General features: G+C 68.7%; 103 protein-coding genes, 1 tRNA gene, 1 pseudogene and 1 riboswitch (2 of these 106 running past the window's edge). Of the genes and pseudogenes, 47 read left to right on the top strand and 58 right to left on the bottom strand.

Annotated elements, in window-relative coordinates:
* Positions 1 to 2,122 carry the 3' portion of an efflux RND transporter permease subunit gene (locus AC3ANK_RS16580; protein ID WP_206862243.1) on the top strand. 1,049 nt of this gene lie to the left of the window's left edge, so only the last 2,122 of its 3,171 coding nucleotides appear in the window; the start codon falls outside the window, past its left edge; the stop codon is at positions 2,120 to 2,122.
* 55 nt (positions 2,123 to 2,177) lie between these two features.
* On the opposite strand, the gene yiaA is transcribed toward AC3ANK_RS16580, so the two are convergent.
* The 4 genes from yiaA to AC3ANK_RS16560 form a co-directional block, all read right to left on the bottom strand.
* Complete coding sequence (yiaA, locus tag AC3ANK_RS16575) at positions 2,178 to 2,597, bottom strand: inner membrane protein YiaA (protein ID WP_206862242.1); 420 nt, start codon at positions 2,595 to 2,597, stop codon at positions 2,178 to 2,180.
* Between the two features lie 138 nt (positions 2,598 to 2,735).
* Positions 2,736 to 3,284, bottom strand: a complete 549-nt coding sequence (locus AC3ANK_RS16570; RefSeq protein ID WP_206862241.1) for an RES family NAD+ phosphorylase — start codon at positions 3,282 to 3,284, stop codon at positions 2,736 to 2,738.
* Entirely contained in the window at positions 3,281 to 3,661 is a 381-nt protein-coding gene (locus tag AC3ANK_RS16565) for a DUF2384 domain-containing protein (protein WP_206862240.1), read from the bottom strand. The genes AC3ANK_RS16570 and AC3ANK_RS16565 overlap by 4 nt, the downstream gene beginning before the upstream one ends.
* Positions 3,662 to 3,844: 183 nt before the next feature.
* Positions 3,845 to 4,255 (bottom strand): phasin family protein, encoded by a 411-nt coding sequence (locus AC3ANK_RS16560; RefSeq protein WP_484171537.1) that lies wholly within the window; start codon positions 4,253 to 4,255, stop codon positions 3,845 to 3,847.
* A gap of 185 nt (positions 4,256 to 4,440) precedes the next feature.
* On the opposite strand from AC3ANK_RS16560, the gene AC3ANK_RS16555 reads away from it, so the two are divergent.
* Entirely contained in the window at positions 4,441 to 6,714 is a 2,274-nt protein-coding gene (locus AC3ANK_RS16555) for a patatin-like phospholipase family protein (RefSeq protein ID WP_206862238.1), read from the top strand.
* A gap of 36 nt (positions 6,715 to 6,750) precedes the next feature.
* On the opposite strand, the gene queD is transcribed toward AC3ANK_RS16555, so the two are convergent.
* Positions 6,751 to 7,104, bottom strand: a complete 354-nt coding sequence (gene queD, locus AC3ANK_RS16550; protein WP_206862237.1) for a 6-carboxytetrahydropterin synthase QueD — start codon at positions 7,102 to 7,104, stop codon at positions 6,751 to 6,753.
* A gap of 93 nt (positions 7,105 to 7,197) precedes the next feature.
* Between queD and AC3ANK_RS16545 the strand changes: the two genes are divergently transcribed.
* From AC3ANK_RS16545 to AC3ANK_RS16535, 3 genes are all read left to right on the top strand, one after another.
* Positions 7,198 to 8,133 (top strand): S41 family peptidase, encoded by a 936-nt coding sequence (locus AC3ANK_RS16545; protein ID WP_206862236.1) that lies wholly within the window; start codon positions 7,198 to 7,200, stop codon positions 8,131 to 8,133.
* 139 nt (positions 8,134 to 8,272) lie between these two features.
* Complete coding sequence (locus AC3ANK_RS16540) at positions 8,273 to 8,638, top strand: BON domain-containing protein (protein ID WP_206862235.1); 366 nt, start codon at positions 8,273 to 8,275, stop codon at positions 8,636 to 8,638.
* Between the two features lie 91 nt (positions 8,639 to 8,729).
* Positions 8,730 to 9,731: an SDR family oxidoreductase gene (locus AC3ANK_RS16535; RefSeq protein ID WP_206862234.1), complete on the top strand. Its 1,002-nt coding sequence runs from the start codon at positions 8,730 to 8,732 to the stop codon at positions 9,729 to 9,731.
* Positions 9,732 to 10,193: 462 nt separating this feature from the next.
* Here AC3ANK_RS16535 and AC3ANK_RS16530 read toward each other — a convergent pair whose 3' ends face one another.
* Genes AC3ANK_RS16530 through AC3ANK_RS16520 form a run of 3 tightly spaced genes read right to left on the bottom strand, consistent with a single transcriptional unit; the run spans position 10,194 to position 12,347 of the window.
* A complete protein-coding gene (locus AC3ANK_RS16530; RefSeq protein WP_242525304.1) occupies positions 10,194 to 10,991 on the bottom strand; it encodes an alpha/beta hydrolase family protein in 798 nt (265 codons plus the stop codon).
* Positions 10,981 to 12,150, bottom strand: a complete 1,170-nt coding sequence (locus AC3ANK_RS16525) for a DUF3182 family protein (RefSeq protein ID WP_206862232.1) — start codon at positions 12,148 to 12,150, stop codon at positions 10,981 to 10,983. Before AC3ANK_RS16525 ends, AC3ANK_RS16530 begins: the two co-directional genes overlap by 11 nt.
* An 8-nt stretch (positions 12,151 to 12,158) precedes the next feature.
* A complete protein-coding gene (locus tag AC3ANK_RS16520; RefSeq protein WP_206862231.1) occupies positions 12,159 to 12,347 on the bottom strand; it encodes a hypothetical protein in 189 nt (62 codons plus the stop codon).
* 165 nt (positions 12,348 to 12,512) lie between these two features.
* On the opposite strand from AC3ANK_RS16520, the gene AC3ANK_RS16515 reads away from it, so the two are divergent.
* Positions 12,513 to 12,983: a low affinity iron permease family protein gene (locus tag AC3ANK_RS16515; protein ID WP_206862230.1), complete on the top strand. Its 471-nt coding sequence runs from the start codon at positions 12,513 to 12,515 to the stop codon at positions 12,981 to 12,983.
* A gap of 6 nt (positions 12,984 to 12,989) precedes the next feature.
* Here the strand turns inward: AC3ANK_RS16515 and AC3ANK_RS16510 are convergent, their stop codons facing one another.
* The 4 genes from AC3ANK_RS16510 to AC3ANK_RS16495 all read right to left on the bottom strand — a co-directional run bounded on the left by AC3ANK_RS16510 (position 12,990) and on the right by AC3ANK_RS16495 (position 17,993).
* Positions 12,990 to 13,469 (bottom strand): hypothetical protein, encoded by a 480-nt coding sequence (locus AC3ANK_RS16510; protein ID WP_206862229.1) that lies wholly within the window; start codon positions 13,467 to 13,469, stop codon positions 12,990 to 12,992.
* Positions 13,469 to 14,269, bottom strand: a complete 801-nt coding sequence (locus tag AC3ANK_RS16505; RefSeq protein ID WP_242525303.1) for a transporter — start codon at positions 14,267 to 14,269, stop codon at positions 13,469 to 13,471. Before AC3ANK_RS16505 ends, AC3ANK_RS16510 begins: the two co-directional genes overlap by 1 nt.
* Before the next feature lie 20 nt (positions 14,270 to 14,289).
* A complete protein-coding gene (locus tag AC3ANK_RS16500; protein WP_484171536.1) occupies positions 14,290 to 15,243 on the bottom strand; it encodes a SphA family protein in 954 nt (317 codons plus the stop codon).
* A 104-nt stretch (positions 15,244 to 15,347) separates the two neighbouring features.
* Positions 15,348 to 17,993, bottom strand: coding sequence for a hypothetical protein (locus AC3ANK_RS16495; protein ID WP_206862227.1), 2,646 nt, complete (start codon positions 17,991 to 17,993; stop codon positions 15,348 to 15,350).
* A gap of 178 nt (positions 17,994 to 18,171) precedes the next feature.
* Between AC3ANK_RS16495 and AC3ANK_RS16490 the strand changes: the two genes are divergently transcribed.
* A complete protein-coding gene (locus AC3ANK_RS16490) occupies positions 18,172 to 18,495 on the top strand; it encodes a hypothetical protein (protein ID WP_206862226.1) in 324 nt (107 codons plus the stop codon).
* Between the two features lie 89 nt (positions 18,496 to 18,584).
* On the opposite strand, the gene AC3ANK_RS16485 is transcribed toward AC3ANK_RS16490, so the two are convergent.
* Complete coding sequence (locus tag AC3ANK_RS16485; protein ID WP_206862225.1) at positions 18,585 to 19,325, bottom strand: response regulator transcription factor; 741 nt, start codon at positions 19,323 to 19,325, stop codon at positions 18,585 to 18,587.
* 166 nt (positions 19,326 to 19,491) lie between these two features.
* On the opposite strand from AC3ANK_RS16485, the gene AC3ANK_RS16480 reads away from it, so the two are divergent.
* Together AC3ANK_RS16480 and AC3ANK_RS16475 are read left to right on the top strand one after the other, a co-directional pair.
* On the top strand, positions 19,492 to 19,947 hold the full coding sequence (locus AC3ANK_RS16480; protein ID WP_206862224.1) for a PA2169 family four-helix-bundle protein: 456 nt from the start codon (positions 19,492 to 19,494) through the stop codon (positions 19,945 to 19,947).
* Positions 19,948 to 19,979: 32 nt separating this feature from the next.
* Positions 19,980 to 20,249: a hypothetical protein gene (locus AC3ANK_RS16475; RefSeq protein WP_206862223.1), complete on the top strand. Its 270-nt coding sequence runs from the start codon at positions 19,980 to 19,982 to the stop codon at positions 20,247 to 20,249.
* 74 nt (positions 20,250 to 20,323) lie between these two features.
* Here AC3ANK_RS16475 and AC3ANK_RS16470 read toward each other — a convergent pair.
* Positions 20,324 to 20,400, bottom strand: a tRNA-Met gene (locus tag AC3ANK_RS16470).
* 130 nt (positions 20,401 to 20,530) lie between these two features.
* Between AC3ANK_RS16470 and AC3ANK_RS16465 the strand changes: the two genes are divergently transcribed.
* The 3 genes from AC3ANK_RS16465 to bfr all read left to right on the top strand — a co-directional run bounded on the left by AC3ANK_RS16465 (position 20,531) and on the right by bfr (position 21,970).
* Entirely contained in the window at positions 20,531 to 21,109 is a 579-nt protein-coding gene (locus AC3ANK_RS16465; RefSeq protein WP_206862222.1) for an RNA pyrophosphohydrolase, read from the top strand.
* Between the two features lie 72 nt (positions 21,110 to 21,181).
* A complete protein-coding gene (locus AC3ANK_RS16460) occupies positions 21,182 to 21,385 on the top strand; it encodes a (2Fe-2S)-binding protein (RefSeq protein WP_115841834.1) in 204 nt (67 codons plus the stop codon).
* Between the two features lie 114 nt (positions 21,386 to 21,499).
* Positions 21,500 to 21,970 (top strand): bacterioferritin, encoded by a 471-nt coding sequence (gene bfr / locus AC3ANK_RS16455; RefSeq protein WP_115841833.1) that lies wholly within the window; start codon positions 21,500 to 21,502, stop codon positions 21,968 to 21,970.
* 67 nt (positions 21,971 to 22,037) lie between these two features.
* On the opposite strand, the gene AC3ANK_RS16450 is transcribed toward bfr, so the two are convergent.
* On the bottom strand, positions 22,038 to 22,619 hold the full coding sequence (locus tag AC3ANK_RS16450) for a DUF4126 domain-containing protein (protein ID WP_206862221.1): 582 nt from the start codon (positions 22,617 to 22,619) through the stop codon (positions 22,038 to 22,040).
* A gap of 76 nt (positions 22,620 to 22,695) precedes the next feature.
* On the opposite strand from AC3ANK_RS16450, the gene AC3ANK_RS16445 reads away from it, so the two are divergent.
* The 6 genes from AC3ANK_RS16445 (at position 22,696) to AC3ANK_RS16420 (ending at position 27,566) form a co-directional block, all read left to right on the top strand.
* Positions 22,696 to 23,427 (top strand): D52 family tumor protein, encoded by a 732-nt coding sequence (locus AC3ANK_RS16445; RefSeq protein WP_242525301.1) that lies wholly within the window; start codon positions 22,696 to 22,698, stop codon positions 23,425 to 23,427.
* Positions 23,428 to 23,481: 54 nt separating this feature from the next.
* A complete protein-coding gene (locus tag AC3ANK_RS16440; protein ID WP_206862220.1) occupies positions 23,482 to 23,901 on the top strand; it encodes a bactofilin family protein in 420 nt (139 codons plus the stop codon).
* Between the two features lie 52 nt (positions 23,902 to 23,953).
* On the top strand, positions 23,954 to 24,754 hold the full coding sequence (locus AC3ANK_RS16435) for a DUF6776 family protein (RefSeq protein ID WP_242525300.1): 801 nt from the start codon (positions 23,954 to 23,956) through the stop codon (positions 24,752 to 24,754).
* An 86-nt stretch (positions 24,755 to 24,840) separates the two neighbouring features.
* Positions 24,841 to 25,215 carry an iron-sulfur cluster insertion protein ErpA gene (gene erpA / locus AC3ANK_RS16430; RefSeq protein WP_206862219.1) on the top strand — a complete coding sequence of 125 codons (375 nt, stop codon included), beginning with the start codon at positions 24,841 to 24,843 and terminating at the stop codon, positions 25,213 to 25,215.
* A complete protein-coding gene (nudC, locus tag AC3ANK_RS16425; protein WP_206862218.1) occupies positions 25,212 to 26,156 on the top strand; it encodes an NAD(+) diphosphatase in 945 nt (314 codons plus the stop codon). The genes erpA and nudC overlap by 4 nt, the downstream gene beginning before the upstream one ends.
* Positions 26,157 to 26,624: 468 nt before the next feature.
* Entirely contained in the window at positions 26,625 to 27,566 is a 942-nt protein-coding gene (locus AC3ANK_RS16420) for a regulatory signaling modulator protein AmpE (protein WP_206862217.1), read from the top strand.
* Positions 27,567 to 27,651: 85 nt separating this feature from the next.
* Here the strand turns inward: AC3ANK_RS16420 and AC3ANK_RS16415 are convergent, their stop codons facing one another.
* The 4 genes from AC3ANK_RS16415 to AC3ANK_RS16400 form a co-directional block, all read right to left on the bottom strand.
* Complete coding sequence (locus tag AC3ANK_RS16415) at positions 27,652 to 28,080, bottom strand: DUF2752 domain-containing protein (protein ID WP_484171535.1); 429 nt, start codon at positions 28,078 to 28,080, stop codon at positions 27,652 to 27,654.
* A complete protein-coding gene (locus AC3ANK_RS16410) occupies positions 28,077 to 28,433 on the bottom strand; it encodes a CD225/dispanin family protein (protein WP_206862215.1) in 357 nt (118 codons plus the stop codon). Before AC3ANK_RS16410 ends, AC3ANK_RS16415 begins: the two co-directional genes overlap by 4 nt.
* An 81-nt stretch (positions 28,434 to 28,514) precedes the next feature.
* Entirely contained in the window at positions 28,515 to 30,416 is a 1,902-nt protein-coding gene (locus tag AC3ANK_RS16405; protein ID WP_206862214.1) for an MFS transporter, read from the bottom strand.
* Between the two features lie 504 nt (positions 30,417 to 30,920).
* Positions 30,921 to 31,397, bottom strand: a complete 477-nt coding sequence (locus tag AC3ANK_RS16400; protein WP_484171534.1) for a hypothetical protein — start codon at positions 31,395 to 31,397, stop codon at positions 30,921 to 30,923.
* A 453-nt stretch (positions 31,398 to 31,850) separates the two neighbouring features.
* Between AC3ANK_RS16400 and AC3ANK_RS16395 the strand changes: the two genes are divergently transcribed.
* The 3 genes and pseudogenes from AC3ANK_RS16395 (at position 31,851) to AC3ANK_RS16385 (ending at position 34,657) form a co-directional block, all read left to right on the top strand.
* Entirely contained in the window at positions 31,851 to 32,195 is a 345-nt protein-coding gene (locus AC3ANK_RS16395) for a nucleotide pyrophosphohydrolase (RefSeq protein ID WP_206862213.1), read from the top strand.
* A 21-nt stretch (positions 32,196 to 32,216) separates the two neighbouring features.
* Positions 32,217 to 33,482: pseudogene (locus AC3ANK_RS16390) on the top strand (DNA/RNA helicase domain-containing protein); the annotation flags it as partial.
* Positions 33,434 to 34,657 carry a S24 family peptidase gene (locus tag AC3ANK_RS16385; RefSeq protein WP_484171533.1) on the top strand — a complete coding sequence of 408 codons (1,224 nt, stop codon included), beginning with the start codon at positions 33,434 to 33,436 and terminating at the stop codon, positions 34,655 to 34,657. The pseudogene AC3ANK_RS16390 and the gene AC3ANK_RS16385, both read left to right, overlap by 49 nt.
* 55 nt (positions 34,658 to 34,712) lie before the next feature.
* On the opposite strand, the gene AC3ANK_RS16380 is transcribed toward AC3ANK_RS16385, so the two are convergent.
* Both AC3ANK_RS16380 and AC3ANK_RS16375 read right to left on the bottom strand, forming a co-directional pair.
* Positions 34,713 to 34,961, bottom strand: a complete 249-nt coding sequence (locus AC3ANK_RS16380) for an XAC0095 family protein (protein ID WP_206862211.1) — start codon at positions 34,959 to 34,961, stop codon at positions 34,713 to 34,715.
* A gap of 439 nt (positions 34,962 to 35,400) precedes the next feature.
* Positions 35,401 to 37,230: a serine hydrolase gene (locus tag AC3ANK_RS16375; RefSeq protein ID WP_206862210.1), complete on the bottom strand. Its 1,830-nt coding sequence runs from the start codon at positions 37,228 to 37,230 to the stop codon at positions 35,401 to 35,403.
* 164 nt (positions 37,231 to 37,394) lie between these two features.
* Between AC3ANK_RS16375 and AC3ANK_RS16370 the strand changes: the two genes are divergently transcribed.
* Positions 37,395 to 37,667, top strand: a complete 273-nt coding sequence (locus tag AC3ANK_RS16370) for a hypothetical protein (protein ID WP_206862209.1) — start codon at positions 37,395 to 37,397, stop codon at positions 37,665 to 37,667.
* Between the two features lie 210 nt (positions 37,668 to 37,877).
* Here the strand turns inward: AC3ANK_RS16370 and purD are convergent, their stop codons facing one another.
* Complete coding sequence (gene purD, locus AC3ANK_RS16365; RefSeq protein ID WP_206862208.1) at positions 37,878 to 39,176, bottom strand: phosphoribosylamine--glycine ligase; 1,299 nt, start codon at positions 39,174 to 39,176, stop codon at positions 37,878 to 37,880.
* Between the two features lie 193 nt (positions 39,177 to 39,369).
* On the opposite strand from purD, the gene AC3ANK_RS16360 reads away from it, so the two are divergent.
* Positions 39,370 to 40,824: an alanine/glycine:cation symporter family protein gene (locus AC3ANK_RS16360; protein ID WP_206862207.1), complete on the top strand. Its 1,455-nt coding sequence runs from the start codon at positions 39,370 to 39,372 to the stop codon at positions 40,822 to 40,824.
* 22 nt (positions 40,825 to 40,846) lie between these two features.
* Here AC3ANK_RS16360 and AC3ANK_RS16355 read toward each other — a convergent pair whose 3' ends face one another.
* From AC3ANK_RS16355 to prmA, 5 genes are all read right to left on the bottom strand, one after another.
* Complete coding sequence (locus AC3ANK_RS16355) at positions 40,847 to 41,347, bottom strand: GNAT family N-acetyltransferase (protein WP_206862206.1); 501 nt, start codon at positions 41,345 to 41,347, stop codon at positions 40,847 to 40,849.
* Positions 41,348 to 41,537: 190 nt separating this feature from the next.
* Positions 41,538 to 43,127: a bifunctional phosphoribosylaminoimidazolecarboxamide formyltransferase/IMP cyclohydrolase gene (gene purH, locus AC3ANK_RS16350; protein ID WP_206862205.1), complete on the bottom strand. Its 1,590-nt coding sequence runs from the start codon at positions 43,125 to 43,127 to the stop codon at positions 41,538 to 41,540.
* A gap of 270 nt (positions 43,128 to 43,397) precedes the next feature.
* Entirely contained in the window at positions 43,398 to 43,670 is a 273-nt protein-coding gene (fis, locus tag AC3ANK_RS16345; protein ID WP_206862204.1) for a DNA-binding transcriptional regulator Fis, read from the bottom strand.
* 101 nt (positions 43,671 to 43,771) lie between these two features.
* Complete coding sequence (locus AC3ANK_RS16340; RefSeq protein WP_206862203.1) at positions 43,772 to 44,641, bottom strand: DUF3426 domain-containing protein; 870 nt, start codon at positions 44,639 to 44,641, stop codon at positions 43,772 to 43,774.
* 34 nt (positions 44,642 to 44,675) lie between these two features.
* On the bottom strand, positions 44,676 to 45,596 hold the full coding sequence (gene prmA / locus AC3ANK_RS16335; RefSeq protein WP_206862202.1) for a 50S ribosomal protein L11 methyltransferase: 921 nt from the start codon (positions 45,594 to 45,596) through the stop codon (positions 44,676 to 44,678).
* A gap of 177 nt (positions 45,597 to 45,773) precedes the next feature.
* On the opposite strand from prmA, the gene AC3ANK_RS16330 reads away from it, so the two are divergent.
* The gene (locus AC3ANK_RS16330) at positions 45,774 to 46,769 is read left to right on the top strand and encodes a hypothetical protein (RefSeq protein WP_484171532.1); all 996 of its coding nucleotides are present in this window, start codon (positions 45,774 to 45,776) and stop codon (positions 46,767 to 46,769) included.
* A complete protein-coding gene (locus tag AC3ANK_RS16325; RefSeq protein WP_206862201.1) occupies positions 46,766 to 47,185 on the top strand; it encodes a hypothetical protein in 420 nt (139 codons plus the stop codon). The genes AC3ANK_RS16330 and AC3ANK_RS16325 overlap by 4 nt, the downstream gene beginning before the upstream one ends.
* A 33-nt stretch (positions 47,186 to 47,218) precedes the next feature.
* Here AC3ANK_RS16325 and AC3ANK_RS16320 read toward each other — a convergent pair whose 3' ends face one another.
* The 8 genes from AC3ANK_RS16320 to cutA form a co-directional block, all read right to left on the bottom strand.
* Positions 47,219 to 48,043, bottom strand: coding sequence for an energy transducer TonB (locus AC3ANK_RS16320; RefSeq protein ID WP_206862200.1), 825 nt, complete (start codon positions 48,041 to 48,043; stop codon positions 47,219 to 47,221).
* A 59-nt stretch (positions 48,044 to 48,102) separates the two neighbouring features.
* The gene (gene accC / locus AC3ANK_RS16315) at positions 48,103 to 49,470 is read right to left on the bottom strand and encodes an acetyl-CoA carboxylase biotin carboxylase subunit (RefSeq protein ID WP_206862199.1); all 1,368 of its coding nucleotides are present in this window, start codon (positions 49,468 to 49,470) and stop codon (positions 48,103 to 48,105) included.
* A complete protein-coding gene (locus tag AC3ANK_RS16310; RefSeq protein ID WP_206862198.1) occupies positions 49,460 to 49,879 on the bottom strand; it encodes a four helix bundle protein in 420 nt (139 codons plus the stop codon). The genes accC and AC3ANK_RS16310 overlap by 11 nt, the downstream gene beginning before the upstream one ends.
* 20 nt (positions 49,880 to 49,899) lie before the next feature.
* A complete protein-coding gene (gene accB / locus AC3ANK_RS16305; RefSeq protein WP_206862197.1) occupies positions 49,900 to 50,370 on the bottom strand; it encodes an acetyl-CoA carboxylase biotin carboxyl carrier protein in 471 nt (156 codons plus the stop codon).
* Positions 50,371 to 50,445: 75 nt separating this feature from the next.
* Positions 50,446 to 50,904 carry a type II 3-dehydroquinate dehydratase gene (gene aroQ / locus AC3ANK_RS16300; RefSeq protein WP_206862196.1) on the bottom strand — a complete coding sequence of 153 codons (459 nt, stop codon included), beginning with the start codon at positions 50,902 to 50,904 and terminating at the stop codon, positions 50,446 to 50,448.
* Between the two features lie 130 nt (positions 50,905 to 51,034).
* Complete coding sequence (locus AC3ANK_RS16295) at positions 51,035 to 51,631, bottom strand: TlpA family protein disulfide reductase (RefSeq protein WP_206862195.1); 597 nt, start codon at positions 51,629 to 51,631, stop codon at positions 51,035 to 51,037.
* Positions 51,631 to 54,063 carry a protein-disulfide reductase DsbD gene (locus AC3ANK_RS16290; protein ID WP_206862194.1) on the bottom strand — a complete coding sequence of 811 codons (2,433 nt, stop codon included), beginning with the start codon at positions 54,061 to 54,063 and terminating at the stop codon, positions 51,631 to 51,633. Before AC3ANK_RS16290 ends, AC3ANK_RS16295 begins: the two co-directional genes overlap by 1 nt.
* Entirely contained in the window at positions 54,056 to 54,397 is a 342-nt protein-coding gene (gene cutA / locus AC3ANK_RS16285; RefSeq protein ID WP_206862193.1) for a divalent-cation tolerance protein CutA, read from the bottom strand. Before cutA ends, AC3ANK_RS16290 begins: the two co-directional genes overlap by 8 nt.
* A gap of 143 nt (positions 54,398 to 54,540) precedes the next feature.
* Here cutA and AC3ANK_RS16280 point away from each other — a divergent pair, with 143 nt between their 5' ends.
* Positions 54,541 to 54,996 (top strand): hypothetical protein, encoded by a 456-nt coding sequence (locus AC3ANK_RS16280; RefSeq protein WP_206862192.1) that lies wholly within the window; start codon positions 54,541 to 54,543, stop codon positions 54,994 to 54,996.
* A 4-nt stretch (positions 54,997 to 55,000) separates the two neighbouring features.
* Here the strand turns inward: AC3ANK_RS16280 and AC3ANK_RS16275 are convergent, their stop codons facing one another.
* Complete coding sequence (locus tag AC3ANK_RS16275; protein WP_206862191.1) at positions 55,001 to 55,408, bottom strand: helix-turn-helix domain-containing protein; 408 nt, start codon at positions 55,406 to 55,408, stop codon at positions 55,001 to 55,003.
* A gap of 548 nt (positions 55,409 to 55,956) precedes the next feature.
* Here AC3ANK_RS16275 and groES point away from each other — a divergent pair.
* The 3 genes from groES to glnE all read left to right on the top strand — a co-directional run bounded on the left by groES (position 55,957) and on the right by glnE (position 61,194).
* Positions 55,957 to 56,244 (top strand): co-chaperone GroES, encoded by a 288-nt coding sequence (gene groES / locus AC3ANK_RS16270; protein ID WP_206862190.1) that lies wholly within the window; start codon positions 55,957 to 55,959, stop codon positions 56,242 to 56,244.
* Positions 56,245 to 56,380: 136 nt separating this feature from the next.
* The gene (groL, locus tag AC3ANK_RS16265) at positions 56,381 to 58,021 is read left to right on the top strand and encodes a chaperonin GroEL (RefSeq protein ID WP_206862189.1); all 1,641 of its coding nucleotides are present in this window, start codon (positions 56,381 to 56,383) and stop codon (positions 58,019 to 58,021) included.
* Between the two features lie 347 nt (positions 58,022 to 58,368).
* Positions 58,369 to 61,194 carry a bifunctional [glutamate--ammonia ligase]-adenylyl-L-tyrosine phosphorylase/[glutamate--ammonia-ligase] adenylyltransferase gene (gene glnE, locus AC3ANK_RS16260; RefSeq protein WP_484171531.1) on the top strand — a complete coding sequence of 942 codons (2,826 nt, stop codon included), beginning with the start codon at positions 58,369 to 58,371 and terminating at the stop codon, positions 61,192 to 61,194.
* A gap of 17 nt (positions 61,195 to 61,211) precedes the next feature.
* Here the strand turns inward: glnE and AC3ANK_RS16255 are convergent, their stop codons facing one another.
* On the bottom strand, positions 61,212 to 62,219 hold the full coding sequence (locus tag AC3ANK_RS16255; RefSeq protein WP_206862187.1) for an ELM1/GtrOC1 family putative glycosyltransferase: 1,008 nt from the start codon (positions 62,217 to 62,219) through the stop codon (positions 61,212 to 61,214).
* Positions 62,220 to 62,326: 107 nt separating this feature from the next.
* Here AC3ANK_RS16255 and AC3ANK_RS16250 point away from each other — a divergent pair, with 107 nt between their 5' ends.
* From AC3ANK_RS16250 to AC3ANK_RS16225, 6 genes are all read left to right on the top strand, one after another.
* Positions 62,327 to 62,926, top strand: a complete 600-nt coding sequence (locus tag AC3ANK_RS16250) for a malonic semialdehyde reductase (RefSeq protein ID WP_206862186.1) — start codon at positions 62,327 to 62,329, stop codon at positions 62,924 to 62,926.
* 43 nt (positions 62,927 to 62,969) lie between these two features.
* The gene (locus tag AC3ANK_RS16245) at positions 62,970 to 63,548 is read left to right on the top strand and encodes a YceI family protein (protein WP_242525297.1); all 579 of its coding nucleotides are present in this window, start codon (positions 62,970 to 62,972) and stop codon (positions 63,546 to 63,548) included.
* A gap of 264 nt (positions 63,549 to 63,812) precedes the next feature.
* Complete coding sequence (locus AC3ANK_RS16240) at positions 63,813 to 64,523, top strand: pirin family protein (RefSeq protein ID WP_206862184.1); 711 nt, start codon at positions 63,813 to 63,815, stop codon at positions 64,521 to 64,523.
* A gap of 71 nt (positions 64,524 to 64,594) precedes the next feature.
* Positions 64,595 to 64,795 carry a zinc-finger domain-containing protein gene (locus tag AC3ANK_RS16235; protein WP_206862183.1) on the top strand — a complete coding sequence of 67 codons (201 nt, stop codon included), beginning with the start codon at positions 64,595 to 64,597 and terminating at the stop codon, positions 64,793 to 64,795.
* 46 nt (positions 64,796 to 64,841) lie between these two features.
* Complete coding sequence (locus AC3ANK_RS16230; RefSeq protein WP_206862182.1) at positions 64,842 to 65,963, top strand: glycosyltransferase; 1,122 nt, start codon at positions 64,842 to 64,844, stop codon at positions 65,961 to 65,963.
* Positions 65,950 to 67,254 (top strand): O-antigen ligase family protein, encoded by a 1,305-nt coding sequence (locus AC3ANK_RS16225; RefSeq protein ID WP_206862181.1) that lies wholly within the window; start codon positions 65,950 to 65,952, stop codon positions 67,252 to 67,254. The genes AC3ANK_RS16230 and AC3ANK_RS16225 overlap by 14 nt, the downstream gene beginning before the upstream one ends.
* 3 nt (positions 67,255 to 67,257) lie before the next feature.
* Here the strand turns inward: AC3ANK_RS16225 and lpxL are convergent, their stop codons facing one another.
* Positions 67,258 to 68,190, bottom strand: coding sequence for an LpxL/LpxP family Kdo(2)-lipid IV(A) lauroyl/palmitoleoyl acyltransferase (gene lpxL / locus AC3ANK_RS16220; protein ID WP_206862180.1), 933 nt, complete (start codon positions 68,188 to 68,190; stop codon positions 67,258 to 67,260).
* Positions 68,191 to 68,299: 109 nt separating this feature from the next.
* On the opposite strand from lpxL, the gene waaA reads away from it, so the two are divergent.
* The gene (waaA, locus tag AC3ANK_RS16215; RefSeq protein WP_206862431.1) at positions 68,300 to 69,595 is read left to right on the top strand and encodes a lipid IV(A) 3-deoxy-D-manno-octulosonic acid transferase; all 1,296 of its coding nucleotides are present in this window, start codon (positions 68,300 to 68,302) and stop codon (positions 69,593 to 69,595) included.
* A 119-nt stretch (positions 69,596 to 69,714) separates the two neighbouring features.
* Positions 69,715 to 70,626 (top strand): acid phosphatase, encoded by a 912-nt coding sequence (locus tag AC3ANK_RS16210; protein ID WP_320415213.1) that lies wholly within the window; start codon positions 69,715 to 69,717, stop codon positions 70,624 to 70,626.
* A 165-nt stretch (positions 70,627 to 70,791) separates the two neighbouring features.
* On the opposite strand, the gene AC3ANK_RS16205 is transcribed toward AC3ANK_RS16210, so the two are convergent.
* From AC3ANK_RS16205 to AC3ANK_RS16195, 3 genes are all read right to left on the bottom strand, one after another.
* Entirely contained in the window at positions 70,792 to 72,210 is a 1,419-nt protein-coding gene (locus AC3ANK_RS16205) for a TolC family outer membrane protein (RefSeq protein WP_206862179.1), read from the bottom strand.
* 70 nt (positions 72,211 to 72,280) lie between these two features.
* Positions 72,281 to 72,940, bottom strand: a complete 660-nt coding sequence (locus AC3ANK_RS16200; RefSeq protein WP_242525296.1) for a protein-L-isoaspartate O-methyltransferase family protein — start codon at positions 72,938 to 72,940, stop codon at positions 72,281 to 72,283.
* Between the two features lie 127 nt (positions 72,941 to 73,067).
* Entirely contained in the window at positions 73,068 to 73,814 is a 747-nt protein-coding gene (locus AC3ANK_RS16195; protein ID WP_206862178.1) for a TetR/AcrR family transcriptional regulator, read from the bottom strand.
* Between the two features lie 146 nt (positions 73,815 to 73,960).
* Between AC3ANK_RS16195 and AC3ANK_RS16190 the strand changes: the two genes are divergently transcribed.
* Together AC3ANK_RS16190 and AC3ANK_RS16185 are read left to right on the top strand one after the other, a co-directional pair.
* The gene (locus AC3ANK_RS16190) at positions 73,961 to 75,022 is read left to right on the top strand and encodes an efflux RND transporter periplasmic adaptor subunit (protein ID WP_206862428.1); all 1,062 of its coding nucleotides are present in this window, start codon (positions 73,961 to 73,963) and stop codon (positions 75,020 to 75,022) included.
* Positions 75,023 to 75,029: 7 nt separating this feature from the next.
* Positions 75,030 to 78,194, top strand: coding sequence for an efflux RND transporter permease subunit (locus AC3ANK_RS16185; protein ID WP_206862177.1), 3,165 nt, complete (start codon positions 75,030 to 75,032; stop codon positions 78,192 to 78,194).
* A gap of 38 nt (positions 78,195 to 78,232) precedes the next feature.
* On the opposite strand, the gene AC3ANK_RS16180 is transcribed toward AC3ANK_RS16185, so the two are convergent.
* The 15 genes from AC3ANK_RS16180 to thrA form a co-directional block, all read right to left on the bottom strand.
* Positions 78,233 to 78,841, bottom strand: coding sequence for a hypothetical protein (locus AC3ANK_RS16180; RefSeq protein ID WP_206862176.1), 609 nt, complete (start codon positions 78,839 to 78,841; stop codon positions 78,233 to 78,235).
* 60 nt (positions 78,842 to 78,901) lie between these two features.
* Complete coding sequence (gene leuB, locus AC3ANK_RS16175; protein ID WP_206862175.1) at positions 78,902 to 79,990, bottom strand: 3-isopropylmalate dehydrogenase; 1,089 nt, start codon at positions 79,988 to 79,990, stop codon at positions 78,902 to 78,904.
* Positions 79,980 to 80,594, bottom strand: coding sequence for a 3-isopropylmalate dehydratase small subunit (leuD, locus tag AC3ANK_RS16170; protein WP_206862174.1), 615 nt, complete (start codon positions 80,592 to 80,594; stop codon positions 79,980 to 79,982). Before leuD ends, leuB begins: the two co-directional genes overlap by 11 nt.
* The gene (gene leuC / locus AC3ANK_RS16165) at positions 80,594 to 82,042 is read right to left on the bottom strand and encodes a 3-isopropylmalate dehydratase large subunit (protein ID WP_206862173.1); all 1,449 of its coding nucleotides are present in this window, start codon (positions 82,040 to 82,042) and stop codon (positions 80,594 to 80,596) included. The genes leuD and leuC overlap by 1 nt, the downstream gene beginning before the upstream one ends.
* A 23-nt stretch (positions 82,043 to 82,065) precedes the next feature.
* A complete protein-coding gene (locus AC3ANK_RS16160) occupies positions 82,066 to 83,643 on the bottom strand; it encodes a 2-isopropylmalate synthase (protein WP_206862172.1) in 1,578 nt (525 codons plus the stop codon).
* On the bottom strand, positions 83,640 to 84,722 hold the full coding sequence (locus AC3ANK_RS16155) for a threonine dehydratase (RefSeq protein ID WP_484171530.1): 1,083 nt from the start codon (positions 84,720 to 84,722) through the stop codon (positions 83,640 to 83,642). Before AC3ANK_RS16155 ends, AC3ANK_RS16160 begins: the two co-directional genes overlap by 4 nt.
* Before the next feature lies 1 nt (position 84,723).
* A complete protein-coding gene (locus AC3ANK_RS16150) occupies positions 84,724 to 85,680 on the bottom strand; it encodes an aminotransferase class IV (protein WP_206862170.1) in 957 nt (318 codons plus the stop codon).
* A complete protein-coding gene (locus tag AC3ANK_RS16145) occupies positions 85,671 to 85,907 on the bottom strand; it encodes an ACT domain-containing protein (protein WP_115844200.1) in 237 nt (78 codons plus the stop codon). Before AC3ANK_RS16145 ends, AC3ANK_RS16150 begins: the two co-directional genes overlap by 10 nt.
* Positions 85,891 to 87,630, bottom strand: a complete 1,740-nt coding sequence (gene ilvG, locus AC3ANK_RS16140; RefSeq protein WP_206862169.1) for an acetolactate synthase 2 catalytic subunit — start codon at positions 87,628 to 87,630, stop codon at positions 85,891 to 85,893. Before ilvG ends, AC3ANK_RS16145 begins: the two co-directional genes overlap by 17 nt.
* A complete protein-coding gene (gene ilvC / locus AC3ANK_RS16135) occupies positions 87,630 to 88,646 on the bottom strand; it encodes a ketol-acid reductoisomerase (protein ID WP_206862168.1) in 1,017 nt (338 codons plus the stop codon). Before ilvC ends, ilvG begins: the two co-directional genes overlap by 1 nt.
* Before the next feature lie 37 nt (positions 88,647 to 88,683).
* Positions 88,684 to 90,468 carry a dihydroxy-acid dehydratase gene (gene ilvD, locus AC3ANK_RS16130; RefSeq protein WP_206862167.1) on the bottom strand — a complete coding sequence of 595 codons (1,785 nt, stop codon included), beginning with the start codon at positions 90,466 to 90,468 and terminating at the stop codon, positions 88,684 to 88,686.
* A gap of 103 nt (positions 90,469 to 90,571) precedes the next feature.
* Positions 90,572 to 90,763: a hypothetical protein gene (locus AC3ANK_RS16125; protein WP_206862166.1), complete on the bottom strand. Its 192-nt coding sequence runs from the start codon at positions 90,761 to 90,763 to the stop codon at positions 90,572 to 90,574.
* A gap of 113 nt (positions 90,764 to 90,876) precedes the next feature.
* Complete coding sequence (gene thrC, locus AC3ANK_RS16120; RefSeq protein ID WP_206862165.1) at positions 90,877 to 92,163, bottom strand: threonine synthase; 1,287 nt, start codon at positions 92,161 to 92,163, stop codon at positions 90,877 to 90,879.
* The gene (locus AC3ANK_RS16115; protein ID WP_206862164.1) at positions 92,160 to 93,149 is read right to left on the bottom strand and encodes a homoserine kinase; all 990 of its coding nucleotides are present in this window, start codon (positions 93,147 to 93,149) and stop codon (positions 92,160 to 92,162) included. The genes thrC and AC3ANK_RS16115 overlap by 4 nt, the downstream gene beginning before the upstream one ends.
* Positions 93,146 to 95,686 carry a bifunctional aspartate kinase/homoserine dehydrogenase I gene (gene thrA, locus AC3ANK_RS16110; RefSeq protein ID WP_206862163.1) on the bottom strand — a complete coding sequence of 847 codons (2,541 nt, stop codon included), beginning with the start codon at positions 95,684 to 95,686 and terminating at the stop codon, positions 93,146 to 93,148. Before thrA ends, AC3ANK_RS16115 begins: the two co-directional genes overlap by 4 nt.
* Before the next feature lie 373 nt (positions 95,687 to 96,059).
* Positions 96,060 to 96,157: riboswitch (TPP riboswitch) on the top strand.
* Positions 96,158 to 96,224: 67 nt separating this feature from the next.
* Between thrA and thiC the strand changes: the two genes are divergently transcribed.
* The 6 genes from thiC to AC3ANK_RS16080 all read left to right on the top strand — a co-directional run bounded on the left by thiC (position 96,225) and on the right by AC3ANK_RS16080 (position 106,889).
* Positions 96,225 to 98,102: a phosphomethylpyrimidine synthase ThiC gene (thiC, locus tag AC3ANK_RS16105; RefSeq protein WP_206862162.1), complete on the top strand. Its 1,878-nt coding sequence runs from the start codon at positions 96,225 to 96,227 to the stop codon at positions 98,100 to 98,102.
* A gap of 114 nt (positions 98,103 to 98,216) precedes the next feature.
* Complete coding sequence (locus AC3ANK_RS16100; protein WP_484171529.1) at positions 98,217 to 98,900, top strand: ion channel; 684 nt, start codon at positions 98,217 to 98,219, stop codon at positions 98,898 to 98,900.
* A gap of 343 nt (positions 98,901 to 99,243) precedes the next feature.
* On the top strand, positions 99,244 to 101,592 hold the full coding sequence (locus AC3ANK_RS16095) for a winged helix-turn-helix domain-containing protein (protein WP_484171528.1): 2,349 nt from the start codon (positions 99,244 to 99,246) through the stop codon (positions 101,590 to 101,592).
* Between the two features lie 144 nt (positions 101,593 to 101,736).
* Positions 101,737 to 102,660: a helix-turn-helix domain-containing protein gene (locus AC3ANK_RS16090; RefSeq protein WP_206862159.1), complete on the top strand. Its 924-nt coding sequence runs from the start codon at positions 101,737 to 101,739 to the stop codon at positions 102,658 to 102,660.
* Positions 102,661 to 102,947: 287 nt separating this feature from the next.
* A complete protein-coding gene (locus AC3ANK_RS16085; RefSeq protein WP_242525318.1) occupies positions 102,948 to 105,752 on the top strand; it encodes a TonB-dependent receptor plug domain-containing protein in 2,805 nt (934 codons plus the stop codon).
* Positions 105,753 to 105,899: 147 nt separating this feature from the next.
* A complete protein-coding gene (locus tag AC3ANK_RS16080) occupies positions 105,900 to 106,889 on the top strand; it encodes an aspartyl/asparaginyl beta-hydroxylase domain-containing protein (RefSeq protein ID WP_206862157.1) in 990 nt (329 codons plus the stop codon).
* Positions 106,890 to 106,943: 54 nt separating this feature from the next.
* On the opposite strand, the gene ppa is transcribed toward AC3ANK_RS16080, so the two are convergent.
* A complete protein-coding gene (gene ppa / locus AC3ANK_RS16075) occupies positions 106,944 to 107,492 on the bottom strand; it encodes an inorganic diphosphatase (RefSeq protein ID WP_206862156.1) in 549 nt (182 codons plus the stop codon).
* Between the two features lie 236 nt (positions 107,493 to 107,728).
* On the opposite strand from ppa, the gene AC3ANK_RS16070 reads away from it, so the two are divergent.
* Positions 107,729 to 108,712, top strand: coding sequence for an MBL fold metallo-hydrolase (locus tag AC3ANK_RS16070; RefSeq protein ID WP_206862155.1), 984 nt, complete (start codon positions 107,729 to 107,731; stop codon positions 108,710 to 108,712).
* 55 nt (positions 108,713 to 108,767) lie between these two features.
* On the opposite strand, the gene AC3ANK_RS16065 is transcribed toward AC3ANK_RS16070, so the two are convergent.
* On the bottom strand, positions 108,768 to 110,795 hold the full coding sequence (locus AC3ANK_RS16065) for a sodium-translocating pyrophosphatase (protein WP_206862154.1): 2,028 nt from the start codon (positions 110,793 to 110,795) through the stop codon (positions 108,768 to 108,770).
* A 204-nt stretch (positions 110,796 to 110,999) separates the two neighbouring features.
* On the opposite strand from AC3ANK_RS16065, the gene AC3ANK_RS16060 reads away from it, so the two are divergent.
* Positions 111,000 to 111,425: the 5' portion of a hypothetical protein gene (locus AC3ANK_RS16060; RefSeq protein WP_484171527.1), read on the top strand. 93 nt of this gene lie beyond the right edge of the window; only the first 426 of its 519 coding nucleotides appear in the window; its start codon is at positions 111,000 to 111,002; its stop codon lies off the right edge, out of view.

The following is a 111,425-nucleotide window of genomic DNA, read 5'->3' as shown; positions in this document are numbered from 1 at the left end:
CGTCTTCCTGGTGATGCTTATCTTCCTGCAGAACTTCCGGGCGACGCTGATCCCGACGCTGGTGATCCCGATCGCGCTGCTCGGCACGTTCCTGGGGATGTACTTCATCGGCTTCACCATCAACCAGCTCAGCCTGTTCGGCATGGTGCTGGCGATCGGCATCGTGGTGGACGACGCGATCGTGGTGATCGAGAACGTCGAACGCATCATGACCGAGGAAGGCCTGTCGCCGAAGGCCGCCACGCGCAAGTCGATGACGCAGATCAGCGGCGCGGTCGTGGCGATCACGGTCGTGCTGGCGGCGGTGTTCATCCCGTCCGCGTTCCAGGGCGGTTCGGCGGGCGAGATCTACAAGCAGTTCGCCATCACCATCGCCATGGCGATGTTCTTCTCGGCGTTCCTCGCGCTGGGCTTCACGCCCGCGCTGTGCGCGACGCTGCTGAAGCCCACCGCCGACCACCACCGCGACAACATCGTCTTCCGCACCTTCAACAAGTACTACGACAAGGTCGCCAAGACGTACGTCGGCCACATCGGCAGCGCGATCAAGCACACGCCGCGCTGGATGATGGTGTTCGGCGTGCTGGTGGTGCTGTGCGGCTTCCTGTTCACGCGCATGCCGGGCAGCTTCCTCCCCGAGGAAGATCAGGGCTACGCCATCGCGCTGATCAACCTGCCGCCGGGCGCGACCATCAACCGCACCAACGCCGTGCTGGACCAGGTGCGCCAGACGATGGAGAAGGACGAGGCGTTCGACGGCATCTTCACCGTCGCCGGCTTCAGCTTCGTGGGCCAGGGCGAGAACGTGGGCATCGCGTTCATCCGCCTCAAGCCGTGGGACGACCGCGACGTCACCGCCGCCGAGTTCATCCAGAAGGCGAACATGGCGCTGTTCGGCATCCGCGACGCGCAGATCTTCGTGATCAACCTGCCGACGGTGTCGGGCCTGGGCCAGTTCGGCGGCTTCGACATGTACCTGCAGGACCGCAGCGGCCAGGGACGCGAAGCCCTGACCGAAGCGCGCAACGTGCTGCTCGGCAAGGCCGCGCAGAACCAGGCGCTGACGGCGGTGCGTCCGAACCAGCTGGAAGAGTCGCCGCAGCTGCGGCTGGACGTCGACCGCGTGCAGGCACAGTCGATGGGCTTGTCGGTGGGCGACATCTACAGCGCGATCCAGCTGATGCTGGCGCCGGTGTACGTCAACGACTTCGTCGACGAAGGCCGCGTGAAGCGCGTGACCATGCAGGCCGATGCGCCGTACCGCACCGGTCCGGAATCGCTCGCGCGCTTCTACACGCCCAGCCCGCTCACGCAGCCGGCCGAGGGCGAGGCCGCGTCGATGGTGCCGCTGTCGAACGTCGTGCGCAGCCACTGGATCACCGCGTCGCCGTCGCTCACGCGTTACAACGGTTACGCCGCGGTGGAAATCGTCGGTTCGCAGGCGCCGGGCCACAGCTCGGGCGAGGCGATGACCGCGATGCAGAACATCGTCGAGAACGACCTGCCGCAGGGCTTCGGCTACGACTGGACGGGCCAGTCGTACCAGGAAATCCTGTCGGGCAACCAGGCGCCGGCGCTGCTCGCGCTGTCGATCCTGGTGGTGTTCCTGTGCCTCGCGGCGCTGTACGAAAGCTGGTCGGTGCCGGTCGCGGTGCTGCTGGTCGTGCCGCTGGGCGCGCTCGGCGCGGTGCTGTTCTCGCTGCTGCGCGGCCTGCCGAACGACATCTACTTCAAGATCGGCCTGATCACGGTGATTGGCCTTGCCGCCAAGAACGCGATCCTGATCGTGGAGTTCGCCATCGAGCAGCGCCAGCACGGCAAGACGCTGCGCGAGGCGACGATCGAAGCGGCGCACCTGCGTTTCCGCCCGATCCTGATGACGTCGTTCGCCTTCATCATGGGCGTGTTCCCGCTGGCGATTTCCAGCGGCGCCGGCGCCAACTCGCGTCACGCGATCGGTACCGGCGTGATCGGCGGCATGATCTTCGCGACCTTCCTCGGCCTGCTGCTGATCCCGGTGTTCTACGTCGCGGTGCGTCGCCTGCTGGGCGACAAGATGGACGAGAAGCCGGTGCTCGAACGCGACGAGGACGAGGAACCGACACCGCGTCCTGCGACCTGACGCGCGTCGCCCGCACCAGGAAAAAGCCCGCCGGATGGCGGGCTTTTTCTTTGCCTCATTGCTGCAGGCGTCGCTCCGGGTCGCGGATGGACGCGAGATCGCGCGTGTTCTTCTGCACCGCGATCGCGGCGAACAGGCTCAGCGCGAAGGCCATGCCGTAGAAGCCCTTCTCGCTGAGCGTCAGGTCGATCGCGTTCGACAGGCCGACGACGAGCAGGGCCAGCGCCAGCAGGATCGAGAACCATGACAGCGCGTAGTAGAGATTCGTCACCGGAATCCCCTGGGCACGGTCGCGCACGCTCTTCTGGATCGAGATGGCGGAGAAGAGGCCGTACATCAGCACGGTGAAGTAGTAGCCCTTTTCGCTCAGCCCCATGGTGGCGTTCCACAGGCCGATGAGGAATGCGCTGACGCCGAGCAGAAGGGCCGACCACGAAGCGCCCATGAAGGCGTTGGAAGGTTTGCGGTTATCCATCGATTCCGTCCTTGTCGTTGCGTGCGATGCACGAAGGTTCACGCCCGCGAATCGGACGCGACGACACCGTGCAGTGCACGGGAGGGATTGGAAAGCCGAAAAATTCTGCGCCGCGCGCTGGACCTGGTGCGGCGCGCGTCAGTCGCGTGCGTCGCGATCGGCTTCGCGCCAGGAGCGCGCATCCTCCGGCAGATGCCCGTCCGGATCGTGCACGCGCAACATCCGCGCCGGCAGCTGGCTGGAGTTGAACAACACCAGGTTGGTGCCGCCCGCATGCGCGGCGGAGGGGAAGAGGATGCCCGCCGCGCCGGCATCGAGCGCGAGATCGCCCAGCACCCAGCTCGGCGGTTCGATGCGTTCGTCGAACGCGAGGCGGCGCCAGTTGCAGGCGTACTCGGACCAGATCGGCTCCCAGCGCCCGCTGTCGAAACCGTGCGAGAAATCCACCACCATCAGCGGACCGACGATGAAGGTCACCAGCGTGCCCGGCGGCAGCAGCAGTTCGTGCTGGCGGTATTCCTCCAGCGCGGTGGCGATGTCCTTCGAGAGGTAGAGCGCTTCCAGCCCCGGGCGGTTGAAGCGCCCGCCCTTGCGCGCGGCGCCTGCGCCGGAGGTCGGCGCGTGCGACCAGCGCGGGACGATGACGCGATACAGCGCGTCGCCATCGCCCAGTTCGCGCAGGATCATCCGGTGGCGCCGCCAGCGACCGATTCGATGTAGTCGATCACGACCTGCGCCTTGCCGGCCTGCACCAGCGCGTCGGCGGTGAGGTAATCGAATTCGGGCAGCGGGTCGTTCATGAACCAGAAGATCGCGCGCGTGCGATCGCCGCCGGCCGCGTCCTCGGCGGCGGCGAGCACGCGCACGACGTCGCGCAGGTATTGCTGGAGATGTTCGTTCTGCGGGCGCGCGGTCGGCGTGTTGCGGCTGACCCGGGCGCGCTCGGCCAGGCTCTGGATCTGCAGGCCCAGCGCGTCGCCGATGCGGCGCGGCGAGAGATAGACCTGCTCCGGTTCGCGCAGGGCTTCTGCAAGGCTGGCGACTGGCTTCATGACGGCGTTCATGGGGAACTCCGGTCGATACGTGCACGTACTATGCACGAAATATGCACCATATTCCACTGTCGCCCGATAAAGAAAAAACCCGGCAGCACAGGCTGCCGGGCTTCCATTCCGCCGGGAGGGGATGGCGGAGTCGATCGGAAAAAGAAACGCTAAAAGGAGAGAGAAAGTCGGGTCGTGCCCTGTTTACTTGACGCTCGGCTTCGAGCCGGCGCCGGCGGCCTTCACGGTCTTCTTGACCTCGCCCTGGACGCCGCGCGCGGCCGATTCGAACTGCGACTTGGCCAGTTCGGTGATCGCGCCGTGGGCCTTCAGGCTGCGGCCGAAGACTTCCTGGCCGGTGGCGATGCCGCGCTCGAGGTTCTCGCGGGCGACCTGCGCGCCCTTGGGCCACAGGGTCTTGAAGGAGTCGAAATCGCGCACTTCGGCCGCCTCGCCGAGGAAGGCGAAGGTGGCGTTCACGCGATCCTCGATCGCCGACAGTTGCAGGCCGAACACGGCCTCGGCGTTGTCGAGGGCCAGGCGGTTGACCTGTGCGGCAGCGTCCGCGAACTGGCGCGTCGCGGCGGCGAACTGTTCGTTGAACGGCTGGTACATGGCGATCTCCTGGCAATCCGGGAGGGAGGTCGGATTGTGCGGTGCAGCATAGCGCGGGTCTTGTTGCGGTGCAACAAGCCGCCGGATTGGATTCAGGGCCAATTGGGGCGGTGGAGCCGGGATGGCAGAATCGCGCTGCGGCGGGCTCGGCCGACGCAAAGATCGCCTAACAGGATGACCGGACGATGATCGACGCCCCCGACCGCCCCACGATCCTGCGTCGCTTGAAGGGGCTGGTCCGGCTGGCATTGCTCGGCACCGCCCTGTCGGGCGCGTTCGCGTTCCCCGTCGCGGCCCAGACGCCCGCGGCGAGCGGCGGACCGCCCTGCGTGGGCCTCGTCCTCGGCGGCGGCGGCGCGCGCGGTTCGGCCCACATCGGCGTGCTGAAGGTGCTCGAACGCGAGCGCATCCCCGTGTGCAAGGTCGCCGGCACCAGCATGGGTTCGATCGTCGGCGGCCTGTACGCCACCGGCTACACGCCGGCCGAGATGGAGGACCTGATCCGCACCATCGACTGGGCCGACATGTTCGTCGACGACCCGCCGCGCCCCGGCCAGCCGATGCGCCGCAAGGACGCCGACTTCCGTTACCTGCTCGACCTGGAGATCGGCTACGTCGATGGCCGCGTCGTGCTGCCGGTCGGCATCGTGCAGGGACAGAAGCTGCTGATGCTGATGCGCCGGCTGACGATTTCCACCTGGGACGTGCAGAACTTCGACCAGCTGCCGATCCCGTTCCGCGCCGTCGCGGCCGACATCATCAACGGCGACAAGGTGGTGTTCGCCGACGGCGACCTCGCGCTGGCGATCCGTTCGAGCATGTCGGTGCCGGGCGCGTTCGCGCCGGTGCGCGTGGGCGACCGCCTGCTGGTCGACGGCGGCATGGTCGACAACGTGCCGGTGGACGTCGTGCGCCAGATGGGCGCCGATCGCCTGATCGTCGTCGACGTCGGCTCGCCGTTGCACAAGGAAGACGCGCTGACCAATCCGCTGGTGATCATGGACCAGATGATCTCGGCGCTGATGACCGAGAAGACCGAGGCGACGCTCGCCACGCTGCGGCCGGAGGACGTGCTGATCCGCCCCGAGCTGGGCGACATCACCGCCGCGGAATTCAACCGCGGCGACGAAGCCATCGCGATCGGCGAACGCGCCGCCGAAGCGGCGCTGCCGCGGCTGCGCGCGCTGTCCGTGGACGAAGCGACCTACGCCGCGTATCGCGAACGCCAGCGCAAGCGCGAGTTCGATCCGAAACTCGTCGCGTTCCTCGACATCGTCGAAGGCCGTTCGCCGTCGGCGACGCGCGAGGTCGAGCGTGCGGTGGTGCAGAACGTCGGCCAGCCCTTCGATGCGGAGCGGCTGGAGCAGGACATCGGTACGGCCTACGGCGACGGGCGCTTCCAGCAGATCGATTACCGCCTGGTCGAACGCGACGGCCAGCCCGGACTGGAGATCATCCCGGCGGAGAAACCGTGGTCGGCGTTCGGCAGGCTCGGCTTCCAGCTCGACGACAACTTCAACGGCCGCAACAACTACATGGTGTCGGCCGAACTGACCTTCAGCGACGTCAACACGCTCGGCGCGGAGTGGCGCAACGTGATGCGGCTGGGGCGCATCACCGGCCTGCTGTCGGAGTTCTACCAGCCGTTCGGCCGGACCGGCGCGTTCTACATGAAGCCATCGCTGGAGCTGCGCAACGAATCCTTCCCCCTTTGGGCCGGCGGCGACCAGCTCGCCGAGTTCCGCATCAACCGTCGCCAGATGGCGGTGGAAGCCGGCTACACGCCGCAGCCGGAATGGCGCATCAGCGCCGCGCTGGTGCGCGGTCGCGACCGGGGCGACCTGCTGATCGGCAATCCCAGCGATTTCACCGGCAACAAGGAGAAATACGCCGGCGTCTTCTACAACGCGACCTGGGACACGCTGGACAACATCAACTTCCCCACGCGCGGCCTGCGCGTGAGCGCGGACCTGGAGACGTACCACGACGTTGCCGGCGCCAACGTCGAAGGAGACGTCGCGCGGCTCACCGCGGACTGGGCGCAGGCGTGGGGCCGCTACCACCTGCTGCTCGGCGCGAACCTGAGCAGCGCGCTGGAGGAGGACAGCTTCTTCCAGACGCAGGGTTTCCTCGGCGGCTTCCTCAACCTGTCGGGTTTCGACGAGCGCGCGCTGTTCGGCACGCAGACCGCCCTCGCTCGGGCAGTGATGTACCGGCGCACCGGCAACACGAGCCGGTTGTTCTCGCTGCCGATGTTCGTCGGCGCGAGCGTGGAGACGGGCAACGCATGGGCCATCAAGGACGACGTGGACGCGGACGACCTGATCCTCGCCGGCAGCCTCTTCATCGGTTTCAGCACGCCGCTGGGGCCGATGTTCCTGGCTTACGGCGGGAACGACGAAGGCGAGAGTTCCTGGTACCTCACGTTCGGATCGCTGCTGCGTCCTCAGGTGAAGTGAGGTTCGCGAGCGCGCCCGGCCGCGCTCGCCGAAGCATCAGGCCTTGTAGTGGCAGCCCGACGTGCAGGTCTCGTGCACGACCACTTCCGACAGCAGCGGCAGGGACGGCTTAAGGCGGTCCCAGATCCATTTGGCCAGGACTTCGCTGGTAGGGTTTTCCAGGCCTTCGATGTCGTTGAGGTAGTGGTGGTCGAGCCGGTCGTACAGCGGCTTGAAGGCCGCCTTGAGGTCGGCGAAATCCATGACCCAGCCCAGGTGCGGGTCGATCTCGCCCTCGACGTGGATCTCGATGCGGAAGCTGTGCCCGTGCAGGCGCGCGCACTTGTGGCCCTCGGGGACGTTGGGCAGCCGGTGCGCGGCTTCGAGCGTGAATGCCTTGAAGATCTTCATGCGCGCCAGTGTACCGCCGCGCCGTCGCCGGGGCGGTGCGACGGTCTCGGCGCTGTCGGCATCCAGACGTGAAACCCCATCGGGATTCCCGCCATGCCGAAGCTGCTCCGCACCGCCGCCGTCGCCCTGCTGCTGACCGTTTTCGCCGCCCATGCCGCGCCGGCCCCGCGCGACCGGGTCGACGCGGTGGCCGACGCGATCGCCGCGAACTATTTCGATCCCGCGCGCGGGAAGACCATCGCCGACGACCTGCGCCGCGACGCCGACACCGGCACCTTCGACACGCTCCAGCCGCAGGCCCTGGCCGACGCGCTGACCGCGCGGTTGCGACCGCTCGACCGCCACTTCCGCGTGCGCTGGGACGGCGATGCGTCGCCGCCCCGCGTGCCCGTGGGCCCGCGTCGTCCTCCGCAGGCACCGGCGAACCACGGCATCGCCAAGGTGGAAATGTTGCCGGGCGAGGTCGGTCATCTCCGCCTGGACCAGTTCGCACATTTCGAGTTCGACGATGCGGACGCGCCGGCGCGTCGCGCGATCGACGACGCGCTCGCGAAGCTCTCGGGATCGCGGGCGATGATCGTCGACCTGCGCGGCTGCCGCGGCGGATCGCCGAGCATGGTCGGTTACCTCGCCAGCGCGTTCCTCGCGCCGGGCGCCGACGTCTACAACACCTTCCACACGCGCACGCGCACGATGAGCGAAGCGCCGGCGATTCCGTACGCGACGCCGCGCACGCAGGTGCCGCTGTACGTGCTGGTCGATGGCGGCACCGGATCGGCGGCCGAGTCGTTCGCCTACACCCTCCAGAACGCGAAGCGCGCGACGATCGTCGGCGAGCGCAGCGCCGGCGCGGCGAACCCCGGCGCGATGATCGACGTGGGCGAGGGCTTCACCGTGTTCGTCTCCGACGGTTCGCCGGTGAACCCGATCACGCGCACGAACTGGGAAGCGACCGGCGTCGCGCCGGACGTCGCCGCGATTTCCGCCGACGCACTCGACGCCGCGCTCCGCCTCGCACGCGCGCGGTGATCGCGCGAAAGCCGCACGCGTACACGCCGGATTCGCAACGGTGAACGCAAGCCCCGCGCGAAGCGGGCGATATCGGCGATTTCACGCAGGGATACGGATTCACCTAGAAAGCTGTCGGCACCTTCAACGGAGCCACGACATGAAGATCCGTACGAATACGAAGCTGTTCGCCGCCGTGTTCGGCGCGGCGGCGATGATCGCCGCGGTGCCGATGGCCACGATGGCGCAGGATCGCGGCCAGACCGAGGTCGAAGAGGAAGGCGATTCGGCCCAACCGGTCAACGACACCTGGATCACCACCAAGGTGAAGGCCGACCTGATGGCGACCTCCGACGTGCCGGGCACCACGATCGACGTCGACACCACCAACGGCGTGGTGAAGCTGTCCGGCAGCGTCGACACCAAGGCGCAGCACGACAAGGCGATCGCCGTCGCCAAGAACATCAAGGGCGTCAAGAGCGTCGATGCGAAGGCGCTGAGCGTCGCCAAGGGCGGCGACCGGTAAGGGTGGAGCGGCCCGCGAGGGCCATGCGGGCGACGAACGCCCGGGTGTCCGCACCCGGGCGTTTTGTCGCCGCCGCGAGGAGGACGCAACCATGGCGAAAGAGAAGAAACCCACGTCGAAGGCGAACGGCACCGCCGCGAAGCAGCAGGCGATCCAGGCCCATGTCGAGGCGAAGGAGGCAAAGAAGCCGCCGGCGAAGAAGGCCGAGGCGAAGAAACCGCCCGTGCAGGCCGGCACGCGCCGGCAGCCGGAGAATCCGCTGCCCGAGCAGCACCAGAAGAAACCCGGGCACGAACACCAGCTCGATCCGCGCCCGCGATTCGAAGCGCCCGATTACCAAGGCAGCGGCAAGCTGCAGGACAAGGTCGCGATCGTCACCGGCGGCGATTCGGGCATTGGCCGTGCGGTGGCGGTGCTGTTCGCGCGCGAGGGCGCGGACGTGGCGATCGTCTACCTCAACGAACACGAGGATGCCGAGCAGACCCGCGCGGCGGTCGAGAACGAGGGCCGCCGCTGCCTGGTCATCCCGGGCGACGTGAAGGACTCCCGGTTCTGCGACAGCGCGGTGGCCGCGACGGTGCAGGCGTTCGGCAAGCTCGACATCCTGGTCAACAACGCGGCCTTCCAGATGCATACGCCGTCGCTGGAAGACCTCACCGACGAGCACCTGCAGGAAACCCTGCAGACCAACATCGCCGGCTATTTCCACATGGCGCGCGCCGCGCTCAAGCATCTCCCGCGCGGCGGCTGCATCCTCAACTCGGGTTCGGAAACGGGGCTGTTCGGCTCAAAGCAACTGCTCGACTACTCGGCGACGAAGGGCGCGATCCACGCTTTCACCAAATCGCTGGCGAGCAGCCTGCTCGAGCGGGGCATCCGCGTGAACGCGGTCGCACCGGGGCCGGTGTGGACGCCGTTGAATCCGGCCGACCGCTCGGCGGAGGACGTGGCGAAGTTCGGCGAGTCGAGCGACATGGGCCGTCCCGCGCAGCCGGAGGAGATTTCGCCGGCGTATGTGTTCCTGGCTTCGCCGGTGTGTTCGTCTTACATCAACGGGATTGTGTTGCCGGTGATGGGCGGGCCGTATGGCTGAACGGGCCGCGCTTGCGCGCCACTGGCGCGCGCGGCCCGCGAAGGACCGGCCGGGCAGGGCGATCCGACGCGCGCAACGTCCCGCCAGGAATGGCAGCGATCCCGGAACCCGTGCCAACGGCACTGCCGCGTGGCCTGCCGAACGACCGGCCATGGATGGCTGGGCAGGGCCATCCATAGGTTGAAGTGTTGCGCCATGGATGGCAGCGGTGCGGCGGCTCGGAGTGGCGCTTTCGCTTCTGCTCGTCGCGAAGGCAGGCATGACGAAGCACTCGTCCCATACGCGACACCCATGCGCTACGGGCTGGATCCCGGCCTTCGCGGGGACGACGGTGAGCCGGCGGATGTCCGTGAGTAGGCGAGATCATCGTGAGTAGGCGGGACCACCACGAGTGGGACTGAACGACAGGAAGCGTCCGCACAGCGCCTCGCCAACCCGTCCGCGCAAGAACACAGCAATCCCTCACCCCGCCACATCCTCCTCCACCACCTGCCGCTCCCGCAGCCGCGCCACCGCCGCCTCCTCGCGCGCGCCCATGATCATCTCCGCCAGCCACTTGATCAGGATCGCCGTGTACGCCTTCTGCGCCGGCTTCTGCGAAAACGCATGGTCGGCGCCCTCGATCACGCGCCGCGTCAGCGAGCGCGTGTCGTGCAGCGCGTTGGCGTAGTTGTCGATCACCGGATGCGGCACCACCGTGTCGTGCTCGGCGGCGACGAGCAGCGCGTGGCCGCGATAGTCGGCACACGCGCGCAGCACGCGGTTGTCGCGCCAGTCGATGCGGCGCTGGCGGTAGGCGGTGAGATCGGTGTCGATGTGCAGCTGCAGCTTCGGCAGCTCCCAGCCCTCGTCCTTGTAGATCGCCGGCGAACGCAGCGCGAGCCAGCGCACTGGCCGCAGCGCCGTCATCAGCGCGGCCAGGTAGCCGCCGTAACTGATGCCGACCACCGCGATCGCGCCCGGGTCGACGTTCGGCCGCGCGGCGAGCCAGTCGTAGGCGGCGAGCAGGTCGGCGAGGTTCTGCGGTCGATTGACCTTCTCCCAGTGGCGCGCGGTGCGCTCGTGCCCGCGCAGGTCGAAGGTGAGGCAGACGCAGCCGATGCCCGCGGCCTCGCGTGCGCGCACCAGGTCGTGTTCCTGGCTGCCGCCCCAGCCGTGCACGAAGAGCACGCCCGGCAGCTGCGAAGGCGGCGCGAGCACGGTGCCGCCGATGCGATCCTGCTCGACCTCCAGTTCGATGGTTTCGAGGCTAACGTCCATGCGCATCGTCCTGCGCGTCGAGCATGGCGTACTTCGTGATGGGGCCCACCGCCGGATCTTCGGCGCGGAACGAGACGTGCGCGCCGAGTGGCGGATCCACCAGCTCGTGGACTTCGACCGTCGACACGTTCACGCGCGACAGCTGCGGATCGCGATGCATCGCCTCCAGCGCGAGGACCTCCGCCGGCGTCGCACCGCCCACGCGCCAGGACTGTTCGAGCACGCCGGTGCGCGGCATGCCCGAGGGATCCACGCCGAGCGCCACGTCGTAGTTGCGACGCGAGGCGAAGAACGACGGATAAGCGCGCGACACCTCCGCGTCGTAGCGGATCGCGCAACGCAGCACGCGGCGCTCGGCTTCGTCTTCCAGCGTCGCGAGCAGATCGTTCAGGTCGCCGCGCAGGCACGCCAGCGTCGAGCCGCCGTAGGTCGCCACGCCGTCGCGATTGCGCGTGAGCCGCTGCATGCCGAAGTACGCGACGCGATGCGAGCCGACCGCCACGGTGCCGACGCTGTAGGTTTTCACCGGTTTGAGGTTGAGTTCGACCACCGCGCCCACCCGCGCGAGCGACTTCGGATCGAGCTGCGCGAGCGCGGCGTCGAGGGATTTGCGCTCGGTCGCGACCGACTGGCCGCTGCCGCCGATGCCGTCGGCGCGCTTGATCCGCGCCGGCAGTCCCTGTTCGAACAGCCGCTTCGCCGCGCGCGCGACGTCATCCACGCTGAATGCGGCGAAGCCGGGCAATGTCACGTCCTCCAACGCGCGGCCGAGCGCGTCCGACCAGCCTTCCGGCTTCGCGCGTGGCTCGTCGACGAGCGGATGGGTGATCGTCTTCGTCGCCACGAACGCGTGCGGCACCACGCCGCCCAGCAGCTGGTTCGGCCCGACGATGCCCAGTTCGTGCGCCTCATGCGTCAGCAGCGTGACGTCGGGCACGAAGAACGCCGGGCCGCGGTAGTCCGCGTCCGGCACGTGCACGCCGCCGTATGCGAATCCGAGCAGCGACGCCACGCGCTCGCCGATCCAGCGACCGGTGGCGGCTTCGTGTTCGCTGCGATGTTCCCGCCGTAACAGCTCGACCACGCAACCGGTGCCGTCGGCGCAGTGGCCGCGATCGGCATCGGGTGCGGTGGGGGTCCAGACTCCGCCGGCCGCCATCGCGAGCGTCAATCCGGTGCCTTGGCCGGCACGAACGGCGACACCGGATCGCTGGCCGGGAACGTCTCCTCCAGCGCCTGATCCTGGTTCTCGCTTTCGTGCTGTTTGCGCTTCTCGCGCTCGCGCGCGTCCTCGGGCTTGTCCTGCGTGGTCTTCTTGTCGTCCTTCAGCGGCGGGTCCTTGCGATCCTGCGACATGGTTGCCTCCGGGGGGGTGGCAGCATCGGTTGCATCGACGATACGACCGCGCCCGGGTAACGCGGCGTGATGGCGGCAGCTCGCGGAAAGTGGCTGTTCACGCGGCTTTCCGGGGCTCCGGCGGATGGTTCCGTCGCGGCGATCGGCCGCGCGACGGCATCGCGTATGGACTGGCACAGCAGGTTCGCCAAGGCGGCGGCGCGCTGGACGGGCAACGCGTCGTGTTTCGGGCTGGCGGCGCTGATCGTGATCGCGTGGTTGGTGAGCGGGCCGATGTTCGGGTTCAGCGACACCTGGCAGCTGATCATCAACACGGGAACGACGATCGTCACGTTCCTGATGGTGTTCCTGATCCAGAACACGCAGAACCGTGACACCGAGGCGATGCAGATCAAGCTCGACGAGCTCATCCGCGCGACGCGCCAGGCCGAGAACACGCTGCTGGACCTGGAGGAACTCGACCAGGCCGAACTCGATCGCCTGCGCGAGCGCTACGAGCAGCTCGCCCGGCTGGCGCGCGAACAGAGCCTGGCGCGGCAGCGAGATCCGGTCGCGCGGGAACACGAGCGCAAGGCGCGTTCGGCCGAACGCGAGATGCGGCGCGCCGATTCGGTCGACGAGCCGGAGAAGGACTGAACGCCTTCAGCGCCAGGCGCTGCCGACCTGGATGTAGAACGTCTCGTCCTCCGGTCCCCATGCGTAATCGACGCCGGTGTAGAGGCCGAGCACGCTGGCGATCTTGTAGCGCACGCCGGCGTCTTTCGCGACCTGGCTCGGCGCTTCGCCGAAATCGTTGTGGCGGCCCAGGTGCGGCCGGCGCGGAGAAAGCCGACCAGCGCGCCCGCCGGCGGGGCGATGGAAGAACGTCAGCGCCAATCCGCCGCCATAACCCACTGCCGGATCGCTGACGATGATCGGCGCGGGCAGGAAACCCTTGCGATCGAGCAGCCCGCGCGACATGGCGAACCGGCCGTCCTTCGGATCGTGCAGCAGGGCGCGCATGCCGGGCTTCCCGTCCTGCGCAGGCACGGCGGCATCCGCTTGCGTTTGCGCCATCGCCATGCCGCAGGTCAGCGTGCACGCAAGAAGCAGCGCGCCCACCCTCGCCAGGCGGCGGCGCATCAGTGCTCCGGCACGAGGAAGGTGACGACCAGGCGCACGCCCCAGTCGGGTCCGCCGCGCGGCGAGTCGGCGTAACCGCGCAGACCTCCGGCGAAGCTCAGTGTCTGGCTGCCGATGCGCGTGACTTTCGAGTAGACGACGTTGATCGGCACCGTCCACTGCTGGTTTTCCCAGTCGTAGGTGGATTCGGAGTTGAACGTGAGCGTGCGGCCACCCGGGAACTGACGCGCGAAGAACGGCTGCAGGAAGGTGTTGCTGATGTCGGGATCGTTGGCGGAACCGCCTAAGGACCAGATGTGGTTGGCGAGCGTGCCGACCGTCCAGTGCCTGCCTTGCCGCAGCACCAGCACGCTGGGCCCGGCGCCCCATTCGTCGACGCCCAGCATGTCGTTGCTGGCAGTGGGCAGGAGGAACACCGGTCCGATCCCCCACGTCACACCGCCCGCGGTGGGTTGCTTGGGTGAGAAGAAGAACGTGGGCGTGACGTTGCCTACGCCGAACTGGCTGCCGGAATTCCCCGCGATGTCCTCCTGGTAGATCACGGGCATGATGACGCGCGTGATCAGGTTCCAGTCCTGCGAGATCGACGCGGGAATGACCGGCTGGATGTTCAACGTCTGCTTCGTTCCGTCCTCGCTGCCGTAGCCGAAGTCGGCGTTGTACTGCAGCGGGATGCTGATCATCGATGCGACGGGATTGGACAGCTTCTTCGCCAGTTCGTCGGCGCTTTCCTGGGCGGACGCGACGGGTGCGGCGAGGACGATTGCGAAGGCGAAGAGAAGCGGGCGGATGTGTCGCATGTACGAAACTCCCTGTACGGTCAGAACGCCACGGTTGCGGTCACCATCAGCGGATCGCCTTCCAGGCGACGCTTGACGTCGAATTCCTTCAACCAGCGTGCGGCGAATTCGACCTGGCCGCCGTCCCATTTCTTCGAGTAATTGACGATCGGCCCCAGCGCGAGCGAATGGCCCTTGAAGCCGTTGAGGCGGTCGGCCACGGGGCCTTCGTCGTCTTCCAGCTGTTCGATCCAGCCGCCGATGCCGCCCACGCCCCAGCCGTTGGCGAAGCGCTTGACCAGCATCGAGTCCATGCGGAAGACGGCGCCGTTCTTGTAATCGGTGGCGTCGTTCTTCGTGTAGAAATCGACGGCGGCCACCGTGGTGAATTCCAGCGTGCCTTTCTGCATCAGCTGCGTGTAGCCGACCGTGGGCGAGTAGGTCCAGTTGTTGAGGCTCAGGTTCGCCAGCCGGTCCGGGTCGTAGCTGCCCCAGTCGGTGTAGATATAGAGCGCAAGGCTCAGGTGCCGCGTCTGGTCGAAGTGATAGCCGGCGATGAGCGGGGCGAAGAAGGGATCGAACACGTCCCAGTCGGCCTTGTCCTTCACCTCGCCGGTGAGCGGGCCGATCGAAACGTCGGCGGTCACGTCGACGGTGGCGAACGGCAACGTCGCCATCGAGGCGAAGTTCCAGCGGCCCTCGCCGGTGTCCCACACGTACAGGCCGGTGATGCTGAGCATGTCGAAGTCCGCGTCCAGGCCCAGCGTCAGCAGGTTGTTCACCGGCACTTCGCGGGCGCCGCCGATCTCACCCGAGTAGTGGACATAGCCGACCGCCGCGTTGAAGCCCGGCGTCGGCGGCACGACGCCGGCGAAGGACTGCACGGACGTGCCGGTGATGGTGCGGCCCAGCGCGCCTTCGGTGGCGTGCACAGGCATGGCGAGCGCGGCGCACGACAACGCGAGGCCGGACACGAGCAGATGTCGGGCGTTCATCGTTCTCTCTCCATGACGAGTTCACGCTCGCTTTTTCGAAGCGTCTTCCGGCGGCGATCTTGCGGGGTGCGGCGTGCGTGTCGGGCCGAGCCTTCAAGGCCTCCTTAGCGGCGGCGGAAACCACCGCCGCGGAAGCCGCCGCCGCCCAGTCCCGGACGGAATCCGCCGACCGGACGCTGCATGCCGCCCGCGGGGCGATCGATGCCGCCGCCGCGCTGGAAGTTGTTGCCGCCGCCGCGTTCGAAATTGCCGCCATGCTGGAAGCCGCCGCCCTGGCTCTGGAACGCCGCGGGATTCAACTGGCCACCGCCGCCGCGGACGCGCTCGTCGCCGCGCTCGCGCGCGATGCGGTCGCCGTCGAGCGCACTGGAATCGAGGTCCTGTCGCGTCTGGCCGGAGAGGTTCTGCGAACGATCGGGCCGTTCGACCTGCGTCCAGCCGTTCCCGTCATGCTTGTAGACGTTGCCGTCGCGACCGGCGTAGACGTTGTCGTTCACCTCGACCACGCCGCCGCGATTCAACGTGCCGGTGTCGGCGTTGTAGTGGAAGCCGCCCGCGCCGCGCGCGTCGCGGCCGTTCGGGCCCTGCGTGTTGAAGGCGCCGCCCGCCGCCGCGCCGTTTGGCCCGATCGCAGCGCCGCCGGCCGCCTGCGTGACGCGGCCGGTGCTGGTGTTCACCACGGTGCGCTCGCCGGCGCGCGCGGCCTGGCCGGTATACGGATTCACCGCCGTCGCCGTGCCGCCGGCGACCACGCGTCCGGTCTGCGGGTTGTAGCGGATGCCCTGCGCGCCAGCGGAGGTGGTTCCGGTGTAGACGTTGGTGTTGATGCCCGCGCGGCCAACGCCGCGACCGCCGGTCGCTTCGTTGTAGTACCCGCCACGTCCGCCACGGCCGACGTTTCCGGTCCACGGATCGGCCCACGCGGCGGCGGTGCCGCGCACGGTGGCGTTACCCCAATGGTCGTAGACGTTCCAGGCCGCCGCGCCGCCGCCCCACCATCCGTACGGGTAGGCCGGTCCGTACCACGGGCCCCACCACGGGCTGTACGGGCCGTACCAGCCGTCGTTCCAGCCCCAGCCCCAGCCGAAGGTCCAGCCGACCCACGCGTTCCATCCGAAGTACGCGCCCATGCCATACGTGGCGGGACAGCCGTACCAGTAGGCGCCGACCCAGGGCGTGCAGGCGTAACCGGTGCCGTAGACCACGACGTTGTCGGTGACGACGGTGCCGTAATAGCCCGGCGTGTAGCCGACGTACACCTCGTCGTCGTCTTGCCCGTACACGCGCACGTAGGTGACGTAGTGCAGCGGCGAGCGGGTAGGAATGGCGTAGACCGCCGGCGGCACGCTGGTCGCGACGGTCCACGGCCCGGTGGGTGAGGACGCGGCGAACCAGATGCCCTTGTCCACGGCGTAGTAACTGTCGCTCGCCACGCGGATCACCGGCACGGGTGTGTTGCGCGCGTACTGCAGCGCGGTGCCTTCGATGTTCGCGAACTGCGGCGCGCCGTCATAGGTGACGGTGAGCGTCGCCTGGCCCTTCTTCACCGTGGCGGTCTGCGGGATGTCGTTGGCGATCAGCGCTTCCTTGGATTCCGGTGTGCCGGGAATCGACGCGAGCACGCCGCTCTTCGGACTGTCCGGCGGTATCTTCGCGAAGTCCGCCGGCAGGCGCCCCGGCGCCACGTGCGTCCACGGTCCCCTGCTGCCCGGCGCAGTGAACCAGCGTCCCGACACCAGCACGTACCACGCGTTGTCGGCGGCGCCATCGACGAACACGTCCGCGCCGGTGTTGGCGATATAGCTCAGCTTGGTGCGCGGGACCGCGGCGAACTGCGGATCCCCCTGGGCGGTGATCAGTTCCGCCGGGTGCGTGCGCACGTACAGGTCGGGCAGGCCGCCGTTCGCGAATGCCTGCGCGAGCGCTTCGGGCGGTTTGTCGAGGGTGTCCACCTGTTTCGACGACACCGCCTGCTGCATCGCCTGCGTGAGGTTCGCATCGACCGTCGGCGCAGCGCTCCACGGGCCGTCGAGCGACGCCGCCTTCGCCCAGTGTCCGCCGAGGTAGGTGTAGTACTCACCGTTGCTACGCAGCAGCAGCGAGCGGCTGTTGATCACGCGCTGCACGCCGGCGACGCCGCTGGGCTTCAGCGCGGGCGCGCCGTCCACCAGGATCAGCACCGACGGACGGGTGCCGAACAGGATCTCGGGCGGATCGTTGCGGACCGGCAACGACGGCGGCGTTTTCGCGTCGACGGCGGCGATCGCCAGCGCCGACTCCAGCTGGTCGAGCGATACCGTGAGCGTGGACTGCTGCTTCAGCTGCGCGCGTGCCAGTTCGAGATACCGCGCCTGCTTCGCGGACGCGGTCGGGAAGCTCGCGCCGGTCAGCTGCATGTCGCCGAGCACGACCGCGCGCGCGTCCTTGTCGATCTGCGTGCGCGCCTGGAACGTCACCACGCCGTGGTCGGCCGTCTGTTCCGGCTTGCCGTCGGCGCCACTGTGCGTTCCGGTCTTCACCGACATCGCGAAGCGGCCCTTGAGCTGGTTGTCCTTCCAGCTTTCGTACTGGGGCTGGTGGACGTTGAACGTCGTGCCGCTCTGCGTGAACTCGCGCGGGAACGGTCGCGCATCGATGTTCGCCGCAGCGACAGGCGATGGTTGCGCCAGCGCCATCCCGATGCCGGCGACGCCCGCGATCGATCCGAGCAAGGCCAGCGTCGCTCCAAGTACCAACGAAATCTTGCGCATGGGGACTCCGTTGCATGCGCACGTCCAGAGCGGGCTTTGAGCGTGCGGGTTCGAGGGAGATGCGACTGATGGTGGCAGAGGAGTCGGTGGCCGAAAGTCGGAAAAAGCCGCGTCGACGAGTCGGATATGTGGACGCGAAGCGGAGGTCGAGACGGCGATCAACGAAGCACGAAGCACGATGCACGACCTGCCTGCTGTCGATGCGTCGCAGGCGGTGCATCGCCCGAGGGAAAGCACGCGCGCCGCACCACTGGGTGGCGATTACGTACGTGTGTGTTCGATGCGGAAGAAAGCGTTCGCCGAGCGCATTCGTGCGCTGCGATCGATGACTGGCGCCGTGCAGCCGCGGTCAGGCAATGGTTGCCCGTTCGACATCGTCTTTCCCTCCCGACAGTCCGAATGCCCGGTGGCCTGTGTCGCTCGCGGACGACCGCCGCGCGCTGACGAGGATGCGCGAAAGCCGTGGTTTCACCGCCGCAACATTTCCGGCAATTCAGCGTGAAATCGCTGTGACGACGATGCGAACGCGTGCGCGTTCAGGCTGGGCGACGGCGAAGCCGTCGATAAGCGGCGCGTGCAGGCGCTGCCCGCTTAGCCGCGCGCCGCGATCCCTTCGCGATGATTGCGCGACGCGGTGAACGCGGACGGATGCTCGCCGATCCGGAACCCCATTCCGGGGATCGTCTGCAGCAGCGGCGTTTCGCGCCCGCGGTCGATGGCCTTGCGCAGGATGTACAGGTGGCTGCGCAGCGAATCCGAATCCGGCGGCTCGTCGCGCCACACCTCGCGCTGGATTTCCTCGCGGCTCACCACGCGCGGCGCTTCGCGCATCAGCAGGTGCAGGATCTGGAAACCGATCGGCGTGAGGTGGATCGGGACGCCGGCGCGTTCGGCGCTCATCGCGTGCGGATCGAGCACCAGGTCCCCGACGCGGATCGGTTCGCTCGCGGTCTTGCGCGAACGGCGCATCAGCCCGCGCAGCCGCGCTTCGAGTTCCTCGATCGAGAACGGCTTGGTGAGGTAATCGTCGGCGCCCGCTTCCAGTCCTTCCACACGGTCCTGCACGGTGTCGCGCGCGGTCAGCATGAGGATGGGCGTCGCGCGCCGCTGCTCCTGGCGGATGCGCCGGCAGACCTCCACGCCGTCGATGCGTGGCAGGTTGCGATCGAGCAGGATCGCGTCGTAGGGATTGTTCGCGGACAGCCGCAGCGCTTCCGCGCCATCGCGGGCGAAGTCGACTTCATAGCCGCCCGCCTCGAAGAAACCGCCGAGCATCTCCGCGATGGGAAGATGGTCCTCGACGATCAGGATGAGTCGGCCGTTGTGGTTCATGTGTCTACCGGATGCTGAAAAAACCGCTGTATTTCAAGGTTCGGTGAAGACTCGTGACGCGAACGTGAGATTCGCTGAACGAAGCGGGCGACGTGGCCCATTCACGATTTCGTCGCCGCGCCACACACATCATCGCTGCATTCCAATTGCAACCTGGTGCATCGCGATGGCCAGCGCCGAACACGACCTGCGCGTGATCAACAGCCTCATCGAGACCACCATCGACAGCGTCGACGGTTACCGCGAAGCCGCACGCGAGGCCCGCATTCCCACGCTGCGCACGTTGTTCGAACGCCGCGCCAGCGAACGCCAGGCGGTGGTGGCCGCGTTGCAGGCGTTCGTCGTCTCGAAGGGCGGAAAACCGCAGGACGATGGCACCGTGCTCGCGGCGGCGCATCGTGTGTTCGTCGACCTGCGCTCGGCGCTCGACAACGGCGACGAGGCGGTGGTGAAGGAAGTCGAGCGCGGCGAGGACCACATCAAGCGAAAGTACGGCGATGCATTGAAGGACATCGAACTCACGCCGGCCGCGCGCGATGCGATCGAGAACGCGTACGCGTCGGTGAAACGCGGCCATGACGAGATGAGCCGGCTCAAGCAGGGGTTCGAGGGGCTCGGCTGAATGGCACGAGTCGACCAGCCGGGAAGTACCGCATGAATCCCGACGCGATCGGCTGGCTGGCATCGCTCGTGCTGCTGGCGACGCTGGTCCGGCAGATCGTCACGATGGCGCGCGATCCCGACGCGAAAGGCGTGTCGCGGTGGCTGTTCCTCGGGCAGTGCGTGGCGTCCGTCGGCTTCGTCGTCTACAGCCTGATGGTGAACAACCTCGTCTTCGTCGCGACCAATGCGGCGATCCTGGTCACGGCGATCGTGGGGCAGTGCCTCGTCGCACGACGGAAGTCGCGGCGCTCGAGCGGCTGAGTGCGCGTGTTCAGGCCCGGCACGCAGGCAACAAAAAACCCGCCATCGCGGCGGGTTCTCGAAGGTCTTCGCAGTGGTGGCTATGGGTGGACTCGAACCACCGACCCCAGCATTATGAGTGCTGTGCTCTAACCGGCTGAGCTACATAGCCCCGCGAAGAATCGCGAATTATTCACGCCTGAAGGGGCGTCGTCAATCGCTCCGTGAATTGCCGGCGCCGGGTTGTCGGGCCGGGCAGGGGCATGGCAGAGTCGGGGACAGTGAATTCAGGAGTCCGCATCGTGATCGATCCGGACGGCTACCGGCCCAACGTCGGCATCGTCCTGATGCACCCCGACGGACGCGTGTTCTGGGCGCGCCGCGTGCATCGCGACGGATGGCAGTTCCCGCAAGGCGGGATGAACAGCGACGAGACGCCGCTGGAGGCCATGTATCGCGAGCTTCGCGAGGAAACGGGCCTGCTGCCCGAACACGTCGAGGTCCTCGGCGCCACCCCGGGCTGGCTGCGTTACCGCCTGCCGGAGCGGGCGATCCGCCGCAACGACCGGCTGGTGTGCATCGGCCAGAAGCAGGTGTGGTTCCTGCTGCGCCTGACCGGCCAGGAATCCGACCTGCGCCTGGACCTGACCGATAAGCCCGAATTCGACCATTGGCGCTGGGTGGACTTCTGGTACCCGGTCGAGCACGTGGTGATGTTCAAGCGTTCCGTCTACGCCCGCGCGCTGCGGCACCTGGCGCCGGCGGCGCGGCAGGTCGCCGGGCCGCAGGCGGTGCCGGCGCCCGGGCCGGATTTCCAGAGCGAGCGCGCCAACCGCAGCCGGCGGTCGCCCTGGCGCGGCGCCGGGTTTCGTCCCGGTTAATTGACAATCATTCTCATTCGTGGCGGAATGGCGCTGCAGCCGATCCGGCTGCCTGCTCCGAACACCGCCGCCGTGTACGTCTGCATCTGCAATGGGGTCACCGATCACGACATCCGCTCGGCTGCCGAGGCCGGTTGCCGCAGTGTGACCGAACTGACCATGCGGACCGGCGCCGGCGCCAACTGCGGTAGCTGCCTGGACATGGCCGCCTCGCTGCTGGACGCCGCCCACGCCGTGCGCGAGCTGCCCTTCGCGGTGATGCAGGAAGCCGCCTGAGCTTTTCTCCCAAGCGAGACTGATTCTCGGACGCGGGTGCACCCGATTCGCGTTCCGTCATCGCGCGCCTGAACGGGCTAGAGTGCCGCCATCCCACGTCCACGGAGGCCGGCCATGAAGGGCGACGCCAAGGTCATCGAATTCCTCAACAAGGCGCTCTACAACGAGCTGACCGCGATCAACCAGTACTTCCTGCACGCCAAGATGCTGAAGAACTGGGGCCTGAAGGAACTGGCCGAACACGAATACAAGGAATCCATCGACGAGATGAAGCACGCCGACAAGCTGTCGGAGCGCATCCTCTTCCTCGAAGGCCTGCCGAACTTCCAGGCGCTGGGCAAGCTGCGCATCGGCGAGAACCCGCGCGAAGTGCTCGCGTGCGATCTCGCGCTCGAGCTGGAAGGCCTGCCGCTGCTGCGCGACGCCATCCGTTATTGCGAGTCGGTGAACGACTACGTCAGTCGCAAGCTCTTCGCCGACATCCTCGATTCGGAGGAAGAGCACATCGACTGGATCGAAACCCAGCTGTCGCTGATCGAGCGCCTGGGCGAGCAGAACTACCTGCTGACCAAGCTCGAAGACTGATCGCCGCCGCGCGTGCGATCGGAACGAAAAACGCCGCCGGTTCCGGCGGCGTTTTTGCATCCGGCGATCAGACCGGCCCGGGCTTCGGCGCCCGCCGGAACAGCATCCGCCACACCCACCACAGCAGCAGCGCCAGCGTGACGCTGATCAGCACGACCACGCTGAGCGCGATCCACGGATGGGCGAACACCAGCGCGAGGCCGCCGACGGTGGCGATGTCCTCGGTGATCGACGCCGTCCAGTTGCTGACCGGTTCCGGCGAGGTGTTGAGCAGGGCGCGCGAGCCGGACTTGAGCACGTGGCTGGTCAGCGCCACGCCCGCGCCGGCCGCGAGCGCGCCGGCGCCGAGCTCCCCGTCGGACGACAGGGTGGCGGCCGCCAGGAAGGCGCCGGCCGGGATCCGCAGCAGCGTGTGCAGCAGGTCCCAGCCCGAATCGACGCCGGGGATCTTGTCGGCGAAAAATTCGCCAGCGGCAAGCACGCCGGAGACGCCCAGCACCCAAGGCGAGGCGGTAACCTGCAGCGCCTGCGGCAGGTCCAGCCAGCCGAAGAACCCGGCCAGGCCGACGCCGAACACCGTCAGATAGACGCGAATTCCGGCCAGCCAGGCCAGAACTACGCCAATTGCGAACAGGTGCGCATCCGTCATGTCGCTCCCTCGCTAGACTGTCCACCGAAGTATAGGGGCTGGGGAAACCGGCGACGTCATCGCCGGAAAGATGCTTATGAACAAGACGCCGCGCAGGGCGCCGCCGCCGCGCTTCACGATCGTCCAGCAGCGACCGGACCGCCGGCCGCTGATCGCGGTCGTGCTCGGCCTCGCCTGGCTGGCCTCGATCGTGGGCGTGTGGATCGGCGCCTCGCGCGTCGCCGCGCCCCGCCTGCCGGCCATGACGGCCGAGCTCGATGCCGCCCGCGACGAGCTGCGACGCTGGCGTTCGCAGGCCGAACAACTGGCGCAGCGCGAGGCGACGCTCGCGCGCTCCGACCAGATCAGCCGCGCCGCCAACAAGGAAGTGCAGAGCGAGCTGGCCGAACGCGAGGAAGAAATCTCCGATTTGCGCGCGAACCTCGCCTTCTACGAGCGCCTGGTCGGCGCGACCGGCCAGCCGAAGGGCCTGAGCGTGCATTCGGCACGCTTCGATGCGGAATCCGGCGGCACCTGGCGCTACCAGATCGTGCTGACGCAGAGCCTCAACAAGGGCGCGATCAGCCGCGGCCGGCTGCACTTCACCGTCGAGGGCGTGCGCGACGGCAAGCTCGCGACAGTAGGCTGGGACGAGCTCCACCAGCGCAGCGACGTGCCGCCGCAGGATTACTCCTTCCGCTATTTCCAGCAGCTCAAGGGCAGCGTGATGTTGCCGGCCGGCTTCACCCCGCAGCGGGTACGCGTGTCGCTCGACGGCGGCGACGTGGCGGTCGAGCAGACGCTGGGCTGGCAGATCGGCACCACCTGACCTCTTCGTTTTTCCCCTTATGCCGGTTCGCCGGCGCGCAACCGGAAGTACCCGATGTTCAAGAGCAAACCCGCCCAGATCGACGGCCATCAGGTCGACACCCTCATCGGCGCGCAGGTGGTCCTGCACGGCGACCTCAAATTCAGCGGCGGTCTCTATATCGAAGGCCGGGTCGTCGGCAAGGTGATCGCCGAGGAAGGCCAGCGCGCCACGATCACGCTGGCCGAGAACGGCAGCATCGAAGGCGAGGTGCGCGCGCCGGTGGTGGTCATCAACGGCCGCCTGGATGGCGACGTGTATGCCAGCGAGCGCGTCGAGCTGGCCGCCAAGGCGCGCGTGCAGGGCAACGTGCACTACCAGGTCGTCGAGATGCTCGCCGGCTCGGTGCTGACCGGCCGCCTGATCCACGCCGGTGCCCACGAGGGTCACGCGCTGTCTGAAGCGGATCTGGACGGCGTCGCCGTTCTGCGCTGACCGTCACATCCGGTCGCGGTAGGCTGGGCGCCGGTTCCCACGGCGACCCGGCATGACCCCGAGCGATCCCGAGCAGCCCTCCACGCCCCACCCCGCGGGGCCGGCCGGCCATGTGCCCGAGCCGGTCGCCGCGCCGGCGGCGGTGCGCGACGCGCTGGTCGGCCGACGCGGCCCGATCCTGCTGGGCATGGTCGCCGTGTCGCTGCTGTTCGGCTTGTGGGGCGCATGGCGCGTGCTCGCGCCGGCACAGGACAGCCCGCAGGCGAAGCTCGAGGACACCGAGCGCGAAAGCCGCAGCCAGCAGCGCCAGATCGAACAGCTGCAGCAGCGCGTGGCGACCCTCAGCCGCTCCGACCAGATCAGCCGCGACGCCAACCGCGACCTGCAGAGCACGCTGGCCGAACGCGACGAGGAAATCGCCGGCCTGCGCGCCGACGTCGCCTTCTACGAACGCCTCGTCGGCAGCACCGCGCAGCGCCGCGGCCTGGCGGTGCATTCGCTGAAACTGCAGCCGCAGAACGACACCGCCTGGCACTTCACCGGCACGCTGACGCAGAACCTCAACCGCGGCGCGGTGAGCACCGGCCAGCTGACGCTGGCGATCGAGGGTACCCGCGGCGGCAAGCTCGAAAAGCTGACCTGGCCGGTGCTGCGCCAGCAGACCGACGCGCCCGGCGTGACGTACTCGTTCAAGTACTTCCAGCAGGTCGAAGGCGACGTGTTCCTGCCGCCCGGTTTCACCCCGGTCCGCGTGGCCGTGCGGCTGGCGCCGCGCTCGGGGGCGGCGATCGAGCAGTCGTTCACCTGGGCCGAGGCCACGCGCGACGTCGCGCCGGCCACGGCCTCGCCCTGAGGCCTTGGTGAAGCCCGGCCGCCCGCAGGACGCTGCGGCCCGTCGCGCGCCTTGAACAACGCAGCCGCGCGCCCCATCCTTTCCGCATGGAATTGCCCACGATTTCCTCCACGCCGGACTACCAGTCCCTCGATCGCCCGCTGCAGTTCACGTCGGCCGCCGCCAGCAAGGTGCGCGAGCTGATCGCGGAGGAGGGCAACGACGCCCTCAAGCTGCGCGTGTACATCCAGGGCGGCGGCTGCTCCGGCTTCCAGTACGGTTTCGAGTTCGACGAACAGCAGGCCGAGGACGACCTCGCCGTGCAGACCGACGGCGTCACCCTGCTGGTCGATCCGCTGAGCCTTCAGTACCTGATGGGCGCGGAAGTCGACTACACCGAAAGCCTGCACGGCGCGCAGTTCGTGATCCGCAATCCGAACGCGAAGACCACCTGCGGCTGCGGTTCCTCCTTCGCGGTGTGAGCGACGCGACGGCTCCGTTCGCGTTCGTCGAGGCCGGCGCGGACGCCGCCTGTCGCGGTGCGCTCGATCGAGCCGACCGCCTGCGCGACGACCCCGACGCGCTGAAGGCGCTGTGGCCGAACGCCCGCATCGTGCTGCTGGACGAGAAGGGCAACGCCTCCGCCGATGACGACGGCCGCCCGCTGGCGCCGACCGGACACGAACTCAGCGAAGGCCCCGGCGGCGTGGGCGCGGCGGTGTTCCTCGGCCTCGATGCCGACGGCGGCGGCTGGTTCGCCCTGGAAGGCGCGCTCACCGCGTTCGTCGCTCCCCGCCGGATCGACCTGCGCAGCGCCGCAGCGTCGTGGCCGGCCTTCGATGCGAGCGTGTTCGCGCAGGCGCGCGCGCTGCAGCACTGGCGCAGCCGCCATCGCTACTGCGGCGTGTGCGGCGGCGAAGTCGCGCTGTCGCGCGCGGGCTGGCAGGGCCAGTGCACGAAGTGCGGTGTCGAACATTACCCGCGCACGGACCCGGCGGTGATCGTCGCCGTCACCGACGGCTCGCGCCTGCTGCTGGGCCGCCAGGCCGCGTGGCCGGCACGGCGTTACTCGGTGATCGCGGGCTTCGTCGAACCGGGCGAATCGCTGGAGCAGACCGTCGCGCGCGAAGTGCTGGAAGAAACCGGCGTACGCGTGCATCGCTGCCGTTACCTTGCGTCGCAACCGTGGCCGTTCCCCGGTTCGCTGATGATCGGTTTCGTCGCCGAAGCCGCGCCGGATGAGCCGCGGGTGGACGACGAACTGGAAGAGGCGCGCTGGTTCACCGCCGACGACGTCCGCCAGGCACGCCTGCGCGGCGAATGGGGCAGCACGCAGGACGACGGCGAAGGGCCGGTGCTGTCGCCGAGCATTTCGATCTCGCGGTGGTTGATCGAGCAGTGGCTGGCGGGACAGGGCGGGTGATTGTTTTCCGGCGGGAGCGGGCTCTTCATGTCGCATCATCGCTCGCGCACGGCGTCATTCCATAAGCCAGCATCATCCCGCAAGACCGACGTCATGCCGCAAGACCGACGTCATGCCGCAAGACCGACGTCATCCTCGTAAGACGAAACGTCATCGCGGCAACGGCCGGGATCCAGGCCCGTATCGCCTGGGCACTCCCGTGATCGCAGGCAATCACAACGTCATTCCCGCGAAGGCGGGAATCCAACTCTCCCGCCGCCACAGGTTCGACGACAGCGAACGCGTGCTTCGCAGGTAGTGCATCGCGAGTGCGAGCGTCCCCACTACGCCGCCCCTCACAACCCCTCTCCCGTTGGAAGAGGGGCCAAAGCGCGCCACCGGCTTCGTTGTCATCAACCGAAAGCAGCAATCCACCCCTCCGGCGCTAGAATCCCCACAGCCCCCTCGCGACCCGGAGCCGACCACGCAATGTCCGCCACCCTGATCGCCGTCGTCGTCGCGCTGGTGCTGGGCCACATGGCGCCGTCGCTTGCGGCGTCGGTGCGGCAGTACGGCTGGTATCGCGACTGGGTGCGTTGGCTGGACGCGCGCTTTCCCGAAGGCAGTTTCTGGCATGGCCGATGGGGCATCGCCTTCGCGCTGGTGCCGCCGCTGCTGCTCGTCGCGCTGTTCCAGCTTGCGCTGCACGAATCGCTGCTCGGACTGGTCAGCCTGATCTTCGGCATCGTCGTGCTGTTCTACGCCTGGGGTCCGCGCGATCTGGACGTCGATGTCGACGCCGTCGCCAACGCGCCCGACTCCACCGCGCGTCGCGCCGCGGCAACGCGCCTGTGGCCCGAGGGTGGCATGCCGGCCACGCTCGACGGCGGCAGCCTGGTCGAAGCCGTGTTCCGCAACGCGCAGCACCGCTGGTTCGGCGTGTTGTTCTGGTTCCTGGTGCTCGGCCCGGTGGGCGCGTTGCTGTACCGGCTCACCGCGCTGTCGGCCGAGGACGAAGCCGCCCATGCATTGCCGAACCCAACGCGCGAAGGCGCGCGCTTCCTGTTCGCGATCCTCGACTGGCCCGTCGCGCAGCTGATGACGCTGTCGCTCGCGCTGGTCGGGAATTTCGACACCGTGCTCGGTGCGTGGCGCGATGCCGGCGGCGCGTCGTTCGACGTGCGCCGCCGCTTCCTCGGCGCGGTCGCGCGTGCCAGCGTGAAATGCGAACTGGCCGATGAAGCCGCCGACTACGATGACGTCGGCACCGGCGTGGAAGCCGGCGATGCCGGCCTCGTCCCGCCGCTGCCGTTGCCCGCGTTCTCAGGCGAAGTGCCCGAGCTGCGCGATGCGATGAGCCTGGTGTGGCGCAGCCTGCTGGTGTGGCTGGCGGTGCTGGCGTTGTTCGTGATCGCCGGCTGGGTAAGCTGACCGCCGCTTCTGTGGCCCGGCACCCGGGATCACGCGTGACAGTCTCCCGGTGCGCTTCGCTTACCCGGGCTGCAACAGCACGATCTCAGCCCGGCGCCATCCACGCGAATGGCGCGAACGGCAGATTCCGCAGCACGCCGAACACCACCAGCGCGGCGATCCACACGCGCCCATCGTGCACGCGCCGGTCGAGCCAGCCCGGCAGCAACGGCCGCGCCAGCCACCACTGCAGCAGCATCGACGCCAGCAGCGGCAGCGCGATCACCGCCAGCGGATTCATCGTCCACGCACGCGCGACATCGCCATGCACCAGCGCATGCAGCATGCGCGTGAGCCCGCACCCCGGGCAGTGCAGCCCGGTCACGACATGGAACGCGCACGGCCACAGACCGCCCGCGTTCGGATCGACCACCCGCAACATCGCCGCGCCGCCCAGCGCGAACACCGCCGCGGCGCCCGCCACGACGGTGCGCGCGTGCGCCTTCGACGAAGCGCGGGCGGCGAGCGCGTTCATTGCTGCACGCGCTGCGCGTTTTCCAGTTCCTGCAGCATCTGCTGGTACTGCGCCATGCCGCCGGCGCTGATGAACCAGATCGTCCAGCACAGGCCGAGGATGGTCAGGCCGGTGGTGATCCAGCACCACAGCTTCGCGCGACGCGACGCGATCCACGCGCCCGCTTCGTCGCCCATGCCCAGCTTGCTGTTGACCTGCGCGGCGAACACGATCGCGACGATGCCCGGAATCGTGCCGATGACGCAGCAGAAGAAGATCGAGGCGATCGTGATGAGGATCGCCCACACCAGGTAATTCGGAATCCGCGTCGCCGTGGGCGAAGGCGACGGCGGGACGGGAGGCGGCACGTTCATGGCGGTCCTTCGGAATGCGCCGCCGGAACAGCGGCCCGCCGATGCTAGCAGCGGGCCCGCGACGCCGTCATCGCCGTCGCCTCAGGCCGCATCCCCGCGCATCTGCCGCACCTGCGCTTCCAGCGTCGCCGCGTCCACGCCGGCATCCAGGATGGGCGCCTGCGCCACCACGTCCACCGGCGCGCGGAAGCGGCGCGGCACACGCATGCGGCCCAGCCGCGTGTCGCGGCGACTCCACATGCTCGTCCACATGTTCCGCAGCGCCATCGGCACCACCGGCACGACCTGCCCGCGCGCGGCGGCACGTTCGAGGATGCGCTCCACGCCCGACTTGAACGGCGCGATCCGCCCATCCTTCGTCAACGCGCCTTCGGGGAAGATCCCGACCAGTTCGCCCTCGGCCAGCGCGGCGTCGATCTCGTCGAACGCGCGGCGCATCAGCTCCGGGTCCTCCTTCGCGCCGGCGATGGGAATGGCCTTCGCCGTGCGGAAGATCCAGCTCATCACCGGGATGTTGAAGATGCGGTGGTACATGACGAAGCGGATCGGCCGCGGCACGCTCGCCGCGAGGATCAGCGCGTCCATGTAGCTCACGTGGTTGCACACGATCAGCGCCGCGCCTTCGTCGGGCACGTGCTGCTCGATGCCGTGCGGGCGCATGCGGTACAGCACGCGCACCAGCACCCAGCTGAGGAAGCGCATCAGGAACTCGGGCACGATCGTGAAGATGTAGATCGCCACGACGACATTGGCGATCGCCAGCGCCAGGAACACCTGCGGGATCGTCCATCCGAAGAAGCGCTGCACCACGATGCCCAGCGCCGCCGCCAGCACGATGAAGCCGGCGTTCTGGATGTTCATGCCCGCGATCACGCGCGAGATCTCGCTGCGCGGCGTGCGGCTCTGGATCAGCGCGAACAGCGGCACCACGTAGAAGCCCGCGAACAGGCCGATGCCGACCAGGTCCATCGCGATGCGCCAGCTGCCCGGCTGCTGCATGAACCCCGCCACCGTGGACACCTGCACCGGCGCCGTGCCGCTGCGCGCGAAGTACAGGTCGATCATGAAGGCGCTCATGCCGAACGCGCCCAGCGGCACCAGGCCGATTTCCACCGTGCGCGCCGACAGCTTCTCGCACAGTATCGAGCCCAGCCCCGTGCCGACGGAGAACAGCGCCAGCACGAAGATGTACAGCGTGGTGCCGCCGCCCAGGTTGGTATCGGCGTAGGTGGGCAGCTGTGAGGTCAGCACCGTGCCGATGAACCAGAACCACGACACGCCCAGCACCGAATTGCGCACCGCCAGCTGCTTCTTCGCCAGCCGCAGCACGGCGAGCGACTCCGGCAGCGGATTCCAGTTGAACTTCAGGTCCGGCGCGCCCGCATCGGCCTTCGGGATGAAGCGGCTGACGAGGTTGCCGGTCACCGCGAGCAGGATGATCGCCGTCGCCGCAACGACGGGGCCGTGGCTTTCGGCGACGATGAAGATCAGTCCGCCGAAGATCATGCCGGCGAGGATCGAGATCGACGTCCCCATCTCCACCAGCCCGTTGCCGCCAGTGAGTTCCTCCGGCTTGAGCACCGACGGCAGGATCGAATACTTCACCGGCCCGAACAGCGTGGACTGCATGCCCGTGCCGAACAGCGCGATGAGCAGCACCACCATGTTCTGCGTGACGAACCCCACGGCCGCCAGCGACATGATCACGATCTCCATCGTGGTGGTGATGCGGATGAGCCGCGACTTCTCCAGTTTCTCCGCGATCTGCCCCGCCGTGGCCGAGAACAGGAAGTACGGCAGGATGAACAACGCCGGCGCGATGTTCGTGTAGAGCGTGCGCTCCTCCGGCGTCACCCCGAGCCAGAACAGCAGCCCGATGATCGCCTGCCGGTACACGTTGTCGTTGAACGCCCCCAGGCACTGGGTCACGAAGAACGGCAGGAAGCGCCGCTGCCGCAGCAGGTCGAACTGACTGTGTGCCATGCACTCAACGTAGGGGCTTGGGTTCGCGGGAGACTAGCAAATGCGGGTGGCGGGGTGAGGTGCGGTGGTTCCATGCGTTCGGTGGGATGGAGACTCCGGATTTGGAGCGTGCGTCGTCCCTGCGCTGAGCCCCTCTCCCGGCGGCGACCAAAGGGAGTGCAGCGCTGAGAGGGGGGAGGGCCGGCGGAGCGACGACGCTCGCACTCGCCAGCGCGTGCTTGGCGTTTTTGTAGCCCGGGTAAGCGAAGCGCACCCGGGGAGCGCCCCAGCTACCTCCCCGGGTGCGCTTCGCTTACCCGGGCTACAAGAGCCGTCTTCCGGCGAACCTCACCGTCGTCCCGACGAAGCCCGGGACCCAGGCCCGCACCGCATGGGCACTCCCACTCCACCTGACCGCCATTCCAGCGAAAGCTGGAACCCATCTCGCTGCTCCGACATCCCTTGCACGGCAACAAAAAGGCCCCGCATCGCGGGGCCTTGTTGTGGCGTCGAACGCGCGAACAATCAGCCCGCCGGCGCCTTCGCCGCCGCTTCCCGCGTGCCCACCGCAAACCGCTTCGACAACAGCTTCTTCAACGCCTCCACCCCGTCACCCTTGCCGACCGCCTTGAGCACCGCGTAACCCTCCAGCGCGGCGACCATCACGTCGCTGCCGAGCGCCATCTCGGCGTTGCGTGCCTGCTCCAGCACGCGCGTGAGCTTGACGACCCGCGACGCCAGCGCGTCGTGCGTGCCCAGGTCCCGCCGCATCTCCGCCGGATCGAAGTCGCGCGGCATCAGCGCGAGGTTCTCCTCCATCACGTCCAGCGCCTTGCGGCAGAACGCCTCCGACCCGTCGCCCATCTTGACCCACGCCTTCTTCTCGGCCGGCGTCACCGCCACCAGCAGCGGCTGCAACAGCACCTGCACGTTGGCGATCGCCGCGTCCAGCTCCGTCCAGTACCCATCCGGAAGCGTCGCGCTGATCAGGTTCTGACCCATGTTCCGTGTCTCCATGTCATCGCCGGCACCCGCCGGCGCTTTGAAGCTGGAACACGCTGGCCGGGCGGTCGATGCGAATTACTCGCAGGGCGAGGGCGCGCGGGAGGCGTGCGAGGGTGCGCGGCGCCCGCGAGCGGCTGCGCGGCAGACGGGCGTGGCTGCGCCACGGGGGCGCGAAGGTATCGGCCAGCGGCGCTAGCGTGTCCGGCCGCCGCGCGAAGGGGACCGGCAGGTCCGCGAGACTGCGCCGCGGCCGTGCGCGGCTGCGGGGCGGGCGCAAGAGGGTGATTCCGCACCGATGGAATCCATGCGACACGCGTTCCCGGGCGAAAGACCGCCGCTGCCGCCCCGGATTTGGGTGACGCAACCACGTTCTGACGTTACCGGGCGGAGAGACGGCTCCCCCCGACTCCCGGTTGCGCCGGTACCCTAACGCCGTACCGGGAGAACGACATGCTCAACGAAACCCTCCGTCGAGAAATCCTCAAGTTCCGCGACGACCGCGACTGGCGCCAGTTCCACAACCTGCGCACCTTGTCCACGTCCATCGTCCTGGAAGCGGCCGAGCTTGCCGAGCACTCGCAATGGACACGCGACAACGAACTCGACGCCGTCGTCCGCGATCGCAAGCCGCAGATAGAGCACGAAGTGGCCGACATCGTGATCCTGCTGACCTATCTCGCCGAAGACCTCGGCATCGATGTCGAGCGCGCCGTCCGGGAGAAGCTCGAGTTCAACGCGAAGCGGTATCCCGTCGAACGGGCGAAGGGATCCGCGCGCAAGTACGACCAGCTCTAGGGAAACGGAGAAAGATCAGGGATGTCCACGCTGCTCTACGCCGGCACGACGCCGGAATTCGTACAGGCGACCACCCACAACGCCATCGCGTACCGCCTCGCCGAAGCCTTCGAGGCCCACTACCGCTACGCACCTTCGAACGCCGAGTTCCAGTCCTGGCAGAACTCGTTGCGCTCGTTCTCCGACGTCCTGCGGACGGGCGACCTGATGCGGCAGGGCATCCTGCTCGAGTACCAGCTGCCGCTCTCGTCCAAGCGCATCGATGCCATCCTGACCGGGCGCGACGCCACGCGTGACCGCGCGGTCATCGTAGAGCTGAAGCAGTGGAGCGCGTCCGAACTCGGCAGCCACGACGATCTGTTGCGGACCTGGATTGGCGGCAATCATCGCGATGTCCTGCATCCGGCCGTGCAGGCCAACCAGTACAGGCGCTATCTGGAGGACATGCACGCGGTCTTCCACGAAGAGCGCGAACGCGTGCTGCTGGACGCATGCGCCTATCTCCACAACTACCGCCCGGTCAGCGCGGACCCGCTGTTCGACGTTCGGTCGGAAGCCGTGCGGCAGCTTGCACCCGTGTTCACGGCCGGGGACGTTCCGGCGCTCGCCGCCCATCTGTCGCATCGCCTGGGCGCGGGCGATGGGGAGCGGGTCATGGACCGGCTCGCGAAAAGCCGCTATCGCCCCGCCAAGAAACTGCTGTCGCACGTGTCCAGAGTCATCAGGGAAGAACCCGCGTTCGTGTTGCTGGACGAACAGCAGGTGATCTTCAGTCAGGTGCTCGCTGCCGTGGAAACCGCCACGCAGGACAGCCGGAAGCATGTTTTCCTCGTCCACGGTGGACCGGGCACGGGAAAATCTGTGCTCGCGCTGAACCTCCTCGGCGCACTCGCCGCGAAGGGATGCAACGCGCAGCACGCGACGGGTTCCAAGGCGTTCACCAAAACCCTGCAGAAGATCGTCGGCAGGCAGGCGGGCCAGCAGTTCCGCTATTTCAACAACTTCGGCCAAGCCGGCCGCAACGATGTCGACGTTCTGTTGTGCGACGAGGCGCATCGCATCCGCTCGACCAGCAACCACCGTTACACGAAGAAGGACCAGCTGTCCGACCGTTCTCAAATCCAGGAGATCATCGATGCGGCGCGCATTGCCGTCTTCTTCGTCGATGACCAGCAGATCGTGCGGCCGGACGAGATCGGCTCGTCCGCGCTCATCCGGGACGCCGCCGCGAACAACGGGTGCGTACTTCACGAGAGCACGCTGGAGACGCAATTCCGCTGCGCCGGATCCGACGGTTTCGTGAACTGGGTCGACAACACGCTGGAGGTACGCCGCACCGCAAACTGCTTTTCGATCAGACGCAGGAAACGTTCGAATTCGGCATCGTGGACAGCCCGGACGCGTTGGACGCCCTCATTCGCCAGAAGGCCGGCGAAGGACATTCGGCGCGTCTGGTCGCCGGCTACTGCTGGTCGTGGTCGAAGGAGCTTGGAAGCGATGGCCAACTTATCAAAGACGTCCGCTTGGGCGAGTTCGAAAGGCCCTGGAACGCGCGTTCGGAAATGACGGGACTTCCAAGGGGCGTGCCGAAGGCGGAATTCTGGGCGCACGATCCCGGCGGAATGGAACAGGTGGGCTGCATCTACACGGCCCAGGGGTTCGAGTTCGATTACGTCGGCGTGATCTGGGGACGCGATCTGCGTTATGAGCCGGGTGCCGGATGGGTCGGCGATCGGACCGTATCCCATGACACGCCAGTGAAGCGATCGAGGGATCGGTTCCTCGATCTGGTGAAGAACACCTATCGCGTTCTCCTCTCGCGTGGGATGAAGGGCTGCTACGTGTACTTCGAGGATCCCGAGACCGAGAAGTTCGTGCGTAGCCGCACCGAGCATCTGGGGTTGCAGCCCAAGCGGTCGGTGCCGATGCCGACGAAACGCGCGGAGGCGGCTCCGCCGCCGCTGGATGCGCGGCCGTTCCAGGTGGTGCGCGCAAGCGAAGCGCGGCCCTGGGAGAACGCGGTTCCGCTGCTCGACCTGAAGATCGCGGCCGGCGACTTCGGCGATGCGCACATGCTCGAGCACGACGCCGTGGAATGGGTCGCGCTACCGGACCACATCCGCATCGCGCCGGGCTACTTCGTGGCGCAAGTGCACGGCGAATCGATGAACCGCCGCGTGCCCAACGGCGCCTGGGTGCTGTTCTCGTCCGATGTTCGCGGTTCGAAACAGGGCCGTCTTGTGCTGGCCCGCAGGCACGACCTCGGAGATCCGGAAGACAGCGGTCGCTACACGCTGAAGGTCTATGACGCAACGAAGGCGGAAACCGACGACGGACCCGTGTACGAGCGCGTGTGGCTGAAACCCGACAGCAGCGATCCGGGCTTCAAGCCCATCCCGATCGATCTGGATGACGACGAACGTCCGGTGATCGCGGCATGGGTTGTCTCCGTGCTGGTGTAGGACGCGGTGCCTCCCTCCGCATCGGCGCAAAGGGAGACATGCGCGTGATGCGACGCTAGGCCGTGACGCGCTGGACGCACGCAAGCACGTCGTCCAGTTCTTCCGCGATGCGACTGAATGTGTCGGCGAGTGCATCTGCCGAAATCACGATCTCGTCCCGGTCGTTCTCGCTTCGCCCTTCGCTCAACTGCGTGAGCAGACGAAGGTGGTCGCGGGTGTGTTGCAGGCTGACGTGTGCGGCGAGGGGGAGCAGGTAGTTGCTGTTGGGCGGGGTGGTCTCGGTACTGCGGGGTCCGTTTCGCATCGTGGGGTTCCTGGCTTGTCTGGCCGGCTCGCGCTGCGGAATTGCAGGCGCGAGGTTGTCGGGAGGTTCAAACACCGTAAGCACCGGCTGGGCGTATTTCCCTTTCGGGTGTTGTATTCCGCCGCCCTCCCGACGCAGTGCACGTGCGTCGGTGTGCCTTTGATAAGGCACAAAAAAGCCACCGGTGATGCGGAGGTGGCTTCCGCTGCTTACGGAGGTTTGAAACTCCGTGGAAGCGAGTCTGCTGATGCGGCTTCAGCGCATCAAGGCGATTACGTAAGAGAGTTTCGCGGGTGGCATGGCGTGGCGTCACAGTTCGTTGCATTGGCTGCCATGCATCGTGAATGCATCGGCACCGGCATCACCATCGCCATCACACGGCGCTGCATCGATCGCATCGATCTTGCGAAGCGCCATCCGTGAAGCGGACGGAGTTCGCTCACGCCCACATCCGCAACGGCACCAACCCCCACCACGCGAGCACGGCCACCCACTGCAGCACCGCGAGCATCGCGGTCGCGTCCATCGTCGTCCGCAACGACCACGGTCTGCGACGCAGCGCTGCGATCAGGCCCGCCAGCAGCGTCAACGGCCATAGTGCGGTGACGGCGGCCAGCAGGGCGCTGGCGAAGGTCAGGTCGCCCAGTTGCAGGAAGGACTGCCGATGGAAGAACGGTAGCGGCAGCAGCAGGGCGAGCAGGCCGGCGAAGGGGATCAGTACCGCGTGGTTCGACGCCTTCCGCCGGACCAGCACGAGGACGCCGGAGGCCAGCAGCCACACGCAGCCGAGCAGTCCGGCGATCAGGCTGGCCCACAGCAATGCCATGCGGACGAGCGAGGCGCGTTCGTAACTCTGAAGGCCCGTGCCGATGATGCGGCGGCCGTCGGGTGTGGTGATCAGTGCGTGCGAGGCGATGGTGCGTTCGGTTGCGCGAAGCAGGCGGTCGCCTGTGGGACGCAACGTGATTTCCTTCGACTGGAACGGCTTGAAGCGCAGCGCATCTCCATCGCGGCGCACGCGCACGAAGTTCAGCGTGGTGTCCAGCCATTCCAGGCTCGCGAACCGATTGGGCGAGGGGACGTAGATGCCTTCCCAGTCGTCGAGGTCCACTCGTGGCGCGGCGGCGCGTTGCGTCTGTATTGGCGACAGCGACAGCGACTCGATGAGGATGCGGTCGAGGCGTCCGTAGTCGGCGCCTTCGATGTCGGCGTTGATCGCCACGAAGAACGCGCGCTGCTCGCGTGGAAACAGGCACAGCATCGCGCGATAGCCGACGGTGCTGCCGCCGTGGCAGCGGCCGACGGCGCCGTGGCGATCGCGCGTGGACAGGCCGAGCCCATAGCCCACGCGCAGGCCGGCGTCGGCGGCTTCGGTGGCGACGGGTTCGCCCGTCGCGCGCAGCAATGCGGCGTCGATGAAGGGCGCGCCGTCTACGCGCCCGTCGCCCATCAGGAAGCGCGCGAGGCGGCCCATGTCGGCGGCGGTGGTCGTGAACTGTCCGGCGGGGCGGATGAAGCTGGGCACGGCCGCGTGCGTCGCGCCGTTCTCGAAGTGCCCCATCGCAAGGCGCGTGTCCGCGTGTTCGCCGTCCTGCGTGGTGAACGCGAACGTGCTGTCGTGCATCCGCAGCGGCTTGAGCAGGTGCGCGTCGAGGTAGGTCTCGTAACGCGTACCGGTGATGCGTTCGATCACCATGCCCAGCAGCGTGTAGCCGGTGTTGGAGTACGAATGCCGCGTGCCGGGGCGGCTGCGCACGCGCAACGGTCCGCGTCCGTCGAAGGTGGCGCGCAGCGGCGTGTCCTCGCGCGGGACGAGCGTGAACGCCTGCGAGAAGCGCACATCGTCCAGGCCCGCGGTGTGGTCGAGCAGGTGGCGGATGCGGATCGGGTCCGTGGCTGCCCACGGGTTGTCGAAGTCGATACCGGGCAGCAGCGGAGCGACGGGCGTGTCGAGCGCGAGCTTGCCCTGCGTGATCAGCGCTAGCACGCCGGTCGCGAGCAGCGTCTTGGCGACGGAGCCGACGTGGACACGGTCGTTCGCCTGCATCGGCTTGCCTGTGCGGGCGTCGCGCGCGCCGGCCGCACCGGTGGCGATGGTGTCGTCGATGAGCGTGGACCACACGGCGCCTTGCAGGCCCTGCGATCGCAGTTCCTGCGCCATCGTCTCGTGAAGCGTGGCGGTGGCGGCGCCGCCGGTGCAGGGAAGCGCGAACAGCGCGAGGGTGCATGCCAGGCGACGCAGCGCCTGCTGGAACGGTCCGGTGTTCACGAAGGTGTGCGGCCTTGCGATGGCAGGGGCCAGTGTCGGGGGACGGGCGGATCGGAGCCTGTGTCCTTCGTCACGAGGCCCAATGGTGGCTGACCGGTGGGTTTTTCGGCCGGTTCACCTGTGCATCGCTAGGCTGCGGGCGCGATCCACAACAGGAGGTCGTCATGTCGGCCGACACCAAATCCCCGCTCGACCACGTCAACGACACGCTGCTGCAGCTCAAGGAAATGCGGCATTACGCGAAGGGCAACGTGGAGCGGCTCACCGCGCAGTGGTTGCTGTTCGACGGCGAACTGGCGAAGTTGAAGGAAGCCGGGAACATCGAGGATCTGATGACGCGGCAGGCGGAGTTCTATGACGCGCTGGAGCGCGTGATCGCGGAGCTGGAGGAGGTGGTGGTGAAGCTGACGCCTGCGCCGGAGGAGGGGGCGGCGTAAAGGCTTCCTCGAACTGGTCGCGCTAAGAAGCCAGAACCAGCAGCGCTGTGCGTTTGAGGTGGGTTGCCGCGAACGCTTCGTTACCCCTGCCCGGCCCGAACGCATAGCGTTCGGGCGTTCGAAGGCGCGCGAACCAGTGGTTCGCAAGCAGCGCCTTCTCACCCCCAACCCCTCTCCCGGCGGGAGAGGGGCTTAAACGCGGGGTTTAGGTTACGCCAGCTCTTCCGCCCGCTCACGCTCGATCGCGCGCCAGCCGATGTCGTGGCGGTGGAATTCGCCGTGCCACGAGATGCCGGCCACGCCTTCGTATGCCTTGTGCTGCGCATCGGCGACGGTGTCGCCCAGCGCGCACACGCACAGCACGCGGCCGCCTGCGGTGACGATGTGCTCGCCTTCCAGCTTCGTGCCGGCATGGAACACCTTCACATCGATCACTTCGGGGGCGTCCCAGCTGCCGATGACATCGCCCGTGCGCGGCGTGCCGGGGTAGCCTTCGGCGGCCATCACCACGCCGAGCGAGGGACGCGAATCCCACTGCGCGGTGGTCCTGTCCAGCTTGCCGTCGATGGCCGCTTCGACCAGATCCAGCAGGTCCGAACGCAGGCGCAGCATCACCGGCTGGGTTTCCGGGTCGCCGAAGCGCACGTTGAACTCGATGACCTTCGGCGCGCCGCTCTTGTCGATCATCAGGCCGGCGTAGAGGAAGCCGGTGAAGGGAATGCCGTCGGCGATCATGCCGCGCACGGTGGGTTCGACCACCTCGCGCATGATGCGCGCGTGCACGTCGGGCGTGACCACGGGCGCGGGCGAGTACGCGCCCATGCCGCCGGTGTTGGGGCCGGTGTCGCGGTCGCCCACGCGCTTGTGGTCCTGGCTGGTCGCCATCGGCAGCGCGTGCTGGCCGTCGACCATCGAGATGAAGCTGGCTTCCTCGCCGTCGAGGAACTCCTCGATCACCACGCGCGCGCCGGCCGAGCCGAAGGCGTAGTCGGAGAGCATGTCGGTGATGGCGGCTTCGGCGTCGGCCAGCGTCATCGCGACGATCACGCCCTTGCCGGCCGCGAGGCCGTCGGCCTTGATGACGATGGGCGCGCCCTTCTCCTGCACGTACTCGAGTGCGGCCTCGGCTTCGGTGAACACCGCGTAGTGCGCGGTCGGAATGCCGTGGCGCGCGAGGAAGTTCTTCGCGTAGGCCTTGCTGCCTTCCAGCTGCGCGGCGGCGGCGGTCGGGCCGAAGACGCGGTGGTGCTTCTCGCGGAAACGGTCGACCACGCCGTTCACCAGCGGGCCTTCCGGGCCGACCACGGTGACGCTGACGCCTTCGCGTTCGACCAGCGCGAGCAGGCCGTCGATGTCGGACGCGGGCACGTCCACGTTGCGGCACTTGGTTTCCGTCGCGGTGCCGGCGTTGCCCGGCGCGACGAGGACTTCGCTCACGCGCTTGGACTGCGCGAGTTTCCAGGCCAGGGCGTGCTCGCGACCGCCGGAACCGATGACGAGGACTTTCATGGTGCGCGCTCCTGCTGATGGGCCTGCGTAAGGTCCCGATTTTACGGGCCGCGGCAGGGCGCCGGTACCCGGCTGGTACCATCGCGAGCCCGCGGCCCGGCCGCGTGGATGTCATTCCGGCGATGTCGTTGCGCGTCCGGCCCCTTCCGGGAGCCGCGCGGCGCGGATGAACGCGCCCCCACAGGAATCCCCGATGGAAGCCGCAGCCCACCTGATCGAAACGTTGTTGTCGCCCGTGATCGGCCTGATCAACAAGGTCCTGTGGGACTACGTGCTGGTCTACGGCCTGCTCGCGGTGGGCCTGTACTTCACGGTGCGGCTGCGCTTCGTGCAGGTGCGGCGCTTGCCGCACATGCTGCACGTCATCGGGCGCGGCACGGATGGCGACAACGCCGGCATCTCGCCGTTCCAGGCGCTGTGCACGTCGCTGGCCTCGCGCGTGGGCACGGGCAACCTCGCCGGCGTGGCCATCGCGCTGAGCGTGGGCGGGCCGGGCGCGCTGTTCTGGATGTGGTGCACGGCGGTGCTCGGCATGGCGACGGCCTACGCCGAGAGCGCGCTGGCGCAGCTCTACAAGGTGCGCGACGAGAACGGCCAGTACCGTGGCGGGCCGTCGTACTACATGTCGCGCGGGCTGAAGAAGCCGTGGATGGGCGTGGCCTTCGCGCTGTGCCTGCTGCTCACCTACGGTCTGGTGTTCAGCAGCGTGCACGCCAATGCGATGGCGCAGTCGCTGCGCAGCGCGTTCGGTTTCAGCCAGGCGCAGATCGCGACCGGGCTGGTGCTGCTCACCGCGGTGATCATCTTCGGCGGCCTGCGCACCATCGCGCGTTTCGCCGAATGGGTGGTGCCGTTCATGTCGGTGGCGTACCTCGGGCTGGCCGCGTGGGTGGTGGTGACCCATCTGGGGCAGGTGCCTGAGGTGCTGTCGCTCGTGCTGCGCAGCGCGTTCGGGCTGGATGCGGCGGCGGGCGGCATCTTCGGCGCGATCGCGGTGGCGATGCTGCAGGGCGTGAAGCGCGGCCTGTATTCCAACGAGGCCGGCATGGGCAGCGCGCCGAACGTCGCCGCTGCCGCGACGCCGGTGCCGCATCACCCGTCCAGCCAAGGCTTCGTGCAGTCGCTGGGCGTGTTCATCGACACGCTGCTGATCTGCTCGGCGACCGGCTTCGTGATCCTGCTCTCGGGCGTGCTCGGGCAGGACGGCGACGGCGTGCAGATCACCCAGAACGCGATGACCGTGTTCTTCGGCGGCTGGGGCACGTATTTCGTGGCGATCGCGCTGTTCTTCTTCGCCTTCACCACCATCATCGGCAACTACTCCTACGCCGAGAGCAACCTGCTCTACCTCGGCGGCGGGCGCTGGAGCCTGCTCGCGCTGCGCGTGGCGGCGCTGGCGGTGATCGTATGGGGCGTGTACTCGAAGGTGCAACTGGTGTGGGACGCGGCCGATGCGGCGATGGCGCTGATGGCGTCGATCAACCTGGTGGCGATCGTCATGCTCTCCGGCGTGGTCATCAAGCTGACGCGCGATTACGACCGCCAGCTGTCCGAAGGCCGCTCGCCGACGTTCCACATCGCGCAGTACCCGGAACTGGGCGACGGCGTGGACCACGAGATCTGGAAGGAACAGCCGCCGCGCGGGTAAGCGCGGGCGCGCGCCTCGCGCCTCAGTGCGACGTGTCGGAGAAGGAGGGGTGGTAGCGGACCTCGCCCTTCGGCGCGTCGTCGCCGAAGGTCAGGGACTGGAAGTACTGCGGCGGGGCGTCGGCGTAGCGCAGCTCGCCGTCGTTGCGGAAGCCGAAGCGGCCGTAGTAGTCCGGTTCGCCCAGCACGACGCAACCGGCGGCGCCCCGTTCGGCGATTTCGGCCAGCCCGGCGCGGATCAGCGCGCTGCCCACGCCGTGGCCCTGGTCCCCGGGGGCGACCGCGACCGGGCCGAGTCCGTACCAGTCCTTCGCGCCGTCGATGGCGACCGGCGAGAACACCGCGACACCGGCAATGCGGCCGTCGATGTCGGCCACCAGGCACAGGCTGAGGTCGCCGTCCTCGCGCAGGGCATCGACGATGCGTTGCTCGATGCGTCCGTTGCCGTCCGACTCGGCGAAGGCCTCGCCGAGCAGTTCACGGATCGCGGCGTGATCGTCCTGGGTTTCGGTGCGGATCCACATAAGCCCTCCGGGTGCGTGGGCGCAGTCTGGCCCGGGGGCGGTTATGGCGGGGTGGTGGCGATGAGGTCGGCCCCGCGGTCGTTCGGCGCGCGTTTGTAGCCCGGGCAAGCGAAGCGCACCCGGGGAGGAGGCCGGCATGCAACCCGGGTGCGCTTCGCTTGCCCGGGCTGCAGGGGCGAATCCGCAGGACTCAGTGGCGGAAGTGCCGCACGCCCGTGAACACCATCGCCAGGCCGTGTTCGTCGGCGGCGGCGATGACTTCGCTGTCGCGCATCGAACCGCCCGGCTGGATCACGGCCTTGATGCCGGCCTCCGCCGCCGCGTCGATGCCGTCGCGGAACGGGAAGAACGCGTCCGACGCCATCACGGAACCCGGCACGATCAGGCCCGCGTCGTTCGCCTTGATGCCGGCGATGCGCGCCGAATACACCCGGCTCATCTGGCCTGCGCCGACACCGATGGTGCGGTGGTCCTTCGCATAGACGATCGCGTTGGACTTCACGAACTTCGCCACGCGCCACGCGAACAACAGGTCGTCCAGCTGCTCCTTGGTCGGCGCGATCTTCGTGACGACCTTCAGCTCCTCGCGCGTGACTTCGCGGATGTCGGCGGTCTGCATCAGCAGGCCCGAGCCCACGCGCTTCACGTCGACGTTGTTGCGGCCCTCGCCGTGCGGAATGCGCAGCACGCGCACGTTCGCCTTCTTGCGCGCGTAGTCGAGCGCGGCTTCCTCGTAATCCGGGGCGATCAGCACCTCGACGAACTGGCGATCGAGGATGGCCTTCGCGGTGGCCGCATCCAGCGTCTTGTTGAACGCGATGATGCCGCCGAACGCGGAGGTCGGGTCGGTCGCGTAGGCGAGCTCGTACGCATCGCCGCAAGCCACGCCTTCGGCCACGCCGCACGGGTTGGCGTGCTTGACGATCACGCACGCCGGGCGCTCGAACTGACGCACGCATTCCCACGCGGCGTCGGCGTCGGCGAGGTTGTTGTAGCTCAGCTCCTTGCCCTGCAGCTGGGTGAACGTCGCCAGCGTGCCCGGCACCGGCCACAGGTCGCGGTAGAACGCGCCGGCCTGGTGCGGATTCTCGCCGTAGCGCAGGTCCATCACCTTCACGAAGCTGCCGTTCGCCTGCGCGGAGAACGCTGCGCGCGAACCATCCTCGACGTTGATCGACGACAGATGGTCGCTGATGCGCGCGTCGTACTGCGCGACGCGGTTGAATGCGGCGACCGACAGCGCGAAGCGCGTCCTGCCGGAGATCGCGCCGCCGTTGCCGTTGAGCTCGGCGAGCAGCGCGTCGTACTGCGCCGGATCGGTCGCCACCGCCACGCGCGCGAAGTTCTTCGCCGCCGAACGCAGCATCGCCGGGCCGCCGATATCGATGTTCTCGATGATCTCCTCGAGCGTGGAGTCGGGATTCGCCGACACCTTCTCGAACGGATACAGGTTCAGCACCAGCAGGTCGATCGCGCCGATGCCGTGCTGCGCCATCACCGCGTCGTCGATGCCGGCGCGGCCGAGCAGGCCGCCGTGCACGATCGGGTGCAGCGTCTTGACGCGGCCGTCCATCATCTCGGGGAAGCCGGTGATATCGCTGACGTCCTTCACCGGCAGGCCGGCGTCGCGGATCGCCTTCGCGGTGCCGCCGGTGGAGAGCAGTTCCACGTCGAGCGCATGCAGGGCGCGGGCCAGTTCGATCAGGCCGGTCTTGTCGGACACGGACAGCAGGGCGCGGCGGACGGTGACCGGCGGGCCGGACAGGAGTTCGGAAGTCATGGGCTCGGAACGTGCGGCGGGGAGCCGGGAATTATACGGGGGTGGGGTGGCCGGGACCTCGGGCCGTCAACCGCCGCCTTCGTAGCCCGGGTAAGCGCAGCGCACCCGGGGAAGCGTGCCGGATGCGTTTCGCGCAATGCTTCGCGATGCGCCAACCCGGGTGCGCTGCGCTTACCCGGGCTACAAAAGCACGGAGGCGGCGTTTGCCCGGATGAGGTCCGACGTGCTGGACGAACGCGAATGCGTTCGCACGGACGCGCTTGAACGCGCTTAGTCGAGCCCGTACTCGCGCAGCTTCTTGCGCAATGTGGCGCGATGGATGCCGAGCATCGATGCGGCGCGGCTCTGGTTGCCGTCGCAGTGCTGCAGCACTTCGACGAACAGCGGGATCTCGAGTTCGCGCAGCGCGATCTCGTAGAGGTTCTCGGTGCCGTGACCGTCCAGATCGCCCAGGTAGCGACGGATCGACGTGGCGACGTGGTCCCGCAGCGGCACGCGCGGAGCGGGTCGTGCGGTGTCGGTGCGGTCGGTTGCGGCGTTCAAACGGAAATCCCCAGTCATCGCGTCGACCCTGGCCCGGTGCAGGGGCGACGGAAGGGCGAGTCTAGCGTGCGCCTGTCGCAGGCGCCAATGATCGCGGCGGCTCAGCGGAAATCGAAGGTAAACGCAACGATGCGCGGTGCCGGTTCCACGACCTGGAACGTCACGTTCGCGCTCTGTCCGGGCAACAACCGGTCGTCGGGACGGTGAGCGGCGCGATATTCCTGCGGAGCGAACGCGCGGACGCCGACGGGACGGCCATCCACGTCCGACAGACTCAACACCAGTGTCGGCCAGGGCTGCGGCCAGCGCGCATCGTTGCGGAAACTCGCATCGACCGCGAGCACGCCGGCCGCGCCGGTCTGCGGTCGCACGCTGCGCTGGAGCATCGTGAAAGCGGCCGGCTCGCGCCACGCCGGCACCTCGCAGCGCAACACGCCGCAGACGCCTGCGACGAACGGTCGCCAGCGCGGATCGGCGGCGAGTTCATGCCGCTGAGCCAGCAGCAGTTGCAGTACGAACAACACCGCCAGCACGGCGATGCCCGCATACCAGCCCCAGTGCGTGCGCGCGGACGTGTGCTGCACGGCGTGGCGCGCGAAACTCGGCGCGCCCTTGCGACGCGGACGCGCGGCGCGCTTGCCGCCGCGCGCCGGCGTGCCGCCGACGGTGGCCGCGGCGATGGCGTCTTCGTAACTCGGCGCGGGTGCGGGTTCGGAGGTCTCGATCGGCGCGGCCGTTCCGATCGGCGCGATGGTGCCGACCGCATCGGTTGCATCGGCAACCGTCGGCGCCGCTTCGTCGGGTGAGACGAGTTGTGCCGGTGTCGTGTCGGGTTGCTCGACGGCGCTGTCCGCAGCCGCGTCATCGGACTCCTGCACCAGGCCGTCGCAACGCGGGCAGCGTTGCGGCGCACCGTCCGGGCGGACGATGAGCGCGACCAGGAAACCGCAATGCGGGCAGGGAACGAACATGGCGGCTATTCAAGCATGCCGCCGCGCACCGATGTCATCGGCGGCGCACGCCTGTGACGCGCATCCAGTCTTCCATGCGCGTGGCCTGGAGCTGTTCGAAGTCGGCGCGGTAACGTTCGATGACCTCGTCTTCCTGCCCGGCGAGGATGCCCGACATCGCGATGCGACCGCCCGGCGCAACGCGCGCGGACAGCGTGTCGGCGAGCGACACCAGCGCCGAGGCGAGGATGTTCGCGACCACGACCGGATAGGTTTCCACCGGCTCGCCCTGCGGCGAGTACGCGACCAGCCGATCGGCCACGCCGTTGCGCTGCGCGTTGTCGTCGGTGGCGGTGAGCGCCTGCGGATCGTTGTCCACGCCGACCGCCTGCGCCGCGCCGAGCTTCAGCGCGGCGAGCGCGAGGATGCCCGAGCCGCAGCCGAAATCGAGCACGCGCCGGCCCTGCAGCACGCCCTCGTCGGCCAGCTCGTCCAGCCATTGCAGGCACAGCGCGGTGGTCGGGTGCGTGCCCGAGCCGAAGGCGAGACCGGGATCGAGCCGGACGACCGCGGCGTCGGGCGCATCGGCGCCTTCGGGGAGGTCGTGGTTCCACGGCACGATCCAGGTGCGACGGCCGAAACGCAGCGGCTCGTACTGGTCCATCCAGGCGCGTTCCCAGTCCTGGTCCGCGACCTCGCGGAAACCCGCGCGCGACCAGTCCAGGCCGTCGTCGGCGGCATCGAGCGCGTACAGCAGCAGTTCCGGTGCGGTGCCGGCCTCGAACAGCGCCGTCAGCACCAGCTCGTTCCACAGCGGCTGCTCGCCGACGCCGGGCTCGAAGATCGCCTGTTCGTCGGGCGCGTCGGCGTGGGCGTCGGCCAGCGTGACGGCCAGGGCGCCGACGCTTTCCAGCGCGCGCTCGTAGCGCGGCTGCTGGGCTTCGGTGCACGGCAGGGTGAGTTCGAGGAACGGCATGGCAGGCACGGCGGGGAACGACGGGCGGCCATGGTGGGCCGTGGCGGGGGCGGCGTAAAGCGGGCGTGGGTCACGGCCCGCGAGGCCGGATCGCGCGTTCAGGCGACTGTCCACGGCGGTTTGCCCGGTTTGGCCTAGAATGGCGCGACGCCGCCGCCCGCCGGCGACCCCACGCCCATGGCCGATACCCTGCAAACCGGGATGAGAGGACGATCGCCTTCGTGGCCGAGCACCCGCACGCTCGCCTGGGCGACGTTGGCGCTGCTCGTCGTCGCCTCGGTGGCGGCGTGGGTGCAGGGCGGGGATCACACGAGCGTCGAACGCGTCGCGATCGCCACCGCGGTGGATGCGCGCCTGCCCGAACACGCGCACGCCCCGTCGGCCGATCGCGCGCGTCCCGACGCGATTCCGGCGCCGGCCATCGGCACCGCCGTGCGCGCCTCCTCGATCCGCGAGCGCTTCGACACCGCCGACGATCTGTACGCCTATGCGCAATCGCTGGAGCCCGCCGTGCGCGAGCGCGACGCCGACGCGATCTGGATGGTCAGCCGCGTGTACGAATACTGCTCCGGTTTCGCGATGGCGCCGGCGGCGTTCGATCGCGACACGCGCGTGATCGGCGAGATGGGCATGCGCGGTTCGGCGGCGATGGTCGCCGCGCGCGAACGCGTCAGCCGCCGCTGCGCGCGCTTCGTGCCGCAGGACGAACTGACGCCGCGCATGATCGTGCTCAAGCGCGTGGAAGCCGCCGAAGCCGGCAGCGTCGCCGCCGAGGCGTCGCTGATGGCGGCCGGCGAACCGTTGCAGGACACGCCCGAATACAAGCGCGAGCTCGTCGATCGCGTGCAGGAATCCGAGGATCCGGAAGCCTATTCCGCGCTCGCTCCGGCAATGGGCATCGCCGCGAGCGGCAAGGTCGAATACACCGGTGAAGTCGCCGGCACGCAGTTCTCCGAACTGGCCTGGCAACTGGCCGCATGCCGGCTCGGCATGGACTGCACGTCCGAGAGCGCGCTGATGACCTCGTACTGCGCGAACGGCGGCATCTGCTCGAGCGTGCCCGGACAGGATTTCGAACGCTTCGTTTTCGACGCCGCGGTCCCGCGCCAGGGCGTGGACGTCATCAATGACATGGTCGACTCGCTCATGGGCGGGAAGAGGGAACTGAAATGAACAACCTTCCTATCAACAAGCGGCCTCTGGCCGGCAAGTTCCGCCGCTATTTCTGGGTGCTGCTGTTCGCGACCTATTCGGTGGGCGCGGCCGGGGTGATGATCGACGTGCTCGCCGACGAGTACCGCCATCTTTCGCAGGTCGCGGTGACGACGGTGGGTTCCTCCGACGAGATGCGGGTGTCGGGCGCGGCGCAGGTCGCGGCGGTGTATCGCGCCAGCAGCGGCGCGCCGTTCTCGACGCTGCCGCCGGGCAGCACCTTCAAGGTCGTGTGGCCCGACGGTTCCAGCGAGTACGTGATGGTCGTCAGCGCATCATCCGGCAGCGGCGTGCATCCCATCGCCGGCACGCAGAGCAAGGCCCGGCCCGCCGCGAACGACGCCACGGCCGACGCATCGCAGTCCGTCACGCGCTGAACCATCGCGCCCCCGGTCGGGGCACGCGCGGGTTCAGCGCGACGACCGGTCGATGCGCCCGGTGGACGCGGCGTCGAGCTGCGGCGGCACGAAATCCACCGGCACGCGCACCATCGCACCCTTCGGCTGCCGTTCGGACTGGATGCGCCATCCCCAGGCGACGTCGATCGCCGATTGATCCAGCAGCGGTTGGCCCGAGGATCCGCTCAGGCGCACCGCACGCACTTCCCCGCACGGGTTCACCAGCAGGCGCAGCTCGACGCTTCCGCCTTCGCCGCCGCGCGCGAGCGACGCGGGATAACGCGGCGCGGCCATCGACTTCGGCGCGGGCGTGCAGGCTTCGTGTTCGATCAGCTGCCGCCATGCGGCGTAGGACGCGCTCTCGTCGGCGGTGGCCGGCTCCGGCGGCGACATGGCCGCGGTGGTGGTGCGCAGCTTGCGGCAGGACGCCGCGGCCGGATCGCAATGCACGCGGGCGACGATTCGGTAGGTCGATGCATCCGACCGGTCGATCACCTGCACCGCGTTCGTCGGCCAGCGGCCCTGCTGCGGCGGATCGAAGGTCCATTGCCCGGCGGACTCGCCCTGGTCGATCGAGAAGCTGGTGAGGTCGGGGCGGAACGCGAAGTAATCCGCATCGGCCAGCAGCGCCAGCTCGGCCTCGTCCATCGTGCCGCTGTTGCGGTACCAGCCCAGCAGCTGTTCGCGATACAGCCGCGCGACGACGTCCGCGTCGGCGCCGGCCGATTCCACCTGCAGCCAGCCGGTCGAAGGTTTCGCGCCGCCGTCCTTCGGCGCCGCGGTGGCCTGCGTGGAGGCCATTCCGATCACGAGGGCGATGAGCAGTCGCGTGGTCATGCAGTGTCCCCAACGAAAGCGGGTCGAAAAAAAAACCGCGGCTTTCGCCGCGGTTTCGGTCACACGATCGAGAGCGCCTTTTCCTTCTGTTCCTTCAGGCGCTTCTCCAGGTAGTGGATGTTCATGCCGCCCTGCTGGAAACCGGCGTCGGACATGATCCGCTGCTGCAGCGGGATGTTGGTCTTGATGCCGTCCACCACCATCTCGCTCAGCGCCACGCGCATGCGCGCGATGGCCGTTTCGCGATCGGGCCCGTGCACGATCAGCTTGCCGATCATCGAGTCGTAGTTCGGCGGCACGCGATAGCCTTCATAGATGTGGCTGTCCACGCGCACGCCCGGGCCGCCCGGGGCGTGGAAGTGCTGGATCAGTCCGGGGAACGGCATGAAGGTTTCCGGATCCTCGGCGTTGATGCGGCACTCGATCGCGTGGCCTTCCAGCACGATGTCGCTCTGCCTGATCGAGAGCTTGTGGCCGGCGGCGATCATCAGCTGCTCGCGCACCAGGTCGATGCCGGTGACCATCTCGGTGACCGGATGCTCCACCTGGATGCGGGTGTTCATCTCGATGAAGTAGAAGCGGCCGTTCTCGTAGAGGAACTCGAACGTGCCGGCGCCGCGATAGCCGATGCGCAGGCAGGCTTCCACGCAGACCTTGCCGATCTCCGCGCGCTGCTCGGGCGTGATGCCCGGCGCCGGCGCTTCCTCGACGACCTTCTGGTGGCGGCGCTGCATCGAGCAGTCGCGTTCGCCCAGGTGGATCGCGTTGCCCTGGCCGTCGGCGAGGACCTGGATCTCCACGTGGCGCGGGTTCTCCAGGAACTTCTCCATGTAGACCATGTCGTTGCCGAACGCGGCCTTCGCTTCGGACTTCGTGGTCTGGATGGCCGCGGTGAGGTGCGCCTCGGTGTGCACCACGCGCATGCCGCGACCGCCACCGCCGCCGGCCGCCTTGACGATGACGGGATAGCCGATCTCGCGCGCGATCTTGACGTTGGTCGCCGCGTCGTCGCCGAGCGGGCCGCCGCTGCCGGGCACGCACGGCACGCCGGCGGACTTCATCGCGCGGATGGCTTCGACCTTGTCGCCCATCAGGCGGATCGTGTCGGCCTTCGGTCCGATGAAGATGAAGCCGGACTGCTCCACGCGCTCGGCGAAGTCGGCGTTTTCCGACAGGAAGCCGTAGCCGGGATGGATCGCCTGCGCGTCGGTCACCTCGGCGGCGGCGATGATCTGCGCCATGTTGAGGTAACTGTCGGTCGACGGCGCCGGACCGATGCAGACCGATTCGTCGGCCATCGCGACGTGCTTGAGGTTGCGGTCGACGGTGGAGTGCACCGCGACCGTGCGGATGCCCAGCGCGTGGCACGCGCGCAGGATGCGCAGCGCGATTTCACCGCGGTTGGCGATTACGACTTTATCGAGCATGGGAGGGCCGTGATTCGTGATTCGTGATTGGTGATTCGTTCAAGCGTGCGGTGATGCTCTTCATCAGCGCATTCAACTTGGCGAACGTTCGATCCAGCGTTTGTTCCAGTTCGGTGGGGACTGCGCCGAACTCCAATCGGACAGCGATCTGAAGTTGGGTATCGAGCTCGGAAAGTGATCCGCGGGCAATGGACAGGAAGCGATGCAGTTCGCTTCGCGACTTGCGTGCGGCGCCTTCGGCAATGTTGGACGGAACGCTCACGGCGGCGCGCCTAACCTGCGACGTCAAGCCAAAGCGTTCGTCGGCAGGAAAACCAGCGGAGTACGCATAAACCGCAGACACCAGATCCATGGCGTCATGCCACACCTCCAGGCGCTGGTGCGGACGCTTTTCCGAATCACGAATCACGAATCACGAATCCCGGATCTTCAGCCGATCACAAACAGCGGCTGGTCGAACTCGATCGGCTGGCCGTTCTCGACCATCACCTTGAGCACGGTGCCGGCGACGTCGGCCTCGATCGGGTTGAACATCTTCATCGCTTCGATGATGCCCAGCGTGTCGCCGGCCTTGACCGCCTGGCCCACGGTCACGAACGCCGGCTTGTCCGGCGAGGGCGAGGCGTAGAAGGTGCCGACCATCGGCGCGCGGACGATGTGGCCCGGCGGCAGGTCGGCGGCGGGCTTCGGCGCGCCGCCGCTGGCGGCCTCGGTCGGGCCGTGCATCGGCATGACCGGCGCCGGCGCGGCGGCGGCGGCCATCATCGGGGCGGCGGCGACGGTCACGCCCTTGGGCGTGCGGGCCAGGCGGACCGACTCCTCGCCCTCCTTGATCTCGATCTCGGCGAGATTGGATTCCTCGAGCAGGTCGATCAGCTTCTTGATTTTGCGCAGGTCCATGTTCGGGCCTCGGTTGTTCGGGATTGGAGATTCGGGATCCGGGATTCGGGGTCGGTGAGCCGCTTTCGCGAATCCCTAATCCCCAATCCCCGACCCCGGCTGTAAACGCGCCAGCGCGGCGTCGAGTGCGTATCGGTAACTGTCCGCGCCGAAGCCGCACACCACGCCCACCGCCAGGTCACTGAAGTAGCTGGTGTGCCGGAACGGTTCGCGGCGGTGCGGGTTGGACAGGTGGACTTCGATGAAGGGCAGGGCCACGGCCGCCAGCGCGTCGCGGATGGCGACGCTGGTGTGGGTGAAGGCGGCGGGGTTGATCAGGATGAAGGCGGTGCCGTCGGTGCGCGCGGCCTGGATGCGGTCGACCAGCACGTGCTCGGCGTTGGACTGCAGGCTCTCGAACGCGTGGCCGGCGGCTTCGGTGCGCTCGCGCAGCGAGGCGTCGATGTCGGCGAGCGTGGTGCGGCCGTAGACCTCCGGCTCGCGCGTGCCGAGCAGGTTGAGGTTGGGGCCGTGCAGGAGCAGCAGCTTCGCCATGAGGGGCTGAAAAACTCGCATCGAACAGGTCGAAGGCCGGCAGTGTGCGCCATGCCCGGAAGGGTGTCCAGACGTTCGCTACCGTATCGGCGAAGTTCGCGGAATTTAATCAGTTGTTTGAGTGGTCGCTCTAATCCGCGACCCAGTTATCGATTTCGCCGTGCTGGAAGGGGCCGATCTTCTGCTTGATCAGGCGCCCGTCAGCGGAAATCAGCGCCGTATACGGCAGGACGCCCTTGGGATTGCCCAACTGCACGCCGGCATCGCGCGGCCCGGCTTCGTCCAACAGGATTGGATAGCGCACCGGAACGCGCCTTAGGAAGTCGGTCACGGCCGCGGGATCGTCCAGCGCGATGCCGACCACTTGCGTGCCGTTAGCGCCCTGGGTGGCGGCGAAACGGTCGAGCTCGGGCATTTCCTCGATGCACGGCCCGCACCAGCTCGCCCACAGGTTCACCAGGACCGGCCGTCCGGCATAGGCCGCGGGAAGTTCGACCGTCGCGCCGTCCAGCGCGGGCAGGCGGAGCGCCGGCACGGGCTCGCCACGGCGGGCGACCTTCAGGTCGGCCGGCGGCTTCGGCGCGCTCGCCTCCATCGCCGATTGCAGCGCGCGCTGGCCGACTTCGGTGCGCAGCAGCGGGCCCGGGCCGTTCACGACCAGGCCGGCGGCGACGCCCAGCGCGCCGGCGATCGCAGCGACGAGCAGGATCTTCGCCGTCGGGCCCATCAGCGACGCACCCGGTTCGCGCGTTCGACGAAGTTCTCCGCGTCCTCGAAGCCGAACAGCCGCAGTTCGCGGCGCTCGGCGCCGTCGACGTACCACAGCGTGGCCGGCGGACCGATGATGCCCAGGCGCTTCATCAGCGCCTGGTCGGCCTCGTCGTTCGCGGTGACGTCGGCCTTGAGCAGCACGAAATCGCCCAGCGCGCGGTGCACGGAAGGCTCGGGGAAGGTGTACTTCTCCATTTCCTTGCAGGCCACGCACCAGTCGGCATAGAAGTCGAGCATCAGCGGCTTGCCGGCGGCCTTCGCGGCGGCGATCTCGCGGTCGAGGTCGGCGGTCGACTTGATCTTGCGGAACGGCAGTTCGGCTTCCTGCACGCCGCCCGCGAGCGCGGCGAGCGGCTTGAGCGGATCGCGGCTGCCGGCCATCGCGCCGACCAGCTGCGCCGCACCGAACAGGCCGAGTACCAGCGCCGCCGTCCAGCCCATGATCCGTGCGCCGTCGCGCCGCGACTGGCGCACGCCGACGCCGAGCGTCGCGGCGGCGGCGAGCAGCAGCACGCCCCACAGCGCCAGCGTGGCCGGCGCCGGCAGGATGCGCGACACCATCCACACCGCCAGCCCGAGGAACACGAAGCCGAACGCGCGCTGCACCGCGACCATCCACGGGCCGCTGGTCGGCAGCCCCTTGCCCGCGGCCACGCCGAACACCAGCAGCGGCACGCCCATGCCCATCGCGAGCAGGAACAGCGCCGCGCCGCCGAACACCGGATCCTGGGTCTGGCTGATGTAGAGCACGCCGCCGGCGAGCGGCGGGGCCACGCACGGGCCGACGATCAGCGCCGACAGTGCGCCCATCGCCGCCACGCCGAACATGGAGCCGCCGCGCTGGCGGTCGCTCATCGCGCCCAGCTTCGCGCGCAACGCCGCCGGCAATTGCAGTTCGTACAGGCCGAAGCTCGACAGCGCGAGCACCACGAACAGCACCGCGAAGGCGACGATCACCCACGGCGTCTGGAAGGCCACCTGCAGGTTCGCGCCGACGAGCCCCGCGACGACGCCGGCGGCGGTGAATACCAGCGCGCTGGAAAGCACGTACACGAACGAGAGCAGCAGTGCGCGGCCGGCGCTGAGGTTCGGTCCCTGTCCGGCGATCAGGCCGGAGAGGATCGGGATCATCGGCAGCACGCACGGCGTGAACGCCAGCAGCAGGCCGAAGCCGAAGAAGCTCGCGAGCACCCACCAGCGGTTCGGGCCGGAGAGCGCGGCGGCGAGGCGGGTGTCTTCGGCCTGGTCGGCGTTGTTCGCGTTGCCGGCGATCGGAGCAACGTCATCCCCGCCCGACGCTCCCCTCGAAGGCGAGGTCATCGGCTGCGGCTGGGTTGCTGTCGTCTCCAGCGCGCCCGTTCGGCTCGAGGGCACGACGCTTTGCTCCCTCCCCTTCAAGTGGAGGGGCGAGGTGGGGATGGTGTCCGTCGCAGTCGCGGAATCCACCGGCCGCACGCTCTTCGGCAACGCCACGACCACCGTGCGCGTCATCGGCGGATAGCAGATCCCGTCCGTCTGGCAGCCCTGGAAGCCGGCGGTCAGGCGCACCGTCGCGGCGTCGGCCGTGCGTCGCCGCACCGGCACCGGTACGTCGATCTGGTCGAAATAGACCGTGACGTCGCCGAAGTGCTCGTCGCGATGCGCCACGCCTTTGGGCCAGCGCGGCGCGCCGAGCGCGAAGCCGGCCTTCGTCGAGGCGGCATCGAGTTTCAGTGTCGTCTTGTCGCGATAGAGGTAATAGCCGTTCGCGGGGGTGAAGCGCAGCAGCAGCGTGTTGCCGTCGCCGGCGATCGCCTCGAAGCCGAACGCCTGCTCCGGCGGCAGCGGCAACGCGTCGGCGCCGGCGTTCTGGCCGAGCAGTCCGCCGCCCAGCGGCGCACCGCCGCGCGGCCCGAAGTTCACCAGCGGCTTCGCATCGCCGCGCGCCGTCGCGCCCTGCGGCAGGGCGATGGTCAGGCTGCGCGTCTGCGGCGGGTAGCAGATGCCCGCGTCGGCGCAGCCCTGGTATTTGATCTTCAGCGTCACCTGGCGCGCGCTGGCCTGGCCGGGGAGCACGGCGGTGAGCGCCTGGCGGTAGGTTTCGACCCGTCCGAAGAACTCGTCCTCGTGCGCGTCGCCCCTGGGCAGCTGCAGCGGCTGTGCGGCGAAGCTGGCGTCGGCCTGCACGGCGATGCGGTGGCGATAGAGGTAGTAGCCGTCGGCGATGCGCCAGCGGATCTCGATGCGGTCCGGCGACGGCGCTTCGGCCCGCAGCGCGAAGGCGTCGTCCACCGGCAGCAGGTCGTCGGGGTCGATGGCCGCGGCGGCGGGCATCGCGGCGAACGCGAGCGCGAGCGGAAGCAGGAGGGACAGCAGGCGCGCGGCGCGCGTTCGGATCGGATCAGTCATCGTCACGTGTCTGTTCGGCCACCCAGTGCAGGTAGGCGGCGAGGCCGCCGACGGCTTCGACCGCGAGCGCCTCGGGCAGTTCATAGGGATGCAGCGCCTTGAGGCGCTCGACCAGCGCGTCCTGGCGGTCGGCGGTGGTCTTGATCAGCAGCAGCACTTCCTCGCCGCGTTCGACCGCGCCCTGCCAGCGGTACACCGAGCGGATGCCCGGCAGCACGTTCACGCACGCGGCCAGGCGCTCGTCGACCAGCGCGGTGGCGAGGGTGTCGGCGGTCCGGGCGTCGGGGCAGGTGCTGAGCACCAGCCGCACGCGTGGGTCGGCGGGCGTGGGCATGAGGGGCGCCAGTGTAGGGCCTGCCCGCCGCCATCGCCCGTGCCGGACCGGCCCACAACGTTCCACGGCGGGCTTGCGCGGGCCTCCCCAGGATGGCGTAGGCTGCCGGCGCCGGCGTCCCCCGAGCCGGCCGAGGAGGTCCGATGTCCCCCCACTCGCTCCTTGCGTCGGCCGCGCTGGCGCTGGTGCTGTCCAGCCAGGCCGCCGCGCAGACCGGCGACGCCCACGGCATCCACGTGCGCGCCGCCTGCGTGCAGGCGGCGCCGACGCCGCGCCTGCTCCTGGACCTGAGTTGCGAGAACGCCATGGACTGCTGGAGCGATCCGGCGAACCTGCGCGTGATCGACGTGGAGACCGGCGAGCCGCTGGTGTCGTCCGGCCATGACCTGGTCTACATCGACGCCAAGGGCGCGCCCCAGGCCGAACCGCCGATGCAGGGCACGATCCGCGCGGTGTGGACCGCCGTGCTCGCCGCGCCACTGACGGCCGGGCGGCTGCAACTCGTGCAGGGCGACGAGACCGCGACCGCCGCCTTCGCTCCCGCCGCCGATTGCGCGGCGCTGCCGCCCGCGGCGATCCGGCGCATGGCCGGCGGCTGAGCCCTTACGCGCCCGCCGCCTTCGCCGCGGTGCGCGGACGGCCGGTGCGCAGCTCGGCCAGTTGTTCGACCACTTCCACCAGCGGCGCCTTGGAACGCGTCGGCGCCGCGCGGAACGCGGTGAGCAGCCGCAGCTCCAGCGGGTCCTCCACCAGCATCGCGTCGGCCGCCGCGACCGAATCGAGCGCCGTGTCGGCCGACAGGCTCATGTTGCCGCGCCCGGTCGCCAGCCATTCGAACTGCACCCCGGTGACCAGCGCGATCTCGCGCAAATGAGCCACGCTGGGGAACTTGCCGCGCGTCGCTTCCCAATGGCCGACGGCGCTTCGCTGCACGCCCACTTTCGACCCCAGCGCGGCCTGCGAAAGGCCGGCGTGGCGACGGGCAAGACGGATGCGCTGCTGGGGCGTCATGTTGGCTACCGATGGTCACAAGGTGAACGACATACACACCAAGCTGTGCGCTGACGGTAGCGTCGTCGCCACGAGGAGCACGCTCGGATCGCAGATTCTGCCAAAGAATGCGCCAAGGCGGCTACCGCTGGTCAGCAGGCTGGGCCACCTCGCCTCTGGCTCGAACGCGACGAACTGCACACCATTCACGTGCGCCGTGTCAGGCGTCGGTTCGGAGCACGTGCGCAGGGATGGCGCCGGGCCAGGACGGCAACTCCGATACCAAAGGGCGCGTTCCACGGGACGCGCTCTTTCTTTTTGGGCGCGTCGAACCCGGCGCGATTGCCGGGTTCGCCCGCATCCCGCGTTTGCGCCGGAAGCCTCGCGATATGCGTCAATGCATCGCGCAGGCCTTGAAAGGTTCCGCCGCCACCCCATCTCCCCCGCATCCCGGTTCGCCGGGTTCTGTTTGCCCGCGACCTTGGCACTCGTCGTGGGCGACTGCTAAAATTCCGTCACTTTTTCCGTTGTATCAACCACTTACGAACTCTTCGGAGGTTTCAGTCGCCATGAATATCAAGCCGCTCTACGACCGCGTGGTCATCAAGCGCATGGAAGAAGAAAAGATGTCCGCCGGCGGCATCGTGATTCCGGACTCGGCCACCGAGAAGCCGATCAAGGGCGAAGTCGTCGCCGTGGGCGAGGGCAAGGTGTTCGACAACGGCAACGTGCGCGCCCCGAAGGTCAAGGCCGGCGACAAGGTGCTGTTCGGCAAGTACAGCGGCACCGAAGTGAAGCTCGACGGCACCGAATACCTGGTGGTGAAGGAAGACGACATCTTCGCCGTGCTCGGCTGAAACCGTGATTCGTGATTCGGGATTGGTGATTCGAAAGAGCGCCACGCGCTGACGAATCCCTACCGCATCACGAAGCCCACGGTTGTCGCTTTCACGAATCACAATTCACGAATCACGAATCCCGGAGTTAAGAACCATGGCAGCCAAGGAAATCCGTTTCGGTGAGGACGCGCGCGTCAAGATGGTGCGCGGCGTCAACATCCTCGCCAATGCCGTCAAGGCAACCCTCGGCCCGAAGGGCCGCAACGTCGTGCTCGAGAAGAGCTTCGGCGCCCCGACCATCACCAAGGACGGCGTGTCCGTCGCGAAGGAAATCGAGCTTGCCGACAAGTTCGAGAACATGGGCGCGCAGATGGTGAAGGAAGTCGCTTCCAAGACCTCCGACAACGCCGGTGACGGCACCACCACCGCCACCGTGCTGGCGCAGGCGCTGATCCGCGAAGGCATGAAGGCCGTCGCCGCCGGCATGAACCCGATGGACCTCAAGCGCGGCATCGACAAGGCCGTGACCGAGGCCGTCGGCGAGCTGAAGAAGATCAGCAAGCCGTCCTCGACCTCGAAGGAAATCGCCCAGGTCGGCGCGATCTCGGCCAACAGCGACACCAACATCGGCGACCTCATCGCGCAGGCGATGGACAAGGTCGGCAAGGAAGGCGTGATCACCGTCGAAGACGGCTCGGGCCTCGAGAACGAACTCGACGTCGTCGAGGGCATGCAGTTCGACCGCGGCTACCTGTCGCCGTACTTCATCAACAACCAGCAGTCGATGCAGGCCGAACTGGACGATCCGTTCATCCTGCTGCACGACAAGAAGATCTCCAACGTCCGCGACCTGCTGCCGGTGCTGGAAGGCGTCGCGAAGGCCGGCAAGCCGCTGCTGATCATCGCCGAGGAAGTCGAAGGCGAAGCGCTGGCGACGCTGGTCGTCAACACCATCCGCGGCATCGTGAAGGTCTGCGCCGTGAAGGCCCCGGGCTTCGGCGACCGTCGCAAGGCGATGCTGGAAGACATGGCTATCCTGACCGGCGGCACCGTGATCTCCGAGGAAGTCGGCCTGCAGCTGGACAAGGCCACCATCAAGGACCTCGGCCGCGCGAAGAAGGTGCAGGTCTCCAAGGAGAACACCACCATCATCGACGGCGCCGGCGAAGCCTCGGGCATCGAAGGCCGCATCAAGCAGATCAAGGCGCAGATCGAGGAGACCTCCTCCGACTACGACCGCGAGAAGCTGCAGGAGCGCGTGGCGAAGCTGGCCGGCGGCGTGGCCGTCATCAAGGTCGGCGCCGCGACCGAAGTCGAGATGAAGGAAAAGAAGGCCCGCGTCGAAGACGCGCTGCACGCCACCCGCGCTGCCGTGGAAGAAGGCATCGTCCCGGGCGGCGGCGTCGCGCTGCTGCGCGCCAAGGCCGCCATCTCGGGCCTGAAGGGCGCCAACGAAGACCAGAACCACGGCATCCAGATCGCGCTGCGTGCGATGGAAGCGCCGCTGCGCGAGATCGTGACCAACGCCGGCGAAGAGCCCTCGGTCATCCTCAACAAGGTCATCGAAGGCAAGGGCGCGTTCGGCTACAACGCGGCCAATGGCGAGTTCGGCGACATGCTCGAGTTCGGCATCCTGGACCCGACCAAGGTCACCCGCACCGCGCTGCAGAACGCCGCGTCGATCGCCGGTCTGATGATCACGACCGAAGCGATGGTCGCCGAGCTGCCGAAGAAGGACGAGCCGGCGATGCCGGGCGCCGGCGGCATGGGCGGCATGGGCGGCATGGACTTCTAAGTCCGGCTCCCCGTCACAAGCTGTACGAAGAACCCCGCAGCGATGCGGGGTTCTTTTTTGCCTCTTTTCCCGATCCTGTGCGGGGAGGCCGCAAGCTGAACAGGGCGGCGGCCGGACGCCCATTGGATCGCTATTTGAACCGCTGAGTTCTATTTTGCAGTGCAGCGTGCAAAGCACCTAACGGTTCCTTCACGATCAACGCGCATCCCGACGTGGGGGAGGGAGCAGGCCCGCAACCGGTTCGACCGGGGCGGGCTTTTTATTTGCCCGCTCGTCGGAAGGTGCAGTGCGGCACGCGCGCCGGTGCGACAGCCGACGAGTGGAACGCGCATGACAGAATCGGCGCGATGACTTCCCCCGCGTCCGCTTCGACCCCCACCCGCTTCGAACCGCTCCTCGCCCGCGCCTTCGCGCGACTGCGCGCGGCGGTGCCCGATCGGGGCGAACTCCTGTCCGACCCGCACGCGATCGCCCGGCTCGAACGCGTGGCGATCGCCAGCGACTTCGCCATAGACACGCTCGTCCGGCAGCCGGAGCTGCTCGAAGCCCTGATCGACGACGATGGCGCCCGGCCGCCCGCGGAGCCCGTGCTCGACGCCGACAACCGGAGCGACTGGCCCGCGCTGCTGCGCCGTTACCGCGCGGCGGGCTCCACGCGCCTGATCTGGCGCGACGTGCTCGGCCTGGACGACGTGGACGCCACGCTCGCCGGCAGCACGCATCTGGCCGAACGCTGCCTGCAGATGGCGCTCGACGCCACCGAAGGCGAGTTCGCGCAGCGCCACGGCGTGGTGCGCGATCGCGATGGCAACGCCCTGCGGCTGGTCGTGTTCGGCCTGGGCAAGCTCGGCGGCGGCGAACTCAACTTCAGTTCCGACGTGGACTTGGTCTACACCTACGAGCACGACGGCAGCAGCGACGGCGCGCGTCCGCTCGAAGCCGAGCACTACTTCGCCCGCCTGGGGCAGCAACTCGCCAAGCTGCTGGACGAACCCACCGTCGACGGCTTCTGCCATCGCGTAGACCTGCGCCTGCGCCCCTACGGCAACGCCGGCCGCGTGGCGTGGTCGTTCAATGCGATGGAGCAGTACTTCCAGCGCGAAGGCCGCGACTGGGAGCGCTACGCCTGGCAGAAGGCGCGCCCCGTCGCCGGCGATGCGCAGGCGGGGGAGCGCTTCCTCGACAGCCTGCGTCCGTTCGTCTATCGCCGTTACCTGGATTTCGGCGCGCTCGACGGCCTGCGGGGCATGAAGGCGGCGATCACCGCCGAAGTCGCGCGCAAGGAACTGGCCGACGACATCAAGCGCGGGCCGGGCGGCATTCGCGAAATCGAATTCCTCGTGCAGGCGTTGCAGCTGATCTACGGCGGTCGCGAGCCGAACCTGCGCGATCGCCGGCTCCTGCCGTCGCTGCGTGCGCTGGTCGAGGCTCGGCAGATGTCCGCCGATGCGGGCGATCTGCTCGCGCAGGCGTACCGCTTCCTGCGTCGCCTGGAAAACCGCCTGCAGATGCTGCGCGATGCGCAGACCCATGCGCTGCCCGAACGCGAGGACGACCGCGACCGCATCGCCTTCGCGCTTGGTTTCGACGACTGGCCCGCGCTGCGCGACGCGCTGGATGCGCAGCGTGGGCGCGTCACCGCGGAGTTCGAGGCGCTGCTCGCGCCGCGCCGACGCAGGAACGCCCCCGACGCACTGACCACGTACTGGCGCGCGCTGCCCGAGGGCGGCGACAGCGAAGCGCTCGCCGACGCCGGCTTCATCGAAGCGGGCAACGCGGATGGCCCGCTGCGCGATTTCGCGCGCAGTCCCGGTGTGCGCGGCCTGTCCGACAACGCGCGTGCGCGGCTCGATCGCGTGATGCCGGCGCTGCTGCAGGCCGCCGCCGCGTCGAGCGAACCGATGCTCGCGCTGCGACGCCTGCTCGCGCTGTTGCACAACGTGCTGCGTCGCAGTGCGTACCTCGCGCTGCTGGACGAACAGCCGGTCGCGCTCGCGCGGCTGGTCGAAGTCGTCACGCACAGCGCGCTGTTGGCCGAACGGCTCGCGTCGTATCCGCTGCTGCTGGACGAGCTGCTCGACGCGCGCGTGGCCGGTCCGCTGCCCGGTCGCGACGAACTGCACGCCGCGTGCGCGGAGGTCGCGCGCGACGCGGACGACGATGCCGAAGCCGTGTTGCAGGCCTTGAACGAAGTCCGCCAGGCGCTCAGCTTCCGCATCGCCATGGCGTTGCGCGACGGCCGATTGTCGGCGGTGGACGGCGCGCGGCAGCTCGCGTGGCTCGCCGATGGCGTGGTGATGCGCGTGCTGCGCCTGGCGGAACACGAGGTCGCCGACGCGCACGGTCGCGTACCCGGCGCGCGTTTCGCCGTGATCGGCTACGGCAGTCTCGGCGGCGAGGAACTCGGTTTCGGCTCCGATCTCGATCTGGTCTTCATCTACGACGCCCCCGGCGGCGAGCACGCGCATTCCGAGGGCGCGCGTCCGCTCGAAGCCACGCGCTGGTTCGCGCGCGTCGCGCAGAAGGTCGTCGCGCTGCTCGGCGCGGTCACCGGCGCGGGACGGTTGTACGACGTCGACGTGCGGCTCCGTCCCGACGGCGCGAAAGGGCTGCTCGTGTCGAGCCTGGCGAGTTACCGCGACTACCAGCGCGATCGCGCCTGGACGTGGGAACACCAGGCGCTGGTGCGTGCGCGTTTCGTCGCCGGCGACGAATCGCTCGGCGCCGACGTCGAGGACGTGCGGCGCCAGACGCTGTCGCGCGAACGCGACACGCAGCGCGTGTGCGAGGACGTGGTGTCGATGCGCCGTCGCATGCGTGCGGAACTCGATCGCAGCGACGCGTCCGCATTCGACCTGAAGCAGGGCGAAGGCGGCCTGGTGGATCTGGAATTCCTGCTGCAGTACGCCGTGCTCGCGCATTCGTCGCAGCACGCGCAGTGGCTCGCCTCACGCAACACGCGAGAACTCATCGGGGTCATCGGCGAAAGCGGATGGCTCGGCGCCGACGAGATCGACGCGCTGACGCAGGCCCACGGCAGGCTCGTCGATGCCGGTTTGGCGTGCACGCTCGACCGCCGCCCGCGGCGATTGCCGATCGACGACGGCATCGCAAGCGCGCGCGAAGCGATCATCGCCGCGACGCATGCGCATGGGCTGGTGTTCGACGGCTGAGGCGTGCGACGACGTCGTTACTTCGCGTCGCGACCGATCGATAGGCGCGTCGCCACTTCCGCCGCCACGCGCGCCGTCTCGCGCAGCGGCTTCACGGCGAACGGTTCCAGCGTCTCGTCCAACGCGCGCACGCGACTGCTTTGCAGCACCGACTCGACGAACCGTCGTGGCCGGCCTTCGATCTGCTCGTGTCCCGCGACGAACACCGGCACCCACGTCGCGCAGGCTTCGGACAGCATGTTGACCGAGTCGGCAGTGCAGACGATGCGGTCGGCCCAGGCGAGCAGGCCGGCGTAGGGGTTCGGGCCGTCGGCGCCGTCTGTCCAGATCAGGCCGGGGACGCCGCGCAGACGATCGCGCAAGGACGAGCCCACGTGCGCCGGCGTGCGGCGCGAGGTGGTCGCGAGCACGCTGCCGCCTTCCTCGCGTGCGATGCGTTCGACGCGTTCCAGCAGCGTTTCGTAGGTGTCGCCGTCGAACCGCGCGTGCGCGCTGGCGCCGCCGATGAGCAAGGCGGTGCGCGGGCCGGGCAGGGCGCCGAGCTCGGGGAACGCGTGGCGGCCGGCCGCGAGCCACAGGTCGTCCACCGGATGCAGGCTGCCGACCAGCGTGACAACGTTGTCGCCGCGAAGGCCGTCGTGTTCGGGCGCGATGACCAGGTCCCAGTGGCGCGTGTCGATTCTGGGATCGAGGATCTGCACCGCACGTGCGCCGCGCGATCGCAACAGCCGCGTCGCCAGCGCGGACTGGCGACCGCAGCCGATGGCGAGCGACGGCGGCGTCCGCATCGCCCGCTCGAAGGTCGGGCCGAACGCATTCGACGAACCGGGCACGGCGCGCGGCGCGAACCAGCGCCAGGGCGTGCGCGGCGCCAGCGTCCAGGCGCGGAACGGCTCGCCCAGCGCGGCGGCCAGCGCCTGCGCCTGCCGCACGTTGCCGGCGTGGCCGTCGGTCAGGGTCCAGGTCGCGGGGCCGCGTGAAGTCGCGGCTGCGGTACGGCGTTGATCGGTCCTCGTTCGTTGCACGTTTGTGATTAATCCGTTCCGGATCAGTCGGCTGTTGCGAACGTGTCAGACTCTACACTCTCGAACCTTCGATCGCGGCATCGGCGCGATCTTTCCTGGAGTACACGATGTCGCAAGCCACCGCCCCGCTGCCCGAGTCCGCGCTGGACCAGCTCTTCCGCACCGCCCGCACGCACAACGAACTCACGGGCGAGGTCAGCGACGAGACCCTGCGCCAGCTCTACGACCTGGCCAAGTGGGGCCCGACCAGCGCCAACATGTCGCCGCTGCGGCTGGTGTTCGTGAAGTCGAAGGAAGCCAAGGCCAAGCTCGGCCCCGCGCTGGACGAAGGCAACCATGCCAAGACCATGGCCGCGCCGGTCACGGCGATCGTCGCCTACGACCTCTCGTTCTACGAGAAGCTGCCGTACCTGTTCCCGCACACCGACGCGCGCGGCTGGTTCGACGGGAAACCCGAGGCCGACCTCGCCACCATCGCGCTGCGCAACGGCAGCCTGCAGGGCGCCTACGTGCTGATGGCCGCGCGTGCGCTGGGCCTGGACACCGGCCCGATGTCGGGCTTCAACAACGCGCTGGTCGATGAAACCTTCTTCGCCGGCACGAAGATCAAGTCGAATTTCCTGATCAACCTTGGCCATGGCGACACGGCCAGGCTGTTCCCCCGCTCGCCGCGACTGTCCTTCGACGAGGCGGCGCGGATCCTGTAATCCCGCAGTACCCGTTCGTCCGACACCCACACCGGAGCCCTCCATGTTCAAGCGCATCGCCCTGACCGCGGCTTTGATCGCCGCCAGCACCGCGGCCTTCGCCGCGCCCGTCACCTACAAGATCGACCCGAACCACACCGACGTGGTCGCCAGCTGGAGCCACTTCGGCTTCTCCAACCCGGTCGCGCATTTCGGCCAGGTCGACGGCAGCATCACCTACGATCCGACCAACGTCGGCACCTCGAAGGTCGAAGTGACGATCCCGCTGGCGGGCCTGGATTCGCACGTGGAGAAGTTCGACGAGCACCTGCGCAGCGCCGATTTCTTCGACGCCGAGAAGTTCCCGAACATCACCTTCAAGAGCACCAAGGTCGAAGCCGCCGGCGACAAGAAGCTGCGCGTGTTCGGCGATCTGACCATCAAGGGCGTGACCAGGCCGGTGGTGCTCGACACCACGATCAACAAGATCGGCGAGCAGCCGATGGCCAAGCGCGCCGCGGCGGGTTTCGACGCGACCACGACGATCAAGCGCAGCGACTTCGGCGTGGACAAGTACGCGCCGAACGTGAGCGACAACGTGACGATCCGCATCACGACCGAAGCGGTTGTGGCGGCGAAGTAAGACGGTTTGTGCTTTGAGCCCCTCTCCCTGCGGGAGAGGGGTTGGGGTGAGGGGCGTGACGTGCGATGCGGTGATGCGCCGACGGCTTGCGCCGATGACACGGCCCAATGCACGACGCCCCGAACCTCGCATCCATCGAACGCAGCCCGTCATCGACACGCGCGCCACCGGGCGCGAAAAGTGTCCCTCGCAGGAAAGCGAGCGGAAGCACGGCCCGAAAGGGCAAAATGGGCTCCAGCTTTCGCTGGAATGACGAAAACAACGATGATCGTCCACCGCCCCGCCAACTCCCGTGGCCATTCCACCGCAGAGGGCCGCGAAGGCCGCCACGCCTTTTCCTTCGGCGGCTACTACGACCCCGAGTGGATGGGCTTTGGCCCGTTGCGCGTGCTCAACGAGGATCGCCTCGAAGCCGGCGCCGGTTTCGACACCGCGCGGCACGCGAACATGGAACTGCTGGCGTTCGTCGTCGAAGGCGAACTCGCGCACGAGGACGCGATCGGCGGCAGCGGCACCGTTCGCGCCGGGGAACTGCAATGGCTCAGCGGCGGCCACGGCGTGCAGCACGCCGAACGCAACGCGTCCGCGTCCGGACCGCTGCACCTGTGGCAGATGTGGATCCAGCCTTCGCGCCTGAACCACGCGCCCGCCTACGCCCGGCGTGCGGCCGTGCCGGCGGATGCACGGGGCTGGACGCTGCTCGCCTCGGGCGACGGTGCCGACGGCAGCCTGGCGATCCGGCAGGACGCGCGGGTGCTGCAGGTGCGGCTCGATCGCGGCGAGACGGCCGAGTTCGAGCTGGATCTTTCCCGGCTGTACTGGGTGCAGGTCGTGTCGGGCCGGGTGACGGTCAACGAGGACACGCCGCTCGCGGCCGGCGACGCGCTGGGCCTGCGCGGCGAGGCCGGCACGCTGCGCCTCCAGGGCGGCGGCGACGGACGCGCGCTGGTGCTGCTGTTCGACCTGCCCGAATAACCGCCGTGCGGCGGCGGTCTTCGCGCCGGGGCTGGTAAACTTGCGGCCCCGCGTCGCCACACCGTCCGATCATGACCGCAGCCAACGCCCATCCGACCCAGGCCAACGCCCAGCAGCGCTACGTCGTGCACCGCGCCGACCTGCCGCTGAGCTGTCCGCTGCCCTCGATGGCGCTGTGGAATTCGCATCCGCGCGTGTACCTGCCGATCGAAGCCGAAGGCGGGGAGTCGCAGTGCCCGTACTGCGGCGCGCATTTCGTGCTGGAAGACTGATCCCCGCCCGACGCCGGTGCCGCGAACACCCGCCGCGGAGCCGCGCATGCGCCGGCTGACCGTCGTCCAGCTGCTCCCGGCCCTCGAATCGGGCGGCGTCGAACGTTCCACCCTCGAGATCGCCCAGGCGCTGGTCGACGCCGGCCATCGCGCCATCGTCGTGTCGAAAGGCGGGCGGCTGGTGCCGCGCCTGACCGCGCTCGGCGCCGAGCACATCGCGCTCGACATCGGCCGCAAGTCGCTGCTGACCTTCCGCCACGTATTCGCGTTGCGCGCGCTCATCGGGCGCGAGCGCGTGGACCTCGTGCATGCGCGTTCGCGCCTGCCCGCATGGGTCGGCGAATTCGCCCTGCGGGGCCTGCCGGCTTCGAAGCGTCCGCGCTGGGTGACGACCGTGCACGGGCTCAATTCGCCGTCGCGCTACAGCGCGGTGATGACGCGCGGCGAACGCGTGATCTGCGTGTCCGGCACCGTGCGCGAATTCGTGTTGCGCCATTACCCCAGGGTCGATGCGGCGAAGCTGCGGGTGATCCCGCGCGGCATCGATCCACGCACGTTTCCGCGCGCGGCTTGTCCCGATCACGAAGCGCGTGCCTGGGCCGCGTCGCTCCACCCCGCGCTGGGCGGCGACGGGCCGCTGTTGCTGTTGCCAGGTCGCGGCACGCGCCTGAAAGGACATGCGGACGCGCTCGCGCTGCTATCGCGGCTGCGCACGGACGGAATCGACGCGCGCCTCTGGCTCCCCGGCGCGCGCGAGGCCGGGCGCGAGGCGTACATCGCCGAACTCGAACGCGAAGCGGCGACGCTCGGCATCGCCGAGGCGGTCGCCTTCACCGCGCCGACCGATGCGATCGCGCGCGCCTATGCGGCCAGCGACGTGGTGCTGCAGCTTTCGCGCAAGCCCGAGGCGTTCGGGCGCACGGTGCTGGAAGCCTGGTCGGTCGGGCGTCCGGTGCTCGGCTGGGCGCACGGGGGTGTCGGCGAACTGCTGGCGAAGTGGCAACCCGGCTGTGCGGTGGCACCGTTCGACCTCGACGCACTGCGCCGCGGCGGCTACGAACTTCTTACGCATCCGCCTGCGCCGCCGGCTACGATTCCGCATTCATTGCGTGCGATGCAGGAGGCCACGCTTGCCGTCTACGCCGAGCTCATCGATGAACCCCGCTGACGCCACTTCGGCCGGGCCGCGCGTGCGCGGCTGGCGCTGGGCGCCGGCGTGGATCCTGGCGTATGTCGCGCTGTGGCCGGCACCGGGCTATGCGGAAGGCGTGCTGGTCCTCGGCGCGCTGGTGGCGATCGTCCATCTGGCGCTGTCGCGGTTCCGTGGCGGCGAGCAACTGCTGAGCAACCCCGCATGGGCGCTCACCAGCGTGCTGTTCTTCGCCTACTGGACGCCGGAACTGGTGTCGGCGATCGACGCGATCGACCCCGCGCGCGCATTGCGCGAAGCGGCGGTGGACCTGCGCTACCTGCCGTTCCTGTGGCTGGTCGCCTCGGCGGTGGCCGATCCGCGCGGACGGCGCATCACCTTCGGCGGACTGGCGATCATCGTCGGCATCTGGACGCTGGACGCGCTGGTGCAGGCGGCCACCGGCACGAGCCCGCTGTTCTCCGGCATCGACGGCATCAAGATCGCCATCAGCGGCCACGGCATGTGCACGCCGCAGGAAGTCGCCGGCGTGGACCGCCTAAGCGGCGTGCTGGGTCCGTGCAACCTCAAGCTCGGGCCGGTGCTGGCGAGCCTGTCGCCGTTCCTGCTGTTCGCCTGCGGACGGCGCATGGGCACGGTCGGCTGGCTGCTTGCCGCCGCCGCGGTGGGCGTGGTGATGGTGCTGGCCGGTTCGCGCGCGTCGTGGATCACCTATGCGCTCGCGCTGGTGCTGTCGGGTTGGCGGCTGGTGGGCTGGAAGAAGCTGATCGGCGTGTTCGCGATCGGCGCCATCGCGGTCGGCACGCTCTCCATCACATCGCCGCAGGTGCGCGAACGCATCGCGCGCACGGCGCATGCGGTGTCCGCCGACGTGGAAGGCGTGGACAGCGCGCTGTCCGGACGCGCGCGCATCTGGAGCGCGGCGTTGTGCATGGTGCGCGAGCATCCGATCAACGGCGTCGGCGCGCGCGGCTTCCGCGAGGCGTTCCCGGCCTGCGATCCCGAGCCCGGAGCGCTCGCCGTGTGGGGCACGGGCCCGGCGCTGCACGCGCACCAGATCGTGCTGGAAGTGCTCAGCGAAACCGGCGCGTTCGGCATGCTGATGTGGCTGGCGGGCCTCGCGCTGGCGTGGCGCGCATGGCGCTTCGCCGACGAGCAGGCCCGCGAACGCGCGCGTCCGGCGATGTGGGCGCTGGCGGTGACGCTGTTCCCGCTCAACACGCACCTGGCGTTCTATTCGACCTTCTGGGGCGGCCTCACGCTGCTGCTCGCCGCGCTGTACGCGGGCAGCCTGCTCGCGCGCGAATAGCCTTCAGCGCTTGCCGTAGGGCGAGGTCATGCCGGGCGGCCGGCGCTTGAAGCGGCGGTGGATCCACAGGTACTGGGTCGGCGCCTCGCGCACCATCGCTTCGATCGCCGCATTGACGCGGGTGGAATCGACGGCGGCGTCGCTCGACGGGAAATCCTCCAGCGGCGCGCCGATGCGCAGCACGTAGTCGGCGCCCTCGCGGCGATGGAAGAACGGCACCACCGCGCAGCCGCTCAGCCGCGAGAACTGGTGCGTGGCGGTGATCGTCGCCGCCGGCACGCCGAAGAACGGCGCGAACACCGTGTCCTTGCCGCGCATGTCCTGGTCCGGCGCGTACCAGAGGAAACCGCCCTGCTTGAGGTGGCGGATCGCCGCGCGGACTTCGTCGTTGGTGAACATCGCCTTCGCGTAGCGCAGGCGACCGCGCTTGACCGCCCATTCCATCACCGGACTGCGGTGGCGCCGGTACATGCCGGCCAGCGGCAGGTGGTCGCACATCAGGCGACCGCACATCTCCAGCGTCATGAAGTGGCCCGACACCATCAGCACGCCGCGGCCCTGCGCGCGGATGCCGTCCAGCAGTTCCAGCCCTTCGATGCGCACGGTGCGGCGCATCGGCGTGGCCGAGCCCCACCAGGCGCGCGCGAACTCGAAGAAGCCGATGCCCAGGTCGCGGAAGCTTTCGCGCAGCAGGCGTTCGCGCTGCTCCGCCGGCATCTCGGGGAAGCACAGCTCCAGGTTGATCCGTGCCGCCTTGCGACGCGAGGTGCCGATGCGCAACGCGATCGCGCCGATGATCCTGCCCAGTCCCCGCTGCAACGACCACGGCAAACGCGCGCCCAGGCACATCACGCCGAGCGCGAGCCACATCGGCCAGTGACGCGGACCGAGTGGCGGCGGGGGCGGGGACGTGGGGGATTCGACTGCCTTGGGCATCCGGCGATTCTACGGGGCCGATGCCCGCATGCAGTAGACGCGGTCGTGCGTCGACGATCGATGCGATGTTCTTCGCCCGGCCGTCACCGGCTTCGTTATCCTTATGCCGATGCCGACGGACTCCATCGAGCGCCTCCTGCGCGGCCTGTATTCGGTCGCCCTGTATCTGTTGGCGCCCATCACGGTCTACCACCTGATCTGGCGCGGGCTGCGCCAGCCGGCGTATTTCCTGCGCTGGCAGGAGCGTTACGCGTTCTACGGCGATGCCGCGCCGATGCGCACGCTGTGGGTGCATGCGGTGTCGGTGGGCGAGGTGAACGCCGCCGTTCCGCTGGTCAACGCGCTGCGTCGCGCGCGGCCGGACCTGCGCCTGCTGGTCACCACGATCACCCCGACCGGCTCCGAGCGCGTGCAGGCGCTGTGGGGCGATGCGGTCGAACACGTCTACCTTCCCTACGACCTGCCCGGTGCGGTGGGGCGGTTCCTCGCGCATTACCGTCCGCATGCGGCGCTGATCATGGAAACCGAGCTGTGGCCGAGCCTGTTGTTCGGCTGCCGCGATGCGGGCATCCCGGCGGTGATCCTCAACGCGCGGTTGTCGGAGCGTTCGCTGCGCGGCTACCGCGTGCTCGCGCCGCTGGTCGCGCGCGCGCTGCGCACGGTGCGCACCGTCGCCGCGCAGTCGCGTGCCGACGGCGAGCGCTTCGTGCGCCTGGGCGCGAGCCCGGAGCAGGTGGCGGTCGTTGGCAATCTCAAGTTCGACGTCGCCGTGCCCGAGGACCTCGCCGGCTTCGCCGGCCTGTGCCGCGCGCGGTGCGGCGGCCGTCCGGTGTGGATCGCCGCGAGCACGCACGAGGATGAGGAACCGGCGGTGATAGCCATCCATCGCCAGTTGCGCGCGCGCTTCCCCGACCTGCTGCTGCTGTGGGCGCCGCGCCATCCCGAACGCTTCCGTCCCGTCGCGGAGTTCGCGCGAACCGCGGGCTGGTCCGTGTCCACGCGCTCCCGCCAGCAGTGGCCGCAGGCCGACGATGCGGTCTTCGTCATCGACACGCTGGGCGAATTGATGAGCTTCTACGCCTGCGCCGACGTCGCCTTCGTTGGCGGCAGCCTGCAGGCGATCGGCGGGCACAACCTGCTCGAACCCGCGGCGACCGGCACCGCCATCGTCACCGGCCCGCACCTGCACAACTTCGTCGAGATCGCGCAGCGCCTGGAGGACGCCGGCGCACTGTGCGTCGCGCCGGACGCGGAGCACGTCGAGCGCGCGCTGGCCGAACTGCTGGGCAATCCACAGCGTCGGCAACGCATGACCGAGGCCGGTCGCGCGCTGGTGGAAACCGGTCGCGGGGCGCTCGCCCGCACGATCGAACTGCTCGCGCCGCTGCTTCCGCCGGCGACCTGAGTCCGCGGCTTCTTCCGATTCCTCCGATGGTGCGGGCCCGCGTGCGCCGGCACACTTCACGGCCCGTCAACGCCCGGTGATGCATCTGGCGACGGAGATCACCTGAAGGAGCAAGTGACGTGGGCCAGTCCTCCGGAAAGCACCTGCCGCATGGCATCGCGTCACTGGCGACGTCGGCGATCGCAATCGCGGCGACCTTCGCACTGTCTGCCTGCGCGACGAAGCCGGCGACGCAGACGGAGGCCCCATCGATGCTTCCGGCCGCGACGGCGCCTTCGATCGCCGAAGCCGTGCCGGAAATCCGCCCGGGGATACTGGCGGGCTATCTCGGGCGCGACCTGCCCAACAGCCTGAAACTGCTGCCCGCGCCGCCGGAGGAAGGTTCGCCGGCCTTCAAGCAGGACCAGGCGGTCAGCCGCGCGTCGCAGAAGCTGCGCGGCACCGCGCGCGACACGCTGGCGACCTTCGATGCGGATCTGGGCTTCCCGCACGTTGCGGGCGCTTTCTCGTGCGCGCTCGGGGTGCCGGTGTCGCAGCAGGGTTCGCCGCGGCTCTATCAACTGCTCCGCCGCACGGCGACCGACGCGGGGCTCGCCACGTATGCGGCGAAGGACCACTACAAGCGCACGCGGCCCTTCGTCTTCTACAAGGAAGGCACGTGCGCGCCGAAGGACGAGGCGGCGCTGCGCAACGATGGTTCGTATCCGTCCGGACATACCTCGATCGGCTGGATGTGGGCGCTGGTGCTGACGCAGATCGCGCCCGACCGCACCGACGCATTGCTTGCGCGCGGACGCGCATTCGGCGAGAGCCGCCTGGTGTGCAACGCGCACTGGCAGAGCGATGTCCTGGCCGGGCGCACGATCGCCTCCGGCACGTTCGCGAAGCTGCAGTCCAACGCCACCTTCCAGGCCGATGTCGCCGCCGCGACGCAGGAAGTGCAGTCGATGCGCGCCGCAGGACAGGCGCCTTCGGAAGATTGCGGCGCCGAAGCGGCGGCGCTGGGCATTCCGATCGACGGGCTGCTTTAAGACTTACACCACGCTACGTCCATCACTGGGCAGAGCGGGCAACTGCTTTTGGGAACGGTCGTTGCCATCCGTGGCGGTTCGTAGTCGGCGACCGAGCGCCTTGCCCGGCCATCCATGGCCGGGCGTTCGGCAGGCCACGCGGCAGCGCCGCGTAAGCGGCCTACCTCACCCCGGAACATCGCCCGGCGACAGCTGCGACTCGGTGTCCGCGGTGAGCAGGCGGTTCACGTCCTGCACGTCGGCGACGTCGAGCGTGCCGGCGGCCTGTTCCAGCAACAGGCGGCTCTGCAGGTGGTTGTAGCGCGCGCGGGCGAACTCGAGCTGCGCGGTGAACAGGTTGTTCTGGTTCTGCAGGACGTCCAGCACCGTGCGCGTACCGACTTCCAGGCCGACCTGCGACGCGTCGTACGCGGCCTGCGCCGAGACCAGCGCGAGGCGTCGCGCCTCGACTTCGCTGATGCTTGCCACCAGCGTCTGGTAGGCGTTGCGCGTGTTGCGCACGAGCAGGCGCTTCTGCTGTTCCAGCTCATCCTGCGCGACGTCGCGGCGCGCCAGCGCCTGGCGCACGCCCGACTGCGTGGCGCCGCCGGAGAAGATCGGCACCGACAGCGTCAGGCCGACCGACGGGCCGAAGGTGCGGCCGTCGATGTCGCGCGTGGCGTCCAGGATCTCGCGTTCGCCCCAGGTTTCGGAGTCGCCATAGGAACCGTTGAGGTACAGGCGCGGCCAGTGGCCGGCGCGCGCGGTCTCGACGTCGGCCTCGGTGGAGGCGACCTGCAGTTCCTTCGCGCGCAGGGCAGGGTTGTTCTCGATGGCGGTCTGCACCCAGCCGTCGGCGTCGCGCGATTCCGGAAGCGAGGGCTGGTAGTCCTTCGGCAGGCCACGCACGTTGCGGATCTGCTGGCCGGTGATTTCCGCCAGCGCCTGGTACGAATCCTCGACCGCGTTGCGGGCCAGGATCGTGTTGGCGCGCGCGCTGTCGTACTGGGCGCGGGCTTCGTGCACGTCGGTGATCGGCGCCAGGCCGACTTCCAGTCGCTTGGACGCGTAGTCGAACTGCTTCTTCAGCGCGGTTTCGGCGGCTTCGGCGGCGGCCAGCGATTCCAGCGCGATCAGCACGTTGAAATACGCTTCCGACGTACGCGTGATCAGGTCGTTGCCCGACGCGGCGAGCTGGAAATCCGCCGCCTGCGAGAGCGCCTTCGCGCTCTTGTGGCGGGTGAAGTTCGCGCGGTCGTAGACCATCTGGCTGAGGTTCACGCCGGTGCTGCGCGTGGTGCTCTCGGTGTCGCTGTCGCCGGTGTTGATGCCGCCGTCGGGATCGATCGACGTGTTGCCGCGCTGGTAGCTGCGACCCTTGGTGATCGAGGCCGAGCCGTCGATCTGCGGCAGCATCGCCGCGCGCGTCTGCACCGCGCCTTCGCGGATGGCCAGGCGGTTGGACTCGGCCGCCGCGAGTTGCGGATCGGCGGTACGTGCCAGCTCGTAGGTCTGCAGGAGGTCTTCGGCGGAGGCCGTGGCCGGCAACAGGGCCGACAGGCTCACGGCAGCGGCGAGGGCGATGACGAGCGGGCGGCGGATCATGCGATGTCCTTGTCCGTTTTGCGTTCTTGTTGAGCCGCCCGCGTTCTGCAGGCGTGTGGGGGGTACTGCGTCAGAACTTGAACGCCGGGGCGGGGGCCGCGCCGGCAAGATAGGGAAGATCGGTTTCGAACAACGATTGGATGCGCGGCGCGTTGACATCGTTGCGCACCAGCACCGCTTCCATCGCCGGCGAGCGACCGCGCACGATGAACATGCGGCCGTTCGGCTCCAGCCAGTCGATGAAACGCTGCGGGATGGTGTCCACCGCACCGGCGACCAGGATCGCGGTGAAGCGGCGATCGGTCGTCCAGGCGAAGGCGTCGGCGACGATGACGTGGGCGTTGTCCACGGCCTGCTCGGACAGCGCGGCGGTCGCGGCCTGCGCGAGGTCGGCGTGGCGCTCCAGCGCGACGACATCGCGCGCGAGGCGGCCTGCGCAGCCGGCCAGGTAACCCGTGCCGGCGCCGATCACGAGCACGTCGTCGGCCGGATCCAGCGCGAGCGCCTGCAGGGCGCGGCCCTGCAGCACCGGCTTCATCGTGAACTCGCCATGGCCCAGCGGCAGCGCCAGGTCGCCGTAGGCGAGATTGCGGTGCGCCACCGGCAGGAACGCCTCCCGCGGCAGCGCCGCCATCACGTCGAGCACGCGGCCGTCGAGCACGTCCCAGGGACGTACCTGCTGCTCGACCATCAATTCGCGTGCCTTGCTGTAATCCATGGGGGTGCTCATTACGTGACTCTCGCGCGGAAGACCGCGAATTGTACCGGGAATGCCGCTGCCGGCCGTCGCGGGCGCGGCGCACAGGATGGCGGCGCCCCCGGAAGCGACTGAGTGCCAGAAGTAACCAAGACCGATGTCATCGGCGCGACCGTCCTGCGCCGGCAGGTTTGCCCGGCGCGGCGTCCCGCACCTGGTAGGCGCGCAGGAACAGGTCCACCGCCGCGGCCAGGTGCGCCTGGATTTCCGCATCCGCCGGCCCCGGGCCGCCGAACACCAGGCAGGCGTGCGGCTCGCCCTTGAGCAGGCTGAAGAACTGTCCGGCGGCGCGTGCGACATCGGGCACTTCCAGCTCGCCGGCCTTGATGCGCCGCTGCAGCAGCGCCGCGAAATCGGCCTGCACGCGCATCGGGCCGGCCTCCCAGAACAGCTTCGGCAAACCGGAGTTCGACATCTGCGGGGAGCACAGCATGCGATGGCCGGCGATCGCCTCCGGAGCGGTCACCATCGAATAGAACGCGCGGGCGATGTCCATCAGCCGATCGCGCAACGGCGTGTCGGGCGAGGGCTCGAACAGCGAGGACGGCAGGGACAGATCGCAGTGCGATTCGACCGCGGCGAGGAACAGCGCGTCCTTGTCGCCGAAGTGGCTGTAGACGGTGAGCTTGGAGACGCCGGCTTCGGCCGCGATCTGGTCCATGCTCGCGCCGTCGAAGCCGTGCTGAGTAAACATTCTTTTCGCCGCCTCCAGGATGGCGGCGCGCTTGCCCATGTCCTTCGGACGGCCGGGGCCGGCCGGTTTCGCGGGAGCGCCCGCCTTGTCAGGAGCGGCCGGCGGGCTGGCGGCGCCCGTGCGGGGCGCGGCGGGCTGGCGTGAAGCGGTCATGCGGCAATACTAGACTAATCAGTTTGATATTTATACAGTACTCACAGGTACATTAATTAACCGCAGGGACCCCCGCAATGCGCAGTTCCCCTTCCATTGCGTTCCGACTCGCCGCATGGACGCTGCTCGGCTGTACTCCCTTCCTGATGGCCGCCTGCGGCCAGGGCGACGCGGTCGAGGAAGCGCCGCGCCCGGTGCTGGTGACCCGCCCGACCGCGTCCGACCACACCGCCAGCGCGTTCGCCGGCGAAGTCCGGGCGCGTGAGGAAAGCCCGCTGTCGTTCCGCGTCGGCGGCAAGCTCGTGCAGCGCAACGTCGATGTCGGCGACCACGTGCGCGCCGGGCAGGTGCTGGCGACGCTCGATCCCGGCGACCTCCAGGCCCAGGCCCGCGCCGCGCAGGCGCAACTCGCCGCCGCCGAGGCCGAACTCGGCCGTGCCCGCGCAGACCAGGCCCGTTTCGCGAAGCTCGCGAACGACCAGCTGGTGAGCCGTTCCACCCTCGACGCCCAGAACGCCGCCGCCACCGCCGCGCAGGGTCAGGTCAACGCCGCGCGCGCCGACCTGGAAGTCGCCCGCAACCAGGCCGCCTACTCGCAGTTGCGCGCCACGCGCGATGGCGTCATCGCCGCGCGCCAGGCCGAAGCGGGGCAGGTCGTCGCGGCGGGGCAGTCGGTGTTCACGCTCGCCGCCGACGGCGTGCGCGAAGTCGCCTTCGCATTGCCCGAAGGCATGATCGCGAACGTCCGCCCGGGACAGGCCGTGCAGGTCGAAGCCTGGTCGCGCCCCGGCCAGCGCTGGAACGGCCGCATCCGCGAGATCGCGCCGGCGGCCGATCCGGCATCCCGCACGTTCGCCGCGCGCGTGACCGTCGATGCGCCGGCCGGCGCGATCGACCTGGGCCAGAGCGCCCGCGTCTACCTGCCCACCAACGGCAACGGCTCGCTGAGCGTGCCGATCGCCGCGCTCCAGCGCGAGAACGGCAATGCCTCGGTGTTCGTCGTCGACGCGAAGACCTCGACGGCGAAGCTGCGCACGGTGCAGACCGGCGCGTTCGGCGAGGACCGCGTGCCGGTGAAGTCCGGCCTGCGGGCGGACGAATGGGTCGTCGCGGCCGGCGGACATCTGCTGCGCGACGGACAGAAGGTGCAGCCGGTCGACCGCGACAACCGTCCGGTCGCGGTCGCCCAAGCCGCCGCCGCGCGCTGAGGCCGCCATGCGCTTCAACCTTTCCGAATGGGCGCTGCGCCACCGCAGCCTCATCATCTACGCGATGCTGGTGATGGCCATCGCCGGCACGTTCTCGTACCTGCGGCTGGGCCGCAGCGAGGATCCCGCCTTCACGTTCAAGGTGATGGTGATCCGCACGCTGTGGCCGGGCGCGACCGCCGAGGAAGTCTCGCGCCAGGTCACCGAGCGCATCGAAAAGAAGCTGATGGAAACCGGCCAGTACGAGTTCATCCGCTCGTACTCGCGCGCCGGCGAATCGCAGGTGATCTTCGTCGCCCGCGATTCGCTGCGATCGAAGGACATCCCGCCGCTGTGGTACCAGGTGCGCAAGAAGATCGGCGACATCCAGCCGACGTTGCCCGGCGACGTCGTCGGACCGTTCTTCAACGACGAGTTCGGCGACACCTTCGGCAACATCTACGCGCTCACCGGCAAGGGTTTCGACTACGCCGTGCTGAAGGACTACGCCGAGCGCGTGCAGCTGCAACTGCAGAAGCAGCCCGACGTCGGCAAGATCGAGCTGTTCGGCGTGCAGGACGAGAAAGTCTGGATCGAACTGTCGAACGTGAAGCTCGCCACGCTCGGCATTCCCGCCGCCGCCGTGCAGCAGGCGTTGGACGAACAGAACGCGATGGTGCCCGCCGGCTTCTTCGAGACCGGGAGCACGCGCGTGCCGCTGCGCGTGGGCGGCAAGTTCAAGTCGGTCGACGAGATCCGCGAGTTCCCGATCCGCGTCGGCGACCGCACGTTCCGCCTGGCCGACGTGGCCGACGTGAAGCGCGGCTTCTCCGATCCGCCGGCGCCGCGCATGCGCTTCATGGGCGAGGACGCCATCGGTATCGGCGTGGCGATGAAGGAAGGCGGAGACATCCTCAAGCTCGGCAAGACGCTGGAGACGCAGTTCGCGCAGCTGCAGGAAACGCTGCCCGCCGGCATGCAGCTGCGCAAGGTCGCCGACCAGCCCGCCGCGGTCACCGAATCGGTCGGCGAGTTCGTGCGCGTGCTGTCCGAAGCCGTCGCGATCGTGCTGCTGGTGAGCTTCTTCTCGCTCGGCCTGCGCACCGGTTTCGTCGTCGCACTGTCGATTCCGCTGGTGCTTGCGATGACGTTCGCCACGATGGACCTGTTCGGCGTCGGCCTGCACAAGATCTCGCTCGGCGCGCTGGTGCTCGCGCTCGGCCTGCTCGTGGACGACGCGATCATCGCGGTGGAGATGATGGCCATCAAGATGGAGCAGGGCTTCAGTCGACTGAAGGCCGCCGCGTTCGCGTGGGATTCCACGGCGTTCCCGATGCTCACCGGCACGCTCATCACCGCCGCCGGCTTCCTGCCGATCGCGACCGCGAAGTCGAGCACGGGCGAATACACGCGTTCGTTGTTCGAAGTGGTGACCATCGCGCTGCTGGTGTCCTGGGTCGCGGCGGTTGCGTTCATTCCGTACCTCGGTGACAAGCTGCTGCCGGATTACGGGCACGCGGCCAAACCGCTGAAGCCGGGTTCGATCCCGTACCGCTGGCACGCGTTCCGCGAACGCATCGCCAGCCGCTTCCCGAAGCTGCACGACTACATCGCGCCCAAACCGCCCATCGACGGCCACGCGCACGATCCGTACGCGACGAAGTTCTACGTGCGGTTCCGCGAGTGGGTGACGTTCTGCGTGCGCCATCGCTGGCTGGTCATCGCGGTGACGGCGGGCGCGTTCGTGCTGTCGATCGTGATGTTCCGCTTCGTGCCGCAGCAGTTCTTCCCCGATTCCACGCGACCGGAACTCATGGTCGACATGGAACTGGCCGAAGGCAGTTCGCTGCGCGCGACCACCGAACAGGCGCAGCGCTTCGAAAAGATCCTCGCGCAGCGCAAGGACCTGGCGAACTTCGTCGCCTACGTCGGTACCGGTTCGCCGCGTTATTACCTGCCGCTCGACCAGCAGCTGCCGGCGGCGAACTTCGCACAGTTCGTGCTGACGCCGAAGGATCTGGAATCGCGCGAGGAGATCCGCAACTGGCTGATCGAAGACGTGTTCCAGCGTTTCCCGGAACTGCAGATGCGCGTGACGCGCCTGGAGAACGGGCCGCCGGTCGGCTATCCGGTGCAGTTCCGCGTGTCGGGCGAGCACATCGACCAGGTGCGCAAGATCGCCTACCAGGTGCGTGAGAAGATCCGCGAGAACCCGCACGTGGTGAACGTCAACCTGGACTGGGACGAGCCGAACAAGGTCGTGCGCCTGGTCGTCGACCAGGAGCGCGCCCGCGCGCTGGGCGTGAGTTCGGCGCGGCTGTCGCAGTTCCTGTCGAGTTCGCTGTCGGGCTCGCACGTCAGCACGTACCGCGAAGGCAACGAACTGATCGAGATGCTGCTGCGCGGCCCGACCGAGGAACGCCTGCGCCTGGACATGCTCGGCAGCCTGATGGTGCCGACCGAAAGCGGGAAGAGCGTGCCGCTCACGCAGATCGCCACGCTCGATTACGGCTTCGAGGAAGGCATCATCTGGCATCGCGACCGCCAGCCCACGATGACCGTGCGCGCCGACATCTACGACGGCACGCAGCCGGCGACGGTGACCGCACAGATCTCGCCGACGCTCGACGGCCTGCGTTCGATGCTGCCCTACGGCTACTCGATCGACATCGGCGGCAGCGTGGAGGACTCCGCGCGCGGCCAGAAGTCCATCGCCGCCGGCATGCCGCTGTTCGTGTTCGTCGTGTTCACGCTGCTGATGCTGCAGCTGCGCAGTTTCTCGCGCAGCTTCATGGTGCTGCTCACCGCGCCGCTGGGATTGATCGGCGTGACGCTGTTCCTGCTGGTGTTCCGCGTGCCGTTCGGCTTCGTCGCGATGCTGGGCACGATCGCGCTGGCCGGCATGATCATGCGCAACTCGGTGATCCTGGTGGACCAGATCGAACACGACATCGGCGAAGGCGCCGCACCGTGGCAGGCGATCGTCGAAGCGACGGTGCGGCGCTTCCGCCCGATCGTGCTGACCGCGCTCGCCGCGATCCTCGCGATGATCCCGCTGTCGCGCAGCGCGTTCTTCGGGCCGATGGCGGTGGCGATCATGGGCGGCCTGACCGTCGCCACGTTCCTCACGCTGCTGTTCCTGCCGGCGTTGTATGCGGCGTGGTTCCGGGTGAGGGCGCCGGAGACGGCGTGAATCCGGACATGAAAAGGGCGCCTCGCGGCGCCCCTTTCTTACTTCTTCGGCGCGACGCTCCACGGCGGAGGCGGCGCGGGGATCGGATGTTCCAGGTCGAACTCGATGCGCACCTCGCGGCCGGGCCGCGTGAGTTCGTAGACGAAGCGTTCGTGCGGTTCGATCTCCATCGCCCACACGTTCGAGACCGAAGACGCGCGGTCCTCGCGCTGGAACAACGCCTTCGATGCCGCATCGGCCGGGAATTCCTGCCGCTCCGACGTGCCGACGTCGACCGTGTCGCCGCCGTACTGGCTCAGCGCGCCTTCCGTGCCGTCCTGCAGGCGATGGTCGTGCTTGAGGCGCAGGCCGCTCGCGGTGCGGGTGAGCACCCAGGTGCGCGAACGGTCGCTGCCGACGTAGAACGGAATCCGGATGGTGTCGCGGCTGCATTCGCGCACGTGCATGATCAGCGCCTTGCCGGCGAGCGGATCGCCTTGCGTCGGCGGGCGATCCACCGCGATGCGACCGGCAAACGCCTGCCCGCACAGCCCGGCCACATGGTGGAAGAACGCGTCCTGCGGCGCCATGGCGTCGTCGTCGGGCGTGGAGGAACACGCCGCAAGGCAGGCGGCGAAGGCGATGGCAAGGGCAGGGCGTGGGCTCATGGGCGCCCACGCTAGCCCGAACCGCGTGAAGTCGGCAATGCGACCCTGGCCCAGTGCGGTTCAGTCGCGCATCACCACCGGCTGGCATTCCAGTTCGAGTTGCTCCAGCACCGCCGCCGCGGCCGCCTGCGTGGACACGCCGCGGCCGTCCACGGCGAGGTCGGCGGTGAACACGCCCGCCGCGAGCGCGCCATCGACCGCCTTCTCCACGCAGCGCGCCTCCGCTTCCAGGTCCAGCGAATGCCGCAGCAGCATCGCCGCGCTGAGGATCGTCGCGTACGGATTGGCGATGCCGCGGCCGGCGATGTCGGGCGCGGAGCCGTGGATCGGTTCGTACAGGCCGACGCGCCCCTCCCCGAGCGACGCCGACGGCAGCAGGCCGAGCGATCCGGCCAGCATCGACGCTTCATCGGTCAGGATGTCGCCGAACATGTTCTCGGTGACGATCACGTCGTACTCACGTGGTCGCGCGAGCAGGTGCATCGCCATCGAATCGACCAGCTGGTGTTCGAGTGCGATCTCGGGAAACTCGTCGCGGACGACGCGCGTGGCGACGTCGCGCCATAGCCGTGAGGTTTCCAGCACGTTGGCCTTGTCGACGGACGTCACGCGCCCGCGACGTCCGCGCGCGAGCATGCAGGCGCGACGCATCACGCGTTCGATCTCCTCGACGGTGTATTCGCACAGATCGCTGGCCGACGTCGCCGTGCGCTGCTTCTGGCCGAAATACACGCCACCGGTGAGCTCGCGCACGACCAGCAGGTCGACGCCGGTGAGCAGGTGCGGCTTGATCGGCGAGGCACCCAACGCCGCCGGATGCGGCTTCACCGGACGCAGGTTCGCGTACAGCCCCAGCGCCTTGCGGATCGCGAGCAGGCCCTGTTCCGGGCGCACTTTCGCGCCAGGATCGGACCACTTCGGTCCGCCGACCGCGCCGAGCAGCACCGCGTCGGCGCGACGCGCGGCGTCCAGCGTCCGCGCCGGCAACGGCTCGCCGGTGGCGTCGATGGCGGCGCCGCCGATCAGTTCCTGGGTGAAGCGAAAGGCGTGCCCGTAGCGCTGCCCGACGGCGCGCAGCACCTGCACCGCCGCATGAGTGACTTCCGGACCGATGCCATCGCCCGGCAGAACGAGGATTTCAGCTTGCATGACGGAACTCCCGGGTTTGCGATGCCTGCGCGTCGCGCGCGGATTCGAAGCGGGCGATCGCGTCGCCCTGTTTCAGCAGATAGCCCAGCTGGTCGACGCCTTCGAGCAGGCAGGTCTGCGCGAACGCATCGAGCGGGAACCGCACGACACGCCCATCGGGCAGCGTGAGGCTGCGCTGGGCCACGTCGATGCGGAGTTCGACGCCGGGCTGTTCCAGCAGGTCATCGACGATGCGTTCGTCGAGCACGATCGGAAGCAACCCGTTCTTCAGCGCGTTGCTGCGGAAGATGTCGGCGATCTCCGCGCTGATCACCGCGCGCAGGCCGAGGTCGGTCAGTGCCCACGGCGCGTGCTCGCGCGAGGAGCCGCAGCCGAAATTGCGGCCGGCGACGAGGATGCGGGCGCCCGCATTCTCCGCGCGATTGAACGGGAATTCCGGGTCCGGCGAGCCGTCGGCCAGCGTGCGCCAGTCGTTGAACGCGTGTTTTCCGAGGCCCTTGCGCTGTGTCGTGGTGAGGAAGCGTGCGGGAATGATCTGGTCGGTGTCGATGTTGCGTTCGCGCAGCACGATGGTGCGCGATACGACTTCGGTCAGCGGCTGCATCAGGCGGTCTCCAGCTCGGCGGCGGCGTGCGGCGCGGGCAGCGTGGTGAGGTAGGGGCGCGGGTCGGTGATCTCGCCGGCGACCGCGCAGGCGGCAGCGGTGGCCGGCGAGGCGAGCACGGTGCGCGCGCCCTTGCCCTGTCGGCCTTCGAAGTTCCGGTTGCTGGTGGAAACGGCCAGCTGGCCCGCGCCGACGATGTCGCCGTTCATCGCGATGCACATCGAACAGCCGGGCTCGCGCCACTCCGCGCCGGCCTCGCGCACGATGCGGTCGATGCCTTCGCGCTCCGCCTCGCGCTTGACCTGTTCGGAACCGGGCACGACCAGCATGCGCACGCGTGGATGCACCCGGCGTCCGCGCAACACGCCCGCCGCTTCGCGCAGATCGGACAGTCGCGAGTTGGTGCAGCTGCCGACGAACACCACGTCCACCGGCCGGCCGGCGACGGCGGCGTTCGCGTCCCAGCCCATGTAGTCGCGCGCCTTCGCTTCATCCGCATCGTCGCTTCCCGGAACGTGCGCGGACACGGCGGCGACCTGTCCCGGATGCGTGCCCCAGGTGACCGTGGGCTGGATGTCGCGTGCATCGATGCGCACTTCGCGATCGAACGTCGCGCCTTCGTCGGTGCGGAACGCCTTCCATCGCGCAACGGCCGCGTCGAACGCCTCGCCCTGCGGGACGCGCGGACGGCCGCGCAGATAGTCGAACGTGACATCGTCGGGCGCGATCAGGCCCGCGCGTGCGCCGGCTTCGATCGACATGTTGCACACCGTCATGCGCTGCTCCATCGACAGCGAACGGATGGCCGAACCGCGGTATTCGATGACGTGGCCCGTGCCGCCATTGACGCCGATCACGCCGATGACGTGCAGGATCAGGTCCTTCGCGCCGACACCAGGACCGAGTTCGCCATCGACCGTGATCGCCAGCGTCCTGGGCTTGCGCTGCAGCAGGCACTGCGTGGCGAGCACGTGGCCGACCTCGCTGGTGCCGATGCCGAAGGCGAGCGCGCCGAATGCGCCGTGCGTGGCCGTGTGGCTGTCGCCGCAGACGATGGTCTGGCCGGGTTGGGTCAGGCCGAGCTCCGGTCCCATCACGTGCACGATCCCGCGCTGCGGGCTGTCGTAATCGAACAGCTCCACGCCGAAGCGTGCGCAGTTCGCGCGCAGCGTGTCGACCTGCGCACGTGCTTCGTCGTTCACGTACGGACGCTGCCCGTTGGCAGTGACCGGCAACGTCGGTGTGGAGTGGTCGAGCGTGCCCTTGGTGCGGTCCGGACAACGCACCGGCAGACCGCGCGCGTCGAGTTCGGCGAAGGCCTGCGGCGAGGTCACTTCGTGGATCAGGTGCAGGTCGATGTAGAGGATCGCTGGCGCCGCCTCGGATTCGGGCGTGACGACATGGGCGTCCCACAGTTTGTCGAACAGGGTTTTCGGTTGGCTCGTCATTGACTTGGCTTTCTGGAATGAGGTCAGGCGATCGCAGCGGCGCGCGTGTCTGCGGCCTGCGCGCGCGTGCGCTGCAGGCGGTTGGCGATGTCGAGCCACGCGAGCGCGCTGGCTTCGAGGATGTCGGTGCTGGTGCCCGAGCCGGTGAACTCGCGCCCGTCCACGCGCGCGATCACTTGCGCCTGGCCCTGGGCGTCGTCGCCGGTGGTGACGTTGGAGACCTGGTAGCTGTCGATCTCCAGCGCGATGCCGGTGGCGCGCGCGAGCGCCGCGAACAGCGCATGCACGGGGCCATCGCCGACGGCAGCCTCGCTCACCGATGCGCCCTCGGCATCGACGAGTTGCACGCTGGCCGTCGGCAGGCTGTCCTGCGCGACGCCGGTGCTGACGTGGAAACGCGCCAGGCGGTGCCCGCGCGCCGCGCGTGCGTCGGCGCCGAGCACCAGCGCTTCCAGGTCGGCATCGAACACTTCGCGCTTCTTTTCGGCCAGCGACTTGAAGCCGGCGAAGACCGCGTTGAGCTGCGCTTCGGGCAGCGTGAAGCCCAGCGCCTGCAGGCGGTCGCTCAGCGCGGCGCGCCCGCTGTGGCGGCCCATCACCATCTGCGACTGCGCCCAGCCGACGTCTTCCGGTCGCATGATCTCGTACGTACCGCGATGCTTCAGCATGCCGTGCTGGTGGATGCCCGACTCGTGCGCGAAGGCGTTCTGCCCGACCACGGCCTTGTTCCGCTGCACCGCCATGCCGGTGATGCGCGAGAGCAGGCGCGAGGTGGGCACCAGGCGGCGCGTGTCGATGCGCGTGTGCGCGCCGTAGTACTCGCCGCGCACGCGCAGCGCCATCACCAGTTCTTCCAACGCGCAGTTGCCGGCGCGCTCGCCGATGCCGTTGATCGTGCATTCGACCTGTCGCGCGCCGCCTTCGATCGCGGCCAGCGAGTTCGCCACCGCCAGGCCGAGGTCGTTGTGGCAGTGCGCGCTGAACACCGCGTCCTTCGCGCCCGGCACGCCCGATTCGATCACGGACGCACGCAGGTATTCGAACAACGTGCGGATCTCGCTCGGCGTGGTGTAACCGACGGTGTCGGGAATGTTGAGCGTGCGCGCGCCAGCCTGCACCGCGGCAATGCAGACCTGCGCGAGGAAATCCGGCTCGGTGCGCAGCGCGTCCTCGGCGGAGAACTCGACGTCGTCCACGTGGTGCTTGGCCAGCTCGACCGCCATGACGGCACGTTCGATCACCTGCTCGCGCGTCAGCCCGAGCTTGTGTTCGCGATGCAGCGGGCTGGTGGAGATGAACACGTGGATGCGCGGATGCACGCTGCCGTCGAGTGCCCGCGCGCAGGCTTCGATGTCGCCGACGTGGCAGCGTGCCAGCGTCGCGACGGTTGCACCGCGAACCTCGCGCGCGATGGCGCGCACGGCGTCCATGTCGGCTTCCGAACTCGCCGGAAAGCCCGCTTCGATCACGTCGACACCCAGCTCGGCAAGCGCGTGCGCGAAGCGGAGCTTCTGCGGCGCGGTCATGCTGCAGCCGGGCGATTGCTCGCCGTCGCGCAGGCTGGTGTCGAAGATCCGTACTCGGGCGGCGGGGTCGTTCATGCGGTGAGCTCCTCGTGGTCGCGCGCGACGACGGCGGCGCGCGGCTTGGATGGGAAAGCGGGACTCAGGGTCGCGATGGCCGGCTCCAGCGCGGGTGCGGCGTCGCGATGACGGCGACGCGGGCGTCGCGGCGCGCGCGGGCGCACGTCGGACAGCAGTTGCGCGAGCACGACCGCGTCGACGTTTCCGCCGGACACGACCGCGCACTTGCGCTTGCCGGCGATGCGGCGGCCGGCAGCGAGCGCCAGCGCGCCTGCGCCTTCGGCGATGACGTGTTCTTCCAGCGCCAGGCGCACCAGCGTTTCGCGCAGTTCGGCTTCGCGCACGACGACCACGTCGTCGAGCAGTTCGGCGAGCAGCCGCTGCGTCAGGTGTCCGGGTTCCTTCACGCGCACGCCGTCGGCGAGCGTCGCCGCCGGGTCACGCGGGGTACGGTCGCCGCGCAATGCGCGCAGCATCGAATCCACGCCTTCGACCTGCGCACCGATCACGCGCACGCCCTGCGACTTGAGCGCGAGCGCCACGCCCGAGGCAAGGCCGCCGCCGCCGATCGGCACCAGTACGACGTCGGGCGCGAGCGCGGCCAGTTCCAGCCCGACCGTGCCCTGGCCGGCGATCACGTCGGGGTCGTCGAACGCGGACAGCACGCGATAGCCGTTTTGCGAAGCCAGTTCGGCGGCGAACGCCTTGGCTTCGTCGTAGGTGTCGCCGTGGAGACGCACCGTGGCGCCCCAGTGCGAGACGCCCGCGATCTTGGTCTGCGGCGCACCGCGCGGCATCACCGTGATCGCGTTGACGCCAAGGCGATACGCCGACCACGCCAGGCCCTGCGCGTGGTTGCCGGCGGAGGCGGCGATCACCGGTCGATGATCGCCGCGTTCGCGCGCGGCGAGCAGCGCGTTGAGCGCGCCGCGCACCTTGTACGAACCGGTGCGCTGCAGGTTCTCCAGCTTCAGCCAGCAGCCGAAGCGTTCGGCGTGATGCAGCGGCGTCGCCGGCAGGTAGCGACGCAGCCGCGCCTGTGCCGCGAGCACGTCGGCCGCGGTGACGCGTACGTCGGTGGGTACGTCGCCGTCCATGTCAGACGGCCGTCAGCCAGTGTGTGTACGACGACTCTTCGCCGCGAACGACGCGCCCGTACAGCGCCTGCAGCTCGCGCGTGATCGGGTTGTCGCCGAACTCGCGCCGGTCGAGCGCGCTGATCGGCGCGATCTCCGCCGCCGTGCCGCAGACGAAGACTTCGTCGGCATCCAGCAGTTCGTGATGCGTGACCGGGCGCGATTGCGCGCCGCTCAGCGCGATCACGCTGTCGCGCGTGATGCCGGGCAGCGCGTCGCGATGCGACACGGCCGTGACCTCACCGCCGCGCACCATGAACACGTTGGCGCCGGTGCACTCGACCACGTAACCGTCTTCGTCGACGAACAGCGCTTCGTCGAAGCCGCGCAGGCGCGATTCGCGCTTGGCTAGGATCGAGTTGATGTAGGCGCCGCACAGCTTCAGCGGCGGCAACGACGAAGCCGGATTGCGCTTCCACGGCGACACCGTCAGGCGCGAACGCTTGCCGTTGAGGTGCACGACGGTGGGCAGCGTCAGCACCATGAAGTGCTGGCTCAGGCCCGGCACATCCAGTCCGACGGTCACGCCGTCCGCGCCGTTGCCCAGCCACGTCAGCGGGCGCACGTACGCATCGCGATGCCCGTTGGCGCGCAGCGTCTGCAGCGTGGCGTCGAACGCGGCGTCGACGTCGAAGTCGATGCCCAGCAGGTCCGCGCCCTTGCGCATGCGCTCCAGGTGCTCGGGCAGGCGGAACACCGCCGCGCCATCGCGCGTGGCGTAGCTGCGGATGCCTTCGAACACGCCGGTGCCGTAGTGCATCGCGTGCGTGGTCAGCGGCGCGTGCGGCGTATCGGCGGCGGTCAGTTCGCCATCGAACCACAGCAGTGGCATGCCCGGACGGCGCGCGTCGTCGCGCAGCTCGATGGGCTTGCCCGCGGGTTGTCGCGAGGCGACGGCTTCGGGTGCGATCACCGACATGGCGACACCTCCACCGCGAGGCAGTCGTAGAGCTTCTCGAGCTGATGCTGCAGGTTGGCTTCGTCGCGTTCGCCTTCGACGGTCAGCCGCAGGTACCAGCGGTCGCCATCGGCCTGCGCTTCGCCATCGACGGCGAGCGGGCGGAAACCGCGGCGTTCGGCCGCGCCCAGTACCCGCGACAGCGCGCCTTCGGCCTGACGGAGCGTGAGATCAAGCTGGTATCGCATGACGGGGATCCTCGGTGGGGGTGGGTTCGTTCGACGCGCCGGCGTCAAGCTCCGGATCGAGCATCTGCGCGTTGTTGTGGTTGGGCGGAACCAGCGGCCACACGTTCGCGGCCTGGTCGATGGCGACGTGCAGCAGCGCCGGGCCGTCGGTGGCGAGCAGCGCCTGCAGGGAGGCTTCGACGGATTCGGCGCGATCGACGTGCAGCGCCTGCACGCCGAACGCCGCCGCGACCGCGCCGAAGTCGGGGTTGTCGGACAGGTCGATCTCGGAATAGCGCCGGTCGAAGAACAGCTCCTGCCACTGGCGCACCATGCCGAGCGCCTGGTTGTCGAGCAGCACGATCTTCACCGGCAGGCCGTAGCGTCGCAGCGTCGCCAGCTCCTGCACGTTCATCAGGAACGAACCGTCGCCGCTGACGCACACGACCGACGCGTCGGGCGATTGCAGTTGCGCGCCGATCGCCGCCGGCAGGCCGAAGCCCATCGCACCGAGCGCGCCGCTGGTGAGGTGCTGGCGCGGCGTGCCGAAGCGCCAGTGCTGCGCGACCCACATCTGGTGCTGGCCGACGTCGCAGGCGACGATCGCGTTGGGCGACAGTTCCGACAGGCGCTTCAGCAGCGACGGTGCGTACACGGTGTCGCCCGGCGCGTCGTAGCGCGCGGCGAATTCGTGCATGCGTTGCTGGCAGATCGCGCGCCATTCGCGCCGCGCCGCGCCGTTGCGACCGTGCAGGTGCGCGGCGCAGGGCAGGGTGAGCGCGGTCAGCGTGCGGCGTATGTCGCCGCACACGGCGGCATCGGCGTGGCGCAGCTTGCCGATCTCGCACGCGTCCAGGTCCATGTGGACGACGCGGGCGTTCGGCGCGAACTCCGCCAGCTTGCCGGTGGCGCGATCGTCGAAGCGCGCGCCGACGACGATCAGCAGATCGCTTTCTTGCACCGCCAGGTTCGCCGCGCGGCTGCCGTGCATGCCGAGCATGCCGAGGTTCAGCGCATGGTTCGACGGCAGCGCGCCCAGGCCCTTCAGCGTCAGCACGGTCGGGATCTGCGTGGCGTCGACGAACGTGCGGAACGCCTGCACCGCATCGCCCAGCGCGATGCCACCGCCGCCGTACACGACGGGCTTCTTCGCCTGCGAGATCATCGCGAGCGCCGCGTGCAGCGAGGCGTCCTTCGGCGCGGGCACGTCGTCGATTTCCGCCGGCACGTGCAGCGGAAGATGCGATGCGTCGCCGACCTGCACGTCCTTCGGCAGGTCGATCAGCACCGGCCCCGGGCGGCCCGAGCGAGCGATACGGAACGCCTCGGCGACGACGTTCGGCAGCTCGTCCACGCGACGCAGCAGGAAGCTGTGCTTCACGATCGGCATCGTCATGCCGAACACGTCCAGTTCCTGGAACGCGTCGGTGCCCATCAGCGGCGTGGCGACCTGCCCGGTGATGATCACCATCGGCACCGAGTCGAGCATCGCGTCGGCGATGCCGGTGACCAGGTTCGATGCGCCCGGACCGGACGTCGCCACGCATACGCCCACGCGCCCGCTGGCCCGCGCATACCCGTTCGCCGCGAAGGCCGCGCCCTGTTCGTGGCGGACGAGCACGTGCCTGAGCTGCGATCCGTGCAGCGCATCGTAGAAGGGCATGATCGCGCCGCCCGGGTAGCCGAAGAGCGTATCGACGCCTTCGGCCGCCAGGGCCTGCACCAGCCAGCGGGCACCGTTCATCACGCGGCCTCTGTCTGCGCCTGGCGCTTTTCGGTGGCGGCAGACGCGGCCTGCGGCGCGGTCGAAAGCCACTTCATGTTCGCGCGAAGCTTCTTGCCGACCGCTTCGATCGGATGCGTCAGGTCGCCTTCCTTCAGCGCCTTGTAGTTCGCGTTGCCCGCGGCGTATTCGGCGATCCACTGGCGCGCGAACGTGCCGTCCTGGATTTCGGTGAGGATCTTCCTCATCTGTGCGCGCGTGTTGTCGTCGACCACGTAGGTGCCGCGCGTGAGCGCGCCGTACTGCGCGGTTTCGCTGATGAACTCGTGCATGCGCGTGATGCCGCCCTCGTAGAACAGGTCGACGATCAGCTTCAGCTCGTGCAGGCACTCGTAATACGCGACTTCCGGCTGGTAGCCGGCTTCGACCAGCGTTTCCCAGCCCGCCTGCACCAGCTTGGTCGCGCCGCCGCAGAGCACGGCCTGCTCGCCGAACAGGTCGGTTTCGGTTTCTTCCTTGAACGTGGTGCGGATCGCGTTCTGGCGCGCGCCGCCGATGCCGGCGCAGTAGGTCAGCGCGAGCTGCTCGGCGTTTCCGCTCTTGTCCTGGTAGACGGCATAGACCGACGGGACGCCGCGGCCGATCTCGTATTCGCGACGCACCAGCGCGCCCGGGCCCTTCGGCGCGACGAGCACGACGTCCAGGTCCTCGCGCGGCGTGATCTGCCCGTAATGCACGTTGAAACCGTGCGCGAACAGCAGGCACGCGCCCTGCGCGATGTTGGGTTCGATCACTTCGCCATAGAGCTGCGGCTGCACCATGTCGGGCGTAAGCACGGCGACGAGTTCGGCGTCCTTCACCGCCTCGCTTGGCGACTTCACGGTGAAGCCGTCGGCCTTCGCCTTGATCTCGGTCGGGCCGCCCGGACGCAGGCCGACGGTGACGTCGAAGCCGGAATCGCGCAGGTTCAAGGCATGCGCGCGGCCCTGGCTGCCGTAACCGACGATGGCGACGCGGGGTTTTTGCTGGGTGGTCATGATCGTGTCCGTAGTGGATGGAGGGCGGTGCGGAGGGTCAGGCGAGGAACAGTTCCTTCGTTTCTTCGGGCGTCACGGGCGCTTCCTCGATGAATTGCACGGGGATGTCGCGCGACTTCGCGCGGGCCGCATCGAGCGGGCCGGGCGCCGTGACCGCGCCGCGCGAGGCCGAACTCACCTGCGCGGCGTACTTCGCGAGCACGCCCGTGGCGACGCGCGGCGCAATGCGAGCGGTGGGGCGCGTGCGCAGGTCGGCGTCGACGTCGATGCGGCGCGTCTTCACGTCGATGCGCACGCGATCGCCGTCGCGCAGGTTCGCGATGGGCCCGCCGCGCGCGGCTTCGGGCGAGATGTGGCCGACCATGAAGCCGTGCGTCGCGCCGCTGAAGCGGCCGTCGGTGATCAGCGCGACGTCGTTGCCCAGGCCCTGGCCGACGAGCGCGGCCGTCACGGCGAGCATCTCGCGCATGCCGGGGCCGCCCGCGGGGCCTTCGAAGCGGATGACGACGACGTCGCCCGCGCGGATCTGGCGCGCCTGCACGGCGTTGAACGCGGCTTCTTCCGAATCGAAGACGCGCGCGGTGCCTTCGAAGTGTTCGATGCCGTGGCCGGCGAGCTTGAGGATGCAGCCTTCCGGCGCGAGATCGCCGTAGAGGATCGAATAGCCGCCGCGCGGCTTGAACGGATCCGACACCGGGCGCACCACGTCCTGCGCGCCCGGCGCGGGCACGTCATCGAGTTCGGCGAAGAAGCTGCGGCCGGTGACGGTCGGGATGTCCTCGATCAGGCCCGCGGCACGCAGTTCGCGCGCGACCAGCGCCGCGCCGCCCATCTCGAACATTTCCGCAGCGGTATAGCGGCCGCCGGGCTTGAGGTCGGCGATCACCGGCGTGCGCGCGGCGGCTTCGAATTCCTCCAGGTCGAACGCGACGCCGGCTTCGTGCGCGATCGCCAGCAGGTGCAGTGCGGCGTTCGTCGAACCCGCGGTGGCCGAGACCGCGCACGCAGCGTTGCGCAGCGCTGCGGGAGAGAGGATCTCGCGCGGTCCCGGACCACCGTTGCGCAAACGCTGCATCGCCAGCGCGCCGCAGGCCCGCGCGGCGGCGGGCTTGTCGGCATGCACGGCGGGAATGTCGTTGAGTTGCAACGGCGACAGGCCGAGAAAGGTCAGCACCATCGCCATCGTGTTCGCGGTGAATTGCCCGCCGCACGCGCCCGCGCCGGGGCAGGCGTGCGACTCGATGCGATGCAGCTCGGCATCGTCGATGCGGCCGGCCGAATGCGCGCCGACGGCCTCGAACACGTCCTGGATCGTCAATGCTTTTTGTGAAGAGTCCGCACATGGATGTGCGGGTTTTTGCGAGGGACTCGCACATTTGCCCGGCAGGATCGTGCCGCCGTAGAGGATCACGGTCGGGATATCGAGCCGCGCCGCCGCCATCGCCGCTGCCGGGATCGTCTTGTCGCAGCCGACGAGCAGCACCATCGCATCGAGGCAGTGGCCATTCACGGCGAGCTCGATCGAATCGGCGATGGTCTCGCGCGAGGGCAGTGAGGCGCGCATGCCGTCCGAGCCCATCGCGATGCCGTCGGTGACCGCAATCGTGTTGAATTCGATGGGCGTGCCGCCGTTCTCGATCACGCCCGCGCGTACGTGCTGCGCGAGGTCGCGCAGCGTGTAGTTGCACGGCGAGACGTCCGACCAGGTGTGCACGACCGCGACCAGCGGCTTGGCGATCGCCTCGTCGCTCAACCCGGTCGCGCGCAGCATGGCGCGTGCGGGAGCGCGTGCGGGGCCCTGCTTGATGGCGTTGCTTCTCACGAACGGCGATCTCCTGGCTGGACGTTCCGCAGGGCGAAAACAAAAACCCCGCGCCGTTTCGGGCGCGGGGTCTTGGGTATCGACCTGGGTGTGTGGTTCCTACTTACACAAACCCGTACTCCGCGCTGGCAAGCCCGGTAATAAGTACGAGTACAAGAATGAGCGAGGCCGCGATGGGCGCGGCCTTCATCAGAAGTGCGATGGCGATGCGACGCGCGTCAGCCTGCGACGCGGCGTCGGCGGAGCGTTGGCCCCGGCCCGATGCGGTCTGCAAGTGGTTGCTGCGCTGCGTCATGGGATCGAGAGAAACACGGCCGGAATGGCCGTGTCAACAGTTTCTTTCGTAACTGCGAAAAAGTGTGGCCGGCGCCTCGTGGCGACGGCCGAATGGTTACGCATGCAACTGCGTCACGCACGAAGCTCGTCGCGAAGGGCTGCGTAGTCGGCCGGCAGCGCCCGTGCGGACGCGGGCCATGACAGGCATTGCGCGAGCGCGGCCGGAACCTCGACCGCATGTCCGATGAGCGGCTCGACGATGGTGTCGAACTTCGCCGGATGCGCGGTGGCCACCACCGCCCAGGGCCGCGTGTCGCCGGTTTCGCGAAGGCCTTCGAGCACGTGCAGGCCCGCCGCGGTATGCGGGTCGGCGACGACGCCGTGGCGCTCGGGCGCGTGCCGGACCACGTCGGTGATCGTCGCATCGTCGACGGAATGCGCGTTCACGCGGGCACGCAGTTCGTCGTCGCTCGCATGCCAGTAGCGCAGCCGCTCGAAATTGCTCGGCGCGCCCACGTCCATCGCGTTGGCGAGCGTCGCCTTCGTCGCGCGCGGCACGTATGCACCGCCGGCGAAATAGCGCGGCAGCACATCGTTGGCATTGCACGCCAGCACGAGTTCACCGACGGGAAGTCCCATCCGCCGCGCGAGCAGCGCCGCGCAGGCGTTGCCAAGGTTGCCCGTGGGCACGATCAGGTTGAGCGGCTGGCCGTGTTCGCGATGGAAATGCAACGCGGCGTGCGCGTAATAGGCGATCTGCGGCAGCAGCCGGCCAAGGCTGATGCTGTTGGCGGAACTCAGCGACACCTCGTGACGCAGTGCTTCGTCCGACAGCGCCTGCTTCGCCAGTCGCTGGCAATCGTCGAACGTGCCCTGCACGCGGAACGTGCGGACGTTGTCGCCCCAGCATTCCAGCCCGTGCGCCTGGCGCGGCGACACGCGGCCTTCGGGATAGAGGATGACAACGTTGAAGCCGTCGCGCCGATGGAACGCCGACGCGACGGCCGCGCCGGTGTCGCCGGAAGTCGCAACCACGATCGTTGTCGGTGGCGCATCGGCCGGCCGCAGCCGCGACAAGGCCTCGGCGAGAAAGCGTGCCGCGTAATCCTTGAACGCGGCCGTGGGGCCGTGGAAAAGTTCGAGCAGATGATCGCTTTCGCCCTTCATCGTGCGCAGCGGTGCGTCGAACGCGTAGGCGTGCGCGCAGATCGCGTCGAGTTCATCGCGCAAACGGGAATCGGCGAAGTACGGCGACAGGATTCGCTGCGCCGTTCGCGCGAGCGATTCGCCCGGCGCGATGCCGGCGCCATCGGGAATGCGTTCGGGCACGTACAGGCCGCCGTCTGGCGCAAGGCCCGCGACGAGTGCGCGATCGATCGGTGTAAGCGGCGCCGTTCCGCGGGTGCTGAGGAAGTTCATGCCGTCGTGCCCGCGTGCGAAGTGGCTTCGATCACGTCCGCCCTGGGCCCCGCAACCGGCGTCACGTACGCGCGCGATGCATAGCCCGCATCGGCGAACGCGGCCTGCATCGACGGTGCGGCGGCGATGGCCTGTTCGCGCGAGGCGAACCACGCGAACGTGCTCGGTCCCGCGCCGGAGATGCTCGCGCCGAGCGCGCCGCGGTCGAGCGCCGCGGCCTTGGCTTCATTGAAGCCCGGAATCAGCGGGGCGCGGCGCGGTTCGACCAGCAGATCGTGCAGGCCCTCGCGCAGCAGTTCCGCCTCGCCGCGTTGCAGACCGGTGAGGAACAGCGCGAGATGCGCGCTCTGCTCGACGATGTCGTGCAGCGGATACGGTTCGGCGAGCACCGCACGCGCGCGGCGCGTTTCCAGCACCTGGTCCGGATGCACGACGACCGCATGCAGCCACGCGGGCACGTCGAGCGGAATCATACGCGTGGCCGTCGCCATGACCACGCCTCCGAGCAGCATGGGCGCGACGTTGTCGCCATGACGACTGCCGCTGGAGACGTATTCGCCGTCGAGCGCGAACTCGTACAGCGCCTCGCGCGGAAGCGGCGCGTCGAGCACCGCGTTCGCCGCGACCAGCGCCGCGACGCACGAGGCGGCCGATCCGCCGAGGCCGGAGCCGAGCGGAATCCCTTTCTCCAATTCCAGTTCGAAGCCGTGCGCGAGGCCGAGCTTCGAACGCAACGCGATCAGCGCCTGTCCCGCGGTGTTGCGTTCGGCCTGCAGCGGCAGCGTTTCCGCGCCGGCCACGTCGCCGCGGATCGCGACGATGCGCACCGCGGGTTCGTCCACGCGTCGCACGATGGCGACGTCGCGCACGCCGTCGATGGAGTGGCCGAGCAGGTCGAAGCCCACGCCGATGTTGCCCACGCTTCCCGGCGCGAAGGCGCGCGCGACGCGCGGGCGTGACTGCTGTGCGTCCGTCTCCACGCTCATGCGTGCGCCTCCGCACGCGTTTCGGCCAGCGGCAGCGACAACGGCGGCGATGCGCCGAGCGACTGCGCGATCGCCAGCACGTCGCCGAACACGCCGGCGGCGGTGACGTCGGGGCCGGCGCCGGGGCCCTGCACGACGAGGGGATTCTCGGCATAGCGCCGCGTGCGGAACTGCACCAGGTTGTCGGTCAGGCGCGTGTGGCAGCAGGCGTGTTCGGCCGGCAGCGCGACCACGCCCACGCGCGCGAGGCCATCGCGATCGAGCTGCGCCAGATGCCGCAGGAAACGTGCTTCGCGCGCGGCCTCGCGCTGGCGCGCGAGCATCGGCTCGTCCATCTCCGAAAGCCGCGCGAGGAACTCCTCGCGTCCCACTTCGCGCAGTGCCGGCGGCACCAGGTTCTCCACGTCCACATCCTCCAGCGACAGCGCACGACCGGCCTCGCGCGCCAGGATCACGAGTTTTCGCGCGACATCCAGGCCGGACAGGTCGTCGCGCGGATCCGGTTCGGTGTAGCCCAGCGCCTGCGCCTCGCGGACGAGTTGCGAGAACGGCACCGTCCCGTCGAACCGGTTGAACAGCCACGCCAGTGTGCCCGAGAGCATGCCGTCGATGCCGTGCAGCTCGTCGCCCGTGTCGAGCAGGTTGCGCAGCGTGAGCATCACCGGAAGGCCGGCGCCGACGGTCGCCTCGTAGCGGAAGCGCCCGCCGCCGCGACGGCTGGCGTCCTGGATGGCGGCGTAATGATCCCACGCGCCGCTGCCGGCCTGCTTGTTCGGCGTGACCACGTGGATGCCGCGCGCAAGCCAGCGCGGGTATTGCGCGGCCACGCGCGGGCTCGCGCTGCAGTCGACGATCAGCGCGTGCGGCAGGTGTTCGCCGCGAACGTGGTCGGCGAAGCGCTCCAGGTCCAGCGGCTGCGCGGCGCCGCCTTCCAGTCGCGCGGCGGCATCGGCCGGTTCGACGCCGCGTTCGTCCAGCACCATCGCGCGGCTGTTGGCGATGGCGCGCAGGCGCAGGTCGATGCCCGAACGCCGCCGCAACGAAGGCAACGCGGCCGACATCTGCACCAGCAGCGCGCTGCCGACCTGGCCGGGGCCGATCACACCGACCGACAGCGACTGCGGCGACAACCAGAACGCCGCATGCGCGGCGCGCAATGCGCGCGTGGCATCGGCCGCGCCGATCGCGACGGAGAGGTTGCGCTCACCCGCACCCTGCGCGATGGCTCGCGCATTGACGCGCGCCTGCGCAAGGCCGCCGAGCAGTCGCGCGGCGACGCCGGGCGTGCCGACCATCCCGTCGCCCACCGCCGCGAGCACGGCGATGTCGCGAGTCAGGGTCACGCCCTGCGCCTGTCCGTCGGCGATGGCGTCGGCGAATGCGGATGCTGCGGCATCGCGCGCGCGTTCGGCCTGGTCGGCGCGCAGGACGCAGCAGATCGAGTGTTCGGACGAGCCCTGCGAGATCATCGTCACCGACACGCCCGCGCCGCGGAGCGCGCCGAACAGGCGCTCGGCCGCGCCCGGCACGCCGACCATGCCGTTGCCGACGAGTTCGACGATGGCGAGATCGCGCACCAGGCTCAGGCCCTTCACCGGCGCGCCATCGCGACCGCTGTCGGGGGCGATCAGCGTGCCGGGCGCCTCGGGCCGCTTCGTGTTGCGGATCCACAGCGGGATGCCGCGTTCCTGCACCGGCGCCATCGTCTGCGGATGCAGCACCTTCGCGCCGAAGTACGCGAGCTCGCAGGCTTCGGCGTAGGACATCGAGGGCAGGCACACGGCTTCGGGCACCAGGCGCGGATCGGCGGAGAGCACGCCGTCCACGTCAGTCCAGATCGTCAGCGCTTCGGCGTCGAACAGGTTGGCGAAGATCGCGGCGGAGTAGTCGCTGCCGTTACGCCCAAGCGTCGTCGCGTGGCCCTGCGCATCGCGCGCGACGAAGCCGGTGATCACGACGTTGCCGTCGTTGCGCATGCGCCAGTCGGCCAGTCGCGCGCGGCTTTCGCGCCAGTCCACCGCCATGCCCATTTCGCCCGCATGGACGACGAGCACGTCGCGCGCGTCGAGGCGTCGCCACGATGCGGCCTCGCCGCCGAGCGCGGCGTGCATCAGGCGGGAAGACAGCAGTTCGCCGAAGCCGGGCAGGCCGGCCGCGAACGCGTGAGCATCGGGTGCGCCGGCGGCGATGGCGTCGAGATCGCGGCGCAGCGTTTCGAACTCGGCCGCGAGCGCGTCGCCGAGCGCGAAGCGGCCGTCGGGATCGAGCGCGGCGGCGGCGATCGCGTGGCGTTCGTGCAGCGCGTCCACCGACGGGCGCCAGGGCTCGCCGCGACGCGCGGCGTCGAGCAGCGCGATCACCGCATCGGTGACGCCCTGCATCGCCGACACGACGACGATGCGGGTGCGGGTGCGGGCGGGATCGTCCACCAGCGCGGCGGCGGCGCGGTAGAGCGGGGCATCGGCAAGGCTGCTGCCGCCGAACTTATGCACGTGGCACGGCGGAGCGGGTGGGTGGGACGCATCGGCGGGCGACATCGGGGCGGGCTCCTGTGGGGCTCCGCGAACCGTCGGGGTGCCAGGCCTGCGCACCCGGGCGGGGTGCGGAGGCGTGGTCTTCAGATCACCTGGACACGCCCGTCCGCACCCGCAAGCGAGTGGTACCGGTACCGGTGGTAATCGCAACGAACGAGGCCGCCCTCGCCGCACCGGTCGGTGCGGTCGTCAGGGTCGGCGTCGGCGTGTTGCGATGCGTCATGAGCCGAGAAGATCACGCGGTTTCGGGGGCTGTCAACAGTTACGTACGCAACGGCCGGAGCGGCCCGGCCGGGGAGGCAGAGCGGAAAGCGGCGTTCGCTATCCCGTTGCGGGCCCGGCCGTTGGACCCGCCCGTCGCCGCGTGTTCAAATGCACGCCGAAGCGGGGGTACCGGCGTCATCGCCGGTTGAGAAAGACCCTTCGAACCTGACGCGGTTGAGACCGCCGTAGGGAAGCTTCGCCGGATGCGACGACCGTTCGCAATCCGTCGCTGCCCGCTTCGTCCCGGCTCGCAAGAGCGCACCACAGGACGAACCCAATGAATGCAGTCCCCACCGAGTTGATCCAGAAGGCCGAACAGCTGTCGGCCGACGTCACCCGCCCGATCCCGGGCTCGCACAAGATCCACGTCGAAGGCTCGCGCCCCGACATCCGCGTGCCGATGCGCGAGATCGCGCTGGCGAAGACGCCGACGATGTTCGGCGGCGAGGACAACGCGCCGCTCGCGGTGTACGACACGTCCGGTGCGTACACCGATGCGAACGCGCACATCGACCTTGCTCGCGGGCTCGTTCCGCTGCGCGCGCAGTGGATCGCCGAACGCGGCGACACCGAAGTGCTGTCCGCGCTCTCCTCGGAATTCGGACGCAAGCGCGAGCACGATCCCAAGCTCGATGCCGTGCGCTTCCGCAATCGCCCGCAGCCGCGTCGTGCGCTGTCCGGCGCCAACGTCACGCAGATGCACTACGCCCGGCGCGGCATCGTCACGCCGGAAATGGAGTTCATCGCGATCCGTGAGAACCAGCGTCTGGAGCAGATCCGCGAGGCGCACCTGCTGCGCCAGCACGCAGGCGAAACCTTCGGCGCGAACATCCAGAAGATCATCACCCCGGAATTCGTGCGCGATGAAGTGGCGCGCGGCCGCGCGATCATCCCCAACAACATCAACCATCCCGAAAGCGAGCCGATGATCATCGGCCGCAACTTCCTCACCAAGGTCAACGCGAACATCGGCAATTCCGCGGTGTCGTCGGGCATCGCCGAGGAAGTGGAGAAGCTGGTGTGGTCGATCCGCTGGGGCGCCGACACGGTGATGGACCTGTCCACCGGCAAGCACATCCATGAAACGCGTGAGTGGATCATCCGCAATTCGCCGGTGCCGATCGGCACGGTGCCGATCTACCAGGCGCTGGAGAAGGTCGACGGTCGTGCGGAAGAACTCAACTGGGAGATCTTCCGCGACACGCTGATCGAACAGGCCGAACAGGGCGTGGATTACTTCACCATCCACGCCGGCGTGCTGCTGCGCTACGTTCCTCTTACCGCAGGTCGCGTAACCGGCATCGTCTCGCGCGGCGGTTCGATCCTCGCCAAGTGGTGCCTGGCGCACCACAAGGAAAACTTCCTCTACACGCATTTCGAAGAGATCTGCGAAATCATGAAGGCCTACGACGTGGCCTTCTCGCTGGGCGACGGGCTGCGCCCGGGCTCGATCGCCGACGCGAACGACGCGGCGCAGTTCGGCGAACTCGAAACGCTGGGCGAACTGACCAAGATCGCGTGGAAGCACGACGTGCAGACCATGATCGAAGGCCCCGGCCATGTGCCGATGCAGCTGATCAAGGAAAACATGGACAAGCAGCTGCGCGAGTGCGGCGAGGCGCCGTTCTACACGCTCGGCCCGCTGACCACCGACATCGCGCCGGGTTACGACCACATCACCAGCGCCATCGGTGCGGCGATGATCGGCTGGTTCGGCACGGCGATGCTCTGCTACGTCACGCCGAAGGAACACCTGGGCCTGCCGAACAAGCATGACGTGCGCGAAGGCCTGATGGCCTACAGGATCGCGGCGCATGCGGCGGATCTGGCCAAGGGCCATCCGGGCGCGCAGGCGCGCGACAACGCGATGAGCAAGGCGCGTTTCGAATTCCGCTGGGAGGACCAGTTCAACCTCGGCCTCGATCCGGAGCGCGCACGCGAGTACCACGACGAGACCCTGCCGAAGGACGCGCACAAGGTCGCGCATTTCTGTTCGATGTGCGGCCCGCACTTCTGCTCGATGAAGATCACCCAGGACGTGCGCGATTACGCGAAGGAACACGGCGTCGACGAAGAGGCCGCGCTGGCCGAAGGCATGGCGGAGAAGTCCGCGGAGTTCCGCGCGCAGGGTGCGCAGGTCTACCGGAAGGCATAGGAACGAGCGGAGAGGAACGGGAACGAGTGGGGGCGTCCTCGTTTCTCGTTCCTGCTCACTCGTTCCCCGCCTTCGGCTAGGCTTTGCGGCGACCCACCCGAAGGATCGCGACCCATGGCGGAAAACCGTATCGGCCTGTTGCGCTGGCGCGTGCAGGCGCGCCGGCATCCGTCGGCGTTCCTGCTCGCGGCGCAGTTGTTGAGCCTGGTGCTGTATCCGCTGTTCGACGAGATGCGCGGCGGGCGCGTGCTGTTCGGCGCGCTCGGCGTGGTGGTGCTGATGCTGGCCGTGTGGGTGGTCAACCGCAGCCCGGCGAAGGTGTGGGTCGCATGGCTGCTGGCCGCGCCGGCGCTGGCGCTGTCGGTGCTATCGCTGCTGGGCCACGACACGCTGCTGGTGGTGTCCTCGGCGCTGGAAGCGCTGGTGTACCTGTATGCCGCGGGAAGCCTGATCGCCTACATGCTCGGCGACCATCGCGTGACCGCGGACGAACTCTTCGCCGCAGGCGCGACGTTCACGCTGCTCGCCTGGGGCTTCGCCTATGCGTATTTCGTCTGCCAGGCGTGGTATCCGGGGAGTTTCACCGGCGCCCTGCGGCCGGGTGAACCGCGCACGTGGCTGGAACTGCTGTTCCTGAGCTTCACCACGCTGTCGGCCACCGGGCTGGGCGACATCCTCCCGCTGTCGTCGCCGGCGCGCGTGCTGGTGATGCTGGAGCAGTTCGCGGGCGTGGCGTACATCGCCGTGGTCGTGTCCCGCCTGGTGGGGCTGACGATGCTCCGGTACGGGCCGAGGTAACACGCACGGCCTGCGATCGCGGTGCGAAGCACGCGTGCAACGAAAACCGTGTAAAAGGGCACCAGCCAGAGGGGCGGCTGGAATGCGGTCCGGGGTACCGCCGAAAAAAGATTCGCGCCGGTTGGCGCGAATGCTGGAACGGTACGTTCTGTAATACGTCGGCGAGAGAGGGCCTGAAGCCACCCCCGTGTAAACGGGAGTAAGCCTGCGGACGTTAGAATGAGCGGGCAAGCTTTGCTTTCCCCGTCAGGTCCGGCCTCTTTGCCGGGTTTGCCGATTAGTCCTCATCGACACGTTCGGCACATGACGGCCGTTCAGCTTGCCGAGCACCATCTCCGGATTCATGCAAAGACCCTCCGAACCCTCCACCTCGCCTCTGCCGTCCGAACGACTGCGCGTGGGCGAGTGCGTGGTCGACGTGCCGCTGCGCGAGATCCGCGCGCCGGGCAAGCGTCGCCCGCTGCGCATCACGCCCAAGTCGATGGGCGTGCTGCTGGTACTGGTGGAGCAGGCCGGCCGCGTGGTGAGCCGCGATGCGCTGATGACCGAAGTCTGGCCGGACACGCTGCCGACCAACGACGTGGTCACCCAGGCGATCACGCAGCTGCGCAAGGCGTTCGACGACGAGCGCGGCAATCCGCGCTACATCGAGACCATCGCGAAGAACGGCTACCGCCTGCTCGCGCCGATCGAGTGGGTGTACACCGGCGAGCCGGTCGCCAGCGCGGAAGTCGTCGCGAGCGACGAACGCTGGGCCGATCCGACCCGCACGACCGCCAAGTACCCGGCGATCGCCGGCGCCGATCCGAGCGAGCCGCTGGCGCCGGTGCCGTTTCCCGAAACCTCCACGCCGCGCGGCACGTGGACGTCGATCGTCGCCGTGGTCTTCGCCGTCGCGCTGCTGGTCGCGGGCCTGGTGGCCTGGGCGCTGGTGCGCACGCCCGCGCCCCCGCCGGGTGCGGGTCCGGCGGTCGCGGTGTCCGGAATGCAGGGACTGCGCAGCGAGCGTCCGTACCGCCTGATCACCTCGGCGCCGGGCTTCGAACTTTCGCCGGCGCTGTCGCCCGATGCGGGACTCGTGGCGTACGTCGCCATTCCCGACGGACAGCGCGGCACGGCGATCATGGTGCAGACCACCGAGCAGACCCAGCCGCGCCAGCTCACGCGTCCGCCGGAAGGTGCCGACGATACCGCGCCCGCGTGGTCGCCGGACGGACGCTGGGTCGCCTTCATGCGGCTGAGCGCGAACGGCTGCAGCATCCGCCTGGTCACGCCCAACGCGCGTGCCGAGCATGAAGTCGGCGCGTGCGATCGGCGCAATCCGCCGAGCTTCGATTGGACGCCCGACAGCAACGGCCTGATCTTCGGCGGCATGAGCAACGGGCAGGGCAGTGCCGGCCTGCGCGTGCTCGATCTGGACAGCGGGCAGTGGCGTTCGATCGACTACCCGCACGATCCCGAGCAGCTGGACACCGACCCGCGCTATTCGCCGGACGGACGCTGGATCGTGTTCGTGCGCAACGCGCCGCTCGGCGATTTCTGGCGAATCCCGGCGCAGGGCGGCAACGCCGAGCGCCTGAGCCGCCTGCGTGCCGACATGCGCGGCTGGGACTGGTCGCCGAGCGGGCGCGGGCTGCTCTTCAGTGCGATGGTCGACGGCGAGTACCGACTGTTCCGGCTCGACACCGACACCGGATATGCGCGGCCGGTCGGGCTCGACGATGCCCAGGCGCCCGTCGCGGCCCGGTCGCGGCGGGCGATCGCGTTCGTGCAGCGCCGGCCATACTTCGGCCTGTACCGCGTGCAGCTCGCCAGCGGCGAGGGTCCGGGCCGGGTGCACGTGGTCGAACCGCTGTTCGCCTCGTCCTCGCGCGACCTGCTACCGGCGATCGCCCCGGATGGCCGGCAGCTGGCGTTCGTGTCCGATCGCTCCGGCAGCAACGGGCTGTGGGTCGGCGACGTCCGCCAGCCCGACACGTTGCGGATGATGGGCGGCGTGCGCCCGGGCACCCGCTACGCGCCGGCCTGGTCGCCCGATTCGCGCCGCCTGCTTGCGACCGGCACGGACGAGCGCGGCCGTGGCGTGGTGCAGGAAGTGATGGCGGCCAGCGGCCAGGTGGCGACATTGCCGGTGCCCGACGCCGACCCGCTGCAGGCGCAGTACGCGGCCGAACCGAACCGCCTGTTCGTCCTGGCCGCGGGCGAGGACGGCGTCCCGCAGTTGCGCCTGTACGACCGGTCGAGCCGCCCTTGGCGATCGCTGGGACGGATCGATGGCGTCTCCCATTTCGAGGTGGACGCCGCCCGCAACCGCATCGTGTTCACCCGGCTGACCGAGGCCGGGCTGTGGGAGGCGGGGCCGGAGCTCACCGCCGCCTCGATCCGCCGGGTCAGCGCCACCGAGCCCACGGCCGACCGCTATCGCATGTGGACGGTGACCCCGGCGGGCGAGGTCCGGTACCTCGAACGCCTCCAGGGCTGCGCCGCCAGCCTGCGCCGGATCGTCCCCGACGACGCCGCTCCGCCGCGCTGCCTGGACCAGCTCCGGCGCTCGGCGGTGAACGGATTCAGCCTCGGCGGGCCGCGCGGTGAGGTGGCCTATCTGGCCCTGGTCGACTGGGATGGGGCTGATATCGGTTACATGGAGCTTCCGAAGGAAAACCGCGAGGTCGTGCCCGGCTGGATCAAGTAATTGATCCTTTTGGGGAAAGTGCTTTCGGAAGTCCTTCGGTTTTGCATTCGTTGCGATTTCGGATAACTCTCCACCAACTTTCCTGATGTGAAGGCGGTGTGTACGGCAAATCCATTGACCATTCTCGGCACATGAGGTGGACCAATGGAGCAAGTGCAATGGGCGGACCGCGGGCAGCTTCTGCAGCTCGACACGCCTGAGGGCGCGGTTCAGGGCGGTTGCATCGGCGTCTCGCGGCTGGGCAGCGCCCAGGTCTCGGGGGGCTTCTCGTTCTGGCTGCAGCTGCATGGCAGCTCGTGGGTCGAGGCGAAGGAAGGCAAGTTCCGGCTGCGCAGCGGCGACTGGATCGCCTTCGAGAAGGATTCCAAGCCGACCGTGCAGGCCGACCGCTTCGGCGTCTGCATCGGCCTGACCCTGTCGGGCGACGCGCTGCGGGAGATGACCCGCTTCGCCGATCGCGGCCTGTATGCCGGCCGTGGCCAGATGACCCGACACGACGCCCGCATCGGCCTGCGCCTGTGGCGCGAGGCGGCCGCCCGTCTTTCGGAAAACCCGGGCGCGGCGTTCGATGCCGCGCTGCTGCGCCCGATCCTGCTGCACCTGGCGGGCGTCCAGCGCGACCTGGCCGCGCGCATCCCGCGTTGCCCGGGCCGCTCGCGCAGCCGCAAGCGCCAGGTGTTCGGCCGCCTCCAGCGCGCCCGCCTGTACCTGGAAGGCAACTGCGACCGCGTGGTCCGCATCAGCGAACTGGCCGAGCTGACCAGCTTCTCCAGCTGGTACTTCTCCAAGACCTTCCACAGTCTTTATGAGGAGAGCCCGCAGGCCGCCTCGGCGCGCATGCGCCTGGAGCACGCGGCGGACCTGCTCACCAGCACGTCGATGATGATCGGCGAGGTCGCCGCCGCCAGCGGCTTCGACAACTGCTGCAGCTTCGCGCGTGCGTTCCGCGCGCGGTTCGGCGTGTCGGCCACACGTTACCGCGCCGCCGCCGCGCGCGAGGAGGCGGGCAAGACCCAGTCCGCCACGCGCAAGTCGCTGGAACGCAAGTCGCTGGCGACCAGCGGCTGAGCGGCTCCATCGTTCGACAAGGAACGGCCGGCGCGATGCCGGCCGTTCGCGTTGGCGGGAAATCTGAGAACGTCGTCGCGACTTGACGCGCAGCGCACTCCGAACGTGCGTTCGCGAACACAACGGATGTGAAGGTCGCGTTCGTCGCGGGCAGAGTCGGCAAAGTCTCTCAGCACCCCCTGCAAAGCTATTGCGCTCCCCAGAACTTAAGTTTGATCGGCGTTTTAACACGCCCATAACAGATATCTGGAGAGAGATAGATGAACCATCGCAATATGCGCACCGCGATGCGCGTCGGCATGCTGCCGGCCGGTATCGCGATCGCACTGGCGCCGGCGTTTGCCGTCGCGCAGGAAGGTGGCGAGCAGCAGGCGACCACCCTCGATCGCATCGAAGTGACCGGCTCGCGCATCAAGCGCGCCGACGTCGAGACTTCGCAGCCGATCTTCACGCTGAGCCGCGCCGAGATCCAGAAGCAGGGCGTGACCTCGGTGGCCGATGTGCTGCAGCGCATCTCCACCAACGGCGCCGCGCTGAACACCACGTTCAACAACGGCGGTGACGGCTCGGCCGGCATCAGCCTGCGCAACCTCGGCGAAGGCCGCACCCTGGTGCTGGTCAACGGCCGTCGCTGGACCCAGGGCCTGGGCGGCAGCGTCGACCTGAACACCATCCCGGCGGCGATGATCGAGCGCGTGGAAGTCCTGAAGGACGGCGCCTCGACCATCTACGGTTCGGACGCGATCGCGGGCGTGGTCAACATCATCACCCGTAGCAACTTCGAAGGTGCCGAAGCCGGCGCCTACATCGGCCAGTACTCGCAGGGCGACGGCACGCGCGAGGCCTACGACTTCACCATCGGCACCGGCAACGATCGCGGCAACGTGATGATCGGCGCGTCGTACGTGAAGGAAGATGCCGTGATGGCCGGCGACCGTTCGATCTCGGCCGGTGGTCCTCCGTTCTTCGGCGGCCAGTCGGGCACGGGCTTCCCGGGTTCGTTCGTCGATCCCACCAGCGACACGCGTTACATCCTGGACGGCAACGGCCAGCCGGTCGAGTACGTCTCGTCGGTGCACGGCTACAACACCGCGCCGGACAACTACCTGCTGACCCCGCAGGAGCGCACCTCGCTGTTCGCCCAGGCGAACTACGACATCACCGACAACTTCCGCTTCAAGACCGAGATGCTCTACAACGAGCGCATCTCGGAGCAGCTGCTCGCGGCGATGCCGGTCACCGGCCTGACCCTGAGCGCCGACAGCTACTACAACCCGACCAACCCGGACGGCCTGTACGGCAACGTCCTGGGCGGCACGGCGCGTGACCTGATCGGCGTCAACCGCCGCTTCCAGGAGTCGGGTGGCCGTTCGTTCAACCAGAACGTCAAGAACTGGCACTTCTACGGCGGCTTCGAAGGCTACTTCGAGATCGGCGACCGTACCTTCGACTGGGATACCGGTTACCGCTACGACCGCACCGACGAGAACGACCTGACCTACGGTCTGTTCAACCTGGCCAACCTTGAAAGCGCCTACGGCCCGTCGTTCCTCGACACCGACGGCGTCGTCAAGTGCGGCACGCCGGGCGACGTGATCGCCGGTTGCGTGCCGGTCAACGCCCTGGGCCCGAACGGTGCGATCTCGCCGGAGGCCATCGACTACACCGCCTTCACCGCGCACGACTCCAGCCGCGTCACCTCGAAGAGCTACTACGCCAACATCAGCGGCGACATCGTCGACCTGCCGGCTGGCGCGCTCGCCTTCGCGGCAGGTTATGAGCACCGCACCGAGAGCGGCCAGTACGATCCCGACGCGTTCATCGCGGCGGGCCTGAGCACCGGCAACGGCTCCAAGCCGACCTCCGGTTCCTACAAGCTCGATGAGTACTACCTCGAGCTGGCGGTTCCGGTGCTGGCCGACCTGCCGGGCGCCAAGCTGCTCGACTTCTCGCTGGCCACCCGTTACTCGGACTTCAGCAACTTCGGTAACACGCTGAACAGCAAGTTCGGTTTCCGCTGGAAGCCGATCGACGACCTGATGGTCCGTGGTAACTGGTCCGAGGGCTTCCGCGCTCCGACGATCAACAACCTGTACGCCGGTGACTCCGACTCGTTCGAGAGCTACATCGACCCGTGCTCCACGCACTCGGGTCTGCGCACCGGTCAGGTCGCGGCGCTGTGCGACGCGCAGGGTGTTCCGACGGACTTCGAGCAGCCGGGCGATGGTTCGTCGCGCCAGACGCTCGAGCCGTTCACCTGGTCGTCGAACGAGCAGCTGCAGCCGGAAACGTCGACGACCCGCACGCTGGGCTTCGTCTACAACCCGAGCTGGCTGGAAGGCTTCGACATCTCGCTGGACTGGTGGAAGATCGAGATCGAGAACGCCATCAGCCGTCCGGAAGCGCAGTTCATCCTGGACAAGTGCTACGCCGGTACGCCGGGCGAGCAGGCGATCTACTGCGGCCTGTTCTCGCGCGATCCGAACTACCCGGGCGACAACTACATCATCACGCAGCTCGAGATGCCTCTGCTGAACCTGGCCGAGTACACCGTCGAGGGCTGGGACATGACCGTGAACTACAAGTTCCCGGAAACGTCCTTCGGTAAGTTCGCGATCACCTGGGACAGCACCTACACCTCGAACTGGGCGACCAAGGCCACGGCGGACTCCATCGAGGAGCAGCGCCAGGGCCTGTACCTGCCGCAGGATCCGTACTGGCGCATCAAGTCCAACATGTACCTGGACTGGACGCTGGGTGACTGGGGCGCGACCTGGGGCATGCGCTACAAGTCCGGCCTGGACGAGAGCTGCCCGTACGCGGGTGGCAGCGCTGACGCCGAGGCTTACTGCTCGGATCCGGGTCGCGTGACGGCCGATGGTCCGGCTCCGCGCAACTACCTGGGCGCCGTGACCTATCACGACGTGCAGGTGCGCTACAACACGCCGTGGAACGCGACCGTCTCGGTCGGTGCCAACAACGTGTTCGACAAGGAACCGCCGCTGTCGCTGCGCGCTCCGTACAACCAGTTCGATCCGCAGTACGACCTGCCGGGTGCTTACTACTACATCCAGTACCGTCAGCGCTTCTGATCGACCGCTGTACGCAACAACGCACCACCGCTACGGCCCCGAAAGGGGCCGTAGTTCTTTCCGGCGCCCGGTGGCGCGCGCTGTGCCGGATCTGGCGCGAAGCGGCTTCGCCGGTACGATGGCGGGATTCCTCCGAGCCGAGTCCCGATGAAACTGCAGGTCCCGTTCATCCAGCTGCCCCTGACGTTCGACGCCGCCGCCCTGGAGGCGGAGATCGCCGCGCTCGGCGACGGGCCCTGGAAGCCGCATCCGCAGGGATTCGCGGGCAATTCGATGCTGCCGCTGGTGGCCGCCCATGGCGATCCGGACAACGGGGCCTTCGCCGGCCCGATGCGGCCCACACCGGAACTGCTGCGCTGCCCGTACCTGACGCAGGTGCTCGCCAGCCTCGGCGCGACCGTGGGGCGCAGCCGGCTGATGCGCCTGTCGGGCCATGCCGAAGTCACCCGCCACGCCGACCAGGGCTATTACTGGGCCGAGCGCGTGCGCGTGCACATTCCGGTCGTCACGCAGCCGACCGTGCAGTTCGAATGCGACAGGGCCGTGATCAACATGGCTGCTGGCGAATGCTGGATCTTCGACACCTGGCGCCAGCACCGCGTGCTCAACGACGCGGTGGAATCGCGCGTGCACCTGGTCGTGGACACCGTCGGCGGCGGGCGCTTCTGGGAGATGGTCAACCGCGGGCGCCCGCACGACGCGCCGCGCGCCGGATGGCAGACCGTGCACATCGCGCCGAAGGCGGGCGACGTCGCGCCGTTCGCCTGCGAACGCGTCAACGTGCCCACGGTGATGAGCCCGTGGGAACTCAACGATCACCTCGGCCTGCTGCTCGCCGACGCGGTGCCGCATCCGAACCTGCCGCAGGTGCGGCAGATCGCGATGCGTTTCTCGCGGCAATGGCAGGGCCTGTGGTTCGAGTTCGGCGACCGCGAGGAAGGGCGCGCGCGTTACGCCGCGACCCTGCAGCGCTTCATCGAGGACATCCGCGGCCCGAGCCAGCCGATGGTGCTGAAGAACGAACTGCGCTGGTTCAACGCGCTGATGACCATCGTGTGCAAGTTCGCCGTCGCGGGCGAGGGTGCGCCGATGCCGGCGACGGCCGCGCGGCAGCGCGAAGTGGGCGACAACGCCTGACGAAAAAGGCCGCCCGGAGGCGGCCTTTTCCTGCGCTCGGGAAGCGGACGCCGATCAGAAGTTCGGCTTCTGCTCTTCCGCGTTGTAGCGCGCGATCGCGTCGTTGAGGATCGCCTTGGCTTCGGCGGCGCCGCCCCAGCCTTCGATCTTCACCCACTTGCCCTTCTCCAGGTCCTTGTAGTGCTCGAAGAAGTGGCCGATGCGTTCGAGCCAGTGCTTGGACACCTGTTCGATGTCGCTGATGTGCGAGTAGCCGCCGAAGATCTTCGGCACCGGCACGGCGATCAGCTTCTCGTCCGAACCCGCCTCGTCGCTCATCTTCAGCACGCCGACCGGCACGCAGCGGATCACCGAACCCGGCACCAGCGGCAGCGGGAGGATCACCAGCACGTCGGCCGGATCGCCGTCGCCGCACAGCGTGTGCGGGACGTAGCCGTAGTTGCACGGATAGCGCATCGGCGTGGACAGGATGCGGTCGACGAAGATCGCGCCCGAAGCCTTGTCGACCTCGTACTTGACCGGCTCGGCGTCCTTCGGGATTTCGATGATGACGTTGATCTCATCCGGCGGGTTCTTGCCGGTGGGGACGAGGTCCAGACCCATGCGGTACTCCAGCTGCGTAAGGCCCAGCCGGATCGGCGGGGCGGGTGATTCGGGAAAGCGGCCCGGCATTTTACGCGGCCGGCTGTTGCGGCGCAGCAGGCGTTGGTCCGCGGGGCACGGTCCGGGGCGGTCTTCGCGGCATGGCGGTCCGCTTCCGGCCCGGAAGTGACTTCCGGGCATGGGTCGGCGGGCCGGCCACCCGTACGCTTCGGGCTCGCGATTCAGGGAGAGGGGCGATGAAGGAAGCGATCACGGGTGCCGCCGTCCTGCTGTTGTGCGGCCTGGCGTTCGCGGGAGAGCCGCCGACCGGGCCGTCGGACGTGCGCTGGAACCCGGGAGCCGAGGACTGCGCAACCTCGACGCAGCCCCCGTTGCAGGTGCACCGCCTGGACGCGGCGACGTTCGTGCTGCGCCAGAACCCCTGCGCCAGCTTCGAGGCGAACCTGATGTACCTGCTGGTCGGCGACGAGCGCGCGCTGCTGATCGACAGCGGCGCGATCGCCGATCCCGCAAGCATGCCGCTGGCATCCACCGTGATGGCGCTGCTGCCGCAGCGCGCCGGCGTCCGCCTGCCGCTGCTCGTGGCGCACACGCACAGCCATCGCGACCATCGCGAAGGGGATGCGCAGTTCGCGTCGTTGCCGGGCGTGGAGATCGCGCCGCCCGACGAGCAGGGCGTGCGTCGCCGTTACGGCTTCAGGCAATGGCCGGATGGCGTGGCGCAACTCGATCTGGGCGGACGCATCGTGCACGTGCTGCCGGCGCCGGGGCACAACGACAATCACATCGTCTTCCATGACGAGCGCACCCGCGCGCTGTTCACCGGCGACTTCCTCCTGCCGGGCCGTCTCACCGTCGACGATGCCCACGCCTTCGAGGCAAGCGCACAACGCGTCGCCGCGTTCGTGCGCGATCGCCCCGTGTCGCAGGTGCTGGGCGGGCATGTCGAACTCGATGTCGACGGCAATCTGTATCCGCACGGCGCGACCTTCCATCCGCGCGAGCGCGACATGGCACTGACGAAAGCCGACGCACTCGCGTTGCCCGCCGCGCTGGCCGACTTCAACGGCATTTACGCGACGCACGCGAACTTCGTGATTACGAACCCGAAGCGCAACCTGGCGTTGCTGGCCGGCGCCGTCGTGCTGGTGCTGGCGCTTGCGATCTGGGGCGTCGTGCGCCTGCTTCGGCGCCGGCGCGCAGCGCGCGCATCGGCCTGAAGGAAACACGGCGGCCCTCCGGCCGCCGTGCGATGTTCCCGTGCGAACGGTGCCGTTACAGCAATGGCACCAGCAGCAGCGCCACGATGTTGATGATCTTGATCAGCGGGTTGATCGCCGGGCCCGCCGTGTCCTTGTACGGATCGCCGACGGTGTCGCCGGTCACCGCCGCCTTGTGCGCGTCGGAGCCCTTGCCGCCGAAGTTGCCGTCCTCGATGTACTTCTTGGCGTTGTCCCACGCGCCGCCGCCGGTGGTCATCGAGATGGCCACGAACAGGCCGGTCACGATGGTGCCGATGAGCAGGCCGCCCAGCGCCGTCGGCCCCAGCAGCAGGCCGACGACGATCGGGACGATCACCGGCAGCAGCGAGGGCACGATCATTTCCTTGATCGCCGAGCGGGTGAGCATGTCGACGGCCTTGTCGTACTCCGGCTTGCCCGTGCCTTCCATGATCCCGGGGATCTGGCGGAACTGGCGTCGTACTTCCTCCACCACCGCGCCGGCCGCGCGGCCGACGGCTTCCATCGCCATCGCGCCGAACAGGTACGGGATCAGGCCGCCGATCAGCAGGCCGATGATCACGTAGTGATCGGACAGGTCGAACGCGAAGGAACGCCCCGGATTGGCCGCCGTCAGGTTGTGCGTATAGTCGGCGAACAGCACCAGCGCCGCGAGCGCCGCCGAGCCGATCGCGTAACCCTTCGTCACCGCCTTGGTCGTGTTGCCCACGGCGTCGAGCGGATCGGTCACGTTGCGCACTTCCGGCGGAAGCTCCGCCATTTCGGCGATGCCGCCAGCGTTGTCGGTGATCGGGCCGTACGCATCGAGCGCGACGATCATGCCGGCCATCGACAGCATCGCCGTGGCGGCGATCGCGATGCCGTACAGGCCCGCGAGATAAAACGCGAGCCAGATCGCGACGCACACCGCGATCACCGGCAGCGCGGTCGACTTCATCGACACGCCCAGGCCCGCGATGATGTTGGTGCCGTGGCCGGTGGTGGACGCGGCAGCGACGTGACGCACGGGCTTGTACTGCGTGCCGGTGTAGTACTCGGTGATCCACACGATCGCGCCGGTCAGCGCCAGGCCGATCAGCGCGCAGCCGTAGAGGTTCATCGCGCCGTGCGTGTTGTCGCCCATGAGCTGCGTGGTGATCGGGTAGAACGCGATCGCCGCGAGCACCGCCGACACGATCACGCCCTTGTACAGCGCGCCCATGATCGAGCCGCCAGCCTTCACCTTCACGAAGAAGGCGCCGATGATCGAGGCGATGATCGACACGCCGCCGAGCACCAGCGGATAGAGCACCGCGTTGCGTCCGGCTTCGGCGAGCATCAGGCCGCCGAGCAGCATCGTCGCGATCACGGTGACGGCGTAGGTTTCGAACAGGTCCGCCGCCATGCCCGCGCAGTCGCCGACGTTGTCGCCGACGTTGTCGGCGATCACCGCCGGGTTGCGCGGATCGTCTTCGGGAATGCCCGCTTCGACCTTGCCGACCAGATCCGCGCCGACGTCCGCACCCTTGGTGAAGATGCCGCCGCCCAGTCGCGCGAAGATCGAGATCAGCGACGAACCGAACGCCAGGCCGACCAGCGCGTGCAGCGCGTGTTCGGTGGTGTAGCCCATGCGCTGCAGCACGAGGTAGTAGCCGGCCACGCCAAGCAGACCGAGGCCGACCACGAGCATGCCGGTGATCGCGCCGCCGCGGAACGCGACGTCCATCGCCTGGCTCATGCCCTTGCGCGCGGCTTCCGCCGTGCGCACGTTCGCGCGCACCGACACGTTCATGCCGATGTAGCCGGCCGCGCCCGAGAGCACCGCGCCGAGCAGGAAGCCCACCGCCGTGGCCCAGCCGAGGAAGAAGCCGATGAGGACGAACAGCACGACGCCTGCGATCGCGATCGTCGTGTATTGCCGGTTGAGGTAGGCGCGCGCGCCTTCCTGGATCGCGCCGGCGATCTGCTGCATTCGTTCGTTGCCGGCGGGTTGTGCGCCGATCCAGCGCGCGGAGATGATCCCGTAGAGGATCGCGATGACGGCGCATACCAGCGCCAGAACCAAACCGTACTGCTCCAGCATGAATCCCTCCCCAAAGAAGTGGAAACACCAGGAAACCGAGTACCGCTTTTCGGATTTGTAGGCTGCGCGGGTCGTGGGCCACCGCGACAACGTCCCGACTATCGCACAGGCCCCCGGCCGGACGCACGCTGTAGACGCAGCATTCAGCGCCTGCGTGCCAGCCTGCGCTCCCCGTCACGTAAAAGTCGTCCCGCTGCCATGCGAATGCTGCCGCTTCTTCTCCTTGCGTTCACGCTGCCGGTGCTGGCGGCCCCGCCCAAGGCCGGTCCGAACGCCGACCCGAAGCCGGAAATCGCGCGCGGCCCGGTGCAGGCGCAGGCGCAGAACGCCGTCCACACGCTGCGCCAGATTCCCGAAGCCTGCGCGCGGCTGGAAGGCATGTTCACCGGCCAGCCGAACGATCCGTACACCTTCGCCGTCGTGCGCATTTCCCCGCAGTGCCAGCCGCGCGCGCGTTTCGTCGATGCGGCGAAGGCGAAGCCGGCGGAGAACGGATGGGTGCTCAACGACGTTATCCGCGTGCCGAACGCCGCGTGCCCATCGCAACAGGCGGTCGTGCACGTGTGGCGCAAGCCGGTCGACAAGACGCCCAGGCTCGACGGCCAGGGCCAGCAGCGGATCTATCTGGAG

Source organism: Lysobacter sp. SCRH-1R, from assembly GCF_057747855.1.
The sequence above is the reverse complement of the archived record's forward strand: the minus strand, read 5'-3'. Positions and strand labels throughout refer to the sequence as shown.

Bases quoted from the DNA above. Each gene is read 5' to 3' on its own strand.
- AC3ANK_RS16160 (WP_206862172.1), bottom strand. From the start codon at position 83,643: ATGAACGACCCCGCCGCCCGAGTACGGATCTTCGACACCAGCCTGCGC.
- leuD (WP_206862174.1), bottom strand. From the start codon at position 80,594: ATGCAGCCGCTGACCGAAGTCGTATCGCGCACCATCGTGCTGCGCGAA.
- cutA (WP_206862193.1), bottom strand. From the start codon at position 54,397: ATGCCCACGCCCGCCGACCCACGCGTGCGGCTGGTGCTCAGCACCTGC.
- AC3ANK_RS16225 (WP_206862181.1), top strand. From the start codon at position 65,950: ATGAACCCCGCTGACGCCACTTCGGCCGGGCCGCGCGTGCGCGGCTGG.
- AC3ANK_RS16360 (WP_206862207.1), top strand. From the start codon at position 39,370: ATGGAAGCCGCAGCCCACCTGATCGAAACGTTGTTGTCGCCCGTGATC.
- AC3ANK_RS16185 (WP_206862177.1), top strand. From the start codon at position 75,030: ATGCGCTTCAACCTTTCCGAATGGGCGCTGCGCCACCGCAGCCTCATC.
- AC3ANK_RS16545 (WP_206862236.1), top strand. From the start codon at position 7,198: ATGCCGAAGCTGCTCCGCACCGCCGCCGTCGCCCTGCTGCTGACCGTT.
- AC3ANK_RS16555 (WP_206862238.1), top strand. From the start codon at position 4,441: ATGATCGACGCCCCCGACCGCCCCACGATCCTGCGTCGCTTGAAGGGG.
- AC3ANK_RS16125 (WP_206862166.1), bottom strand. From the start codon at position 90,763: ATGACGCAGCGCAGCAACCACTTGCAGACCGCATCGGGCCGGGGCCAA.
- AC3ANK_RS16195 (WP_206862178.1), bottom strand. From the start codon at position 73,814: ATGACCGCTTCACGCCAGCCCGCCGCGCCCCGCACGGGCGCCGCCAGC.
- AC3ANK_RS16480 (WP_206862224.1), top strand. From the start codon at position 19,492: ATGGCCAGCGCCGAACACGACCTGCGCGTGATCAACAGCCTCATCGAG.
- AC3ANK_RS16200 (WP_242525296.1), bottom strand. From the start codon at position 72,940: ATGAGCACCCCCATGGATTACAGCAAGGCACGCGAATTGATGGTCGAG.
- AC3ANK_RS16295 (WP_206862195.1), bottom strand. From the start codon at position 51,631: ATGGGCCCGACGGCGAAGATCCTGCTCGTCGCTGCGATCGCCGGCGCG.
- AC3ANK_RS16205 (WP_206862179.1), bottom strand. From the start codon at position 72,210: ATGATCCGCCGCCCGCTCGTCATCGCCCTCGCCGCTGCCGTGAGCCTG.
- AC3ANK_RS16415 (WP_484171535.1), bottom strand. From the start codon at position 28,080: ATGAACGCGCTCGCCGCCCGCGCTTCGTCGAAGGCGCACGCGCGCACC.
- AC3ANK_RS16355 (WP_206862206.1), bottom strand. From the start codon at position 41,347: ATGTGGATCCGCACCGAAACCCAGGACGATCACGCCGCGATCCGTGAA.
- AC3ANK_RS16395 (WP_206862213.1), top strand. From the start codon at position 31,851: ATGCTCAACGAAACCCTCCGTCGAGAAATCCTCAAGTTCCGCGACGAC.
- bfr (WP_115841833.1), top strand. From the start codon at position 21,500: ATGAAGGGCGACGCCAAGGTCATCGAATTCCTCAACAAGGCGCTCTAC.
- purH (WP_206862205.1), bottom strand. From the start codon at position 43,127: ATGACTTCCGAACTCCTGTCCGGCCCGCCGGTCACCGTCCGCCGCGCC.
- AC3ANK_RS16520 (WP_206862231.1), bottom strand. From the start codon at position 12,347: ATGTCGCAGGATCGCAAGGACCCGCCGCTGAAGGACGACAAGAAGACC.
- AC3ANK_RS16380 (WP_206862211.1), bottom strand. From the start codon at position 34,961: ATGCGAAACGGACCCCGCAGTACCGAGACCACCCCGCCCAACAGCAAC.
- AC3ANK_RS16150 (WP_206862170.1), bottom strand. From the start codon at position 85,680: ATGTCGGTGATCGCACCCGAAGCCGTCGCCTCGCGACAACCCGCGGGC.
- AC3ANK_RS16475 (WP_206862223.1), top strand. From the start codon at position 19,980: ATGAATCCCGACGCGATCGGCTGGCTGGCATCGCTCGTGCTGCTGGCG.
- thiC (WP_206862162.1), top strand. From the start codon at position 96,225: ATGAATGCAGTCCCCACCGAGTTGATCCAGAAGGCCGAACAGCTGTCG.
- AC3ANK_RS16515 (WP_206862230.1), top strand. From the start codon at position 12,513: ATGGACTGGCACAGCAGGTTCGCCAAGGCGGCGGCGCGCTGGACGGGC.
- AC3ANK_RS16250 (WP_206862186.1), top strand. From the start codon at position 62,327: ATGTCGCAAGCCACCGCCCCGCTGCCCGAGTCCGCGCTGGACCAGCTC.
- AC3ANK_RS16490 (WP_206862226.1), top strand. From the start codon at position 18,172: ATGCACGACCTGCCTGCTGTCGATGCGTCGCAGGCGGTGCATCGCCCG.
- AC3ANK_RS16560 (WP_484171537.1), bottom strand. From the start codon at position 4,255: ATGTACCAGCCGTTCAACGAACAGTTCGCCGCCGCGACGCGCCAGTTC.
- leuC (WP_206862173.1), bottom strand. From the start codon at position 82,042: ATGACGAGCCAACCGAAAACCCTGTTCGACAAACTGTGGGACGCCCAT.
- queD (WP_206862237.1), bottom strand. From the start codon at position 7,104: ATGAAGATCTTCAAGGCATTCACGCTCGAAGCCGCGCACCGGCTGCCC.
- AC3ANK_RS16525 (WP_206862232.1), bottom strand. From the start codon at position 12,150: ATGGCGGCCGGCGGAGTCTGGACCCCCACCGCACCCGATGCCGATCGC.
- yiaA (WP_206862242.1), bottom strand. From the start codon at position 2,597: ATGGATAACCGCAAACCTTCCAACGCCTTCATGGGCGCTTCGTGGTCG.
- thrA (WP_206862163.1), bottom strand. From the start codon at position 95,686: ATGTCGCCCGCCGATGCGTCCCACCCACCCGCTCCGCCGTGCCACGTG.
- ilvC (WP_206862168.1), bottom strand. From the start codon at position 88,646: ATGACCACCCAGCAAAAACCCCGCGTCGCCATCGTCGGTTACGGCAGC.
- AC3ANK_RS16145 (WP_115844200.1), bottom strand. From the start codon at position 85,907: ATGCGATACCAGCTTGATCTCACGCTCCGTCAGGCCGAAGGCGCGCTG.
- aroQ (WP_206862196.1), bottom strand. From the start codon at position 50,904: ATGGCGAAGCTGCTGCTCCTGCACGGCCCCAACCTCAACCTGCTCGGC.
- AC3ANK_RS16115 (WP_206862164.1), bottom strand. From the start codon at position 93,149: ATGAGCGTGGAGACGGACGCACAGCAGTCACGCCCGCGCGTCGCGCGC.
- AC3ANK_RS16410 (WP_206862215.1), bottom strand. From the start codon at position 28,433: ATGAACGTGCCGCCTCCCGTCCCGCCGTCGCCTTCGCCCACGGCGACG.
- AC3ANK_RS16090 (WP_206862159.1), top strand. From the start codon at position 101,737: ATGGAGCAAGTGCAATGGGCGGACCGCGGGCAGCTTCTGCAGCTCGAC.
- AC3ANK_RS16500 (WP_484171536.1), bottom strand. From the start codon at position 15,243: ATGAACGCCCGACATCTGCTCGTGTCCGGCCTCGCGTTGTCGTGCGCC.
- AC3ANK_RS16505 (WP_242525303.1), bottom strand. From the start codon at position 14,269: ATGCGACACATCCGCCCGCTTCTCTTCGCCTTCGCAATCGTCCTCGCC.
- AC3ANK_RS16530 (WP_242525304.1), bottom strand. From the start codon at position 10,991: ATGGACGTTAGCCTCGAAACCATCGAACTGGAGGTCGAGCAGGATCGC.
- AC3ANK_RS16440 (WP_206862220.1), top strand. From the start codon at position 23,482: ATGTTCAAGAGCAAACCCGCCCAGATCGACGGCCATCAGGTCGACACC.
- AC3ANK_RS16240 (WP_206862184.1), top strand. From the start codon at position 63,813: ATGATCGTCCACCGCCCCGCCAACTCCCGTGGCCATTCCACCGCAGAG.
- AC3ANK_RS16330 (WP_484171532.1), top strand. From the start codon at position 45,774: ATGGCCGATACCCTGCAAACCGGGATGAGAGGACGATCGCCTTCGTGG.
- ilvG (WP_206862169.1), bottom strand. From the start codon at position 87,630: ATGAACGGTGCCCGCTGGCTGGTGCAGGCCCTGGCGGCCGAAGGCGTC.
- AC3ANK_RS16070 (WP_206862155.1), top strand. From the start codon at position 107,729: ATGAAGGAAGCGATCACGGGTGCCGCCGTCCTGCTGTTGTGCGGCCTG.
- accB (WP_206862197.1), bottom strand. From the start codon at position 50,370: ATGGACCTGCGCAAAATCAAGAAGCTGATCGACCTGCTCGAGGAATCC.
- AC3ANK_RS16450 (WP_206862221.1), bottom strand. From the start codon at position 22,619: ATGACGGATGCGCACCTGTTCGCAATTGGCGTAGTTCTGGCCTGGCTG.
- AC3ANK_RS16540 (WP_206862235.1), top strand. From the start codon at position 8,273: ATGAAGATCCGTACGAATACGAAGCTGTTCGCCGCCGTGTTCGGCGCG.
- AC3ANK_RS16155 (WP_484171530.1), bottom strand. From the start codon at position 84,722: ATGGACGGCGACGTACCCACCGACGTACGCGTCACCGCGGCCGACGTG.
- AC3ANK_RS16400 (WP_484171534.1), bottom strand. From the start codon at position 31,397: ATGGGTCAGAACCTGATCAGCGCGACGCTTCCGGATGGGTACTGGACG.
- thrC (WP_206862165.1), bottom strand. From the start codon at position 92,163: ATGAACTTCCTCAGCACCCGCGGAACGGCGCCGCTTACACCGATCGAT.
- AC3ANK_RS16325 (WP_206862201.1), top strand. From the start codon at position 46,766: ATGAACAACCTTCCTATCAACAAGCGGCCTCTGGCCGGCAAGTTCCGC.
- AC3ANK_RS16085 (WP_242525318.1), top strand. From the start codon at position 102,948: ATGCGCGTCGGCATGCTGCCGGCCGGTATCGCGATCGCACTGGCGCCG.
- lpxL (WP_206862180.1), bottom strand. From the start codon at position 68,190: ATGCCCAAGGCAGTCGAATCCCCCACGTCCCCGCCCCCGCCGCCACTC.
- AC3ANK_RS16190 (WP_206862428.1), top strand. From the start codon at position 73,961: ATGGCCGCCTGCGGCCAGGGCGACGCGGTCGAGGAAGCGCCGCGCCCG.
- groL (WP_206862189.1), top strand. From the start codon at position 56,381: ATGGCAGCCAAGGAAATCCGTTTCGGTGAGGACGCGCGCGTCAAGATG.
- AC3ANK_RS16510 (WP_206862229.1), bottom strand. From the start codon at position 13,469: ATGCGCCGCCGCCTGGCGAGGGTGGGCGCGCTGCTTCTTGCGTGCACG.
- glnE (WP_484171531.1), top strand. From the start codon at position 58,369: ATGACTTCCCCCGCGTCCGCTTCGACCCCCACCCGCTTCGAACCGCTC.
- accC (WP_206862199.1), bottom strand. From the start codon at position 49,470: ATGCTCGATAAAGTCGTAATCGCCAACCGCGGTGAAATCGCGCTGCGC.
- AC3ANK_RS16080 (WP_206862157.1), top strand. From the start codon at position 105,900: ATGAAACTGCAGGTCCCGTTCATCCAGCTGCCCCTGACGTTCGACGCC.
- AC3ANK_RS16420 (WP_206862217.1), top strand. From the start codon at position 26,625: ATGTCCGCCACCCTGATCGCCGTCGTCGTCGCGCTGGTGCTGGGCCAC.
- leuB (WP_206862175.1), bottom strand. From the start codon at position 79,990: ATGCAAGCTGAAATCCTCGTTCTGCCGGGCGATGGCATCGGTCCGGAA.
- AC3ANK_RS16485 (WP_206862225.1), bottom strand. From the start codon at position 19,325: ATGAACCACAACGGCCGACTCATCCTGATCGTCGAGGACCATCTTCCC.
- AC3ANK_RS16275 (WP_206862191.1), bottom strand. From the start codon at position 55,408: ATGACGCCCCAGCAGCGCATCCGTCTTGCCCGTCGCCACGCCGGCCTT.
- AC3ANK_RS16340 (WP_206862203.1), bottom strand. From the start codon at position 44,641: ATGTTCGTTCCCTGCCCGCATTGCGGTTTCCTGGTCGCGCTCATCGTC.
- AC3ANK_RS16405 (WP_206862214.1), bottom strand. From the start codon at position 30,416: ATGGCACACAGTCAGTTCGACCTGCTGCGGCAGCGGCGCTTCCTGCCG.
- AC3ANK_RS16100 (WP_484171529.1), top strand. From the start codon at position 98,217: ATGGCGGAAAACCGTATCGGCCTGTTGCGCTGGCGCGTGCAGGCGCGC.
- ppa (WP_206862156.1), bottom strand. From the start codon at position 107,492: ATGGGTCTGGACCTCGTCCCCACCGGCAAGAACCCGCCGGATGAGATC.
- AC3ANK_RS16095 (WP_484171528.1), top strand. From the start codon at position 99,244: ATGCAAAGACCCTCCGAACCCTCCACCTCGCCTCTGCCGTCCGAACGA.
- AC3ANK_RS16565 (WP_206862240.1), bottom strand. From the start codon at position 3,661: ATGAACGCCGTCATGAAGCCAGTCGCCAGCCTTGCAGAAGCCCTGCGC.
- AC3ANK_RS16245 (WP_242525297.1), top strand. From the start codon at position 62,970: ATGTTCAAGCGCATCGCCCTGACCGCGGCTTTGATCGCCGCCAGCACC.
- AC3ANK_RS16320 (WP_206862200.1), bottom strand. From the start codon at position 48,043: ATGACCACGCGACTGCTCATCGCCCTCGTGATCGGAATGGCCTCCACG.
- purD (WP_206862208.1), bottom strand. From the start codon at position 39,176: ATGAAAGTCCTCGTCATCGGTTCCGGCGGTCGCGAGCACGCCCTGGCC.
- AC3ANK_RS16180 (WP_206862176.1), bottom strand. From the start codon at position 78,841: ATGAGCCCACGCCCTGCCCTTGCCATCGCCTTCGCCGCCTGCCTTGCG.
- AC3ANK_RS16290 (WP_206862194.1), bottom strand. From the start codon at position 54,063: ATGACTGATCCGATCCGAACGCGCGCCGCGCGCCTGCTGTCCCTCCTG.
- AC3ANK_RS16370 (WP_206862209.1), top strand. From the start codon at position 37,395: ATGTCGGCCGACACCAAATCCCCGCTCGACCACGTCAACGACACGCTG.
- waaA (WP_206862431.1), top strand. From the start codon at position 68,300: ATGCCGACGGACTCCATCGAGCGCCTCCTGCGCGGCCTGTATTCGGTC.
- AC3ANK_RS16235 (WP_206862183.1), top strand. From the start codon at position 64,595: ATGACCGCAGCCAACGCCCATCCGACCCAGGCCAACGCCCAGCAGCGC.
- AC3ANK_RS16535 (WP_206862234.1), top strand. From the start codon at position 8,730: ATGGCGAAAGAGAAGAAACCCACGTCGAAGGCGAACGGCACCGCCGCG.
- AC3ANK_RS16435 (WP_242525300.1), top strand. From the start codon at position 23,954: ATGACCCCGAGCGATCCCGAGCAGCCCTCCACGCCCCACCCCGCGGGG.
- AC3ANK_RS16230 (WP_206862182.1), top strand. From the start codon at position 64,842: ATGCGCCGGCTGACCGTCGTCCAGCTGCTCCCGGCCCTCGAATCGGGC.
- groES (WP_206862190.1), top strand. From the start codon at position 55,957: ATGAATATCAAGCCGCTCTACGACCGCGTGGTCATCAAGCGCATGGAA.
- AC3ANK_RS16570 (WP_206862241.1), bottom strand. From the start codon at position 3,284: ATGATCCTGCGCGAACTGGGCGATGGCGACGCGCTGTATCGCGTCATC.
- AC3ANK_RS16445 (WP_242525301.1), top strand. From the start codon at position 22,696: ATGAACAAGACGCCGCGCAGGGCGCCGCCGCCGCGCTTCACGATCGTC.
- AC3ANK_RS16065 (WP_206862154.1), bottom strand. From the start codon at position 110,795: ATGCTGGAGCAGTACGGTTTGGTTCTGGCGCTGGTATGCGCCGTCATC.
- AC3ANK_RS16495 (WP_206862227.1), bottom strand. From the start codon at position 17,993: ATGCGCAAGATTTCGTTGGTACTTGGAGCGACGCTGGCCTTGCTCGGA.
- prmA (WP_206862202.1), bottom strand. From the start codon at position 45,596: ATGCCGTTCCTCGAACTCACCCTGCCGTGCACCGAAGCCCAGCAGCCG.
- erpA (WP_206862219.1), top strand. From the start codon at position 24,841: ATGGAATTGCCCACGATTTCCTCCACGCCGGACTACCAGTCCCTCGAT.
- AC3ANK_RS16280 (WP_206862192.1), top strand. From the start codon at position 54,541: ATGTCCCCCCACTCGCTCCTTGCGTCGGCCGCGCTGGCGCTGGTGCTG.